The organism is Neorhodopirellula pilleata (assembly GCF_007859915.1).
Classification (GTDB): domain Bacteria; phylum Planctomycetota; class Planctomycetia; order Pirellulales; family Pirellulaceae; genus Rhodopirellula; species Rhodopirellula pilleata.
On sequence record NZ_SJPM01000003.1, the window covers coordinates 230,687 to 319,276 of the forward strand.

The 88,590-nt window shown below is 56.3% G+C and carries 75 protein-coding genes and 1 pseudogene (1 of these 76 running past the window's edge); 51 read left to right on the forward strand and 25 right to left on the reverse strand.

Annotation, left to right across the window (positions count from 1 at the left end; all coding sequences use genetic code 11):
- On the forward strand, positions 1-154 hold the 3' end of the coding sequence (locus Pla100_RS09845) for a sensor domain-containing diguanylate cyclase/phosphohydrolase (protein WP_146577529.1). It extends 2,462 nt beyond the left edge of the window; only the last 154 of its 2,616 coding nucleotides appear in the window; its start codon lies off the left edge, out of view; its stop codon occupies positions 152-154.
- Positions 155-235: 81 nt separating this feature from the next.
- On the opposite strand, the gene Pla100_RS09850 is transcribed toward Pla100_RS09845, so the two are convergent.
- Positions 236-838, reverse strand: coding sequence for an HNH endonuclease (locus Pla100_RS09850; RefSeq protein ID WP_146577530.1), 603 nt, complete (start codon positions 836-838; stop codon positions 236-238).
- 268 nt (positions 839-1,106) lie between these two features.
- Here Pla100_RS09850 and Pla100_RS09855 point away from each other — a divergent pair, with 268 nt between their 5' ends.
- The 4 genes from Pla100_RS09855 to Pla100_RS09870 all read left to right on the forward strand — a co-directional run bounded on the left by Pla100_RS09855 (position 1,107) and on the right by Pla100_RS09870 (position 12,771).
- Positions 1,107-1,727 (forward strand): DUF456 domain-containing protein, encoded by a 621-nt coding sequence (locus Pla100_RS09855; RefSeq protein WP_146577531.1) that lies wholly within the window; start codon positions 1,107-1,109, stop codon positions 1,725-1,727.
- Between the two features lie 175 nt (positions 1,728-1,902).
- Positions 1,903-5,481: a chromosome segregation protein SMC gene (smc, locus tag Pla100_RS09860; protein WP_146577532.1), complete on the forward strand. Its 3,579-nt coding sequence runs from the start codon at positions 1,903-1,905 to the stop codon at positions 5,479-5,481.
- An 8-nt stretch (positions 5,482-5,489) separates the two neighbouring features.
- Positions 5,490-11,522 (forward strand): PAS domain-containing protein, encoded by a 6,033-nt coding sequence (locus tag Pla100_RS09865; RefSeq protein WP_146577533.1) that lies wholly within the window; start codon positions 5,490-5,492, stop codon positions 11,520-11,522.
- 268 nt (positions 11,523-11,790) lie between these two features.
- Complete coding sequence (locus Pla100_RS09870) at positions 11,791-12,771, forward strand: polyprenyl synthetase family protein (RefSeq protein ID WP_146577723.1); 981 nt, start codon at positions 11,791-11,793, stop codon at positions 12,769-12,771.
- A gap of 286 nt (positions 12,772-13,057) precedes the next feature.
- Here the strand turns inward: Pla100_RS09870 and Pla100_RS09875 are convergent, their stop codons facing one another.
- Entirely contained in the window at positions 13,058-13,663 is a 606-nt protein-coding gene (locus Pla100_RS09875; RefSeq protein ID WP_146577534.1) for a peptidylprolyl isomerase, read from the reverse strand.
- A 234-nt stretch (positions 13,664-13,897) separates the two neighbouring features.
- On the opposite strand from Pla100_RS09875, the gene Pla100_RS09880 reads away from it, so the two are divergent.
- From Pla100_RS09880 to Pla100_RS09910, 7 genes are all read left to right on the forward strand, one after another.
- On the forward strand, positions 13,898-14,890 hold the full coding sequence (locus Pla100_RS09880; protein ID WP_146577535.1) for an AAA family ATPase: 993 nt from the start codon (positions 13,898-13,900) through the stop codon (positions 14,888-14,890).
- Positions 14,887-15,819, forward strand: coding sequence for a DUF58 domain-containing protein (locus Pla100_RS09885; protein WP_231602912.1), 933 nt, complete (start codon positions 14,887-14,889; stop codon positions 15,817-15,819). Before Pla100_RS09880 ends, Pla100_RS09885 begins: the two co-directional genes overlap by 4 nt.
- Positions 15,816-16,808: a hypothetical protein gene (locus tag Pla100_RS09890; RefSeq protein WP_146577536.1), complete on the forward strand. Its 993-nt coding sequence runs from the start codon at positions 15,816-15,818 to the stop codon at positions 16,806-16,808. The genes Pla100_RS09885 and Pla100_RS09890 overlap by 4 nt, the downstream gene beginning before the upstream one ends.
- Before the next feature lies 1 nt (position 16,809).
- Positions 16,810-17,919 carry a VWA domain-containing protein gene (locus Pla100_RS09895; RefSeq protein ID WP_146577537.1) on the forward strand — a complete coding sequence of 370 codons (1,110 nt, stop codon included), beginning with the start codon at positions 16,810-16,812 and terminating at the stop codon, positions 17,917-17,919.
- Positions 17,916-19,835 (forward strand): VWA domain-containing protein, encoded by a 1,920-nt coding sequence (locus Pla100_RS09900; RefSeq protein WP_146577538.1) that lies wholly within the window; start codon positions 17,916-17,918, stop codon positions 19,833-19,835. Before Pla100_RS09895 ends, Pla100_RS09900 begins: the two co-directional genes overlap by 4 nt.
- Before the next feature lie 5 nt (positions 19,836-19,840).
- A complete protein-coding gene (locus Pla100_RS09905) occupies positions 19,841-20,827 on the forward strand; it encodes an NAD-dependent epimerase/dehydratase family protein (protein WP_146577539.1) in 987 nt (328 codons plus the stop codon).
- 203 nt (positions 20,828-21,030) lie between these two features.
- A complete protein-coding gene (locus Pla100_RS09910; RefSeq protein WP_146577540.1) occupies positions 21,031-24,048 on the forward strand; it encodes a CHAT domain-containing tetratricopeptide repeat protein in 3,018 nt (1,005 codons plus the stop codon).
- A 44-nt stretch (positions 24,049-24,092) separates the two neighbouring features.
- Here Pla100_RS09910 and Pla100_RS09915 read toward each other — a convergent pair whose 3' ends face one another.
- From Pla100_RS09915 to Pla100_RS09925, 3 genes are all read right to left on the reverse strand, one after another.
- A complete protein-coding gene (locus tag Pla100_RS09915; RefSeq protein ID WP_231602913.1) occupies positions 24,093-25,163 on the reverse strand; it encodes a BPSS1187 family protein in 1,071 nt (356 codons plus the stop codon).
- A gap of 91 nt (positions 25,164-25,254) precedes the next feature.
- On the reverse strand, positions 25,255-26,766 hold the full coding sequence (locus Pla100_RS09920) for an AAA family ATPase (protein WP_197167816.1): 1,512 nt from the start codon (positions 26,764-26,766) through the stop codon (positions 25,255-25,257).
- Positions 26,767-26,791: 25 nt separating this feature from the next.
- Positions 26,792-27,976, reverse strand: a complete 1,185-nt coding sequence (locus tag Pla100_RS09925; RefSeq protein WP_146577542.1) for a hypothetical protein — start codon at positions 27,974-27,976, stop codon at positions 26,792-26,794.
- A gap of 323 nt (positions 27,977-28,299) precedes the next feature.
- On the opposite strand from Pla100_RS09925, the gene Pla100_RS09930 reads away from it, so the two are divergent.
- The 25 genes from Pla100_RS09930 (at position 28,300) to Pla100_RS10050 (ending at position 44,479) form a co-directional block, all read left to right on the forward strand.
- Complete coding sequence (locus tag Pla100_RS09930; RefSeq protein WP_146577543.1) at positions 28,300-29,055, forward strand: (Fe-S)-binding protein; 756 nt, start codon at positions 28,300-28,302, stop codon at positions 29,053-29,055.
- A gap of 79 nt (positions 29,056-29,134) precedes the next feature.
- The gene (locus Pla100_RS09935; protein ID WP_146577544.1) at positions 29,135-30,574 is read left to right on the forward strand and encodes a lactate utilization protein B; all 1,440 of its coding nucleotides are present in this window, start codon (positions 29,135-29,137) and stop codon (positions 30,572-30,574) included.
- A complete protein-coding gene (locus tag Pla100_RS09940; RefSeq protein ID WP_146577545.1) occupies positions 30,571-31,200 on the forward strand; it encodes a LutC/YkgG family protein in 630 nt (209 codons plus the stop codon). The genes Pla100_RS09935 and Pla100_RS09940 overlap by 4 nt, the downstream gene beginning before the upstream one ends.
- Positions 31,201-31,343: 143 nt before the next feature.
- Positions 31,344-31,670 (forward strand): 30S ribosomal protein S10, encoded by a 327-nt coding sequence (gene rpsJ, locus Pla100_RS09945; RefSeq protein ID WP_083905006.1) that lies wholly within the window; start codon positions 31,344-31,346, stop codon positions 31,668-31,670.
- A gap of 363 nt (positions 31,671-32,033) precedes the next feature.
- The gene (rplC, locus tag Pla100_RS09950) at positions 32,034-32,684 is read left to right on the forward strand and encodes a 50S ribosomal protein L3 (RefSeq protein ID WP_231602914.1); all 651 of its coding nucleotides are present in this window, start codon (positions 32,034-32,036) and stop codon (positions 32,682-32,684) included.
- Positions 32,685-32,694: 10 nt separating this feature from the next.
- The gene (rplD, locus tag Pla100_RS09955; protein ID WP_146577547.1) at positions 32,695-33,363 is read left to right on the forward strand and encodes a 50S ribosomal protein L4; all 669 of its coding nucleotides are present in this window, start codon (positions 32,695-32,697) and stop codon (positions 33,361-33,363) included.
- 14 nt (positions 33,364-33,377) lie between these two features.
- Positions 33,378-33,701 carry a 50S ribosomal protein L23 gene (gene rplW, locus Pla100_RS09960; protein ID WP_146577548.1) on the forward strand — a complete coding sequence of 108 codons (324 nt, stop codon included), beginning with the start codon at positions 33,378-33,380 and terminating at the stop codon, positions 33,699-33,701.
- Positions 33,702-33,800: 99 nt separating this feature from the next.
- Positions 33,801-34,661, forward strand: a complete 861-nt coding sequence (rplB, locus tag Pla100_RS09965) for a 50S ribosomal protein L2 (RefSeq protein ID WP_146577549.1) — start codon at positions 33,801-33,803, stop codon at positions 34,659-34,661.
- Positions 34,662-34,707: 46 nt separating this feature from the next.
- On the forward strand, positions 34,708-34,977 hold the full coding sequence (rpsS, locus tag Pla100_RS09970; RefSeq protein WP_146577550.1) for a 30S ribosomal protein S19: 270 nt from the start codon (positions 34,708-34,710) through the stop codon (positions 34,975-34,977).
- Between the two features lie 17 nt (positions 34,978-34,994).
- Positions 34,995-35,354, forward strand: coding sequence for a 50S ribosomal protein L22 (gene rplV / locus Pla100_RS09975; protein ID WP_146577551.1), 360 nt, complete (start codon positions 34,995-34,997; stop codon positions 35,352-35,354).
- A 76-nt stretch (positions 35,355-35,430) separates the two neighbouring features.
- Positions 35,431-36,141: a 30S ribosomal protein S3 gene (gene rpsC, locus Pla100_RS09980; RefSeq protein ID WP_146577552.1), complete on the forward strand. Its 711-nt coding sequence runs from the start codon at positions 35,431-35,433 to the stop codon at positions 36,139-36,141.
- On the forward strand, positions 36,080-36,496 hold the full coding sequence (gene rplP / locus Pla100_RS09985; protein ID WP_146577553.1) for a 50S ribosomal protein L16: 417 nt from the start codon (positions 36,080-36,082) through the stop codon (positions 36,494-36,496). Before rpsC ends, rplP begins: the two co-directional genes overlap by 62 nt.
- Positions 36,497-36,622: 126 nt before the next feature.
- The gene (gene rpmC, locus Pla100_RS09990) at positions 36,623-36,829 is read left to right on the forward strand and encodes a 50S ribosomal protein L29 (RefSeq protein ID WP_146577554.1); all 207 of its coding nucleotides are present in this window, start codon (positions 36,623-36,625) and stop codon (positions 36,827-36,829) included.
- A gap of 98 nt (positions 36,830-36,927) precedes the next feature.
- Positions 36,928-37,281 carry a 30S ribosomal protein S17 gene (rpsQ, locus tag Pla100_RS09995; protein ID WP_146577555.1) on the forward strand — a complete coding sequence of 118 codons (354 nt, stop codon included), beginning with the start codon at positions 36,928-36,930 and terminating at the stop codon, positions 37,279-37,281.
- Between the two features lie 54 nt (positions 37,282-37,335).
- Complete coding sequence (rplN, locus tag Pla100_RS10000; RefSeq protein WP_146577556.1) at positions 37,336-37,704, forward strand: 50S ribosomal protein L14; 369 nt, start codon at positions 37,336-37,338, stop codon at positions 37,702-37,704.
- A gap of 138 nt (positions 37,705-37,842) precedes the next feature.
- Positions 37,843-38,190, forward strand: a complete 348-nt coding sequence (rplX, locus tag Pla100_RS10005) for a 50S ribosomal protein L24 (protein ID WP_146577557.1) — start codon at positions 37,843-37,845, stop codon at positions 38,188-38,190.
- A 92-nt stretch (positions 38,191-38,282) separates the two neighbouring features.
- Positions 38,283-38,867 (forward strand): 50S ribosomal protein L5, encoded by a 585-nt coding sequence (gene rplE / locus Pla100_RS10010; protein WP_146577558.1) that lies wholly within the window; start codon positions 38,283-38,285, stop codon positions 38,865-38,867.
- Positions 38,868-39,015: 148 nt separating this feature from the next.
- Entirely contained in the window at positions 39,016-39,201 is a 186-nt protein-coding gene (locus Pla100_RS10015; protein ID WP_146577559.1) for a type Z 30S ribosomal protein S14, read from the forward strand.
- A gap of 31 nt (positions 39,202-39,232) precedes the next feature.
- Entirely contained in the window at positions 39,233-39,628 is a 396-nt protein-coding gene (rpsH, locus tag Pla100_RS10020; protein ID WP_146577560.1) for a 30S ribosomal protein S8, read from the forward strand.
- 84 nt (positions 39,629-39,712) lie between these two features.
- Positions 39,713-40,258: a 50S ribosomal protein L6 gene (rplF, locus tag Pla100_RS10025; RefSeq protein WP_146577561.1), complete on the forward strand. Its 546-nt coding sequence runs from the start codon at positions 39,713-39,715 to the stop codon at positions 40,256-40,258.
- A gap of 113 nt (positions 40,259-40,371) precedes the next feature.
- Positions 40,372-40,740: a 50S ribosomal protein L18 gene (rplR, locus tag Pla100_RS10030; RefSeq protein ID WP_146577562.1), complete on the forward strand. Its 369-nt coding sequence runs from the start codon at positions 40,372-40,374 to the stop codon at positions 40,738-40,740.
- Between the two features lie 55 nt (positions 40,741-40,795).
- Positions 40,796-41,326: a 30S ribosomal protein S5 gene (gene rpsE, locus Pla100_RS10035; protein ID WP_146577563.1), complete on the forward strand. Its 531-nt coding sequence runs from the start codon at positions 40,796-40,798 to the stop codon at positions 41,324-41,326.
- Positions 41,327-41,432: 106 nt separating this feature from the next.
- Positions 41,433-41,927, forward strand: coding sequence for a 50S ribosomal protein L15 (rplO, locus tag Pla100_RS10040; protein WP_146577564.1), 495 nt, complete (start codon positions 41,433-41,435; stop codon positions 41,925-41,927).
- A 230-nt stretch (positions 41,928-42,157) separates the two neighbouring features.
- A complete protein-coding gene (gene secY, locus Pla100_RS10045; RefSeq protein ID WP_146577565.1) occupies positions 42,158-43,552 on the forward strand; it encodes a preprotein translocase subunit SecY in 1,395 nt (464 codons plus the stop codon).
- A gap of 312 nt (positions 43,553-43,864) precedes the next feature.
- Positions 43,865-44,479, forward strand: coding sequence for an adenylate kinase (locus tag Pla100_RS10050; RefSeq protein WP_146577566.1), 615 nt, complete (start codon positions 43,865-43,867; stop codon positions 44,477-44,479).
- Between the two features lie 59 nt (positions 44,480-44,538).
- Here Pla100_RS10050 and Pla100_RS10055 read toward each other — a convergent pair whose 3' ends face one another.
- Complete coding sequence (locus tag Pla100_RS10055; RefSeq protein ID WP_146577567.1) at positions 44,539-45,456, reverse strand: NAD-dependent epimerase/dehydratase family protein; 918 nt, start codon at positions 45,454-45,456, stop codon at positions 44,539-44,541.
- 250 nt (positions 45,457-45,706) lie between these two features.
- Here Pla100_RS10055 and typA point away from each other — a divergent pair, with 250 nt between their 5' ends.
- A complete protein-coding gene (typA, locus tag Pla100_RS10060) occupies positions 45,707-47,575 on the forward strand; it encodes a translational GTPase TypA (RefSeq protein ID WP_146577568.1) in 1,869 nt (622 codons plus the stop codon).
- 29 nt (positions 47,576-47,604) lie between these two features.
- On the opposite strand, the gene Pla100_RS10065 is transcribed toward typA, so the two are convergent.
- From Pla100_RS10065 to rny, 3 genes are all read right to left on the reverse strand, one after another.
- A complete protein-coding gene (locus tag Pla100_RS10065; protein WP_146577569.1) occupies positions 47,605-49,137 on the reverse strand; it encodes an FAD-dependent oxidoreductase in 1,533 nt (510 codons plus the stop codon).
- Positions 49,138-49,313: 176 nt separating this feature from the next.
- Complete coding sequence (locus Pla100_RS10070) at positions 49,314-50,423, reverse strand: hypothetical protein (RefSeq protein WP_146577570.1); 1,110 nt, start codon at positions 50,421-50,423, stop codon at positions 49,314-49,316.
- Positions 50,424-50,592: 169 nt separating this feature from the next.
- Entirely contained in the window at positions 50,593-52,161 is a 1,569-nt protein-coding gene (gene rny / locus Pla100_RS10075) for a ribonuclease Y (protein WP_146577571.1), read from the reverse strand.
- Between the two features lie 303 nt (positions 52,162-52,464).
- Between rny and tilS the strand changes: the two genes are divergently transcribed.
- Positions 52,465-53,613 (forward strand): tRNA lysidine(34) synthetase TilS, encoded by a 1,149-nt coding sequence (tilS, locus tag Pla100_RS10080; RefSeq protein WP_146577572.1) that lies wholly within the window; start codon positions 52,465-52,467, stop codon positions 53,611-53,613.
- 97 nt (positions 53,614-53,710) lie between these two features.
- On the opposite strand, the gene Pla100_RS10085 is transcribed toward tilS, so the two are convergent.
- The 5 genes from Pla100_RS10085 to Pla100_RS10105 form a co-directional block, all read right to left on the reverse strand.
- Positions 53,711-54,208: a hypothetical protein gene (locus Pla100_RS10085; protein WP_146577573.1), complete on the reverse strand. Its 498-nt coding sequence runs from the start codon at positions 54,206-54,208 to the stop codon at positions 53,711-53,713.
- On the reverse strand, positions 54,205-55,377 hold the full coding sequence (locus Pla100_RS10090; protein ID WP_197167817.1) for a hypothetical protein: 1,173 nt from the start codon (positions 55,375-55,377) through the stop codon (positions 54,205-54,207). Before Pla100_RS10090 ends, Pla100_RS10085 begins: the two co-directional genes overlap by 4 nt.
- A gap of 71 nt (positions 55,378-55,448) precedes the next feature.
- On the reverse strand, positions 55,449-55,730 hold the full coding sequence (locus Pla100_RS10095; protein WP_146577574.1) for a DNA-directed RNA polymerase subunit alpha C-terminal domain-containing protein: 282 nt from the start codon (positions 55,728-55,730) through the stop codon (positions 55,449-55,451).
- A 114-nt stretch (positions 55,731-55,844) separates the two neighbouring features.
- Positions 55,845-56,663 (reverse strand): lipoate--protein ligase family protein, encoded by an 819-nt coding sequence (locus Pla100_RS10100; RefSeq protein ID WP_146577575.1) that lies wholly within the window; start codon positions 56,661-56,663, stop codon positions 55,845-55,847.
- Positions 56,644-60,108, reverse strand: coding sequence for an ABC transporter permease (locus tag Pla100_RS10105; RefSeq protein WP_146577576.1), 3,465 nt, complete (start codon positions 60,106-60,108; stop codon positions 56,644-56,646). Before Pla100_RS10105 ends, Pla100_RS10100 begins: the two co-directional genes overlap by 20 nt.
- Before the next feature lie 356 nt (positions 60,109-60,464).
- Between Pla100_RS10105 and Pla100_RS10110 the strand changes: the two genes are divergently transcribed.
- The gene (locus Pla100_RS10110) at positions 60,465-62,297 is read left to right on the forward strand and encodes a TolC family protein (protein ID WP_146577577.1); all 1,833 of its coding nucleotides are present in this window, start codon (positions 60,465-60,467) and stop codon (positions 62,295-62,297) included.
- 419 nt (positions 62,298-62,716) lie between these two features.
- Here Pla100_RS10110 and Pla100_RS31525 read toward each other — a convergent pair whose 3' ends face one another.
- The 3 genes and pseudogenes from Pla100_RS31525 to Pla100_RS10120 all read right to left on the reverse strand — a co-directional run bounded on the left by Pla100_RS31525 (position 62,717) and on the right by Pla100_RS10120 (position 63,652).
- Positions 62,717-62,917 carry a hypothetical protein gene (locus Pla100_RS31525; protein WP_231602916.1) on the reverse strand — a complete coding sequence of 67 codons (201 nt, stop codon included), beginning with the start codon at positions 62,915-62,917 and terminating at the stop codon, positions 62,717-62,719.
- Positions 62,918-62,933: 16 nt separating this feature from the next.
- Positions 62,934-63,176 (reverse strand): annotated as a pseudogene (locus Pla100_RS32400) (alpha/beta hydrolase fold domain-containing protein); the annotation flags it as partial.
- A 278-nt stretch (positions 63,177-63,454) separates the two neighbouring features.
- A complete protein-coding gene (locus tag Pla100_RS10120; RefSeq protein ID WP_146577578.1) occupies positions 63,455-63,652 on the reverse strand; it encodes a cold-shock protein in 198 nt (65 codons plus the stop codon).
- 230 nt (positions 63,653-63,882) lie between these two features.
- On the opposite strand from Pla100_RS10120, the gene Pla100_RS10125 reads away from it, so the two are divergent.
- The 3 genes from Pla100_RS10125 (at position 63,883) to Pla100_RS10135 (ending at position 65,488) form a co-directional block, all read left to right on the forward strand.
- Positions 63,883-64,071 carry a hypothetical protein gene (locus tag Pla100_RS10125; RefSeq protein ID WP_146577579.1) on the forward strand — a complete coding sequence of 63 codons (189 nt, stop codon included), beginning with the start codon at positions 63,883-63,885 and terminating at the stop codon, positions 64,069-64,071.
- A gap of 147 nt (positions 64,072-64,218) precedes the next feature.
- On the forward strand, positions 64,219-65,046 hold the full coding sequence (locus Pla100_RS10130) for a serine/threonine protein kinase (RefSeq protein WP_146577580.1): 828 nt from the start codon (positions 64,219-64,221) through the stop codon (positions 65,044-65,046).
- Between the two features lie 139 nt (positions 65,047-65,185).
- Positions 65,186-65,488, forward strand: a complete 303-nt coding sequence (locus Pla100_RS10135) for an acylphosphatase (RefSeq protein ID WP_146577581.1) — start codon at positions 65,186-65,188, stop codon at positions 65,486-65,488.
- A 107-nt stretch (positions 65,489-65,595) separates the two neighbouring features.
- On the opposite strand, the gene Pla100_RS10140 is transcribed toward Pla100_RS10135, so the two are convergent.
- The 4 genes from Pla100_RS10140 to Pla100_RS10155 form a co-directional block, all read right to left on the reverse strand.
- Complete coding sequence (locus Pla100_RS10140; RefSeq protein WP_146577582.1) at positions 65,596-65,997, reverse strand: DUF3467 domain-containing protein; 402 nt, start codon at positions 65,995-65,997, stop codon at positions 65,596-65,598.
- 200 nt (positions 65,998-66,197) lie between these two features.
- Positions 66,198-68,435 (reverse strand): HlyD family efflux transporter periplasmic adaptor subunit, encoded by a 2,238-nt coding sequence (locus Pla100_RS10145; protein WP_315853460.1) that lies wholly within the window; start codon positions 68,433-68,435, stop codon positions 66,198-66,200.
- A 197-nt stretch (positions 68,436-68,632) separates the two neighbouring features.
- Positions 68,633-69,547 (reverse strand): efflux RND transporter periplasmic adaptor subunit, encoded by a 915-nt coding sequence (locus Pla100_RS10150; RefSeq protein WP_197167819.1) that lies wholly within the window; start codon positions 69,545-69,547, stop codon positions 68,633-68,635.
- Between the two features lie 108 nt (positions 69,548-69,655).
- A complete protein-coding gene (locus Pla100_RS10155) occupies positions 69,656-71,707 on the reverse strand; it encodes an efflux RND transporter periplasmic adaptor subunit (RefSeq protein WP_146577583.1) in 2,052 nt (683 codons plus the stop codon).
- A gap of 350 nt (positions 71,708-72,057) precedes the next feature.
- On the opposite strand from Pla100_RS10155, the gene Pla100_RS10160 reads away from it, so the two are divergent.
- Positions 72,058-72,486 (forward strand): hypothetical protein, encoded by a 429-nt coding sequence (locus Pla100_RS10160; RefSeq protein WP_231602917.1) that lies wholly within the window; start codon positions 72,058-72,060, stop codon positions 72,484-72,486.
- 761 nt (positions 72,487-73,247) lie between these two features.
- On the opposite strand, the gene Pla100_RS10165 is transcribed toward Pla100_RS10160, so the two are convergent.
- Together Pla100_RS10165 and Pla100_RS10170 are read right to left on the reverse strand one after the other, a co-directional pair.
- The gene (locus Pla100_RS10165; RefSeq protein ID WP_146577584.1) at positions 73,248-74,054 is read right to left on the reverse strand and encodes a hypothetical protein; all 807 of its coding nucleotides are present in this window, start codon (positions 74,052-74,054) and stop codon (positions 73,248-73,250) included.
- Positions 74,055-74,146: 92 nt separating this feature from the next.
- Positions 74,147-75,376 (reverse strand): lipid-A-disaccharide synthase, encoded by a 1,230-nt coding sequence (locus Pla100_RS10170; RefSeq protein ID WP_146577585.1) that lies wholly within the window; start codon positions 75,374-75,376, stop codon positions 74,147-74,149.
- A gap of 14 nt (positions 75,377-75,390) precedes the next feature.
- Here Pla100_RS10170 and Pla100_RS10175 point away from each other — a divergent pair, with 14 nt between their 5' ends.
- The 3 genes from Pla100_RS10175 (at position 75,391) to Pla100_RS10185 (ending at position 78,117) form a co-directional block, all read left to right on the forward strand.
- The gene (locus Pla100_RS10175; RefSeq protein WP_146577586.1) at positions 75,391-75,582 is read left to right on the forward strand and encodes a hypothetical protein; all 192 of its coding nucleotides are present in this window, start codon (positions 75,391-75,393) and stop codon (positions 75,580-75,582) included.
- Positions 75,560-76,378, forward strand: a complete 819-nt coding sequence (locus Pla100_RS10180; RefSeq protein ID WP_146577587.1) for a sugar phosphate isomerase/epimerase family protein — start codon at positions 75,560-75,562, stop codon at positions 76,376-76,378. The genes Pla100_RS10175 and Pla100_RS10180 overlap by 23 nt, the downstream gene beginning before the upstream one ends.
- 197 nt (positions 76,379-76,575) lie before the next feature.
- The gene (locus Pla100_RS10185; RefSeq protein ID WP_146577588.1) at positions 76,576-78,117 is read left to right on the forward strand and encodes a hypothetical protein; all 1,542 of its coding nucleotides are present in this window, start codon (positions 76,576-76,578) and stop codon (positions 78,115-78,117) included.
- 77 nt (positions 78,118-78,194) lie between these two features.
- Here Pla100_RS10185 and Pla100_RS10190 read toward each other — a convergent pair whose 3' ends face one another.
- Positions 78,195-78,695, reverse strand: coding sequence for a CinA family protein (locus Pla100_RS10190; protein WP_146577589.1), 501 nt, complete (start codon positions 78,693-78,695; stop codon positions 78,195-78,197).
- A gap of 17 nt (positions 78,696-78,712) precedes the next feature.
- Positions 78,713-79,804, reverse strand: coding sequence for an acyltransferase family protein (locus Pla100_RS10195; RefSeq protein ID WP_390620594.1), 1,092 nt, complete (start codon positions 79,802-79,804; stop codon positions 78,713-78,715).
- Positions 79,805-80,257: 453 nt separating this feature from the next.
- Between Pla100_RS10195 and Pla100_RS10200 the strand changes: the two genes are divergently transcribed.
- The 4 genes from Pla100_RS10200 to Pla100_RS10215 all read left to right on the forward strand — a co-directional run bounded on the left by Pla100_RS10200 (position 80,258) and on the right by Pla100_RS10215 (position 88,405).
- Entirely contained in the window at positions 80,258-82,576 is a 2,319-nt protein-coding gene (locus tag Pla100_RS10200) for a site-2 protease family protein (protein WP_146577591.1), read from the forward strand.
- 518 nt (positions 82,577-83,094) lie between these two features.
- Entirely contained in the window at positions 83,095-84,786 is a 1,692-nt protein-coding gene (locus Pla100_RS10205) for a DnaA/Hda family protein (RefSeq protein ID WP_146577592.1), read from the forward strand.
- Between the two features lie 112 nt (positions 84,787-84,898).
- Positions 84,899-86,353, forward strand: coding sequence for a replicative DNA helicase (gene dnaB, locus Pla100_RS10210; RefSeq protein WP_146577593.1), 1,455 nt, complete (start codon positions 84,899-84,901; stop codon positions 86,351-86,353).
- Positions 86,354-86,767: 414 nt separating this feature from the next.
- Entirely contained in the window at positions 86,768-88,405 is a 1,638-nt protein-coding gene (locus Pla100_RS10215) for an ABC transporter permease (RefSeq protein ID WP_197167841.1), read from the forward strand.
- Positions 88,406-88,590 lie beyond the last annotated feature (185 nt).

Genomic DNA, 88,590 nt, shown 5'->3' on the forward strand with positions numbered 1-88,590 from the left:
GGTCGAATGCACCAGCCGCATCACGACGGCTGCGGATGCTTCCGACGAAGAAATCCAATGGGTCGAATTGCTAAAAGAAACACAAACGCTGTTGGATCTGTGCCGATCAACTCAGAACGCTCACCTGGCCGAAAACCCACAATCGTTTGCTTAAACGGTGTGGGCGTTCGGTTTGACTTTACAGAGCGGTGAAAGTTTTCACGCCCGATATACATGCAATGCTGGTCACACTCGTTCAGGATGTCTGCAAGAACGTCTTCCAGGATTGATAGCGTGGGTCGTCGACTGATTGAGTCATCAGTGGATTGAAACGCGGACGGGCCGGTTGAGACAACAATTGCATTCTCGCTTGTTGAGGCGTTCGTCCACCCTTGCGGCTATTGCATCGCAAGCAACTGCAGACGATGTTTTCCCATGTCGTGGCCCCACCGTGTGACCGTGGAACCACGTGGTCGAGACTCAATTTGTGGGTCGGTTCGGCTTTGCCGCAATACTGGCAACGGTAGTCGTCCCGCGCGAACAGGTTGCGTCGATTGAACCGAACCGTTTGCACGGGCATCCGATCAAACCGAGTCAGACGAACGATTCGAGGCACTTTGACTTCGAAATCGACCGCCTTGAGAAAGTCTTCGTCGGGTTGCTTGTCCAACGCCGCCAGTTGGCTGATCTCACACCAGCTATCAAAATCATGACTAACGAAAGCACCATCATCGCTATCGATGACTTCGGCGCACTCCCGGTACAACAACGTCAACGCTCGACGTACGTTGACCACTCGTACCGCCATGTAAAATCGATTCAACACCAACACGTTCGTGTCGAGAACCCGTGCGCTCATGGATCTTATTTTCCTTCGTACTGGATAACCACTGCGCGATCACACGGAGTGCCATGTAGAGGCGAACTCGCGGTGAACGATCAGTCTAGCGAGGTTTTGGCTTCCCAATTGCATGGCAATCGGCTCACCTATCGTACCCGACCGCGAAGCGTCCGGCCAACAACTTTCGTTACGGGATAGACGACGCCAACGATCGACGGGTTCGCTATCGTAGCCGGTATCCCGGCCGGTCTGATTTGCCTTCATCCTTTTTTCATCCTGAGCTTGCATGTCTTCCCTGTCCCGCTGGTTCGAATCCGTTTGGCAGTGGCTCCTGTGGGCCGGCGCGAGCGTCGGTGAGATCGCAACGGCGGGTGGGGGAGTCTTGCTGGCGATCGCTTTGGTCGTCGTTTGCGGTGCTGCTTGGTTGTTGAATCTGATTTCGCTGCCGGGCAATTGGTTAGCCGTCCTCGCGTTGGCCGTCTACGCGTGGCTTGGTCCCGAAACGGGACGGGTCGGCGTCGGGCTGCTCCCGGTGATTGCCGCTTTCGGATTAGGTCTCGTGGGCGAGTTGTTCGAATTCGCCGCCGGGGCCGTCGGGGCCAGTCGAGCCGGAGCGAGCCGCCGAGCCACGCTCTATTCGATCATCGGCTCGATCGTCGGTGCCATCACCGGAGGGATCGTGGGTTTGCCCGTCCCGGTCATCGGTCCCGTTTTGGCGGCCTTGTTATTCGGGGGGCTCGGGGCAACCGCCGGAGCGATGTTCGCCGAATGGAACGACGGGCGGTCGTGGCGTGAGAATTGGCGAATCGGCCGGGCCGCATTCTGGGGGCGGACGACGGGGACAGTAGGGAAAATGGTTGCCGGATTGGCGATTGTCCTGATTTGCCTATTTAGCGTAATCCTCTGAATGGCCCCATTTCCTCAGCCCGGAATCGCTTTTTGGCGGTTGTTTGGGTTGAAACAACTATGATTTTGAGGGCGTTTTGTCTAATCTTGAGGCGTGACCATTTGACTCGGACTGCCGGGTTGCTGGTTTTCGTCCTGTCGTTTTGTTCCTCGTATCGTCCGGCCTAATTTTCCTTATGCTCAAAGCCCTCGAGCTGGCCGGATTCAAAAGCTTTGCGGATCGCACCCGCTTTGATTTCCCCGATGGGATTACCGTCGTCGTCGGGCCCAACGGGTCTGGCAAATCCAATATCGTCGACGCGATGAAGTGGGTCTTGGGCAGTCAGAGCGCCAAGAGTTTGCGCGGCAAGGACATGTCCGACGTAATCTTCAAAGGTTCCCAAACCCGGGGCCCGGCCGGTGCGGCCGAAGCAACGATCATTTTTGACAATTCGGGCGGCCAATTGCCGATCGATGCCCAAGAAGTCCACGTCACCCGCCGCGTCTACCGCAGTGGCGAAGGCGAGTATCTGATCAACCAACAGGCCGTCCGGCTCAAGGACGTGAAGGCCTTGATCCGTGGCACGGGGATCGGCATCGACGCCTACAGCCTGATCGAACAGGGCAAAGTCGACCGGATGTTGCAGGCCAATGCCAAGGACCGCCGAGCGATCTTTGAAGAGGCCGCGGGCATCAGTCGTTTCAAAGCCAAAAAAGACGAAGCCGAACGGCGACTCGCCCGCGTCCAACAAAACCTGACCCGCTTGGGCGACATCGTCGACGAAGTCGCCACCCGCTTGAAAACGCTCAAGAGCCAAGCCGGCAAAGCCGAACGATATCGCCAGGCGAGCGACCGACTCAAGGAACTGCGAACGGTCGTGGCGTGGACCGATTGGATGACGCTCGACGACGAGTTGAAATCCGCCGAGCAAAATCTTGCCACCGCGATCGCCCATCATGAGGCCTCCGAAACCGCCCGCGATTCGCTCGAGGAACAACGTCAAGCCGCCGAGATGCGGCTGCAAACGATCGCCGAAGAAGCCCGCGAGGTGGAGCGGACACGTGGGGAACTGTCCGGCGAAGTCGCCCGGTTGCAAGGCCGTCGCGAGTCCGATCAAACGACACTGGGTGAACAGCGCCGAACTTTGGCCGGACACTATCGCCGATTGCGAGTCACCCGAACGGCGTCCGGCAGTGCGACGGCGGATCTGCAAAAAGCCATCGACGAGCTGGAGTCGATCCAAGCCCAGGCGATCGACGTCGCCGCCACCAAGGCGACCATCACGACGCAGCGGGACCAATTGCAAACGCAAGTCAACGCGATCCAAACTCGCCGCGAAGAACTGCAACGCGAACACCTCGCAAGCGTCCGCCGGGTCGCCGAGCACGAAGCCAACCGGCAACGGGTTAACCAACAAATCGTCGGGGCTCAGCGGGCGATCGCTGAGACGCTCCGCAACCGCGAGGCCGCCGAGAAAAATCTCGCTCAAGCGAAGCTCGACCACGACGAAGCCACCATCGCCGTCGCTAAACAAGTCGAGCAGATTAATGAGGCGGCCAAACTCGTCGAAATCGCCGACGCGAAACTGGCCGAAACCCGCCGCGTTTTCGAACGACGGCGTGAGGAAATCGGCTCGCTGAAAATTCGTTTGCAGGGCATCACCGAACGAGCCAAGGTGCTCGCCGAATTGCAAAAACGTCAAGAAGGCGTTAGCGGCGGTGTTCGCGAGATCTTGAACCTGTCCGACGGTGAACTTCGCAAACAACTCGTCGGATTGGTAGCCGAATGTTTCAACGTCGACCGCCAAGTCGCTCCCCTGATCGACGCGGCTTTGGGTCCGAGGACCCAGTACGTCATCGTTCGCGGTGAGGCGATCGGACAAGCGATCGCCGACGGCAAGATCAAGATCGCCAGCCGCGTGGGTATCATCCGCTTGGACGAACTGCCCAGCCGCCGCCCCGGGGATCGGATTCGCTTGGATGGTCTCGCGGGAGTGATCGGGCGGGCCGACCGGATGGTCGATTGTGACGAATCACTGCAACCGTTGGTCAAACATTTGCTCGGAAACACCTGGCTGGTCGATTCGCTCGGTACCGCCCTGGGCTTGCGAAAGCTATCCGGCGCGGGTCTGCGTTTCGTGACCGCGTCGGGCGATCTGCTCGACAACGACGGTTCGAGCGTCGTCGGACCGCCCGGCGGCGAAACCGGACTAGTCAGCCGTCGCAGCGAACTGCAAGCCGCTCAAGCGGAGATGAGCCACTACGCTTCGCAGATCGCCTCAGGCGAGGACGAACTCCAGCGATTGAGCACTGAGATTGACGAGAACGCCGCCGAGCGAGGCCGCTGCGAACAAACCCAACGCGACCTGATCACCCGCCACGCAGCCGCCGAAGCCAAACAACATCACGTTGCCGAACGATTGGCGAGTCGTCAAGCGGCGATGGACGAATTGCAAACGGCCAACGCCGAGCATCAAGAAACCCTCGACGCCGCTCGCGTCCAAGACCAAACCTTGGCCGAAGCCATCGTTAAGGGAAAGGCATCGATCGAACAACTCGAACAACAACGACATGCCGTCGACGACCAACTCGCTGCCGCGACGTCGAAGTTGCAATCCGTTCAAGCCGAAGCAATGCGGGTGTCGGTCGAGTCGGCTCGCTTGGAACAGCAGGTCGAATCGCTGACGACGGCGGCCGAAGTCGCTCGCCGTGATCAAACCCAGCGTGAAGCGGCCAAGCAGGAAATTCGCGACGCGATGACGCACACCCGCGAGCGGATGTCGGAACTCGAAACCCGCATCGTGCAGGCGGATGACCGGCTCGCCGTCTTGCTGATCGAGATGGAATCGTTCGACGCGACGCTCCGTGGTTTGGCGACTCGCGTCGACGCCGAACGATCGGCGAGCCGCTCCGTTCAAACGCAAACTCAAGCCGCGATCAAAGCCGTCGCCGCCGCCGCCGAAGCCGTTGCCGCCATCACAACCGCCCGAGACGCGGCCGACTTGAAAAAGACAACCTTGGCGCAGCGGATCGCCGAGGACTACGGCATCGATCTGCAAAACGACGAGCCGCCCGAGGAACTCGCCGAAATCGACGACCGCAGCGCCGTCGATGAAGAGATCGCCAAGCTTCGTGCCCAGGTCCAAAACGTCGGATCGGTCAACATGGAAGCTTTGGAAGAACTCAACGAACTGCAAGTCCGCTACGACGAATTGCACGGACAATATCAGGACTTGACCGCCGCCAAGGATTCCCTGCAACGCGTCATCGCCCGTATCAACGCCGATTCGCGTCGGTTGTTCTTGGATACCCTCGAAGCGATCCGTCAAAACTTTCAAAAGCTGTATCGCAAGTCCTTCGGTGGCGGTCATGCCGACTTGGTACTCGAGGATTCCGACGACCCGCTCGAAGCCGGAGTCGAGATCGTCGCCACTCCGCCGGGCAAACCGAGCTTCAGCAATTCGTTGCTCTCGGGCGGTGAGAAAGCACTCACGGCGGTGGCATTGTTGATGTCGATCTTCCAGTATCGTCCCAGCCCGTTCTGCGTACTCGATGAAGTCGATGCGCCCTTTGATGAAGCGAACATCGGCCGGTTCGTCACCGTGCTGAGCGAGTTCTTGGACCAATCCAAATTTGTCGTCGTCACCCATAGCAAGAAAACGATGACCGCCGCGACCACGCTTTACGGTGTCACGATGCAAGAATCGGGCGTGAGTAAACAGGTCTCGATCCGATTCGAAGACGTTAGTGAAGACGGCCAAATCAACGCGGCCTAAGCAGATTGATGAAATCAAACAGCACGACAAACGACACTCCCTTCATTGTAGCGGTCGGTGCTTCAGCGGGCGGACTGGATGCCTTCACGTCGTTTCTGGACTCGCTGGAACCTAACCTTGGGGTGGCGATCGTATTCGTCCAGCATCTTGAGGCGAACTCCAAATCGCTGCTGGCATCTTTGCTGCGATCTCACACCACGATGGACGTGGTCGAGTTCGATCAGCCGATTCGTATCCGGCCTGATACGATCTATCTTTGCCCTCCGCAAGGGTTGCTTGAAGCTCGAGATGGTTTCCTCGTACTCGTTGATGATGACGTTGATGGTACCGTCAACGAACGCCGCAAGATCGCTCCGATTGACCACTTTTTTCACTCGATCGCGAGTCAGGAAGGGGAACGCGGCATCGGCATCATCCTTTCGGGTGCCGGCAGCGACGGAACGCTAGGCCTGAAATCGATCAGCGATCATGGCGGCATGACTTTCGCTCAGGACGCCGAATCGGCCAAGTTCGATTCGATGCCACGTAATGCGGCCACAACAGGCGTCGCCGATCACGTGATGCCGCCCGCAGCGATAGCCGAGGAACTCGTCAACTACGTCAAATACATGGACCATACGTCAGTCAAATTTCGAGGCAAGTCATTGACCGAAAGCATCGAACAGGCGATCCCCGAAATCGCCGAGCGTTTGCTGCGGGAAACCAACCATAACTTCCAACACTACAAACCCACCACGTTGGGACGTCGCATCCAACGTCGGATGCAAGTGCTCAAGATCGCTCGGGTGTCTGATTATGTCGATCGAATCGATGAGGATCCGGACGAAGCTAGTAACCTTTTTCGAGAGTTGTTGATCGGCGTGACGGCGTTCTTTCGCGACCCCGACGCGTTCGCGAGACTGGCCAATGAAGTCATTCCCAAGATTTTTGAAAATAGAACAGGCGACGATGTCGTACGGATTTGGGTCCCCGGTTGCGCTACCGGAGAAGAAGCCTATTCGATTGCGATCTTGTGCCAAGAGTTCTTGGGCGAACGTGAGCAATCCTTTCAAGTTTTCGCCAGCGACATCGACGAACGTGCGTTGGGCACCGCACGTCAGGGCGTCTACCCGATCGGAATCGTCGACAACGTTTCCGAAGAACGACTCAAACGGTTCTTCATCAAGAAGGGCAAGCGATATCACGTTGTGAAAGAAATTCGAGAGCGGGTTCTGTTTTCGCCGCATAACTTGATCAGCGATCCGCCGTTTTCACGCCAGGATCTGATTTCGTGTCGCAACCTGCTGATCTACCTCGGACCTCACCTGCAAAAGAAACTGATTCCGCTGTTTCATTATGCCCTACGTCCCAATGGATATTTATTCTTGGGTCCCAGCGAAAGCATGTCGTCTCACGGTGAACTGTTCCGCAACATCGACACCAAGCATCGCATCAGCCAACGCAAAGGAACATCGATCGGCCGATCCTCCCAGGTATCTTTTCGCAGCGACGTTGGTGGATTCACTCGTTCACCGGGGACATCCCCTCTGGACGACGATAAAACGGATATCGTTCAGATCATGCAGCGGATCATCTTGGACGAGTTCGCGCCCAAGTCGATCGTCATCGATGAAGACGGCCAGGTGATCTGCACGTCCGGTGAAACGAACAAGTACCTTTCGACCGGCGAAGGCGCTTTCCGGAATAATGTTGTCAAGATGGCTCGCCGCGAGCTGCGGATCGGCCTGCGGGCCGCCTTCGCGGAAGCCAAATCGAAACGCCGCCGTGTCACCCATGAAAACCTCTCTGTCCAAACCGACGATGGCAAACAACGTGTTCGGTTGACGGTGCAGCCCATGATGCGATTGGGTGAGGAAAGCGGGTTGTTTTTGGTCGTCTTCCACGACGTCGGATTGCCTATCCCGATCGGGGATGATCGTCTGCATGACGACAATGAAGCGGAAGCATCCAAAGCCTTGGTGACGTCGACGACCAAGTACGAAACCATGATCGAACATCTCGAACGAGAACTCGCCACCACGCGAGATGATCTAGAACGGTTGATGCAAGAAATGGAAACGGCCAACGAGGAGTTGAAGTCGTCCAACGAAGAACTGCTGTCGATGAACGAGGAGTTGCAATCGGCCAACGAAGAACTCGAAACGTCCAAAGAGGAAATCCGAGCGACCGGTGAAGCGGTTGCCCAGGCACACGCCGACCTGGAAAACTTACTTCGCAGCACGGAGATCGCCACCGTGTTTTTGGACGACGACCTCAACATCCGCAGCTTCACGCCCGCGATCGCGGATATCTATTCGTTGATCCCGACCGACATCGGACGACCGCTGCAGCGGTTTGTGCCCGAAGTCGATGACATGCCGCCGTTGCCGTCCCCACAATCGATTCGCGACGGCGATGCGATCGAACACACCGTTCTCGCACGATCGGGTAAGTCGTACATCCGCCGCGTGTTGCCCTATCAATCGCACACTGGTAAATCCGAAGGCATCGTAGTCACGTTCACCGACGTGTCGCAAATTCGTGAAAGCCAAGAGCTGTTCGAACTGCTCGTCGACGCCTCCGCTCAAATCGTTTGGATCACAAACGCCGAAGGCGTCGTGGATAGTGATTCGCCGAGTTGGAGGGCATTCACCGGACAAACCTACGAACAATGGAAAGGGCACGGCTGGCTCGATGCGATTCATCCCGATGACCGCGAGCCGACGATGACCGCTTGGTCGAACGTCCTGGAAACCGGACAACGGATGTTGCTGGACTATCGATTGCGTCACCATAGTGGCGAGTATCGATGGACGCGAGTCCGAGCGGTCGCCCAACGCAATGTCGACGGGTCGATCAAACGTTGGGTCGGGATGAACACCGACATCGACGACCAAAAACGCGCCGAGAAAGCATTGATCGAATCCAAAGATCAACTGCGAATCGGAGTCGCAGTCGCGAGCCTGGGTTTGGGCCGCGTCGACTATCAAACCGACACGATCGAGTTGACCGCCCAAGCCGCCCAAATCTACGGTCTCGGCGACACCGAAATGAACATCAACCGCCGACAATTGCATTCGATTTTTCATCCGGATGATCGTGATTACATCCACCATCAAATCGAGGCCTGTTTGGATCCCGATGGTGACGGCTTGTGCGATCTGGACCACCGAATCGTTCTGCCCGATGGGAAAGTCCGGTGGATCAGTGCGAGGAAACAGGTTTACTTCGATCGTTCGGCGCAGCCCGCCATGCCGACTCACGCGACATTGGTCACCAAAGACATCACTTACCGCAAAACGTCGGAGTTGGAACTGGCAGATCGGGAAGCACATCTACGCCGTGTGCTCGACAACACCATCGCGTTCATCGGTGTTTTAGAAACCGATGGCACCCTGCGTGAAGCCAACGCGCCGGCCCTCGATGCCGCCGATTTGAAACGTGACGAAGTCGTCGGGGAAAAATTCTGGGATTTGTACTGGTGGAGTTTCTCGCCCCGAGTGCAATCGCAGCTTCAAGCATGCGTCCGCCGTGCCGCCGAAGGCGAATCGGTGAGACAAGATTTACCTTACCGGTCCGCCGGCGGTAACATACGCATTCTGGACTTCATGCTCAACCCGGTCCGAGACTCCACGGGTAATGTCACCCACCTGATCCCCTCGGCCATCGACATTCATGATCGTCGACAAATGCAAACCGAACTGGCTGATGCGAAAGCGAGACTCGAACTCTCGCTCGAAGTATCCGGCGTGGCGACGTGGAATTGGAACATGGAAACGGACGACCTGATTTCCAACCCGGCACTCAACCGGATGTTCGGTTTCGATCCCAACGAAAACCTCCTCCTGGAAGATTTCCTCTCGCAAATGGATGAGCCGGTGCGAAAGCGAGTCATCGCCGCCATCGAAGACGCGGCAGAAAACGGCGGCACCTACGACGAAGAGTACCCCATCCGGCTAAAAAATGGTGAAATCCGTCACGTCCGCGCTGTCGGCAAGGTGCATAAGCCACGCGAAATTTCTAATCGCGACGAGATTCATCAAGCGAGCGACCTTCAACCACCACAGTTCTACGGGGTGGTTTTGGATGTTACCGATCGCAAGGAGCGAGAAATGGAGACCGCCCGACGCGAAGCCAATTTACGTCGCGTTATCAACAATCAACTCGGTCTAGTCGGTGTCATCGACCGACAAGGGATTCTATTGGAGGTCGATGATCGGTCACTTGCGATCGCAAAAACACGACGTGAAGACGTCATCGGTTTTCACTTTGCCGACGCTCCATGGTGGAACTACGACCCGGCCGTCGCTCAGCGGATGCGTGAGTCGATGCAACGAGCAGTCGCCGGCGAAGTGGTTCGATACGACGTGTCATTGTTTTCCCATACCGATGAAGGCGTCATGATCGACTTCATGATCGCACCCGTGTTCGATGAACAGGGCAACGTCGAATACCTCATCCCGTCGGGTGTGGACATTCGCGAGCGGGTCAAGATGGAACAAGAGCAACGCTCGGTGACCCGACGACTGGAGATGGCACTTCGGGCCGGCGGCATGGCGGCTTGGGAATGGACACCGACTAAGAGCATCTGGATGCCCGAACTGTATGACCTTTTGGGGATCGACCGAACCGAAGAAGCTTCGACCGATCGGTTCTTCTCGTTGGTTCATCCCGACGACATCGACAAGCTCAAACGAGCTTGGAATGCGGCGATCGAACAGTCCGATCTTTACGACGCCGAGTTTCGGATCTTTCGTCCCGACGGCGAAGTACGTTGGATCAATGGTCTGGGCGAAGTCGTTCGTGACCAAGAGGGGCGGGTGGTGCGCATGTATGGTGTCAATTGGGATTCCACCCATGAGCACTTACACGCCGAAGCGTTGCGTCAAAGCGAGCGCCAAGCACAATTGGCCAACGCATCCAAGAGCGAATTTCTTGCCAACATGTCCCATGAAATCCGCACCCCGATGACCGCCATCCTAGGCTATGCGGACTTGTTGCGAGAATACGTGAAAGATGAGGATGCGACCAAGTATCTCAACACCATTCGTCGCAACGGTGATTATCTGCTCGACATCATCAACGACATCTTGGACTTGTCCAAAATCGAAGCCGGTAAGTTTGAGATCGATCGGGAGCGATTCGAACCTCGCCGGGTCATCGAAGACGTTCACAGCATCATGGGAGTGCGAGCCACTGAAAGCAATTTGGAATTAACCATTCAGTACGACGGTAAACTACCGCGAATGATCGAAGCGGACGCCAAACGCTTGAAACAGATCTTGATTAATTTGGTCGGCAACGCGATCAAATTCACTCGCAAGGGCCGCGTCAATATCCGAGTTCATTACCACGACGGCATGTTGCATTTTGACGTCATTGATACCGGCATCGGAATGTCCGAAGAACAACAGCAACGTTTGTTTCAGCCGTTCTCGCAGGGCGATGCGAGTGTCACGCGGACCTTCGGCGGTACCGGTTTGGGACTGGCGATTAGCCGCCGACTCGCCGAGATGCTCGGCGGAAGGATCTTGGTCAGCAGCACCGAAAACGTCGGCAGCACGTTCACCGTCAGCATCGCGACCGGAAACATCGACGAGGAAACTTTGATTGAGTATATAGCCGAGCCCTTGCCCGCGCTATCTGAAGCACCCCCGGCGGGCTCTCCAGTCGATCGATTGAATTGCCACGTTTTGATCGTCGACGATCGCAGAGACATTCGCTTTCTGAGCAAACGAATCTTGAACCAGGCCGGCGCAAGCGTCGACGAATGCGAAGACGGACAATTGGCCGTCGAATACATCGCCGATTGTCTGGGTCAACCCAACTGCCCAGACCTTGTGATTTTGGACATGCAAATGCCGAACTTGGACGGCTACCAAACCGCAAGAAAACTGCGAGACCTTGGTTACACCGCACCAATCATCGCGTTGACCGCCGACGCGATGCAGGGCGACATGAGCAAATGCTTGGAGTCAGGTTGTAACGATTACTTGAGCAAACCGATCGACAAACGCGTGATGCTCCAAAAAGTCTTTGAAATGCTGGGACAATTCCCCTGAATTCCGCCAACCAAACATCCGTGGATCGTCCGGGACGAGTTAAGTGGGCTTTTCCAATGCGGTTGAAACTGGGATAAGCCAATTCCCGACGCCCAACCGCCTTCGCTTCTTTCCGCTATCGATTCTCCCGCTGCGGCTCATGATGATGGATCAACCTCTCGCTTCTTCCGACTGCCTGACGGAACCCCCTTCGATCGTTTCCGAGCTGCAGGGTGATCATCAAGATCCGCCGATCAACGGAACGAACTCCCCGCCGGTCGCAGCTGCAATGGGCGTCGTCTACCAACCGATCGCGGACGAACTTCGATCGGTTGATGCTCGCTTGCACCTCGAGTTGCAGTCACGATACGAAGCCTTACGCCCCGTGTTGCAGCACGGAACCCAGCTCGGCGGCAAGCGATTGCGTCCGGCTTTGCTCCTGCTCTCCGGCATCGCATGCGATCCCGCTCGCCGGTCTACCAATCTGACCGATGACCACATCGTGATGGCGAGCGTCGTTGAAATGGTCCACACCGCGACCCTGATTCATGACGACGTGCTCGACAAAGCCAGTACGCGACGACATGTCCCCACTATTAACGCGAGATGGAACGACGACACGAGTATCTTGTTGGGCGATTATCTGTTCGCTCAAAGCTTTTATCTCGCCGCAACACTGCCCTCGACTTTGGCGTGTCGGTGGGTCGGACAAGCCGCTCAAGCCGTCTGCGAAGGTGAGTTGCGCCAAGTCCTCGGACGGGATTGGTTGGACATCGATGAAGAAACCTATCTCGACATGATCCGCGGCAAAACCGCCGAGTTAACCCGCGTCTCGTGTCAGCTCGGGGCTCAACTCAGTGGTGCCGACCAAGTGACCGTTGAGGCGTTCGGCAAGTACGGCAACGATCTGGGGATCGCATTCCAAATCGCCGACGATTTTTTGGATCTCTGGGGCGACGATGCCGAGATCGGCAAAACGCTCGGCACCGATCTCCAACAGGGCAAGATCACACTCCCTTTGATCCGTTTGCTGCGGCATGATGACCCGAAGATCGCTCACAAAGCGATCGAGGCATTGCGAGCCAAGCCCGCCGAGCGTTTGGAACGAATTCGTCCACTGCTGCGAGACAGCGACGCAGCCGAATACACCCGCGAGGTCGCTAACCGGTACCGATGCGACGCGATCGCTGCGATCGACCACCTGACCCCGTCGGCCGCCCTTCGCTCGCTGATGATGATCGCGGATTTCTCAGTTGATCGACGTTTCTAGGCGGGCCGTTGATTTAGTTTGCATCGTAACCCGAAGCGTGAGCGAGGGATACATACAAAGGACTTAATGGTGATGAATCCCTTGCTAACGCTTCGGATTACGATTAAGTCAACACGCCGTTAGCGGCAGGCCTAGTGGTCATTACCGCTCAATCGACTTTTTAGAATCTTGATTGAGCGGTATGGGTCTAACAGCCGTCGGCCCGTTTTAAGCCAGCATTCGTGATTGAACCGTCACCTTCCGAGCGTCGCCACCGAAAAATGAAACCCGGATCAGTTTCGGTGGGCTACTTCAGCTCGCCGGCTTCGGTGATCTTGATCGCCGCTCGCGGCCGGCCACTTCCGCTGCCGTTGGCTTCAACTTTCTTGACCACATCCATGCCCTCGAGCACGCGACCGAAAACGACGTGACGGCCGTTCAGGTGGGGCGTCGCGACGGTCGTGATGAAGAACTGCGAGCCGTTGGTGTTCGGTCCCGCGTTGGCCATGCTTAGCAATCCAGCACCCGTGTGGTCATACTTGAAATTTTCGTCGGCAAACTTCATCCCGTAAATGCTTTCACCACCGGTGCCATCACCACGCGTAAAATCGCCGCCTTGAAGCATGAATTGAGGAATCACGCGGTGAAAGTAGCTGCCTTCGTAATCCAGCGGCATTCCCGATTTGCCTTCGCCTTTTTCGCCCGTGCTGAGTGCCCGGAAATTTTCGACGGTCTTGGGCACGTCTTTGCCGAACAAGCCCATCACGATGCGGCCAGCGGGCTCGCCACCGATCGCGACATCGAAATAGACCTTATTGGTGACTTCAGCGGCCATCGGATCGGCAGCCGAAGCCGATCGAGTTGCCAAACATGCCAATGCGGCGACGGTGAACAGGAAAGTGCGGTAAGCCATCTGTGAATTCAACTCCGAAAGGGGGCAAAGCGGGGATCGTCCCGAAAACGAGGTGGTATTGAAGCAGAATTGCGTCCACAACTCCAACCCAACTGGACCGATTACGTCGACCAGGTAGCTTTGGTTTTCGTTTCCGACAGGCGTCGCCATGCATGAATCGAACCGATAGGGTGTTGGATTCGAATAGTTGCTCTAATATTTCGTCAAGATTGAATTTTCACCCGCCGGATTGCCATGCCCTCCTCGTTTGAATCGCCCACCGACGTCGACTTGAGTCACCAGAGCGAGCCGTTTCGCCGAATCGCGACAGAGATCAGCAACGTTTTGGTCGGACAGTCAAAACTTGTACACCGGATGCTGATCGGTCTGTTAACCGGTGGTCATTTGTTGATCGAAGGGGTTCCCGGATTGGCCAAGACGACCGCCGTCGCGAGCCTGGCCAAGTCCATCCGGACCGATTTCCAGCGTTTGCAATTTACCCCTGATCTATTGCCGGCCGACTTGATCGGCACCCAGGTTTACCGTCCCCAAGACCAAAGTTTTGTGGTTCAGAAAGGCCCAATCTTTTCCAACTTGATTTTGGCCGACGAAATCAACCGGGCTCCCGCGAAGGTGCAAAGCGCGTTGCTCGAAGCGATGCAGGAACGTCAGGTCACCATCGGGGGTGAAACCTTCCCACTCGAGGAACCGTTTCTCGTCATGGCGACCCAGAACCCGGTCGAACAGGAAGGCACTTACGCCCTGCCCGAAGCCCAAACCGACCGTTTCTTGCTCAAAGTCATTGTGGACTACCCGGACCGGGACGAAGAACTGCAAATCCTCCGCCGGATGAGCAAGACGGCTCCCAAGTTGAACGTCACCCCGGTCACCACGCCGCAAGAGATCATGTTGGCGCGTTCTCAGGTCGATTCCATTCATATCGATCCCAAGATCGAAGGCTACATCGTCGACCTCGTCATGGCGACTCGTCGGCCGGCGGCGTATGGGTTGGCGTTGGACGGATTGATTCAATTCGGTGCGTCGCCGCGTGCGTCGATCAGTTTGGCTCTCGCGGCAAAAGCCAACGCATTCCTGAATGGACGCGGCTACGTGCTTCCCGAAGACGTTCAAGAACTTGCTCTCGATGTGATGCGACACCGCGTCGCGATCACGTACGAGGCCGAAGCGGAAGAACGAACCAGCGAATCGATCGTTGCGGACATCCTTCGAGGCGTTTCGGTTCCATGATGTGGGGCCGACGCGGCGATCCGAACACGTCGGAGGCGACCACTCCCAACGACATTCTTAAACGGGTTCGGCGCATTCAATTGCAAACGTCGCACCGCGTCGATGAGTTGCTGGTCGGCGGTTGGCACTCGGCATTCAAGGGACGCGGGATCGAATTCGAAGAAGTCCGCCCCTATCAAATCGGCGATGACGTTCGGGCGATCGATTGGAACGTGACCGCCCGAGCCGATTCGCCGTTCGTCAAACTGTTCCGCGAAGAGCGTGAGCTTGCGGTGATGTTATTGGTCGACGCCAGTCGCAGCATCGACTTCGGAACCCAACATCAAACCAAACGAGAACTCGCGATCGACGCATCGGCAACGATCGCCATGTCCGCGATCAAGAACAATGACAAGGTCGGCATGACCTTGTTCACCGACCGGATCGAAAAACACATTCCGCCACGTCAGGGAGCACGGCACGTTTTGCGATTTATCCGTGAGTTGCTCTACCAACAGCCCGAAGGCACTCGCACGGATCCGCTCGCATTGCTCGAACACCTCGGTCGCACGGTTCATCGACGCAGCGTCGTGTTTTGGCTCGGCGATTTCGTGATGAACGACCCCGAGCGGAAGATCGAAAAAGCGATGCGGGTCTTCGGTCGTCGGCACGATGTGATTCCGGTGGTGCTTACCGACGAACGGGAGTCGGTGATGCCCAGTGTCGGTCTGGTGCGACTGCGTGATAGCGAGTCGGGTCGTCAGATCAGCATCGATACTTCAAGCGTGAGGGTTCGTCGCCGGTACGCGGAATTGGCGGCGATACGAAATCAACAACGTGACGCCTTGTTCGCCCGGCTCAAGTGGAGACCGTTGGTCCTGAAAACCGGCGAAGACATCGCCGAACCGCTACGGCGATACTTTCATTTTCGGGAACTGCATTCACGATGAAACAAGTCGTTTCGATCTTATCGTGTCTAGCCCTTCTGATCGTGGGAGCATCCACGGCCACTGCGAAGACACCCGAAATCCGCGCCGTTGCCTCCAAGACGGACGTGCTAATCGCGGAGACCTTCACGTTCCGCGTCGAAGCGATCGTGGAACCGGGATGCAGGATTGAATTCAGCGAACCGGCTGCTGAAGGCGAAAGCATCGCGAAAGCTTTGGGCGTTTTCGACATCATTGCGGCTGCCGATCTCGAGGATGTCCCCCTATCAACGGCGGACGAAGACCAACGACTTTGGTCGCGAACGTATACGCTGGAAACGATCCGCTTGGGCGAACAAACGATTCCCTCGATCGGCGTGAGTGTGACCTGCGACGGGCAATCGACCGCGTTGCAAACCGACCCGGTTGCGATCAACGTGGCGGGTGTGATCGAGAAAGCCGATGAACCGCTGCGAGAGATCGCCGGAATCATTTCAAGAGAGCCCGAATCAAGCTCGCCGCCGAGGTCCGATCGAATCATCGGGTTGGCGGGTGCGTTGTTCGCCGCGACGATCCTGGCCGCATTGACTGTATGGTATCGACGCCGCGGTAGTGAGCCGCTGAGGTGGTGTGCCGATGAGTTGTCCAAGCTCAGGGTTGCAGTCGAGTCGTTCACGTCGGATGCCGAAACCGACACGACGCGATGGGTCGAATTCACACAACGTCTCCGTGAGATCCTGCGAGTCGCCTTGACGGTGTACCTCTATCAGTCACGGCCTTCGCCGTCGACGTCTCGCCTGATTTCGGAGTGCCAACAGGTTGCACCGGAGCTCGATTTCCAAGCGTGCGAATCCGTACTCGGCCGAGCCGATGCGATCAAGTTCAGTGCGTCCGGAACGACGCCTTCGCTAAACGAAGTGGCAACCACGCGATCGAATCAGGCGATCGGCGAAGCGGAGCGATTGATCGGGTTCGTTCGGCAGTCACGTCGCGACCGAAAGCGAGGCCGCTAACATGCCTTTGTTTCATTCGCCGCATTTCTTGTGGTTGTTGATCTTGATCCCGTTGGTCGCTTGGCGTCGTTTCACTCGTCACGACGAGACGGCTGTTTCGTTCAGTTCGTTGGATTGGGCATCTGCGATGCCACGTACCTTGCGCCAGCGATTGATGTGGATACCGGACGCATTGCTGTTGATCGCATTGACGTTGTTGATCATCGCGCTCGCGCGGCCGCGAGAGGGACGTGATCGAACGGTTACACAAAGCGAGGGGATCGCCATCGAATTGGTCGTCGACCGTAGCGGCAGTATGCGAGCGATGGATTTCCGCATTGACGGCGAAAGGGTGGACCGTTTAACCGCCATCAAGAACGTCGTCGGAAAGTTCGTCTTGGGAAGTAAAGCGTTCGGCGAGGATCGCAGCGAGGACGAAGCCAAACTCGCCGGGCGATTCAATGATTTGGTCGGATTGGCCACCTTCGCCGGCTACGCCGACGCCGTCACCCCGCCGACGCTCGATCATGGGTTCTTGATCGCCAGCCTCAACGACACCCGCATCGTCGACCGGCGCAATGAAGACGGCACCGCGATCGGGGACGCGATCGCGCTGGCGACCGAAAAACTCAACGCACTCGACGCGCGACAAGACGAAAAGATCAAAAGCAAGATCATCATTTTGTTGACCGATGGAGAGAGCAATGCCGGGTCGCTCGAACCGGTCCAGGCGGCTGAGTTGGCGGCCGCAATCGGGATCAAGGTGTACACGATCGGGGTCGGTACCCGGGGCGAGGCCCCCGTGCCGGTGATCGATCCGTTCAGCGGGCGAACCGTGTTCCAATCGATGTCCGTCAACATTGATGAAGCGACCTTGCAACGGATTGCGGAGATCACCGATGCGGAGTCGTTCCGCGCGACCGACACGGACTCACTCGAAGCGATCTACGCGGCGATCGATGAATTGGAAAAGACCAAAGTCGAAACCCAGCAATTTGTCGACTATCGTGAACTCGCCGTGCAACCTTGGCTCACGGGGTGGATTCGATTACCGCCGATGTTGACGTTGGTGTTAGTGACGCTGGTTGCGAGAATCCTGCTCGGTTCACTTTGGTTGAGGGAGTTGGCATGAATCTCGACGAGGGAATCCAAATCGGAAATGCGGACGCCGTCGTTTGGCTCGTTGTCGCGGTCGTCGTGGTGTCGGCTTGGGCGATCGCCAACGGATTCCGCCGTCGGGCTCGCGTTCGATTCGCGACCGGTGACCGTGTCAATGACGTATTCCAGCTTCACGGTCGCACGAAAATCGCGAGCAGGGTTCGAGCAACGCTATCCGTCCTGGCGATCGTGTTATTGACACTCGGCTTGATGGACTGGCGTTGGGGCAAAACGCGGCGGGAAGTCCCTCAAAAGGGAATCGAAATCATGTTCCTGTTGGACGTTTCCCGAAGTATGTTGGCGCAAGACGCCACGCCGAGTCGCCTCGAACGTGCCAAACAAATGATCCGCGACATGGTCGGCGCGATGGCGGGCGACCGCGTCGGCTTGGTCGCCTTTGCCGGTGAAACCCGCCGCATCATTCCATTAACCAATCACTACGAAGATTTCATCACGACGCTCGCCGATGTTGGCCCCGATTCGTTGCGGCGTGGTGGATCCCGGTTGGGCGACGCGATCGAAGCGGGCGGCGATGGTTTTTTAAGTAAGACGAATTCGTACCGTGTGATGATCGTTTTGACCGACGGTGAAGACCAAGAAAGCGAACCGGTCAAAATGGCACAACAACTTTACCAGCAAGAAGGCATTCGCGTTTTCACGATCGGATTGGGCGATATGTCTGCCGGTGCCAAAATCCCCGATGAAGAGACTCAGCATTACGTTCGTTACCAAGGCGAGCCGGTCGTGACCAAACTCAACGGCGAGATCCTCGAACAAGTCGCTCGTGTCAGCGACGGTGCCTACGTTCCGGCGGGAATCAAACAGGTGGACATGAAAGCCGTCTACGATCGTTACATCGCCGGTATCGAAAAGACAGACTTCGATACCGTCAAGATTGACGCTTACGAAGCAAGGTTTCAGTGGTTCGCGTTTCCGGCGTTGATGTTGTTGCTGACCGAGACGCTCATGACGGGCCGCCGAAGCGGTCGCCGCTCAGGCCGAGTGGCCGCCGCGATAATGTTGGTCCTGACGTGGTCGACCGTTGGAAACGATGTCGCCGCTCAAGCGATGCCAACGGACGCTGTCGCGGACGAATATTCAATTTACAACCAGGGCGTCGCCGCCTACCAAAACGATGACTTGGAAACCGCGATCGGTTTGTTCGACCAAACCGCTGGTGCGGTCGATCTGCGGATCGCTGCGGCCGCGCGGTACAACGCCGGCACGGCGAGAGTCGCTCAAGCCGCTGCGGCGATTCAGGAAGGACAAACCGAAGGCGTCCGGGAAGATCTCACCGCCGCCGTCGCGTCGCTGCGTTCGGCCCTGCGGCTGCGTCCGAGATGGGAGGACGCGCGAGCCAATCTGGAAAGGGCGGTCAGGTTGCTCGACCAACTTTCGTCGCAGCAGCAACAGCAACAGCAAGATCAGCAGCAAGAACCAAAATCAGATCAGTCCGATCCGTCAGATCAGTCGAATCCGACCGATCCATCAGACCCGTCCGGCGAAGAGCAACAAGACCCGAAAAACCAACCCGCCGCCGAGCCAACGCCTGACGCGAGCGAGAACAACGGCGAACAAGATAACCAGGGTGCTGACGAAAGTGACAACGAGGGTTCCAGCGAAGGCGAGCCGCAAGCCCCGTCCGAGCCGCAAGCCCCGGCCGATCCGCAGGGCGAACTCGAATCCGATAAGTCAGCCGACCAAAGCCAGCCCAATGCGAACCAGCCTGGTGAGGCGACCGAATCGATTCAACCGGCCGAGCCGGCGGAAATGACCGAAGAAGAAGCCCAAAAGATGCTCCAAGCGGTTCGCGACCGCGATATGATCCGGCGATTTCGCCAACAGCAACTCAATCGAATGCGTCAAGTTCCCGTGGACAAGGATTGGTAAACGTTATGAAAGTTTTTGTAACCGGGGGTACCGGGTTGCTCGGCAACAATATTCTTCGGCAACTCACGCAGACCGGATGCGAATCGATCTCGCTGGTCCGTGGGCAGCCTGACGAAAGGGTGTTCGCGGGCATCGACACCGAGTTTGTATCGGGTGATTTGAGCGACGAATCTGTGATCGACGATGCCATCGCGCGGGCCGATGCGGTGATCCATTCGGCGGGCATGATTCATCTCGGTTGGACCCGTCGTGACGAGTCCATGAAAGTCAATCGCGACGGCGCGCGCGTGATCGCCGAAGCTTGTTGTCGCCACGACCGCAAGCTCGTGCATGTAGGAACCGTCAACACGCTCGCGGTCGCCCGTCGCGATGCCCCGTCGGATGAAGAAACGCCACTCGACCACGCCGGGGGACAGGTCCCATGCTCTTACGTCGACAGCAAGCGGGCCGGCGTCGAAGAGGTTTGGCGTTTAGTCGACGAAGGGTTACGCGCCGCGATCGTTCATCCGGCCTTCATGCTCGGCCCTTGGGACTGGAAACCGAGCAGCGGACGGATGATTTTGGAAGTGGGAAAGAAATGGCGTCCCTTGTGTCCGCGCGGGGTCAACAGCGTGTGTGATGTCCGCGACGTGGCGTCGGCCACGATCGCGGCGATCGACGAAGGCGAAGATGACGGCCGTGAATATATCTTGGCCGGTCACAACTGTTCGTACAAACAACTCTGGACCGAGATCGCGACACGTGCCGGCGTGCGTGGCCCTTTGATGCGAGCAGGCCCGGCGCAATTATGGATCGCCGGTCGGGCCGGCGATGTTTGGGCCAAACTCACCGGACGCGAAACGGAAATCAACAGCGCCGCGATTCGCATGGCCAACCAAATCCACGCCTACGACAGCACCCGAGCGAGAACCGAACTCGGTTACCAAACCCGGCCGCTGGATCAAACGCTCGACGATGCGGTTGCTTGGCTACGTGAACATCATCGTTGGTGATTGAAGTGCCACTGATGATTGAACTACAAGGAGGCGGAACCACCATTTCGTCGATCCATTACCGGCGTCTGGTCTGGCGTTTCTGGATTCAGTCAGCTCGCCCTTAGGAATTTGCATCTATGCAGCGACGTAACGCATAACTACTTTACTCGAATTCCGCCCCCTGGCCTCTGTTTTGAACAGGTACGAGAAGTGAGTCGCATATGAAACCATCTCAGCTGGGCGTGCTAAAGTTTCTTTTGCTTCTGACCTGTTCGGTCTTGGCACCTACTTCAACATTGGGACAGAACCCAACACGGCTGGCGCAATACATCACCGCAGCCGAAACCGCCATTAACCAAGGGCGACCGCGTGATGCACTGGATGCCTACACCCAGAGCCTACCGCTGGCCAGCCAGTTGTTCGGACCCGGATCGATTCAAGTCGCCGCGATTCAGTTTAGTCGCGGCTCGCTTCATCGCGATCTAGCCGAATACGATCGTGCCGAACCGATGCTATTGCAGGCCGCATCGTTGTATGCCCGCAACCGCGACGTCGAGGGCGAAGCAGAGGCGAATATCTTGCTCGGGCAGATTTACACCAACACCGGCCGGTTCGATCAAGCCAACGCCAGCTTCCTCGCCGCCCAGCAAATTTTTGAAAGAAACTACGGTCCCAGCAGTTTTCAAGTCGCCGTCATTCTCAATAACCGAGCGACTGTCCTGAAAGAGCAAGGCATCTACAGCGAGATCGAGCCGCTCTATCGCCGCTCGCTCAAGATTCTTTCTGGTCGCTCGGAACATCGGACTCACTACGCGGCAACGCTGATGAACTACGGCGCGTACTGGATGACGCAGAACGAATATGCGAGAGCCGAACAGGCGTTCCTCGAAGCCTTGACGATCCAGCGTCAGCTCGGCGACGCTCTGGAAGTCGCCAAGGTGACCGCTAATCTTGGTTCGTTGTATTTAAACCTTGGGCTTTATGAAAAGGCATTGACTCAATTGCGAGCTGCCATCGCGATCTTCCAAGCCAAACAAGAATCCGATCATCCTGATCAAGCTCGCGTCCATTCAAACCTGGGAATCATCGCAACCATTCAAAAGCGATATCCCGAGGCGCAGCAACATTTGCAAGAAGCACTGCGAATTCGCCAGAAGCGGCTGGGCATCAATCATCCCGATGTCGGCCACACGCAGCGTGCGTTGGCGAAGCTCTGGATCGAGCAAAAACGATTCACCGAAGCCGAGTTGCTGCTGACCGAAGCCAAGCGAGTCCGTCAGGAAGGTTTGGGAGACGAGCATCCTTTTGTAGCAGACGCGGTCGCCGATTTGGCGTATCTCGCGCACTCCCAGGGCGATCGCGAGAAGGCTCGCCTGCTTTACGACGATGCTCAGACGAGGATCGAGCGATCCCTTAGTCGAAATCATCCCGCCTATGCGTTTTCGCTGCGCCAGTTGGCGGGACTCGATGCGCTGGACAAAGAGTGGGGTCGCGCTGCGGAACGCATCGATGAATCCCGCCGGATCTCGCTGGCCTACGTTGCGAAGGTGCTTCCGGCGCTGTCTGAAACGGAACAGTTGACGTATCTTAAAGAAAACGATCAACCCGAACAGAGACTAGGTTTGTCGCTGGCGCTGAAGCAGCCATCGGACCAACGGATTGTCGAAGCGTCCGCCGGTTGGGTGCTTAACGGCAAAGGTCTCACGCGGCAGGCACTGGCGCAGCGTGCGCTGTTAGCGCGTGATACCGCCAACCCCGCCACACAGGAGATTGCTCGTCAGTTACAAACCGTTCGAAAGCGTTTATCGGAGCTGTTCTTCGGGACGAAGCCGATCTCGGAGCAGCAAGAGCTTGCGGATCAATTAGCATGGGACGAGCAAAAATACGCCCGGCAGTTAGCGCAGTTCAACGGCCGCGCCACCGACGGCGGAGGCTGGACCGAGCTGACCGACGTACGGTCGGCACTACAAGAAGGAGAACTACTGATCGAGATCGTACATTTCGAGGCGATGGAGTTTTCAGGCGCCGCAGACGAAGCGCGACGAGAAGGCGTAGCTCATTACCTAGCCTGGTTGATCCCGCCCGCCGGAGACCTGCCGGTCTCGCTGGTCAATCTCGGTCCCGCCGAGCCGATCGACCGGCTTATCGAGTCGGCGCGAACCGCGTTACAGCAGGCACCCGTGGAGATCGTTTCGTTGGGTGAAGAGGAAGCCGAGGTCAATCTGCGAACGAATTTGGTGTCGCTCCAACAGTCCATTCTCGCTCCACTGGAACCGCTGATTACAGCCACCCAAGCGACCAAGCTGTTGTTAAGTCCCGACGCGGGGTTGTGGTTGGTCCCGTGGGCCGCACTGCCGGTCGGAGAGAACGAGTATCTAGTCGAACGTTACGATATTAGCTATCTCGTCAGCGGACGCGATCTGATCGCATCCGATGACGAAAGCACTCTGGGTCAGCCGATCGTGATGGCAAACCCGAACTATGACCTCTCGCCGGCCGAAGCCGACCAAGCGGCACGGAAGATTTTCGGCAACGACACCAGCGAGCGTTCCGCCCCCGCTCTGACCGCCGGTCCCTCGATGTTGGGACGTGTGGGGCGACTGCCCGGTACCGAAGTCGAAGCGGCCGCCGTGATGCCAAAGATCGGCGAATTGGCTGGGCAACCGCCGCAACTTTACAGCGATCGTTGGGCATTAGAACTGGTGTTCAAGCAAGTCCACCGCCCGGAAATTCTGATGCTCAGCACGCATGGGTTTTTCCTGCCAAGCCAAGCAACGGAGTCGAGCGGCATCGATGCGGCCGGTGGCCAAGTGAATCCGCTAATACGGTGCGGCTTGTTGCTGACGGGCTGCAATGAACGCGCCGCTGATAGCCGGATCGATGACGGCGTGCTGACGGGTTTGGAAATCGTCAGCACGGACCTCCGCGGAACTAGGCTGGTCGTTCTCAGCGCCTGCGAAACAGGCTTGGGCGAGGTCCACTCCGGAGAAGGCGTCGCGGGATTGAAGCAGGCGTTTCAGTTAGCGGGCGCTCAATCCGTCGTCGCGACACTCTGGCAAATTCCTGACAAAGAAAGCGTTCAAGTCGTCACGGAGTTTTTCGACTCGATGACCGCTGGTCAACCGACAGGCATGGCCCTGCGGTCCGCACAACGTAGTGTCATCGATGCTCGCCGCAACGCCTATAACGCTGCTCATCCGTTTTTCTGGGCGGCCTGGACTGTGACCGGCCGTCAATAGATCTCTGAGGCCTTAGATCTCCGAGGCCTTCACGCGATCGCCGGTTACTGAGCCTGGACGTGATCGCATCCTGGGTCACGCTCGACCGGCTCACCGACGGCGTCGACGGGGTGCGTGAACAGGTATCGCCACACCGGTTCGTGGACAAACCGGCCTTGTTTGTCCTTATATGCTGAGCTTCCTGGTTGAACGCTGCTGTGGGCTCGATTGGCATTGCCTTGAACATCGAAGTCAGTGATCAAACGGCGAGTGTTTTGATAGGGCGGTTTCGAATTCTCAACGTTCACGATCGGTCCGAACTCGTTGAGTCCGAGCATCTCCCACGAACGACAGTAGTGGTCCGCTTCCCATCCCGAATCTTCGACGTGCGAGAACGCAAAGTATCGGTTGGCCGGCGTTGCCGAAGGCAGCGACTGCCACGTTTGATGTTGATCTCGTGGTCCGCATAGGGCGACGACGCGGGCGACCTTTTGATGTTTGGCGAACCTCGCCGCAGTGGTCGATCCGTGAGAACTTCCCGCCAAGATGACCTTTTCCCAGTTCAAATCGGAACGATCGGAATTGAGGAACTGCCCCCAATTGCCGGGTGCGTTGTGATGGTCGAGGTACTTGACATACAGGTAGGCACGAACCGCGATCGAGTCCGGTTTGGCGATCGCCACCTCGTCGCTGAAATCCAGCCCGGTTGCGGCTTCGATGCGGACGTCACCTCGGCAGGTCGGCCCGACGGGATTGGATTGACACAGTTTGCCGAACCAGCCGTTGGCGTAGTGGACTCGCATCGCGTGCAACCCATAACTGGTCACTCGCTCGAACAGTTCCGGCTTGTGGGCCATCAACCAAATCACCAATTGGCCGCGAGACTTCACCGTCGGATCGAACCACGCCTGCTGCTCGTCGGCGGGTTTTCCATTGGGTTGATCGATCAGGAAATTGATCTCCGGATAGGCCTTGACCTGGGGATCGATCTTGCTCGCCCGAACGGTGGCCTCGAATCGTTTGGAGGCGTTTGGTTTATTTTTTTGGGTTGATTGAGCCCATGAGTGGTGGGGGGCCGAGGCAGCAAGAATCAAAAACGTCAGCGCGATCAAAGCGCTGGTGCGGACGTAGGTCATGGTGATGCGATTGGGGAGGGGAGTGAGGATGGTCGACGATGCGCCGAGGCAACATCATAACTCAAAACCAGTCCAAAGGCTTCCCTTGCCGCTAGCCTTGGCAGTAGTTCTCGATCACGCCGACTCCTTGCACGCCACTGCGACGCAGTGACCTGGCAAGCGTTTCGACTTCGTGAGCTTTGGTGCGATGAACGTCACGGACGATCAATGCGGTATCGCACAAACCGACTTCGGCGAACGCGGACACGCCGCAATCGACGACCACCAAATCGAAACAAGTTTTCAACTTACGCAGCAACAGTCGCAGATCGGTGTAGTCCATCGTGGGTTCGTTGTCACGACCGAGCATCGGAATCAACGTCAGCGAATCGGCATCGGAATGCACGGCGGCTTCTTCCAACGGCAATTGATGGCGAACACAATCGAGCCAACTGTGATCGAGATCCAAGTGCAGATCCGTTGCCAAACGAACCCCTTCGGGATCGGCGTCGACGATCGCCACCTTCAGCCCCGAAAAGGCCACACTGAGGGCCATTCCCATGGCGACTGTCGAACGTCCCTCGCCGGATTTTGCACTCGTCACGGCGATCGTTCGCAAACCGTCTTGGCGGGCTGCGGCTAAGCGAGACGCCAATTGTTCGGCGATCGAACCGCCCAAAAAGAGTTCATCGACGACGGACGGTACTACGAACTCGTCGACCTGCCATGTGGCTTGGAATGATTCCAATTCGCATGACGATCCGGTTTGCTCGCCGGATCCTTCCGGTTCATCTTGGGCTGATCGAGACGTTTCCAAATCCGTTGACGTTGATTCATCAAACGATGTATCCGCGGTAGCCGCTTCTAGTTGGGGGGCCTGTTCAATTGAGGCCGATCCGTGAGAGGGTATTTCAATCGGGGCGGTTTCAGTCACTTTCTCTTCAGCCGGAGCGACGTCAACCGGGGTTTCGTGTCGCAGCTCGTGAGGCGCTGAAATCATGACGTCGATCGGCGACGAGAACAACATCGCCCAGCTATCGGGCGTGGTCGCGTCGAGCATCGAAACCGAATGCTCGGGCGCAGGCACTGGTACATTTGCCTTGGCGGCTAGATCAGAGTTCGACGGCGGTTGCTTGCGTTCCGCTTCGCTGGGGTTCACTTTGCTGAGCCCCGCTTCGCTTAAACCCGCGTCGCTGTGGCTTGCTGCATTTCGCAAGCGAGACGTCGGAGGTTTGATCTCCGAGGCTGGCTCTTCGAAGCGATACTGTGTGCGTTCTTCGTCGTTAGCTTCGAACCACATCGCACTGGATTGTTGGATCGATTCATCCAGTTCCAGGTCGCTGGTTCGGGACGGAGCGAGTCGTGGTTGAATCGTTTCGTGATTGGTCGTCCTCGTTTCGCGTTCGACGCTAACTCTGGCCGAGGTCAGCGAGGAGGTGCGATCGCGTCTGCGGCCGGCTGCAAGGTCGAGCCGAAGCAACGCCTCGTCGAGCCGACGGCTTGCCAGGACGCTCGACTGATTCACGTTTTCTTGCCCGACCCGCTGTCGCAATGATTCCGCTTCGGTACGAAGCGATTCATAAGTTTGCATCGTAAAATCACCAGCGTTGGTAAGGTCGGGCATGATCGTTCTTCGAGTAGATTGGTTCTTAGTACCGCGAGGATGGCATTGAAGGCGTCGGCGGCATCGCCACGCGGGCTTCCGGTGTCGATCCAGATGGAATGGCATTGGACGGAATGGAGGTCGCTTTCATTGCGCCGCTGGAGTCGACGGACGGTTCGCCGGGAAGGGCGAATTCGAAATTGGGTTCAGCCGGCGCGGCGCTTGTTCGAATCACCTTGTCGGGTGACGAATCCATTCGTTCGGATGATTCGGTGACGTTCATGCCGGGTAAGAATTTCTTCCAATCCGTGATCGCGTGGGGCGTCCGTGATTCGACCAATCGGGCGGATGATTCTTTCTCGGTCGGTTCGGAATCACCCACCATGTCAATTGCCGGGGCTGCCTCGGAAGGAAACGCGATCGTCATATCGAAATCGTCCAGTGGTTCGAACGAAGGCGATTCTTGGCGTCCCACATTGACGGACGGTGACATCGACGGCATCGACGCCAACTGCGGTTTCGGCGTTGGCGGCTCGAACGAGATCGGTTCGGAAATATCCAGGTGAGCGCGGCTCGGATTGTGGCTCGCAATCGGTTGTCGCAGCTGCGCTGCCGACGATCGGGTTGCTTGCAGAGATTCAGGGTCGCGAAAGGCTTCGTTCGGATCCGGCAGCGTGTTCAAATCAGTTTTGGGAAGCTCGTCGGATGTGCTACTAAGGTCGACCAACATGGGAGTCTCTTGATCGGATGGTGCTTCTTCTCCACGCGGCGAGAAGATTGCGACCCCTGCGACCAAGGCCAATAAAACCAGCAGCGTTTTCCGCGACGCGAATATCGTTAACCAACTTACTTCGTCGGACTGAAGTCGCTCGATGGACTCGATCGGCTCACTGCGGCGGGCAGGTTCGACGAATGTTTTTTCGGTCGGTGGCAATTCCGAATCGGACGATGGTTCCGATGCGATGGCGGCTGCGGAAACAGCCGCTTCGACATGAGATCGCATGGCCGATCGCGGTGACGGCGGCGGATTGCTAGCGCCGTCCCGGATATCCTGTGGATCGAAAGGTGACGCCGCGTCGGCTTGGATTGTTCCCATTGACGCCGTTGCCAGGGCCGCTTCGTTCGAAGCGTCCGATGGCGGCGGATCGAGATCCGGGAGCCGCAGCAAGGTGGGCGGAATGCCCTCGCGGTCGGTGGATCGTGCGGTTGTGTGATCTGACGCGAGCGTCATCGGTGCGTCCCTGCGAAAAAAACGGAAGCGGTGTCGATTCCTCCCTGCGAAAGCATCGTCGAATCGACGCCTCTGTCTTGAGGATTATTCGGGATAGTGAAACTTTGACGCCGGTCGCAAGACGAAATCTTGCGAGTATTGGCGAGTTGACGACAGAAAAGTCGGACACAGCCACCCTCCCTACGGAAAAAAGTCGTCGGACGTCGCCAATGCTAGACGCCCACTGCCGCGCGTGCTGCCAAGTGCGTACATCGATTGGACCGATCGGCTATACTGCCAAACTCGTCTGCTATTTGCCTCGCTTTCGCCAACTCAACCACTTGATGAACGTCGCCCTCTTCGTCCCCTGTTACATCGATCAGTTTTTCCCCGACGTGGCGATCGCGACGCTCGAACTACTCGAGCGACAGGGCGTTCAGGTTCATTTTCCCAAAAATCAAACCTGTTGCGGCCAACCGATGGCAAACACGGGTTGCGAGGCCGACACCGCGCCGGTGGCCCGGCAATTCGTCGAGATCTTTTCGGGGTATGACGCCGTCGTATGCCCGTCGGGTAGCTGCACGTCGATGATCCGCAACCACTACAACCAATTCTTTGCATCCGACGACGAGAATTTCATCAAGTTGCGTGATTCCACTTACGAATTGTGCGAGTTCCTGGTCGACAAGCTCAACGTTCGCAAAATCGACGGCCAATTCAACCACCGGGTCAGCATCCACTCGAGCTGCCATGGTCTGCGTGAACTGCGTTTGGCCGGTTGCAGCGAACAAATGGTTCCTCGAGAAAACAAGCTACGCATCCTGCTCGAGTCACTCGGGGGCGTGGAGATTTTGCCGCTCACCCGGACGGATGAATGCTGTGGTTTTGGCGGCACATTTGCGGTTACCGAGAGGGAAACCAGCGTCGCGATGGGCGTCGATCGGATCCAAGATCACGTGGGTGCAGGCAGCGAAGTGATGATTGCCGGCGACATGAGCTGTTTGATGCACATGCAAGGACTCATCCGTCGCCGTAAATTTCCGTTGCAAGTCATGCATATCGCGGAAGTCCTCGCCGGCAGGCCGCTCAAGGCGTTGTGATCGCCGGTTTGAGCGACTGTGTGTGCGTTCATTTTGTACTCATCGCCGGTAAACGGCACCATTTTTTGGCGTAAATCTCATGTCGATTGCCCTCCCCATCGTCGATCATCCCAAAGCGGCTCGCGATTTTGTTCAAAACGTCGAGCGGTCGCATTGGCACGACGATTCATTGTGGTTCGTCCGCAGCAAACGCGACAAAATGGCCCAATCGATTCCCGAATGGGAGTACCTCCGCGAACAGGCATCGGCGATCAAGACCCACACGATCGCCAATTTGCCTGATTATTTGCAGCAATTCGAAGCCAACGCGACCCGTTTGGGCGCGGTGGTGCATTGGGCCCGGGACGCCGACGAACACAACGAGATCGTCTTAAGTATCCTGCGTCAAAACGACATGCTGCGGATCATCAAGAGCAAGTCGATGCTCACCGAAGAATGCCATCTGAACGACTTCTTGATCGAAAATGGGATCGAGGTCATCGACACCGATTTGGGTGAACGGATCGTTCAGTTGCGTGGTGAAACGCCGAGTCACATTGTTTTGCCTGCGATTCACATCAAGAAAGAAGAGGTCGGCGAGACCTTTCATCAGCATCTGGGGACTCGCAAAGGGGAATCCGACCCTCAGGTTCTCACCGAAGCCGCCCGCGGTCACTTGCGAGGTAAGTTTTTGCAGGGAGAGGTCGGCATCACGGGAGTCAACTTCGCGATCGCCGAAACCGGTGGATTGGTGGTTTGTACCAATGAGGGCAATGCGGATCTCGGCGTTTCGTTGCCGAAGATCCACATCGCTTGCATGGGCATCGAGAAATTGTTGCCGCGATTTCAAGATTTAGCGGTATTTACCCGGTTGCTCGCCCGCAGCGCGACGGGCCAGCCGATCACCAGTTACACGTCGCATTTCCATGGCCCCAAGGACGACGGCAGCCAATTGCATATCGTTTTGGTCGACAACGGCCGGACGAAAATCCGCGATAGCAAGACGTTTCGTGATTCGTTGCACTGCATCCGCTGTGGGGCTTGCATGAACACTTGCCCGGTGTACCGTCGTGGCGGTGGGCACAGCTACCAAGCAACCGTTCCCGGGCCGATCGGCAGTGTTTTGGGGCCTGCCAAGGACGCGAAAAAGCACAAAAGCCTGCCGTTCGCCTGTAGCCTGTGCGGTTCTTGCACCGACGTGTGCCCCGTCAAGATTCCGCTTCACCATCAATTGCTAGCATGGCGAAAGGAGTTGGTCGGCCGGCGACTCGTTGCCTGGAATAAGCGGGTCAGTATGAAGGCCGCATCGCTGCTATTTCGAAGTCCTCGGATATTCGCCACGGCGGGGTATTTCGGCCGCGTGGCACTGAAGTATTTGCCCAAACCGGTCACCCACAACCCGCTCAATGGATGGTCGATCGATCGCGATTTGCCCTCGCCGCCGAAGCAAAGTTTTCGAGCTTGGTACTCCGAGAACCGCACGCCTCCGCCGGCGCCGTCGCGTCATGAATCGTCGCATCACCAGGAGACTCAGTCATGATCGCCCGTGCTCAAACGCAAGCGAGCCCCGATTCGCCCGGCAAACAAGCTATCTTGGATCGCCTGCGGGGGACTTTCATCGAAGGCCCCGCCTTGCCCGAGATCGACCCGGCTCGCTTGATTCATTTCGATGACCCGGTCGAAAAGTTTCAGGAAGTGCTGAGATTTGTTGGTGGAGAGCCACACCTCGTTGATTCGCCACAGCAGATCAGAGAGATCCTCAACGGGATCGAAGTTTTCAAGAACGCTCATCGAATCGCTTCCACTTTCCCTGAAGCGGTCTCGCCGACGGTGGATTTAACGCAAGTCGACGATCCACACTCGCTCTCAACATTGGACTGGACGATCGTCAAGGGCGAATTCGGCGTTGCCGAAAATGGGTCGATCTGGATCGATGGGGAAACGATGCCGCACCGAGTCATGATTTTCATCGCGCAGTATCTCGCCATTGTGGTGTCAAGGCGTCAAATCCTGCAGCACATGCATGACGCCTACACTCGGATCGGACGGCCCAAAGCGGGTTTCGGGATTTTTGTGTCCGGCCCCAGTAAAACCGCCGACATTGAACAATCCCTGGTGCTTGGGGCTCACGGTTGCCGCAAGTTGCAAGTGTTTCTGTTGCCTTAACGAAAGAATCCGCCAGATTTTTTTCATCAAATGTTCAAAAGCCGTTGACGCTTCGTGGACACCCCCGTACATTCTCGCCTCTTCGACGCAAATTGGTTGCTTCGAAGAAACCCTTTCGCCGTCTTTTGTAGTGGAACGTCAGCGTGTCAACTGGTGCCAGTGAAGTTATCCGCATTCGTATGGAAGCATACGACCATGCCGTCCTGGATCAGAGTGCCCGCGACATCGTCGACACGGTCAAGGCAACTGCCAGTATCGTTCACGGTCCGATTCCCTTGCCGACTCGGATCGAGCGTTATACCGTTCTGTCGAGTCCGTTCGTGAATAAGAAAGCACGGCAGCAGTTTGAAATCCGGACGCACAAGCGTTTGGTTGACATCGTCCAGGCTTCGGCCAAGACCATTGAAGCGTTGAATAAACTCAGTCTGCCGGCTGGGGTTGACATTAAGATCAAGGCCTCCGCCCGCTGATTGTGTCCCCTGATCGCGAGTCTGGTGTGTCAAAGGTTGTTTGCCTTTTGTTTCGCATCGCTCGTGGGCTTGCTTTGGCGAGCCATTGAAATGTCGGTTTTCTCGGTTGGGGTTCGTTACCTCGTCCGGGGTTTTTGAGTCGTCCGTGTTTTTGCACGGCCTCGTTTTTGTTTCACTTGAGAAGTCACGGTTTTCCGTATGGTCGGAAGCTGCGGCGATAACGGTCGGCTCCTTGCTTCGGCGGGGTTGCTGGGTCGAATCGTCGGGCGGTCCCGGAACTCCTAACGAATCACGAATGGCCCGCTTCGAGAGCGGCGGGCGGGAATTGTAATGTCACCATCCATTTTAGGCCGAAAAGTAGGAATGACTCAGGTCTTCCTCGAAGACGGAACTGCGGTTCCGGTTACGGTCGTGCAAGCCGGTCCCTGCCGTGTCCTTCAGGTTCGCAGTAAAGAGCGGGACGGCTATGAGGCTGTTCAGTTAGGTTTCGAGGATAAGCCGCGTCGTTTGGCGTCGCGAAGTGAGCGTGGCCAGGTCGCGGTCATCGAGAGTAAGCGGTCCAAGGTTCGCTCCGCCGCAGGCGTTGAAGCGTTGCCTAAGCCCGATTGTGAGCCTCAGCGTTTCATCCGTGAATTCCGTGGGGCTTCCGAAGTGTCGGTCGGTGATACTTTGACGGTCGAACAGTTCGCCGAGGTCAAGAAGGTCGATGTGACCGGGACCAGTAAAGGTCGTGGTTTTTCGGGTGTGATGAAGAGGCACAACTTCGCCGGTCAGCGAGCATCGCACGGTGTCAAGAAGTGTCACCGTCACGGCGGTGGTACGGGTATGAGTGCCTACCCGAGTCGCGTCTTCAAGGGTAAGCGGATGGCGGGTCAATATGGAAACGCCCGTGTCACGACCCGGAATCTCGAAGTCGTAAGTATCGACACCGAAAACAATTTGTTGCTTGTTCGTGGTGCCATTCCTGGCCCGAACGGTGGGTTCGTTTCCATTCGTCAAACGAACAAGGTCTAAGGTAAAGCTAATGGCAACTCTTCCAATTCATGATGCGTCGGGAAAAGAGGTCGGCTCGTACGAGATCGACACCACGCAGATTGCTGACCGGGTCAGCAAGCAATTGCTTCACGACGTAGTCGTGATGTATCAGGCCAACAAACGCCAGGGCTCGCATAATTCGAGAACTCGCGGTCAAGTCAGTGGTCATAAGAAAAAGATGTATCGCCAGAAAGGCACCGGGAATGCTCGGGCCGGTGGTAAGCGGACGAACGTTCGTCGTGGTGGTGGTGTGGCTCGGACGATCAAGCCACGCGACTACAGCTACCGTCACCCAAAGAAGGCGGTTAAGTTGGCGACTCGCATGGCAATCCGCTCGCGGATCGATGATGGCGAAGTCATTGTCATTAATCAGTTCGGCTTGGACTCGCCTAAGACGAGCCAGATGGCAGCGGTCTTGAAGAATCTCGGGCTCGAGGGTGTCACGACCTTGGTGGCGACTGGATCGGATGATTCAGTGGTCTACAAGAGCGGTCGCAATATCACCGGCGTGACCGTCGAGCCTGTTCGGCAACTCAACGCGTTGACGCTGTTAAAGCCAAAGAAGGTGGTTTTCACCACTGAAGCGTTGGACCGAATCAAAGACGGTACCTTTGCTGTGAACGCCGCCAGCACAACAACGGAGGAGGTCGTCGCTTAGGACGATTTAAGAACATGTCTGCTATTCAACCGCCAAAGCCCGTCGAACGCGCGATCCAACTCGAGCCGCATCAGGTTTTGTTGAAGCCGCTCGTTACTGAGAAGGGCGTGCACCGTGCCTCGCGAAACAATCAGTACGCGTTTCAGATCCACCGGGACGCGACCAAGATCGATGTCAAGAAAGCCGTCGAGTCTTTGTTTGATGTTAAGGTGACGAAGGTCCGTACTCAAACCCGAAAGGGTAAGGCGCGACGGTTTCGTTATAAAATCGGTCGCACGAATGACTGGAAGAAAGCGATTGTTTCGCTGCAGGAAGATCATCGAATCGACTTCTTCTGAGAAAGTTTTGGCTTGTAGCATTTTCGCTATCGGCCGTTTTACCAAGACATCCTGTTTTTGTTCCCAAAAGCCAATCGCTAACCGCTAAAAGCTACTCCCATGGGCATCCGAATCTACAAACCGACCAGCGCCGGTCGACGAAACTCGTCGGTCAGTGACTTCAAGGATTTGACGAAAGGCTACAAGCCAGAGCGTTCCTTGCTGCGTCCACAGCGTAAGACTGGTGGTCGTAACAATCAGGGCAAGATCACCGCTCGTCACCGCGGTGGTGGTCACAAGCAGATGTACCGCGTGATCGATTTCCGTCGTGTTAAAGATGGGATGGTCGGCGTGGTGGATTCCGTTCAGTATGATCCGAATCGTTCTGCTCGTATCGCTCTGTTGAAATACGCCGATGGCGAGAAGGCATACGTTGTTGCTCCGGCTGGGATCAAGGCCGGCGATCGTCTGGAGAATGGCCCGAATGCCGCTCCTGTGGTTGGAAATTGCCTACCGTTGAAGAACATTCCGTTGGGTACCGCGATCTGTTGCATCGAGATGCGTGCCGGTCGTGGTGCTGTGATGTGTCGCAGTGCGGGAACGCAGGCAACACTTCAAGCCCGTGAGGCAGATTGGGCGCAGTTGTTGTTGCCAAGTGGCGAAGTTCGTCGGGTTCCAAGTACCTGTCGTGCCACGATCGGTATGGTCGGTAACAGCGATCATATGAAGATTCGCATTGGAAAGGCCGGTCGTGCTCGTTGGTTAGGACGTCGGCCGCATGTCCGTGGTACGGCGATGAACCCGATCGATCACCCGCACGGTGGTGGTGAAGGACGAACCAAGGGTGGACGCCACCCGGTTAGCCCGCAAGGCAAGAGTGCCAAGGGTGGAGCAACTCGTCAGAAACGTAAACCAAGCAACTCGTCGATCGTTCGGCGACGCAAGAGCCGTCGATACGGTCAATTGAAACTTCACAAGTAGGTCGGCCCGTTACCGCACGCGTTCAGAAATCGTCTGAGAATTCATTATGAGTCGTAGCAGCAAAAAGGGTCCCTATGTCGACCCGAAACTATTTTTCAAGGTTCAAAAGGCGGCCGAAACCGGCTCCAGCGAACCGATCAAGACTTGGTCGCGATCATGCACGATCGTTCCCGAGTTCGTCAACGTGACCTTTATGGTTCACAACGGCCGTCAGCACCTGAAGGTTCTGGTTACCGAAGACATGGTCGGGCATAAGCTCGGCGAGTTCTCGCCTACACGGACCTTCCGTGGACACGGCGGCAAAGGCAAGCGTTAAGCAGGAGATTCCAACCCATGTCGCAATTCACCGCATATCACAAGAACGCCCGAATCAGCGCACAAAAAGTGCGATTGGTTGCCAATTTGGTTCGGGGCATGTACGCCGACGAAGCGCTCGATACACTCAAGTATCAGCCGCAACGAGGTGCTCGCATGCTTGAGAAGGTTATCAAAAGTGCCGTAGGAAATGCTCAGGATCCTGAGCAAAATAACGGTCGGGGCTTTAAGATCGAAGAGTTGGTTCTTACCGACGTTCGAGTCGATGGTGGCCCGATGTTTAAACGAATTCGCCCGCGTGCTCGCGGGATGGCGTTCATGATTAAGAAACGATCCAGTCATATCAGTGTGGGTCTGACTCACATCGATGAAATCTGAGTTTGGCCCTCGCTGAACTCACACACCTTCCAATTTTCGCTCAGTCCTCAGCCCTTCAAACTCAAAAACTCATTCCATGGGTCAAAAAGTCCATCCGATCGCGTTCCGAACTGGTATCACCCGTGGGTGGTCCAGCCGCTGGTACGCGTCGAAGCAAGATTACGCCGCGTTGCTGGTCGAAGACAAGAAGATCCGGGACTTCATTACGAAGAACCCCAAGAAAGCAAGTTACAAAAGCGCTGGCATCGATCGGATTGAGATCGAGCGAACGCGTGACGAAGTTCGAGTGATGATGTACGTCGCTCGGCCCGGTTTGATCATCGGTAAGAAGGGTCAAGAAATTGAAATCCTTCAAGCCGAATTGCAGAACCTGGTCGGTCGCCGCATCAACTTGAAGGTCGAGGAAGTCGGACGCCCCGAGTTGCAAGCGCAGCTCGTCGCCGAAGACATCGCCCAACAATTGGCCAAGCGTTCCAGTTTCCGCCGAACGATGAAACGATCGCTCGAGCAGACGATGGATGCAGGTGCCAAGGGCATCAAGATTCAAATGGCGGGTCGGCTCGGTGGAGCGGAAATGGCCCGGCGTGAAAAGCAAAGTGCGGGCTCGATTCCATTGAGCACGCTCCAAGCAAAGATTGATTACGGCTTCACCGAAGCGATGACGCCACAGGGGCACATCGGGATTCAGGTGTGGATTAACCAAGGTACTTACGGAGACGACAACGATGGCGCTGATGCCCAAACGGGTCAAGCATCGAAAAAGCCAAAGAGGTCGTATAAAAGGTAACGCTACTCGCGGCAATACGGTCGTCTTTGGAGACTTCGGCATTCAGTCATTGGATGCCGGATGGATCAAAGCAACGACGATCGAAGCCGGCCGAATCGCTGCCCAGCAATACGTTCGTGGCGAAGGAAAGCTTTATATCCGAATTTTCCCAGACAAGTCAGTTACCAGCACCCCGCTGGAAACTCGAATGGGTAAAGGTAAGGGTGAGCCGGACTTCTGGGCTGCGATTGTTAAGCCGGGAACCGTTTTATACGAACTTGGTGGTGTGACCGAACAACAAGCAAAAGTTTGTTTCGCTCGATTAGCTAGCAAAATGCCTGTAAAGGTCCGTTTTGTAGCGCGACGCCCCGCGTAGCGGAGTCTGATTTTCAGTTTTGAATTAGGTTTGGTTATCCATCGCGACAGCGTGGTGCCAGGCGTTTCATTCAACCCCTCGCGACGCGTTGGGTTGTCCTTTCACTTCCTTTCGTTTGTTTGACCGATGACTTCACTGACCGAACTGCACGAGATGAGCGATGAACAGCTCGAAGCGACCTGTAAAGAGGCCGCCGAGACTTTGTTTCGTTTGCGTTTTCAGTCGCAATCCGAGCGGCTCAATACGCCCAGCGAGATGCGAAAGAATCGCCGACTGATCGCGCAAATTAAAACCATCCAAACTCAACGTGAGCGTTCCGCTTCGGCGACTTAGTTCGCCGAAGCCCGGATCGATAAGGCCGCGCGACGGCCGTCACGTTGACTGAACCCCCACATTTTCACCACACACACTTTCCTTTTTTCCGAAACGTCATGCCTAAACGCGTCGTAGCCGGAGTCGTCACCAGCGACAAGATGAACAAGACGCGCCGCGTCGAGATCAATCGCGTGGTCAAGCACCCCAAGTACAAGAAATACGTCCGTCGCCGTACGGTTTGCCATGTTCATGACGAGGCAAACGAATCGGGGATGGGTGATCGTGTCGAGATCATCGAGTCTGAACCTCTTAGCAAGCTAAAGCGATGGCGTTTGGTTCGCGTCCTCGAGAAGAGTACCGCGGTCGACGTGGTGGCTCTACGAGCGGCGCGTAAAGAAGCGCTCAACGCGGCAGAATCCGAAACCCTCGAAGCTGCTCACGCTGGTGAAACCAGCTCGGACGGCGAATAGTCGTCGCTCGGTCGAGCGTTCCAGAAATTTAACAATTGTCGTTGAAGTAAACCAATGATCCAACAAGAAACTCGTCTCGATGTGGCGGACAACACCGGTGCTCGTCAAGTGATGTGCATCAAGGTGCTTGGCGGTAGTCGTCGTCGCTTCGCCACTGTCGGCGACGTGATCGTCTGCAGTGTCAAGAGCGTCATTCCCGGAAGCGAAGTGAAGAAGAAGGCGGTTGTGCGTGCTGTCATCGTCCGCACCAAGCAACCTACCCGTCGCCCCGACGGAAGTTACATCCGGTTCGATTCCAACGCGGTCGTGTTGGTCGACAAAGACAAGAACCCACGCGGTACGCGGATTTTCGGGGCTGTAGCCCGTGAACTGCGTGACCAGAAATTTACCAAGATCGTCAGCCTCGCCAACGAAGTGGTGTGAGTGGCGGTTGGCTTTTTCGATTGGCATTTGGCCGGTCGAACGAAAGCCTACTTGCCGTGTTGACTTTTTTTTACGAAACATTCCAGACTGATTGGCTTTGGGCCAATCGCCAACAGCCAAACGTCAATAGTTACTACCATGAAATTCCGAGTTGATGACGAAGTCATCGTGATCGCGGGTGCCGATAAGGGACACCGTGGCAAAATCATCAAGGTTGACCGTGAAGCCAATAAGGTCATCGTCGAAGGTGCCGGCAAAGTTTGGAAGCACGTTCGTCAGAGCCAAAAGAATCCGCAAGGCGGACGTTTGAATAAAGAGATGCCGATCAGTGCGAGCAACGTGATGTTGGTCGACCCGAGCAGCGGCAAGCCGACTCGCATCGGAACCCGTTTGCTCGATAACGGTAGCAAAGAACGTTACGCCAAGAAAAGTGGCGTGACCATCAGTCAAATCTCGCCGGCTAAGCCCAGTCGAGCAAAAAAGTAGTCACTTCCCAACATCGGTGATTCCTTGGTCTCCGCAAAATCCGGACACCACTAACCTCCCACAACCATCCGATCGACGGCACGTCGCCCACCATGTCCAACGAAATCCCTCGCCTACAAGCCCGATACCAGGATCAAATCCGTGCGGCGCTGAAGGAACAGTTCAGTTACTCTAATCCGCATCAGATTCCCGAGTTGAAGAAGATCTCGCTCAACATGGGTGTTGGTGCGGCGGTCGGTGACAAAAAGATTCTCGATCTCGCGTTCGATGCGATGACCCAGATCACCGGCCAAAAGCCGGTCACGACGATCGCACGACAGTCGGTTGCCGGGTTCCGTTTGCGTGAGGGAATGCCGATCGGTTGCATGGTGACCCTGCGTCGCCAACGGATGTACGAGTTTTTAGATCGTTTGATCTCGGTCGTGCTTCCTCGGGTGCGTGACTTTCGTGGGATCAATCGCTACGCCTTCGATGGCAATGGCAATTACACATTGGGTTTGACCGAACAATTGGTTTTCCCCGAGTTGAATCCTGATAAGTTTACCCGTCCCCAAGGCATGAACATCAGCTTCGTGACGACGGCGACGACCAATGACGAGGCCCGTGCCTTGCTCCTAGAATTCGGAATGCCTTTCAAGGCACCTAAAGAAAAGAAAGAAGCAGCAGCGGCCGTTTAAAGCCACGCTGATTTTCAATCGTCCAGCCGAGCGTAGTTCGTTCGGCTTTACCGACGAACCACGTTTGACTTAAAACTGCCGTTCGTTTTCATCACCGTTTCGTTTCCCAGATGGGCACAAGCCCGCTCCGTCCACCGCAGGTCCTTTCGTGGCAAGCAAGTCCAAAATCGCCAAGGCGAGTCGAACGCCAAAGTTTTCCACACGGAAAGAAAATCGATGCAACTATTGTGGTCGACCGCGCTCGGTCTATCGCAAGTTCGGTTTGTGCCGAATTTGTTTCCGTCTCAATGCGAATGCCGGGTTGATTCCGGGTGTCCGTAAGGCCAGTTGGTGATTTTGAAAACGATATTAGGGAACCCTCGACCATGATGACTGACCCAATCGCCGACATGCTCACTCGTATCCGCAATGCGGTTAGCGTGGAACGGCCTTATGTAGATATCCCCGCCAGCCGCGTGAAGCGTGGATTGGCCGACGTCCTGAAGCGTGAAGGCTTCATTTGGGACTGGAAGGAAGAAGATACCGAACCTGTGAAGACCCTTCGCTTGGAACTCAAGTACGGGCCCAACGGTGAACGTGTGATTCAAACGATCAAACGAATCAGCAAGCCGGGACGTCGACTTTATTCCCGTAGCAAAGAACTCAAGCCCGTCTTAGGCGGTCTCGGTATTCGCATCATCAGCACTTCGAAAGGCGTGGTCAGCGATCGAGAAGCTCGGCGTGATAAGATCGGCGGCGAAGTGCTCTGCGAAGTGTCCTAGTCGCCGGTATCAATTGCAATCGTAGCCCGACGCGTCAGCGAGGGATTTCACCTAACCCGTTCAATTTTTTAGTAAAAACAAGCCATGAGCCGCATCGGTAAAAAGCCCGTCGCGATTCCCGCCGGCGTGACGATCACCATCCAGGATCGCGCGATCGATGTGGAAGGCCCCAAAGGCAAATTGTCATTCACCCACCGCCCCGAGGTTATTGTCGAGGTCGCTGAAGATGGCAAGGAAGTTGCCGTCTCCCGTCAAGACGATGCGAGAACCGCTCGAGAACTACACGGATTGACCCGGGCGGTCGTTGCCAACATGATTGTCGGTGTAACTCAGGGGTATGAAAAGAAACTCGAGATCGTCGGCGTCGGTTACCTTGCGGCAATCAATGGCGACACGTTGCAATTGCGCGTCGGGTATGCCAACGAACTGCACCGCAAGATCCCATCGGAATTGACGGTCACCTGCCCCGACCAAACACACGTTGTGATTCAGGGTTGTGACAAACAAAAAGTCGGACAGTTTGCCGCCGACATTCGATCGCTCCGCAAGCCAGAACCCTACAAGGGCAAGGGCGTTCGATACCAGGGCGAATACGTCAAGATCAAGCCAGGCAAGTCGGCGACCAAGTAGTCGACGATTCATCGATCGGTGTTCAGCCGATCGTCAATCACACAAGTTTACCACACCACCATTTCGGGAGCGGCTTGTTCAAGCAGCCTGCATCCCTCCCAGCGGTTATCGTTATGGACAAGAACAAGAAACTTCAAAGCAAACGCCTGCGTCGTCGTCGCAGCGTGCGCAACAAATTGCGTGGGGATGCCAGCCAGCCACGGCTGTGTATTCACCGCTCGCTCAAGCACTTCGCTTGCCAAGTCGTCGATGACGACCAGGGCAGGACGCTCGTCGCCGCAAGCACTCGCGATAAAGAAATTCGTGACCAATTGCAGCACGGCGGGAACTGTGACGCGGCCGCTCTGGTTGGTAAGATGGTCGCTCAAAAGGCGGTTGAAGCGGGAATCACTTTGGCGAAGCTGGATCGTGGTCACAACAAGTATCACGGTCGCGTCAAGGCGTTCGCCGATGCGGCACGCGAAGCCGGTCTTCAGTTCTAGTCTCCTCCCAAACCTACACAATCACTGCAATCCCTCACGCAGATAAGTTGAATTCATGAGTACCGGTCGCAACAAACGAAACAAGAACGAAGAGCCAGGCTTGCCCAGCGACCTGCTCGATCGCGTCGTGAAGATCAAACGATGTGCCGCCGTGGTCAAGGGCGGACGTCGTTTTAGTTTCGCCGCAATGGTCGTCGTTGGTAATGGCAACGGCCAGGTCGGTTGGGGCTACGGCAAAGCCAACGAAGTCCCTCCGAGCGTTCAGAAAGCTCAAAAGCAGGCTTCACGCAGCATGGTCCATGTGCCATTGGTTCATGGCACCATCCCTCACCAAGTTTGGGGACATTTCGGCGCGGCCAAGGTTTTGTTGATTCCGGCTGGTGCCGGTACCGGTATCATCGCCGGGCAAGCCGTCCGTGCGGTTTGCGAAGCCTGTGGCATCCACGACATTTTGACCAAGTCCTACGGAACAAACAATCCCGTAACGTTAGTCAAGGCGACTCTCGACGCGATGAGCAAGTTGCGAACCCGTGAGGAAATCGCCGCCCTTCGCGGTCTCAACGTCGAAGACCTTATCGAAGTTTAACCAAACAACGCGGAGCTCATTTTGAGTTTCGCTACCCGCCGCCCTCTTTCGAGTTTCGCTGCGGTTTTAATCTGATCTGTCATCTGAATATTGAAAATATCACGTCATGCAACTCAACGACGTCCATCGCGGGATTACCAAACACCGCCCACGCAAACGTATCGGTCGCGGTCCAGGTAGTGGCACCGGCAAAACCGCCGGTCGTGGTCACAAGGGACATAAAAGCCGCAGCGGTTACAGCCGCAAGCCCAATTTCCAGGGCGGTGCGATGCCGATGTTCCGCCGCATTCCCAAACGCGGTTTCAACAACAAGTTTTCCACCGACGTGTTTGCGGTCAACGTTAGCCGCTTGAGCGAGGCTTTCGAGGACGGTGATACGGTGACCTTGGAAGCACTTTCGTCGCGTAACTTGGCGAAAGGCCGGTTCGACGAAGTTAAAATCTTGGGCGATGGCGAGATTACTAAGAAGTTAACTGTACAAGCTCATCGCTTCAGCAAGTCTGCCGAAGAGAAGATTACTGCGGCCGGTGGGACGGTCGAGAAACTGCAAGCCAAACGCACGCCGGATGAACGTGTCGCTGCCTTGAAGGCCGCTGAGTAGTTCAAACCGGGTGCCGGAGTCGCAAGACGCCAGAGTTGTCCTAAACTCTTGCGAGCCCAGATGACAAATAGCGAGCTCAGCTCTCACGAATGAAGAACAGGTCCCCACGCCTGTTCTTTTTTTTCGCATTCACAACTTAACCAATTCCCTCTCGTGGTAAGTCGCTCGGATCGTTAAACTCCGGCGGTCAATTTCTTACCACTTTGTACTGATCGAAGACGGACGGATCGATGTTAGAAAAGCTCCGAGTCATTTTCTCGATTCCCGAGTTGCGCAAGAAGGTGATGCTGACCATCGGCTTGCTTGCGGTCTATCGGATCGGGTTTCACATCCCGTTGCCGATGATTGCAACCAATCTCGAAGACGCCGCCGGCAGCGGTGCGGCCGATTTCTTCGAACGGGTCAGCGTCTTTGCCGCGTCGGATTTGCGACAAGCGACGATCTTCGGGCTGGGAATCATGCCGTATATCTCCGCGTCGATCATCTTCCAGCTCTTGGGTAGCGTTTACAAACCGCTTGAACAACTCAAAAAGGAAGGCGAAGCCGGGCGAAAGAAACTCAACGAGTACACCCGCTATCTGACCGTCGTGATTTGCTTGGTACAAAGTTACATGTACCTGAAGTTCATGCTGATGTCCGGCGGTGGTGGCCAAAGCAATATCAACCCGAACTTCATGAACGCAGACCAAGAGCTGTACTTCGGTTGGCAGATCGTTGCCGTTTTGGTGATGACCACGGGCACGGTGTTCCTGATGTGGCTCGGCGAGCAGATCGATGAATATGGAATCGGCAACGGAATTAGTTTGCTGATCATGGCTGGTATCCTCGCGCAAATGCCCAAGGCGTTATACGAACTCGTCCTTGGAATGAAGCCCGAGTTGACCGGATTGGCGAAAGGTCAGGTTGGCATCGAGACCCTGATCATCTTGGTCGTGTTGTTTGTGGTGGTCGTCTTCGGCGTGGTGTTCATTACATTAGGCCAACGGAAGATTCCGACTCAGTCGGCTAAGTTCACTCGCGGTCGACGTGTCTACGGTGGCACTCGTCAACACTTGCCGCTTCGAATTAACCAAGCCGGCGTGATGCCGATCATTTTTGCTAGCAGCTTGCTAATGATCCCGGGTGTGTTCTTCGGTTTCTTGGCGGGTTACTTCCCCTCTGACGGAACGTTGTTTCGCGGTTTGAATTTGGTCAGCTTGACGATGAGTGATCAATCGTCGTACTTCTTTAATCTGCTCTACGTCGCGTTGATTTTCTTCTTCTGTTATTTCTGGACGGCGATCACGTTCAATCCGAAGGAGATGAGCGACAATTTGAAAGAGAGTGGCACGTTCATCCCCGGCCACCGCCCTGGTCGCCGAACGACGGATTATCTCGAAAAGGTGATGGTACGAATCACCTATGTCGGAGCCGCGTTCTTGGGGTTGATCGCGATCGTTCCGACGATCGTCTATGGTTCGCTTGGTGTGCCGTACTCGATCGCTGGTTTTTACGGAGGCACCGGATTGCTGATCGCGGTAAGTGTCGCATTCGACTTGGTCCAGAAGATCGACAGCCACTTGGTGATGCGAAACTACCGTGGCTTGCTCGAAGGTGCCGGTGGCGGCACGGCTCCGGTCGTCTAGCGATCGGTTCCGATTCGAATTTAGGATTAGCCGCAGAACGCTAGCGTGCTGTTGATTGAGTGAGCCGCCGACGCTAGCGCGTTATTGATTTAATCGTAACCCGACGCGTGAGCGAGGGATTGAACGCCATTAAATCATTTGTAGGTATCCCTCGCTCACGCTTCGGGTTACGATGCAAACTAAATCAACAGCCCGCTAGCGCCATCGGCTGACAAAAACCGACGAACGCACTTGATCAACGCGCCGCACTGGTTTGATAGGAAATGCTCGCACTGATGAGTGACGGAGAGCCAGCTTGATTGACAACGTCCCATGAAAATCGTTTTCATCGGTCCTCCAGGTGCCGGGAAGGGAACCCAGTGTCAGTTCCTCGCAGCTCAATTCGGGATACCGCATGTCGGCACTGGCGAGATGTTGCGACAGTTGCAGGGAGCTCCGGCTCCGATGGTTCACTCCCAGATCAATCGTGGCCACTTCGCACCCGATGATTTCGTATTGGAAATGATCGGAGCTCGGTTAGCGGAGCCTGATTGCGAGCCTGGTTATTTGCTCGATGGTTTTCCTCGGACCCTCGTTCAAGCCGAGGCGTTCGATCGCATGCTCGAAGCTCAATCGCATCGCCTTGACCACGTGATTCATTTGCAGGTTGAACCGGATGAACTCGTCCGTCGATTGGCTCAGCGGCAAGTTACCGGCGAGAGAAGCGACGATTCGGCTGAGTTCATTCGCGAACGATTCGTCATCTACGCCGATCGCACGCGACCTTTGTTGGACTACTACGACCGGCAAGCATTGGTCCGTCCGGTTGATGGTATGGGAGGCCCCAAAGAAGTGTTCGAGAATCTGTTGAGGGCCATCCGCACTGGGGAAGCTCACCTTGGATCTTCACTATCGACGTCGCTACCCCCTTCACTACCCGATGCGTGATAGGGTGTTGATTGAGTGTATGCCACAGCAAAGGACTGATCGAATCAATCCTCGCTCGACTATCGTCTTGCGGAAGCAATCATGTTGGCGACGAGGTTTTTCAATTCGGTCTCGTTGCTGAATCGCATTCCCAATGCTTCGATTTTATCCGTCCGCATCGATGTCTTGTTTTCTTTCGGTTTCCCGATCAATTCGACCTGCGAGCCGGTGAGTTCTTTGGCGATCATTGCGACTTGATGGCTGGTGACGAATCCACTGCAAAGATTGTAAGTATTGCCGGCAATAGGTTGCTCGGTTTCCATCATCATTTCAATGGCCGAAACAACGTCGTCGACATAAACCACCTTGCCGCCTCCGGAAACGTCGACCTGATCACCTTGCTTTCCTTCGGCGATCGATCGGACCATATCGAACCATTTGGAGTCGGTGATCGGATCATCGATCCCCACGATGGAAACAGGTCGCAGTGTCACCGCGTTGAGTTTGCCGGAAAAACCATACGCGTGGACGAGTGTTTCGACCGATGCTTTGCAGGCACCATACATGGTCGCCGGCCAAAGTGGGTGTCGTTCATCGAGCGGCAGCTCATCGGCGACCTTTTGGTGAACGGCTCCCGAGGACAGGAACACGAAGCGTGAATTGGCGTTGGCTTTTGAAACAAATCGCCGCCGGGCCGCTTCGATCAATCGTAATGTCCCCAAGACGTTAGTTTGATAGTAGGCCACCGAGTCTTCGGGTTCGTCCATGAAGTTGTCGCCTCCACGAGTCAGAGCAGTGTGGACGATATGGTCACAATCGTCGATCAAATTCACCGCCGCGTTCGTATCATCTAGCTCGCCCGCAATCCAATCGACGCCCTCGCGATCGGGCGGATTGGCACCTCGATACCAGGCGCGAACGTTCCAACCTCTGGCCAAAAAACGATCGACGCAGCGGCGTCCGACAAATCCGGTCGCTCCGGTGAGGGCGATACGCATCGGGCAAAATCTCCGAAAGGGGGTGAATCGTGATTAAACGGCCTTTAACGAGCCCGAAGGCAACTTTCGCGCCTTTTCGCCTAGTGATTTTCGGGATTGCCAACTAGAACTAGGTCTTGTTTGAAAAGGGGTCTGACCTTTTTCGGGCATGCCGTCAAACCTTGAAAAACCGAATGTCCTTCAAAAGGGTCAGACCCCTTTACCGACAAGGCCCAGGCGCGTCTCGCGTTTCTATGGCCGAAAGCTTCCCATGTCTTCCACCGCTACTTTGAATTCATCAGAAACCGCCGCACTGGCCACCCGTGAGGACATTCGCAATGTCGTCATCATTGCTCACGTCGACCACGGCAAAACGACGTTGGTCGATTGCTTGTTGCGTCAAAGCGGTCAGTTCCGGGCCACCGAACTGAAAGGCGAACGGATCCTCGATTCCAACGATTTGGAACGCGAGCGTGGGATCACGATTCTATCGAAGAACATCGCGATTCCCTACCGCGGTGTGAAGATTAATTTGATCGATACGCCTGGTCACGCGGACTTCGGCGGCGAAGTCGAGCGGGTCGTCAAGATGGCCGATGGCTGCTTGGTGCTCGTGGACGCCGCCGAGGGACCGATGCCTCAGACTCGGTTCGTGCTCGAAAAAGCATTGCAGGCGGGTGTCAAGCCGATCGTCGTTGTCAATAAAGTTGACCGTCCTGACGGGCGACCCCACGAAGCGCTCGACGAAGCCCTTGAGTTGCTTGCTGATCTCGGCGGGGAAGAACAACTCGATAGCGTCGGGTTCGTCTACACCAGCGCCAAGGAAGGTTTTGCGACCGTCGATCCGGACGTCCGCACGGAAAACATGTTGCCGCTGCTGGATTTGCTCGTCGATCATTTGCCCGGCCCGACGATCAAGTCCGATTCGCCATTTCAAATGCTCGTCACGACGTTGGACTGGAGCGAGTATGTTGGTCGGATCGCCGTCGGACGCATCAATGCAGGGACGATCAACGTCGGGCAATCATTCGATTTGCACGGCGTCGATGCCAATGGCGAACCAGTCGTTCGCAAAGTCAAACCGTCAGGGTTATTCTTGTTTGATAATCTCGGTCGGGTTTCCGCTGAGACGGCTCATGCGGGCGACATCGTCGCGCTCGAAGGGCTTGAGAATGTGGAAATCGGCGACACCTTATGTGCGACCGGAAGCAACGACGCGTTGCCCCGTTTGCGTGTCGATGAACCGACCCTCGAAATGACCTTCAGCGTCAATTCATCGCCGATGGCCGGTCGCGAAGGTAAGTACGTCACGACGCGTCAGATCAAAGCTCGACTGGAGAAAGAACTCGAACGCAACGTGGCTCTACGCGTTCGCATGATCGAGGGCACCGAGGCCTACGGTGTCGCCGGACGTGGTGTGTTGCACCTGGCGATCTTGATCGAAACGATGCGTCGCGAAGGTTTTGAACTCAGCGTCGGAAAACCACAAGTCGTTTACAAGATGATCGATGGTAAGAAGCATGAGCCGTTTGAAACTCTCCGTGTCGAGGTCCCCACCGAAGCCATGGGGCCGGTCATGGAGTTGGTCGGATTGCGTCGCGGTCAGCTCGAAGAAATGAAACAACGCGGCGAGTATAGCCTACTTCGTTTCATCATCCCCTCACGCGGCCTCATCGGACTGCGTACCCGTCTGCTCAACGCGACTCGTGGCACGGCGATCATTCACCACCGTTTCGAGAGCTACCGGATCGTCGAAGGCGAAGTGCCACGCCGAGCCAACGGTGTCTTGATCTCGATGACCGGTGGCAAGACGATGCCGTTCGCGTTGTTCGCATTGCAAGACCGCAGTGAACTGTTCGTGCCCCCGGGCGTGGAAGTTTATGAAGGCATGATCGTGGGCGAAAACGCGCGGGACAACGACATGCCCGTCAACCCGTCGCGTGAAAAGAAGCTGACGAATATGCGTGCGAGCGGCAGTGACGAAAATGTCATTCTCAAACCACCACGCGATATGTCGCTCGAAGCCGCTTTGGAATACATCGAAGACGACGAACTTGTCGAAATCACGCCTCAATCGATTCGTTTGAGGAAGATTCTGATGAAGGAGTCCGATCGCCGCCGCCAAGGCCGCAATTCTTAAGCACGGCTTCGAATCACTACGCCCTGTTTTCAGTCGGACGAATCGATCGCGTTCATGTCCGATTCGGGCGGACCATAGAGTCGCTTGCCCGAGGCGGTAAAGCGACCTCCGTGGACAGGGCAGTCCCATGTGTGTTCGACTTCGTTGAAATGTAGCACGCCGCCCATGTGCGGACAGATGGGGCTGAGGCGGTGTTCGCAACCATCTTCGTCACGACAGAACGCAACATGCGCTCCGTCGAGCTTGCCGACGGTGCCTTGCCCTTCGCCTACCTGTTCCGTATCGATTCTGTCTGCTGGCAACACCCGTTCGGCGTAATTCGCCGTCGTGGTTGCTTGCTCGCGCAGCCAATCGGCTGGGCTGGATAACCCAGTGCGACCTGGGTCGAGCTGTTTTTTCAACGCAAACGGTTTGCCCTCGATCCCGTCGGCGATGAGCATGGCTGCGGCCGTGCCCCACGTCAGACCGACGCCACTGAGTCCGGTCGCGAGCCACGCATTCTTTTTGCCTGGTCCACGACCGATCATCGGCAATCCGTCAATCGGCTCGAACAACTCGGCGCTCCAGGTGGCGGCGATACCGTCGACTTGAAACCGCTGGTGCAACCAATCCTCGAGTCGCCGTAGATTGTTTCCTTCGTCGGTGGTTCCAGTGCGGTGATCGCATCCGCCGGCGATGATTAGCTTGGCGTCGTGGCTGTTGGCGCGACGGACGTAGAAGTACGGATTCGAATTGTCCCAAAACAGCGCATCGTCCAAGTCCTCGCGGACGTGTGCCGCGATCGCATAGGATTGGTAAGGTGGTGTCGCAGCATAGAGAATCAATGCGCCGGTATGGTTACAATGCACCGCACCCACCACACGGTCGAATGAGACTTCACCGTTGCCAGCTTTCAAAACGTGCGTTTCCTTTTCCGTGATGCCGCTGACCAGTGTCCCTTCGAAGATGGTCACGTTTTTTTGGACCGCTAGTTCAGTTAACCGATGTAAGTAATTCCCGATGTGGATGCGGGCCATCGAATTTAGTCGATAACCACATCTAGCACGGGAGATCGGAATAGAATCCACCCAATCGGCGTCCAAGCCAAGGCCGACGGCGGATTCCCACTGCTGTTTGAGATCGTCTATATCGTCGTCCACCTCGCTGTATTGATAGGCAGCAATGCGTTTGAAATCGCTCACCTGATCGGCAAAACGCTCGATCCGGTCAATCGCCGCCGTTCGTAATCGAACGTAGGTTCTTGCGTCTTCCAGACCAAGCTTGTCGACCAATTGCCTCGGCCCCATTTCGGGATGCGCGTCCAAGTGTCCGGTGCTCGCAGCGGTCGTTCCTGCACCGATCGCTTCCGCCTCGCAAAGCGTCACCGAATAACCGCGTTCGGCCATTTCGATCGCGGTCGTCAAACCGGTAATGCCGCCGCCGACGACCAGCACATCAGTGCGGTGCTTGCCGCCTAAAGGGGGGAACTGTTGTCGAACGGGTAAGTCGCGATGCCAAAGAGAATGCGTCAGCGAATGAACATCGGCTCGGTTGGACGAACCGTTCGTGGAGGTGGATTTCATGATGGTGGCCCTGGCAGACGAGATTTCGAACGCATCGCATTGTCTCGTCGGACTGCAATGATCGATCCAGACGAGCGGAAGGGTTATGCTCGGCAAACTCGGTGCCAAAGAACCGGCACGACGAATGCACCGGTTTTGCGACTCCGGCGACTCGACCTCTTCGCGGCTTCAGCGTACTACGCCATCGGCACTAATTGAAATTTTCCGTTATTGAAATTGATGTCGTAACCCTTCCACATCAACACGGTCATAGGCAACATGAAGCAAGCCGCGACGATGCCAAAAAGTCCCAGCAGTCCGGTCACGATCGGGTTGTCGGTCGGGTCGTTTGAGATCACTTCCCCGTTTTGCAGCACGCTAATGTGAGGATCGTCAGGAACTGTGGTGATCGATACAGCATCTCCTTGGTTCACGCGATCATAAAACGCCTCGTCGACCTCGACATTGTGTTCGGCACGCTGGCCGTCTACCGAGGTGACCGCGTAACGAATTCGCAGCGTTCGTCCGTTTGGAGCAACGAACTTTTCCGTCACGATTCCTTGCCCGGCAACGCCTTCATTGGTCAATCGCAGTGCAGCTTGATGTTCCTGGTAGGCGGTCAGTGGCAAGAAGATTCCAGCGGCGGCCAGCAGCAATCCACCGAGCCCGGTAAGGATCGCCATGCGTCTGCCTTTTTTACGGGACGCCTGCGATGCGACGGGACGTTTTGTGTTGGCCCCTTGGGGAGCTTCGATCTGGGAGAGGCGATTCGTGAAATGTTTCAAGCAGTTTTGCAACGACTCATTCTTGGCAATCTTGCCGGTGATCCGGCTGATTGGTTCGCCATCGGCACCGGACAACACGATCACTTTCTCGTGAGGGGCCGCCGGTGATGAACTGTCGCTGATTTGAATACCGGTGATGGCGGACCATGGAATCGTTTCGACTTGCTCACGCTGGATCTCAATTCCTTGTGGCCACAAACGAATCATCCGCGCCGCGCCACGCGCCCCCAACCCTGCCATGATCGAAAAGACTCCGAAAATCGTGGGGGCTGTCGTCGTTAAGTGAAACGTCAGTTGATTGTCGACGTCGATCACCCACAAGTTAATCGCGAACATCAGCAATGCGGCGATGATCGCCAAGAGACCGACCAGGATCGGGACGACGACCGACCAAGTCTGCGAGAAACCACCATCAAATTCGATCGGCCACTTGGTTTCAGTTTCCGCCTGAGGTGCCGCCATCGGAGCCGGACCGTCCGATCGCGTGTCATGAGCGGTTACGGAGTAGGGGTTTTCGTTCATCGCCTCTCACGCGCTGAAGATTGAATCGTGCGCAAACTATCGTCAAAGATAGCGAACGGCTCGGCATGTGTGTTGATGAACAAACAAAAAAGCCGACTGCTTGGCGGCAGTCGGCCTCTGGGGAATCGTCCAAACACAGTGAGCTTAGATCTCTTCGTCGATGACTTCCTTATTTCGCCGTGCTGGTGAAACGTGATTCTCGCACCACGGTGACCTTAATTTCGCCGGGGTAGGTCAATTCCTTCTCGAACGTTTGGGCGATGTCGCGGCAGATCGTGGCGGCGCGTTCGTCGCTGATTTGGCCGCTGCCGACGATGACGCGTAATTCGCGACCGGCCGAAATCGCATAGGCCTGCTGAACGCCATCGAAACGCATCGCGATGGATTCCAATTCTTCCATGCGTTTGACGTAGCGTTCCAATGACTCACGCCGTGCACCCGGGCGGCTGGCGCTACAAGCGTCGGCGGTCGCGACCAGCATTGTGTACGGATGCTCGGTGACGATTTCGTCGTGGTGTCCCTTGGCGGCGTGAATCACTTGTTCACTTTCCTTGCTGCGGCGCAACAGATCTGCACCGATCTTGGGGTGACCGCCCTCAAGTTCGTGATCGGCGGCTTTGCCAATGTCGTGCAACAAACCGCACCGCCGCGCTAGATCGCCGTCCATGCCGATCATCTCGGCCATCATGCCCGACAAGAACGCCACCTCGACGCTGTGCCGGAGCACGTTCTGGCTATAGGAGGTTCGAAAGTGGAGTCGACCGAGCATTTCGATCACACGGTCGTGTAAACCGGGAACGTTGACTTCGTTGGCCGCTTCGGTGCCCTTCTTGATGATGAATTGTTGGATTTCCGCACTGGTTTGCTCCACCAACTCTTCGATTTTTGACGGGTGAATGCGTCCATCGGCGATGAGTTTTTCGAGTGCCATTCGTGCGACTTCGCGACGAACCGGATCGAACCCGCTAACGACGACAACACCCGGCGTGTCGTCGATGATCAGGTCGACACCGGTGGCCTTTTCGAAAGCGCGGATATTGCGGCCTTCGCGGCCGATGATGCGGCCTTTCATGTCGTCGGTCGGCACGCCGACGGTGCTCGTGGTGGTATCGGCGGTGTGAACGGAGGCGTATCGCTGCATCGCGGTCAGCAACATCTCGCGTGCTTGATCGTCGACGCGTTTGGTCAGTTCACGGCGCTGCTTCAAGACGGATGTACCGATCTCATGTTCGAGTTCGGTTCGAACCGATTCGATGAGTTTTGCCGACGCATCTTCTCGCGTCATCCCGCTGACGTGCTCGAGTGCCCGCTGGTTCTCTTGGACGAGCCGATCCAGTTCGGCCCGCTGTTCGGTCAGCGTCCGCATTTGGGCGGCGATTCGGTTTTGGCTGCTTTCAAGTCCTCGTTGGGCTTTGCGGAGGGCTTCTTGGGAGACGGAGAGTTGGTCTTCGCGAGCATCGAGCTTGCGATCGCGGATTTGTTCCTTTTCCCGCATCGCGGCAACTTCGCGTTCGGCTTCCGCTTTGATCGCGAGCGATTTCTCGCGAGCTTCTAGTACAATTTGGGCCCCTTTGTTTTCTGCTTCACGGCGTGCGGTCTCAAGGATCGAATCGGCTTCGGCGGCCAAGCGGGCCGCCCGTCGGGCCGACTGTCGCTGGATCCATGCCATCACGGCGGCGATGCCAAGGAAGAAAAAGAACAGGCAATAGAGAATCGTCTGAGCGAGTTCTGGGTTCATGTCGGTAACGAATCCGCTTTCGTTCACCCCCTGACGGCATCGGGCGGTCACCTATGATGAGCGTGGTCATGCAATTCAAAACGAACAGCCACATGGTTCGAAGTCCGATCAGACAGGCAGGGGCAACATCGTCGAGACCATCCGAAAAATCGTCGCGACAATGAGAAACGTTGGTTGGTTGAAGAGTTAAGTGAAGACGAGACCGTCCCAATTTAGGATGATGATCTCGCGAAATTTCAGTGTACCCGACCTCGCTAGCCGGGGGAACGGACCGCTACCAAGGGAAGTAACCAATGCGAACCAATGAAACTAGATAACCCGGACGATTGCGTAGACTCGGATGCTTGGCTGGGCTTATGGACCGCGTTTCGAACTATCTGGACGGAGGAAGCCGACCGGATTGGAGTCGTCGTCGGTTGCAGCGGCGGGGCGGATAGCGTCGCTCTGGTCCGCTTGATCGAGGCGGCAAGACGGCAAACCGCCAGCCCGGCGTCGCTGGTGATCGCCCACCTGAACCACGGGCTACGTGGTGAGGATTCCGATCGTGATGAAGCCCACGTCCGATCGCTCGCCGAAGAACTCGGGCGAGAGGTCGTCGTTCAGCGCCAAAAGCAATCTCGCCAAGCCCCCGTTCAATACGACGACGATCCCGACGATCGGGGCGGCTCAGGCCAGCGACTCGATTCCGACGAAGCATCGCTGCGGCAAGCCCGCCGGCGATTCTTGGTCCAGACGGCCAAGCAACATGGATGCCGCTACATCGCGTTGGCGCACACCGCTGACGATCAAGCTGAAACGGTCTTGCACCACGTCTTGCGGGGAACCGGGTCGGCGGGTGTATCCGGCATGGCAATATCGACCCCGATCGAGATCGACTTCATCGTCCGGCGTCCTTTGCTGAACGTCCGGCGGACGCTCGTTCGGCAAGCCTTGACAGAGATCAGGCAAACCTGGCGTGAAGATTTGTCCAATCAAGAATCCCGCTATACTCGCAATTGGATTCGCAATGAAATCTTACCCGCGATCCGGCAACGTCTTCCCGGCGTGGATGCCTCGCTGATTCGTTTGGCCGAGAATCAATCGCAAACCGACGAGTTACTGACTCGTTTCGGCCGGCAATGGTTCGACGCGTTTGTGTCGTGCGTATTGGGATCGGATTCGTCGCGGTGGCTTCGCATCCAAACAAGCTTCGACAGGGACGCAAGCCGCTTATGGAAACACGATCACGAATTGGCCCGTGATCGGGCAGTGATTACCCGAGGCCTGCAATGGATGTTTCAACAATATCAACTTCCGATGCGCGACATGACGCAAACGCATTGGCATCGGCTGTGCGATCTTGTTCTGAAACCACACGATGAGCCGGAGATGCGTTCGGTCGGTCACCTTCCTGGTCGAATGGAAATGAAATCGGAACTGCACGCTGTGTGGATCGGACCCATTCGGCTTTAGAAGGCTACGCCGCAAACGTAAAAGCTCGAACGCTCGTTGATTCAGTGAGCCGCAGACGCTACGGTCGCAGAGACCCGGCATCCCACCGACCGGTCCCCTAAACCGACGACAATCGCCGCGCCCGCCAACGGTCCAGCACTGCCGGAAGTCGCTTACGAAACGAAATCGGGGCCGCCGCGTCGACTCGCTGGGCGCAAGGCTCCAGCGTCTCGCTCACCGGCAATGGCTCAAGCTTGCGGGCCACCAGATGAAACGGATGTTCGGCAACCGCTTCACTTCCGTCCTCACCAAATACACGAACCCGAACGCCCCATAGAATTTTGACGAGCGTGCCACGATAGCTCAGCGGCGAGGCGGGCAAGCGACACTGGATCGGTTGGCTTTCGCCGGTCACCATTTGCCGCAACTCCGACATGTCGTAGCGTTGGAAAAAATGAACGCCGATGTCCTCGTCGCCTTTGCCTTCGGTGTGCCACAAGACGGAGACTTCGACACCCTGCAATTGATCCAACGAAACGCGACTAACCCGCCAACTCGCTTTCAAGAATCCGCCCGCCGAGTAGACCGCGTCGTCACGACATAACGAAACATTCACCGCGGGCTGTTTGGCGGAACCATGAGCGGCGGATGGACGATGAGCGGGAAACTTCGGCAGAACGATGGCCAAGGACGCGATTCTCCAGAAACAACAAGCTTCCAACGGACCGAATTGTTCGTCGCACAAAAAGAATGCATGACGTTTGTGGGAAGCTCGAATTCCAATTGTTGCTCCCAGGGGGTCTGCGGGTCAACACGAACCGTGCTTTCAGACAGCAATTCTTGAGAAAGAGCGACGTGACAATCCGAACGAACGTCCGTCCCCTGGCGAAAGAAAGACTCTTCCTCACACACCAACTCGATCTTCAACCGACGCAATCGCATCCGACCCATCTGCGAAATGAATAGCTCGTACGTCCCGCCCGGCTGGAGCGGGTGCTGACTGATCTCGAGCACGGTGGGGCCCACGCCCGCGATCTGACGAACTTGCCTCAGGAACGACCGCAGCGACCAAACCGCAACCCCCGAAAACGGCACCAACAACAACGCCAAGATCGGTCTGGGGCGATCATACCACCATCCCGAAACGGCAACGGCGAGCAATACGACGCAAACCGAGTTCCAAATCAACGCGAGTGCCGCAACGCCGATGATTGCCAGCCGCCCCGTCGACACCGACGCCAAGCGAAATTGCAACCGTTCGCCGGGACTTTCGTCGAGCGTTTGCGCCCGCGGGACGGATGGCAATTGAGTCAACTCGTCGGCTATGGTCGACTCACCGGCGGGTTCTAAACGCTCGTCCGGGACTTCGGATTCCGCGCCCGCAGATTGGTTGGTCGGTTTCTTCAGATTCGAAAATCGCCGCGAGCTCGCCGAAATGCGTTCTTGGCTGAATCCGAGATGCAAAAGGCGATAACCGAGCCCGAACATGCCCGATCCGATCGTCGCCACCGAGATGCTGGCCACGATCCATCGCCCCCAATGGCCCCCGCCCCGGGCCAATTCCGAATCCAACACGACGCGGGCTTCGTCGGGCAAATCGATCCCGATCCGGGGGATCATGAAGTGCGTGACGATCACCAACGTGAGCACAAACACGCCGACGAAAATCAGCCCCAAATAAAACGCTAGCTCACCTAAAACGCCGCGAAACGGTCCGGTCTGCAGCCGCCGTCCGAGCTTTTTGCTCCACGGTCGCCACCGCCAAAATGATCGTGACCGTTTCAAGCTAGTCGTCGCACGATTGGGTGGCACGTTGGGCGGCTCAGCTCGGTGCGTCTCATCGAAGTCGAACGGGTTCAGTGAGCGTTGGCCGCGACCACTTGACGCCCAGGACGGAAAAAGCCCAATTGTTCGAGAGCGTCGTAAACCTCATCGAGTGTCTTTTCGCCGAAATTGCTGATCTTCAGCAATCGACGCGGGGTCGCGTTGAGCAAATCGCGGACGGTCAGGATGCCGGTTTCTTCGAGGCAGTTAGTCGTCCGGACGGACAAACCCATCTCGGCGATGCTCAAGTCTAATCGCTCGCGACGCAGGCGGGCGGTTTCTTCGGCTTGGCTAAGGGGAATTCGCGTTTTCATCACTAGAATCCTTTCTGATCAAATTGGTTGCGAAGTGGTCACTTACGTGAAGTTTCCAAGAATACCGTTTATTCCGGCGGCCACAATGGGCAAAATCCCCCGCCGGCGAAACCTTCATCTTCGCTCGTGCCAAGCCGGATCGCCGTACCGCTGGTTCATCAGATCCGCCGCGATCGCTTCGATATTTGCTAGCAAATCCGAATCCTCTCCGTCGCGGGCATCGAAGGGCCGGGCGTCGAAGGGCCGGACTTCAAACGCCCGGCAGAGCGATTCGGTCAGTTTGGCTTCGTCCAAGTTCACATTGGTGACAAACTCGCCGTGCCCCCGGCCGCGGCGGTACTCGGGTTGTCGCGGCGCGTGGTCCAAACATGCGGCGATCAACGATAAGTCCGCCGACATCAAAATCGTCCCGTGGTAGAGCAGGTGATGCCGGGCGACCCGCAGTGAGTTGCCGGAAAACTTCTTCTCACCCAAGGTCAGATCACAGATCCCCAATCTCGTCGCCTCGGGGATTTGGTCCTGGACCGCCGACAATACCCGTTGCATGACGAAGTCATGAGCGACGTCGATCTTACGCAGACCGCCTTCACCCGGCGTCGCAATTACGACGCTGTACATCAGACACCCCGGCCCGCCGACGACGGACGCACCGCCGGTGCATCGGCGCAACACCTCGATGCCCCGGAATTGGCAAAACTCGCGATCGACCTCTTCGTCGATCTTGGAGCTTCGCCCAAGCACAACGGTTGGTTGCGCGAACTTCCATACACGAAACAGCTCCGTGGATTGATGCGGCGATGATTCCGAATCACGTCTTGGATCGGCTTGGCCGTCGGAGCGACGTTCGACCACACCGTCGGCCCATTGCAACATCGCTTCATCGATCGCGAGTTGCATCGACGCCGAAGCGGGGTCAAATTTCAATCGCAGCATGTTCGGCTCGTAAACTATCCAATAGCGGGAACGTCAACACTCGCCACACCGCGATCATGCCCGCTGCCATGCCGAACACAAGAATCCCCAACAGGATCATCAACGGTTCGCCGATCGGAACTTCGCTGCCGCTCGACCAAGCGTACGGGAAAACCGCCAGCACCGCCGTGATCACGCCGCAACCCATTCCCATCAACAACAAGAACAGATTCTCGCCCAAAACCAGCTTGGCCAATCGCCCGCGAGTGAAACCCACCGCCCGCATAACGGCGAGTTCATTGCGACGTTCCAAGACGCTGCGCAACTGCGCGACGGCCAAACCGATCGTGCCCAATAGCAATCCCAATGCGCCGAGGCTTTGGAACGTCCGCAAGTACGTGTTCTGAACCGCAAGCAATCCGGCCAAGACAAGCTCGGCCGACTTGACATCGATTCCCACATCGACGAGTCGCGATTCCAACGCGTCAGAAATCTTTTCCGATGAAACCGAGCCGTCTCCGGCCATCAAGAAAAATCGATAACCGCTTTCGGATGAAAAAACGCGTTCAAAGTTGTTTTCCCCGATTAACAGTTTTCCTTGCAGAACCGACCCCGCGAGCAAGCCCACCACGCGGACGCTCAACATCCGACCGGCTCCATAATCGAACGTCTTGATTTGTCCGATTCCGCCGGTCATTTGCAAACTCCACATCGCCGTATTCTGATCGATCACGACAGGAACGGGATCGTCGACGGTTCCCGTAGCGGGCGTTTCCAACAAACTCCACGGCGACGTATCACCGTCGGTATCCGACGCTGCCCAGCCGAACGCGTCGAGCTTCGATTCCGCCCCTTCAGGAACTCCCAACACCGTCGGCCGTGTTGCTTGGTACAGATTGTTGCAGCTCGCGTCGTCACCGGACTTCATTCGAAACGCCACGATCGTCGCATCGGCGATCAGGTCCGCGTCACGACCGAGCAATTCATTCTGGACCACGGGATCGGATAGGTCGCGGGCGATCGGCGTGCCGGATTCGGCGATCAAGTCAAACCCGCCGGTACCCTCGCTCGTCGGCGACATGCGAAATGCGGTGATCGATAAGATCAGGAACGCCGCCGTGGCAACCAACCCGATCGTCAACGTGCTTCGCAGAGGGCTGCGGCGGGCGTTGGCGGTCGATAGTGACAACAACGTTTGCCGCATCGGACGTTTGCGTTGTAATCGCGAATGCACGCCGATCAAGACGGCCATCAACAACAACATGCCCGCCCCGACAAACCCGCCGGCGGCCTGCTGCCCGGCACCCTGGGCTCCCGCCGCCGCGGCGATCAACGCGGCGACGACCAGCCCGCCGACCCACCAGCCCGTCCGAGCGGATGCGGATTGGCGGCGTTTCGATTTCGGCGAATCGTCGTTCATCATCCGACGTCCGCCCAACAGCGCCGCCGGATTCAACCGTAGTAGAAACCGGAGCGTGAACCAGGCCGTACCCATGCAAACCAGCCAACCGATGATTCCGCCCAGAATGACCGAGAACGCCGACGCGTGAAATTGTAAAAACGGCACCGTGACCGCACCGACCCACCATGACTTCAACGCCCACAATACCGCATACGCGTACGCGAACCCGCCGGCCACACCGACGACCACGCCCAACACCGTTGTGATCGCGGTTTCGCCGATGACGAGCGACATCACGCGCCGCGGCGCGAACCCCACTGCCAACAACGTTCCGAATTCATTGATCCGCTGCAACATGCCCAACCGCAATAGCAATGCGATCAACATCACCGCCGCAAGAATCACAAAGAACGACAATGCCAAGAACAATCCGTCAAACGGCGTCGTCCCTTTCGACGCGGCGAGTTGTTGCGACCGGATCCAACGAGGCGCCCAACCCATCTGCTCTCTTACCGGTGCAACGGCTTGTAAAATCTTTTGCTGCAAATCGGCTTCGTCATACTTGGGGTCAAAACGCAATCCGGTGGTTTGGCCGAAACGACTGCCGAACAATTCTCGGCCGGTCTCAAGCGGAACAAAAGCCTTGGGAGTCAGTCGATACTCGTTCCAATAGACATCGTCTTCGCGATCGATCTTGCGTTCGAGTTGGAACGGTAGGTCCCAATCACTGATCGAATCCTGGTCGGTCACGCCGGGGACTTCGGGCGTTAACGCGGGATCGTTGTAAGGTGTGACGGGTTCGTCAAAGACCGCCTCGCGGTTGCGGCGGTAAGGCTTGCTCGGCCGCGTGATCGGCACGACGCCAGCCACGACGGCGTCGAATGATCGTTCGATCTCTCGTCCGTTCTCGACTTCGGGTTCGTAATAAAAAATTCGCAACCGAGTCCCCGTTTCGGCACGCAACCGATCGGCCGCCCATGAGTTTAGAACGATCGGTATGCTTCCGGTTTCGAGCGACGAATCATCCGAGAGATCGTAATTCAGCGGCAACGTGTCTCCCGAATCGATCGCGGTGATCGTGCTGTAGGGGACACTGAACGCGTCCTCGACCGAATCGACTCGTTCGACCGCATTGGCGAGGTAAGTCATCACCGACGTCACATCGGATTTTGGAAACGCTTGCACGATGCGCTGCACCGCCGCTTCGGGTAACAACAACGCGTCACTGGTCAAGGAAAGGTAATCGATTGCTTCGCCACTCTTGACTCGCTTCAGCGTCCACCCGAGGGATTCCATTGACAGGTCGATCGCATCGGCGGCAACCTCGCGATCGAACAACATCGCGTTGGCCTGGCCTTCTCGATCGAGTACTTCGGCGACGAGCGAACGCGAAACAAAAACGGTCTTGGGTGACGCTTGGCTGGCCATCAACGAGAACCTTCCCAAGCCTTGATCGGGCACGATAGCCGCAACCTTCATCCGTGGCAGCCCTTCGCTTTGGATATCACGTTTGCCCAAGGGACTGTCGGCGGGCACTGCCGCTTCGACCGGCAATCGCAGTGTGACCTCATCACCAACGGAGACGTCCAACTCTGTCGCCGCTGATTGATTCAAAATGACGCTTTCGTCGTCCAGGTTGACGTCCGGATCAATCCCCGAAACATCAAAGTCCCAGAACGTCTCGTCGATGCCGATGATCTGAACGCCGCCGATCCGTCGCGTGCGGTCGATCAATTCGCCTTCGATCGGGATCTTGCGTTCGACGCTGCCGCCGGGAAACAAAATGATGCTCGCGGTCATCGTCGGATCATCGGGTGCGTCCAACCGAACACTCTCGATCGGAAAAAACGAACCGGGGGCCAAGACGGACTCGATCTTGCCGAGTCGTTCGAGTGTAAGCGCCCGCAGGCTACCCCGCATCGAATCGCCGACGAGCAACGCTCCGGTAATCACCGCCGTGGCCGTCGCCACTCCCAAAGCGATCGCGAGGCTGACGCCTGAGCGATAACGCAGCGTTGCGAGAATGACGGAAAAAAGCCGAAATGATTTGGCTGAATTGCGGATGACCGAAATCCTTCGAGGAAGAAACGGGAGGAAAGATGAACCCGTTCACTCTATCGCTACCGATAGGATTTCGTCAACAAATCAAAGTTTGGAATGGTGGCAACGTTTATGACGAACATCGCATTTCTGTTCAAGAACGTTCATAACGGTTGCAAGTTCACCGGACGAGGGATTGGCGAAAACGACCACTGAATCCCGAAAGAGCTTGTTGTGGCGACTTTCATTCGCCCGTCCTGAACCGTCGACTAAAAGTCGACGTCACATTTCCCGATCCGTCTGTGCCAACCGTCACGTTGTCTTGCCGAACAATCGAAGCGAATCCTCGCTCACGCCACCAACGACGTCGGTGGTGTTCGATGTTCTTATGCTCCTTGGGCTTGCTCGCGATGGTTATTTCGACGGCCTGTCGTTCGGCGAGCCGTCATGAGCCGGGCGAAGTCATACTGCAGGCTCCGATTGTCTCCACTGCGGTCTTGAACGAATCGTCGTTACCGGACGTCAGTCTGCCTGACACGGCGAACGCCGATACTCAGCGTCTGCTCAAGATGGTGTCGATTAGCGAGTCGGCACCAATGCCCATTCCGAATGAGGATCTGGCAAGCTCGACGCGGCCTTTGGTTCGTCACGCCGGGGTCGCGCCGGATCAGTTTCGCGATCTGACCGAAGACGAGTTATTAGTCTTGGCGCTCAATCACAGCGAAGTGATTCGGTCGCTCGGAGTGCGCGTTTTGAGTTCGCCGCAATCGGTCACGACTCGTTGGGATCCGGCCATTCGGGCGTCCGATCCGTTTTTCGGACCGGCGGCGGCGCTGGCGGAATTCGATAGCCAAGTCTCCGCAAGTCTGCTCTCACAGAACAACGATCGAGTGTTCAACAACGCGACCTTGGGTGGCGATGTTCAAGAACTCATCCAGGACTTTGCTGAACTCAACGCCACTTGGCAAAAACGCAACACATACGGAACCCAGTTCGATGTTCGCTCGATACAAACTTACGATTCGAACAACCGAACGGGAAACCGATTCCCGAGTTTTTGGGAAACGCAACTGGAACTTGGAGTTCGACAGCCCTTGCTCCGAGGAGCCGGCCGAGAGTTCAATCTGATCGCCGGTCCGAACGCGCGACCAGGTTTGAATTTTTCCAACGGCATCTGGATCGCTCGGATCAATACAAAGATCTCCCAAGCCGATTTTCAGATCGCACTGCGTGACTATCTGATGGAACTCTACACGGCGTACTGGGGCCTGCGGCAACAGTATGTCGTCTATGAAAACGTTGCCGAAGCGCGCGACGTCGCGTACGAGATTTGGAAGACCGTCGAATCGAAGAAACTCTCAGGACTCGTTGGTGGCGAGGCTTACAAGGAATCTCAAAGTCGAGCCACGTATTATCGATTTCAACGAGAAGTCGAATCGGCGCTCGGTGGAGGCAACGGTGCCTCGGGGCTGTATGTTTCCGAACGCAATCTCCGGCGGCTGATCGGTCTGCCACCGGCCGATCGTGAACTACTGCGGCCGGTCGATCCGCCCGCGTCGGCTCGATTCGAGTTTGACTTAAGCGCTTCGGTTGCCACCGCGATCACGCACCGCACCGAATTGTGCCGTCAGCGTTTGGAGCTTCAGCAAAAGAACCTGCGTTTGATCGCGGCAAAGAATTTTCTGTTGCCACAATTGGACTTAATCGGGCGGCATCGTATCCGCGGCTTCGGCGACGACCTCGGAGGCGGCGGTGATCGCTTCGACAGCGCCGCCGATGACTTCTATTCTGGCGACCACCAGGAATGGCAGTTCGGTGTCGAAACGAGTGTTTCGCCACCACTTCGTCAAGCGAGAGCAGCCGTCCGCAACGCGTCGCTCGAGATCCAACGGGAACGCGCGATTTTGCTCGAACAAGAGCGCGCCGTCGCGTACGAGGTCGAAGACGCCGTCGCAGAAATCCAGTCCGCCTACCTAACGATGCAAAGCTCCCAACACCAAGTCACCGCTTCGCGACAACGGCTCGAATCGTCTCAAGCGTTGTACGACGCCGGGAAACTGCAGCTCGAGTTCCTGATCGACGCGACCGAGCAACTCGTGCGAGCCGAAACACAACTGGCGATCGACCAAAGCCGTTACAGCCTTTCGTTGGTGCGTCTGAGTCGCACGAAGGGAACCCTGTTGAACGATTTGGGGCTCCATCCGTGTGAGTGATTGGCTATTGGCTCTAAAAACTTAAACCTAAACCTAAACCTAAACCTAAACTGGGCGAGCATCACTCGCTTAGCATCGCAGGATCAGTAGGTGATGCATTCTACCTAAGCGGCGTCGTGGGAACCATACAAGCCCGACGCGCAAGCGAGTGGTTCCGCTGAGATGTGGATCAATGGAACGATTTCCCTCGCTTGCGCGTCGGGCTTGTAGCCAATGCGTTCAGACCATTCTTAACGCGGCAACAACGGGTGGAGACGCAAGAGAAGTGCGTTTGCGTTTGCGTTTAAGTTTAAGTTTAAGTTTAAGTTTAAGTTTAAGTTTAAGTTTAAGTTTAAGTTTTCAAAGCCAATAGCCAATAGCTAATAGCCAATAGCCAACCGTTCCCCAATGCCGGGTCTTCGCTATCGCTGCGACCCAGCCTACTGGGACCAAAAGCCGAGGCTTTTTAGGAATGCGTCTTGGTCGTTGACGTAGCGATCGACCCAGGTGGGTTGATTCCACACTCCGTGGTGGTCGCCTTCGTCGACCTTCAGCTCGTTCTTCACGCCGAGCGAGGTGAGTCGTTCGCGTGTCGCTTGGTTTCGTTCGGGGCTGTCCAGTGATCCGCACTGGAATAGCATCGGCGGCGATCTGGTTCGGGTCCACACCGTAAAGCCGGGCGTGTTGCCGCAGGAAGGCGATCGCGGCGTGAACGTCTTGCACGCCGGCTGGGAAGGCGGCTTCGTAACCGAGTCGATATTCGACGGACATCGTCACGTAACCACGACGAGCCAAACGACGAGCCATCCGGCGCGTCGATGATTTATCGCCGTGCAACCAACCGCCGCCGTGAACGTAGATGACCGCAGGCAAGGTTTCGTCGGTGCTCGGACGATGAATGTCAGCGAGCTCGGTTCGTCAGCACTCGCGAGAGCGGCACCGAAGAAAGCAATCAACACGGCCGTCAACAGGGTCGCCAAATGGCCCTCACGTCGGCGAGTTAGGGGATACGTGATCATCGGGTCTTGGGGAATTGGTTTGCGATGGAGAGAAAATCTGGGAGTCAGAGGACTCTTGCGAACCGACCAGTTCACCCAAAAAGAAAACCGTCGATCGGCTTTTCAGCCGACCGACGGTTCATTGCATCCATCAGTATAAAATGTCTAGCAGAGAGACAATTACGCCGGTGAGACGTTCTCGGCACAGGGACCCTTGGGACCACGACCTTCGGTGTAAGTCACTCGTTGGCCTTCGCGGAGGTCGTCAAATGCGACGCCCACGAGGTTTGACGAGTGAAAGAAAAGGTCCTTGTCGCTACCTGTGTCGATGAATCCGAATCCCTTGTCGGTGACTCGTTTGATCGTGCCTTCTGCCATCTTCTTCAGTCCAAAATAGTTGTTTTGCCACGCAACGTAAAAACAACTTCGTTTTCACCAGCGTGACTGTGAGGGGGCAGCATAGCGTCGGGGCGGGGTTCTCGCGATGGCGAAACTGGCGGATTCGTCAAAAGAAACGAATTCTTCGCGTCGGGTTTCCCTGAAGATAACGGGTTTGCTATCTTTCCTATGCTCGTTTGTCGCCCGATCCCCCGCTATTGCCTTCAATCATGGAACAACTCAAAGGTCTTTGGCGAGATACGTGGTGGCTGTGGTGCGGTTTTGTCGGTGTCGTCTTGCTGATGTCGGTGCTTCAATCGTTTTTCTTTTTACTGACGTTGCCCGCCCTGCCGGTCAGTTTTTGCTATTTCGCGTTCATCCGATACGACGACGAAGGCAATGAAAAGCCCGACATTTGAGACCCAGGGCCAACCTGCGATTCTGGCAATTCGTGCGGTTTGTTCCGGTTGCAATGGTTAGTGCAAGGCGATTCGTTTGCGACCGGTGGGCTGGTCGATGTCACAGAGCGTCGCCTGTTCATTGATTTTTGCACGAAGGAAGCCTTTATGTTCAATCGTCCACTGGATCAGACCGGTTCTATCTTGGGCATTTGGCGACTCGGGGAAAAACTGGCCACCGGACGCGGCACGGTTCTCTACGCCGCCCAACCGGCCGATTGTCAAGGCAATCCACGTTACGACTACGCGCTCAAGACGGTCGACGCTTCCCAGGAAAACTCTTCGGCCACCCGCGATGCCACTCGCCAAATCGTTCAGTCGATTCATGCCGCCGGCGTCCATCATCCGAACTTGGTGGCGATTCTTGACGCGTCGCATTCGGAGCATTCGCCCTACTTGGTGATGCCGCGATTGGACGCCCAACCGTTGAACGTTCGGATCGCCCAAATGGAACATTTTGCCGTCCCGGTTGCCTTGTGGTGGATTCGGCAAATCGCGCAAGCTCTCGAGAAACTGCATTGCGCAGGTTGGGTGCACGGGGATCTGAAACCGGAAAACGTTCTCGTCGATGGCAAAGGTCACGTCACGGTCATCGATCTGGGTTTCGCCGCGCGGATTCACACGCCGTTGCACCGCGTCTTTCGTGGAACCCCCGATTATGCGTCACCGGAGTTAATGAGTGGGGCAAGTGCGGCATTACCCGCGATGGACATGTTTGCGCTCGGCCGCGTTCTGTGGGAATGTCTCTCGCAAACCGCACCGATTCACTCGGCGGGGATCGAACCCGTCGCCGAGCTGATTGAGCGGATGATTTCACCCGAACCTTCACATCGCCCCTCGTCGGCCAAGATCGTTCAGCAATTGCTCAGCCTTGAAATCGAAACGCTCGGCGGTCACATCGGTCCGTCCGCCGCTACGATCCGACGAGCAGCGTAGGTAATTGGCAACGCTGCGTCGTTCGTCCATCGCAATTCGGTTCATTTGCTCGAAACATGGAAGAAGTTGGTAACATCATTAGGCAATACCAAAGACATTATCGCGTCACGGAGCCGTTTCGGCTTTCCGATTCATCCCCATGTCGAATCCAATACAAAAGCATCCACTGATCATCCGTAAGGTCTATCGCTATCGAGGCGAAGTCCAAGGCGTTGGTTTTCGAGCCAACGCGATCCATCAAGCGAGAGGACTGACGATCACCGGTTTCATCCGCAATGAACCCAACGGCGATGTCACCATGGACGTTCAAGGAAGCCCGCACGATGTGCAAGAACTCGCCGAACGCGTGGGGCAGACCATGAGCGCCAAGATCAATGAGACCTTGGTCGAACAGCGGGAATCGATTTCCGACCGTGATCGTTTTCGCATCACGACGAGTTGAAACAATAACGGACATTAAAAAAACCACGCCATCCTTCAACGGACGGCGTGGTTAGTCGATGCGTTCAAAACGTCAAACCGGCGGTCGCCGATCCGAATTTTGAAAGCTTAGCGTTGCTGTTGCAGTCCTGGACGAACTCGCTTGTTGATGTCGGTCTCGAGAACGCCGAAGACCGATTCGTGACGGGCGACCGACATTTGAAGAGCGGCCAACAAACGCTTTGCGGTGAAGAAGTTCACGATGATGCGTTGCTTGACTTGGATCGGATCCTTCGGCACACCGATCGGTTGTGGGTTCAATCCGAAGTCGATGATCAACTCTTCAGGCGATCCGGTCACGCGACAGAAGTTGGCGTAAGTAGCCAATGTGTCGTGGTCGTCGACTTGCACTTGAACGGGTTGTTGCGGAGGCGTTTGAGCCTTCGCAGCCGGTGAGGTCGGATCCGCAGTGGCAGTGGCGGTAGCCGATTCGGTTTCGGTAACTTCGTTTTCGTTCTGTTCGTCTGCCATCAAAAATCTCCAAAGGTTAGGAAAGGGAAACTGGTTGAGAGTTCGCGTTTTGCATCATGGTAAGGATCCCCCCCGAACTCGCAACGCGTCGACGGTTCGGAACGGACTAGAAATCGTTTTTTCAATCGGATCGATGTTGGTGTTTCAAAAATCCAGTTGGGGTTCAAGGGGAATACGAAAGATAGGCGGACTTTTAAACACTAAAAGTCAAAGTTGAATGTTTTGATAATCACCCGCCACAGGCGTTGCCCGAGCGACATCGGATCGACATGGACCTTGGCCGCACCGCGATAGCCGGGGCGTAAATGCAATTCGCTTGCGTCCAACGGAACGCGGGCTTGATACGACACGCTACGAGGTCGAACCTGTCCGGTTTCCGGATCGATCTCCGTTTGCAGATCGCCTCCGGTCTGGCTCGACATCGACGCGCTGGCTGCGTCCATCGGCTTCTTGGAGATCTCTTGGATTTTGCCGGTGAACGTCTCCAAACGCTTGGAATCGAGCTTCAAGTCAACGTCCATGTCCTCGCGAACCAACTGCCGGTCGCCTTGGTCGATGATCAACACCGCCTCGAACGCGTCGGGCGCTCCGATTTCGCAAATCATGTCGTCGGCGGTCAACAATGCCCCGCGATTGTGTTCCTGTAATGGCGTGCCGGTCCAACCCGGCAAACGTCCGTCGCCTGGATCATTGCTTGGCCGCTCCGGCGGTGGCAAGACGAAGCCGTCCTGTTTCGCCTTGACGATTAATCGATCGATTTCTTCTTGAGTCTTTTCTTTTAGGTTGCGGATCGATTGCAGCATCTCTTCCTGGGTTTGGATCTGAGCCACGATCGCACGGTCTTCTTGGCTGCGTCGTTTCAGGTTCATCAATTGGACATCGGCGAACTTTTCCTCTCCCTGCAGATCCGCTAAACGAATTTGGAGTTCCGGATTTTCCAAGACTGCGATCGAATCGCCCGCGCTGACGCGCTTTCCTACCGGGACCGTTTCGACGATGCGTCCTACCGTACCGGCGTAAACAGTGCCGGCGCGGCTCGGCCGAATTTCAAATGCGGCGTCGATATGATGTGGCAGCGGGATGTAACACACCGCCGCGATGACCACGCTCGCGATGGCAAGCGACGTCAAGAGGGGGCCTTTTTTCACTTTGGCAAGTCTCCCGGGAGTGCGGATGAATTTAAATGTTTGAATGACCGGCTGGGCGACCAAACCGGAGAACCCGATCACCGCCAAGATCCGACCGAGTGCCTGCAATCCATAAGGTTCGAGCACCTGCATCACGAACCACACGATCGAGAACACAACCACCCAGCGATAGATCACACTGGCGATCGTGAACATGCCGAACATGAATTGATTGCGTTGCGGCAAGAACGGATCGTCTTGAAGTTCCAAGCCCAAACAAGTCTTTTGGAACCAACGCTTGAGAACTTCCGTCGCCTTTTGACGCAGATTGGGAATCTCAAGGTAATCCATCAAAATGTAGTAACCGTCAAATCGCAACAGCGGGTTACCGTTGACGAGCACGGTGCTGATCACGTTGAGGAACATCATGTTCAAGCATAGGTCATTGATCGTCGTGCCTTGTTCGCTGAAGAACCAAACGAACGCGGCGATCGACGCCAAGATCATCTCGACGTAAATACCTCCGGCACCGATCCAAATGCGTTTCCATTTATTAGGTAGCATCCACGAGTCGGACACGTTGCAGTACAAACACGGAGTGAACACAAGCAGCATGAAGCCGATCTCGTGACACTCACCGCCGAACTTCTTGCAACTGAGTCCATGACCGAATTCGTGAATGACTTTCACGATCGCCATCGTCGCCGCTAAAATGATCCAGCGATCGGCCGCAAAGAATTGATGGAACGTGGGAAGTTTGGCGTAGACAGTTTGATACTGCGTCGCCAACAGCAACGACGCGGCGATCAGCAATCCGATGAAAAAGATCAAAGCCGGGACAGTGAAGATCCAGCCGAAGATTGGCAACAAACGATTGAGGATTTTTTCCGGGTCGATGCCGCGAAAACGAACAGCGAACACGTTGGACATCTTGCCCATCAATTCTTTGTTCTTCTTCGTCCGGCCGCGTTCACGCAGCGACTTGCCTTGGCCCGGCGAATTGCTGATCACGAGACCGCTGCGGTGCAACATCCCGATGAACTGCTGCAAGTCGCCGAATGTGATTTTTTGAGGCGCGAACCGTTGTTCAAAACCGTCTTTGACCTGCTGCAAGCTTACATGCCCGTCGAGCAAATTCAGAATGAAATACTCTTCGTCGTGAAAACGAAAATATTGCAATCCCACAGGTTCCTTCACCACCCAGTACCCTTGTCCTTGGTAGTGGTGCCGGCTGGCCGTTAAGTCAGGACGCCGGCGCACCGTGAGGGCACGCGACGAACTGCTTACCAGTGATTCAGCAAGAGTGGGCATGGGGAGTGAAGAGTGAAGAGTGAAGAGTGAAGAGTGAAGAGTGAAGAGTGAAGAGTGAAGAGTGAAGAGTGAAGAGTGAAGAGTGAAGAGTGAAGAGTGAAGAGTGAAGAGTGAAGAGTGAAGGTAGGCTGGGTCGGAGCCGCTTCGGCGGAGACCCGGCAGTCAGATGCTAACAGCTAACAGCTAATCGCTAAGCACTACTCAAAAACGATTTCGGCTTGCATGCCCGGTTTGACGATCCAGGCACCCGAATCGTCTTTTTGGTTTTGGATATCGGCCCACACTCGGACCTGACCTCGGAGGTTCAATTCACTGCTAACAAACCCGACGGTCGCATCAGTTTCGTATGCTTGGGTGTCGCTCGAATCGGCGAACACTCGCACGCGGATCGGCATTCCCGCGCGGACCCGGCCCTTGAACTCGAGGGCGTTGACGACACCTTCGATACGAACGCGATCGAGTTGAACCAGCGTCGCGATCGGCGAGCCCGGCTGGACCCATTCGCCTTGTTGAGCGATTCGGTTTTCAACATACCCATCGAACGGAGCTAGCACGCGGCGACGTTTTTGTTCGTAATCGGCGATCTCGCGTTCACTTCGTTTGGCGATGTACTGTGCTTCGGCGATCTTCTTTTGCATTTGCGCCAAATCGATACGCAGTTTCGCGCGGATCGCCTCAAGATCCTTCTTCTTCATCTCGTAATATGGAATCGCACTTTTCTCATAGAGTTCGCGGAACGATTCCGCTTCCGCCTGAGCGAGTTCCTCGCTATTCAATGCATCTTGAAGGTTGACATCATTGTCGGCGTTGAGCATCGCTTCTTTTTCTTCGGCCTTTTTTAACTCGAGGGCGAGCTTGGCGGCCGTGTCATCGACGATCGCAAGCACGTCGCCGGCCGAGATGTTCATGCCCTCTTCGAGGTTCAGCTCGATCAGTTTGCCTTCGACTTCCGAAGGAATGTTGACGTTGCGGATGTACTTCACCGAGCAATTCTCGGCAACCACCCGCTGCACCGGATCTTGGATCCCGCCGGACTGCGACCAGGTCGTCGACGACCACGCCGAACAACTCAACAGGGCGAAAGCAAGAGCAAGAGATTGTTTCTGAGTCATGGAAATCGGTTCTCTAAGAGCGATCCACCGCGGGAAGAGGAGGCGGTGCGAAAAGACGAGGGGGATTGGATACGGGGGGGATTCGGGGCGAAAGAACAGGAAGAAAATCTAGAAAATGAACTTGGCGAACCATTCATAAACTTCGTGCAGCAGGACGAACCCGCTGGCCCGGCGCCCGACTTTGACGTCGGCGGTCAGTTTCGTACCGGGACTCGGCGATAGTTTTTGCAGTTCAGCTTGATCCGGGTAAACCCGCATCTTGATCACCGAGCCATGCTCTTCGCTCGGTTCAGCACGCAGCGAAATGTTCTCGACAGGCAATTTGCCGGGAAGCGGTTGGTCAGGATCCGACGCAAGGATGAAGGTAACCTCGAGTTCATTCGTCGACGTTTCTTTGATGAACTCGTCGAGGTGTCCTTCACGCTTTTCCGGCATCTCGATTTCAACGTACATCGGTTTGCTCAGATCGGCGATCTCCATCAGTACTTGACCGGTCGATATCGGACGATTGAGAAGCATTTTCTCGACTTCCCAAGAGACGACCCGACCGTCCATCGGCGAGCGAACGATCAAGTCAGCCGCTCGTTTCTGTTTCAGTTGAAGTTTGGCGTTTTGTGCTTCGAGCTTGGTTTCGAGCTCGAATTCTTCGCCCTCGAGGGCACGCAAGTCGTTGGGTTTGAGTTCTTTGTATTTCCGCATTTGCCCGCGAACGCGGTTCAGTTCGGCGCTGGTCGTCAAAATCTGTCCCTGCAGTTCGGCGATCTCGACTTCGATGTCAGGGTTGATCATTTTGACCAACGGTTGCCCTGCGGTCACGATCGAGTTGTGATCGACGAGGACTTCACGAACTTCGCCGTCGATGCCGGCAAAGATTTCGCGACGCGCTTCGGGCTTGAGCGTCCCGTCGGCTTCCAGATCGAAATCCATCGGTATGAGAACACCCGCGAGAATGATCCCGGCAATCAGTCCCAATACTCCGAGCGTCTTGGGCAACGTTCGAGCACGCAAGACCCATGTCGCCCGGCCGAGCGTTCGCCAGACGGGCATCAAGAATAGGTTGGAGTGGGCCTGCGAGTTGGCGATCGCGCGGGTGCCGTGTTCGTAAACCAGATCGCAACGGGTTCGAAAAACATCGGGCGGCAAGTCGGTTTCGATTTGTTCGACGATCAAGGCACCGATGACTTCGCCCCGGTGGGCGTTGTCGCGGTCGACTTCGCCGGCGGCACCTTGCTCCTTGTCACGGCCTAGACGTCGCTCAGGCGCACGCAGTGGTAACACCGCGAGGCTGCGTCCATAAGAAAGGTCGACGTAGTCTTCGAGGGCTTCTTCGATTTGCGGCGGGAGATCCTCGGTCGATCCGTCGTGCCATAGCGGTTCGCCGGCCGCCACGACCCGGGTCGCCAGAACGTTCAATGCCGATACGATGTTCGATCGGTTCTCAATCGTGTCTTGGCCACTGATCGCTTCGACGGTGCATTTGCCGCCCTTCTTGATCGCCACGCTGACGCGGTCGCAACCGATCAACCGGCGGCCTTCGTTGGCGATCACGTAGGCGGTCTCTTTCAGATCGAGCGATTCGTGGGCAGCGCGGGCGAACGAGTCGGCTTGCTGCCACAGCGTTTGCCGGTCGCCGAGCTTGATCAGCTTTTGGCTGCGAAGCCACTCGGCGGCGAGTTCGCACATCTGGGTCAAGAACCGCAGATAGCCTCGCTGCGTGTCCGGGGCCGTATCGGGTCGCTGGAAGATTTCAATCAATCCGTCTTTTTGGCCGTCGTGTTGCAACGCACCGAGCACCAGCAGATATCGGGTCGGGTTGCCTTCGGCGTCGCCGTCGGTCGTGCCGCTGTAGGGCGGGATCAAGACGGACTGACCCGCATTGGCGGCCCGCTGGATCAAACGCTTGTGGCGTGTCGCGTCGTCGCTGTCCTCGGCCAAGATCGAAGGCTCGGCGTTGATTTGGTATTGCAGACGAAGCTGTTTGTCTTCGTCGAGCAACCAAATCGCTCCACCGGCCGCAGCCAAAGCGGTGATGATTCGGGAAAGCAACTCGGGATAAAACTCCGAGGCGGTCGAGCCGCTCTTGGTCAACGCGGCGATCTCGTTGACCAATCCGCGGATCTGTGCCTTGGTTTCTTCGACGGTTTGTTGGTTGACCGACATGGGCTGCAAACGAATGGGGATTAAGTGCGAAAGAGGCGACAGTACGAACGTTAGTTAAAAATCCTTTTCCCCCGCTATTGGAAGTTGACCAAAACGACGCTTTGGCCGGCCCACTCGTCCGGTCGCAACGTCTGACGCGAAACGAACGAATGGACGGAAAAAATTGGCGAATTCGGCCTCCAGTCGATGCGATTGCCGTTTCGGAATTCTTTGACTGGACTATTTATACAAATCGTATAACCTTGTGTCCAGGGTTTCTTGGACGGATTTACGGGACTTTCGGTTTGATCCGCCGAGGACTTCTCGGAACGATTTCTTTGCCTCCACGCTCATCGCCTGCGAATCCGCTCTTGAACTTGCCCATTTCTCAACTTTCCGAGCATTTAGACGCCTCTGCGACCGACGCGGAGCGGGCTTTGGTCACCGACGCGGATCAAGCGCTCGCCGGCCTGCAGCAAGAACTCAACCGGATCCAGCGTTCGATGCGGCTGACGCTCCAAGAGAAACTTCAGGGCTTCGTGGGGCGGACACTTGGGTCGCTCGAGCTGAATATGCGTCTAGCAAAGTTGATCCAAGGGATGTTGGACCAGCATGGTTTCCGAGTTCGATGCCACCAATGCGGTCACCCGGCGATCCTGCGGGTCAGTCCACGTAAGGGAATGAACGGAGGGGCGTTCGTGTTTGACCACACGATCGACGGCCGCCGAACGTTCCACGGAGGCTCGGCCCAAGTCCCGGCGATCACCCTGGTCGCCAAACCGCAGAGGAACGCTAAGTAACGCATCAGCGACGTGTCAGTGGCTAGGCGAATTCGCCGAACCGTCCGTACTGAATCGACGCCATCCTGTGATCCGTGGTCATCAATGACAACCAAGTCTTTATCCAGTGACCGGCCTCACGGCGTCGAACGCACTTCCAGAGAAATCGGTGTCATAGGTTCTGGGGAGAGAGGATTCTGGCGTGTTGCCAGCGGACCGCCGCACGACGGGGCGATTCATCGCACCACCCTGAAGATGGTCACGCCTTTGCAGAATGTTGTTCATGAAAAATTGCTTGACCCACCATCGGGGAGGCCAGATACTGGCCTTCCGACCGACCCGGCGATAAGTCCGGCCACCCAGAGATAGGTCCCCATGCAATCGGGGATGATTACCTCGTTGTGGCACGAAGTGCACCTCGTGCTTGTGCCCAGTGATACGGTGCTGAGCACGAGCACGAGCGGGAACGAAAGCCACAATGGAGCCGGGGTTATCCCATCGTACCGTTGAATCCGGGGAATGCCGGCCGAGGAAAAGGGCTGACGCCAACACGCCAATCGAGCCGACCATCGACCACACTCAGTGGTGGATCATCGGTGCAAGATTGTCTCGATCGCATCACCAGGAGAGCGCAAGGGGCGTGTCGATTTAATCGTAACCCGAAGCGTGAGCGAGGGATTCATCACCATTAAGTCCTTTGTATGTATCGCTCGCTCACGCTTCGGGTTTCGATGAGGACTAAATCAACAGCCCACAAGCGACGCGGCGGCAAAGGGTGTCGGTTAAAGAATCGACGGTGCCACGATCAATTCGCGATGAAATTGGAACAGCGAGACGTGCCATTGTCCGGTGTTATTTGTTTCGTCGGGGTGCCACTCCAGCAGGATTTGAATTTTTTGATCGATCTTACCACTGGGGTCGATCCAATAGGTGTCCGCTTTCTCGACGCCGTACTTGACGAACACGTCAACCGGCTGAGCCAATTTCCATTCGATGTCGGGACCGGCTTCCATGACGTTGTCGATGATTCCGCCGCTGGCTTCTTCCATTTGTTGGCTGGCGACCTCGTCCTCTGAATAGGCTTTTTCAAGGTCCATCGTACCGAGTTGTCGGTTTTGAACGGGTTTTTGGAGTTCGAGAGCGAGTTCTTTTTCGCCATTGCCGCACAATTCAAGGAATTCGCGTGCGAAGTATTCCGCCTGCTTGCCCAGCGTTTGCTGTTTCATCGCGGGGATCATCACGCCCGCCGTACCAAATCCAGATGCCAGCAACAAACCGATCACAGCCGCCGAGGTTCCGGCCGGGCGGACGTTTCCCCATTTTCGCATCGCGATCACGCCGAAAACGATCGCCAGGGCCGGAATCACAAGCATTTGCCAAGCGATCGGAGCCCAAAAGCTCAGCATTCCCAAAATCAAACACACGATCCCGCTGGCACGCAGCGGCGGTACGTCTTCCTCGCTGACGAGTTGATAGCCCGCTTCGGCACCCATGCGGGGAATCGCGGGCGAATCCAATAAACTCGTTGAGCCACTTGATTTCGCGGGTTCGGCGGATTTGATGGAGTCGGTGGTCGAAGATTCAGGCATGGCGGGCGGATAATCGAGCGGGCAGATGATCGGGTAATTGCAATCGGGCGGACGATCGTCGCGCGACGTTCAAAACAACAAACAGGAATCCGCTACGCAGCACGGGCCAGAATGGTTTGCTGATTGCACCCGAGTTGCTCGATCAAAAAATTCGCGGCCCTCTCGGACGCGCCGGGTTGGCCGTACTTTTCACGTAAGCGATCCAAATCGCCGCAGACACGACTGTAGTAAAATCGGTCATCGAGCATGGCACTGATTGTCTCGTGAAGAAAATCGATCGCGGGCTCGGGCTCGCCTACGGACACAAATTCTGGAAAAACCTTCCGCTGACCCATTAAATTCGGCAACGTAACGCTGTCGACTCGCAACACCCGTTTACCAACCGCATGCAGCAACCTTCCGACACGATAGATCACGGCGGCGGGGGTGCCCCGGGCCATCAGCTCCAGGCTGACCGAGCCGCTGACCATCATCGCGCAGTGAGCCGTTTCGATGACCTCCGAAGTGCGATCGACGAAGAAATCGATCGGCAAGTGCCGATCCGTAGGTGTCAGTTGCTGGCGGCACCACAGGCAATGGCGATCGCGATAGGCGGCAACCGCGAATCGTGTGACCGGCGACGACTGGCTCAACCGACGGATCGTTTCGAGCATGATGGGAAAGTTCCGATGCACTTCATGATCACGTGAGCCCGGCAGCACCGCGACCAGCTTTGAATCGGACTGGTCGAGATCGCTGTCGTTGTCGATGGAAAACGCATCCAACTGACGCATCGTGATTTCGTCGAGTTGCTTTTGAGCGACCGCATCGAAGAACGGATGGCCGACGAAGGTCGTTGGAATGCCGTGTTGGTTGAAGTACGACGTTTCGATCGGCAATACCGTCATCACATGGTCGACGTTTCGACGCATTTTCTTGACCCGCCAACCGCCCCAAGCCCACAGTTGCGGCGGGCAATAGTAATAAACGGGAATGCCGTATTTCTTTGCCCGCTTGGCGATATGCCAATTGAAGCCGGGAAAATCGACCAGTACGACGCCGTCGATCTCGCCCGAACGAAACACGGCTTCGGCTTGGTCGGCGAAGCGAAAAAACTCTCTCAGTTTGGGCAAAACTTCCAAGATGCCCACCACGGCGTGTCCGGTCAGATCGAGGTCCAGCCGACAGCCGGCTCGTCGCATTTCTGGGCCGCCGAATCCGCGCACGTTGATCCGCTCAACCGTTCGATTGGAGACCGATCGGTTGTGGAGTTGTTCGATCAGCCTCGCGGCATGCTGATCACCGCTCGGTTCACCGACTGAAAAAAAGAGCGTCTTGGTCACCGCAATCGCCTTCCATGAGTAATCGCTTCGTTGCCGCCTGTGGCGGGTTGTGGTGCGGACCAAATCAACAGGTCGCCAGCGAGACGCTACTGAAAAGTGCCGGTCCGTCGCAAGGCATCGTCGATGCGTTAGACTGCACCGACGCACTTCCGTCCCATTACTCGATGCCTCTTTTAAGTCACTATGAAGTACGCGATCTGCAATGAAACGTTTCAGGACATGCCCTTGACCGAGGCACTCCAGCTCGCCGCCGACGCAGGATACACCGGCTGGGAAGTCGCTCCGTTCATGCTCGCCGGCCACGTCGATGCCTTTTCGGTCGAGGATCGCCGGTCGTATCGCCGGTGTGTGGAAGACGCTGGGTTACAAATTATCGGCTTGCACTGGTTGTTGGCCAAAACCGAGGGCCTTCATTTGACGACCGCCGATGCGGCCACCCGAGACCGAACGACACAGTATCTCATTAAGTTGACGCATCTTTGCGCGGATTTAGGCGGCGATTTAATGGTCCTGGGATCGCCCGCTCAACGAAACCGAACCGAGGGTCAGACGATCGACGAGGCGATGCAGCGTGCCGCGAGCGTTCTCAGCGGCGTGGTGCCGGCACTGCGTGAACGCGGCGTTCGGATCGCCCTGGAACCGCTCGGTCCCGCCGAGGGCGATTTTCTCAATACCGCCGACCAAGCCTGTCAATTGCAAGCCATGATCGGCGACGACTCGATCGGGCTGCATTTGGACGTCAAAGCGATGAGCAGTGAGTCCGAAGCGATCGATCAGGTCATCCGCAATCATGCCGAGGCGATGATCCATTTTCACGCTAACGACCCCAACCTGCTTGGACCGGGAATGGGCGAGGTAAAATTCGAACCGATCATGGCCGCATTGCGTGCGATCGACTACGACGGATGGGTCAGCGTGGAGGTATTTGACTACTCCCCTGGGGCGGAGGTTTTGGCCAATCAAAGCATCGAAAATCTTCGAGCTGCGGTCGCGATGGGCTGAATTTCCGACTTCGTAGGAGTACAATGCCGGCTGATCGATGATCGATCATGGTTTCTGCTCCCCTATGTTAAAGCGGTTCGTTCATGTTGGTTACGCAGTGCCCACGCTGTCAGGAATCCGTCCGAGTTCCTGATTCCATTTGTGCCGATCGGGGTGCCTCCACAACGCAAGTTAAATGCCCCTGGTGTTTGGCCACCATGTCCACGTCGGAAATCAAAGCGGCGATCCCGCCTGCACTGGTGATTCTTGGCGACGAAGCTGAATTGGAAACCGCCGGCGTTGCGGCCGATTCGTGGTCGGCGGGTGAAGCAATGGGCAGTGAAGCAATCGGCGGCGAAGCTGCCTTGGGGCTCGGTTCCTCGCTCGGGGCGGCGGCCGTTCGTGGCTCGGATTCGATGGGGATGATCTCGGACTTCGAAGATCACGATGAAACGTTTGATCAATCGCAACTCGACACCGTCGCGGAGATCGAACCGATCAACTTAGCTTCCGACGAATTTTCGGCCGATGATTCCGATGAAGAGTCGATGGAACTCGAAGAGATGGAGTTGATCTCGGGCGAGTCATCCGAAATTGACGAGGAGTCCGACCTAGACGAGTATGAGATCCCAAATCAGTCGGACGATACCGAGCCCTCGCCTTCGGTCGCACCGGTCATGATGGACATCGAGGCGACGCGTCGACGACGCAGTGGTGGACCAGCGTGGAAGTCGATCGTCGGTGTGGCCTTGGGCGGTTTGCTGTCTCTGCCGATCGTTGGCGGTCTCTTGCACGTTTTGGGAAAGCCGGTGCCGGTGATCGGTCCGATCCTCAACGAGTACATCCCGATGGGGAACCAATCGGTTGCCAAGCGAGCTTCGGCACCGATGGCGATTGATCCGCCGGTCCTACTCGATAACGAACCTGTGCAAGGCCGTTCGCTCGCCGATGAATTGTCTCCCTCCGAGCTAAATCCAGGAGGCATGGCACCGGCGGATGCCGCTTTGGCTGAAATCACAGGTGATTCGCAACCTACCGAGCCAAGCTTGCCTGATTTGGCAACCGAAACGGAGCCGATGGAGACCGACGCGGGGTTTCCGTTTCCCGAAACGGTCCCAGGTAGCGATCCTTCGCTTCCCGTCGTGGAGGAACTGAACGCGGATTCGCCAGATACCTCGTCGGGTGCCTCACCGGCGACCGATCTGTTCGGCGCTGCGACGATGCGGGCCGAAGAAAGCAAGCCGGCCACATCTGAACCAATCGCAGTTGAGCCAATCGCAGTTGAACCGGCCGCACCCGCTTTCGACGTCGCCGGGGAGGTCAGTCGATTGAAACAATCACTCACTGCGATTTCGTCCATGCCTGCGGGAGACGCAGGTCGTGCCAAGGCGGTCAACCAACTCTATGCGGATCTCTCCGAATTGGCGGGCCAAGCCGATGGCGACTCGATTGAGAAAGCTCGGCCGTTGATGGCCGAACTGAATTCGGACATGTCGCTCGTTAAAGCGTTCGCGCTGGCCGCTCCAACTTGGCTGGACCGAACCGAATCCCAGCGTGAGACGAATGGTGCGGTGGTCGTCGGCAAACTATCCGGCGAACCTGGCAACGCATCGATTTTGCTAAGTAATAAACAAGCGGTGTCGGTGAGCCTGCCGAACGGCATGACGGAGGTTCCCGGCGGAATCCAAGTCGGTCTGGGCAAGATCGAGGGCTCCGGCGATACCAAGTCAATTGCGATCGAACTGCTGCAAGGTCTTTAAGCTGCGATCACTTCGCCGTGGCGTCGACGTTTTTTGACGTGCTGAATGTCGTCGGCCGTAAGCTCACATCGCGCCCATTACAGAATGTTTTCGCTGATCCACTGAATCAAATTCATCGACGCTTCGATCTGCCGAGCAATCCGTTGTGATTCGTTCAGGTGAACGCGTCGATGAAGAACTCGGGGCTCATGGGTCGCAATACGGCGAGCCAAGCAAAAGAATACTTCGCCGTCGTGATCCGCCGGAGCGTCTGGTCCAAAATGACCGGTGACCGCAGCCGTCCAATCGGCCTCGGGGCAAGCTTCGAGCAAACAGGTCGCCATGGCTTCGGTCGTTGCACGGCTTTCGGCCGAATGGATGTCAATGATCTGCTTGGGCACACCGAGCCACGCTTGTTTGCTGGCGATCCGGTAAGTCACCATCGAACCACAGAACACATTGGACGCCCCTGGCACGCCGCCGATGATCGCGGCCGCCATCCCGCTGGTACAACTTTCCGCCAAGGCGAGTCGCTCGCCTCGCGACTTCAATCGCTCGACTAAGGTCGATGCCACTAAGTCAGTGCTGTTTGGCCACATTCAATGTTTACCTGGATTCAACTAATAGCTCGACGCATTGTCCCGTTTCGATAGTCGTGATACAAGCCGCGAATTCGCAATGTGAGCGGTTGTTCGATTCGATGTGTGATCAAGATCGCCAAGCAGAACGAAAACACAATCACGATCGCCAAACAAAGATTTGCCGGCACGCCGGCCCGATTGAATGCGTACATCAAAACGCAACCAAGATTGTTGTGGCCGAGGTACAGTGCGTAGGAAATCGTGCTGATGTACACAAATGGTTTCAAGCGTAAGATCGGTATCCGGCCCCAGGCGGCCATTGTCACCATGGCAATGATCAAGATTGTGGCGACCGGATTGTGTTTGCCATGATCGATGCAATGAAATACCAGAACAGAAATCGCAATGCCGATCACGTTGTTCCGAAAACGCCCCACGCCGGTTTTGATCATGTAAAGCAGGAATCCGATCGCGAACATCGGAATGTAGTCGAGCACGAGTAACTGTCGCACCGCCGTCGCGCAGGCAAACCCAAACGTGTCTGCGTAAGTCGCTTTCAACGCATCAAGCGTCGGGCATAGGATCAACGACGCGGCCAACAGCCCGCCCCAACCGACCCAATAATGTTTCAGACCTCCCCAACAATAAAGCACTGTCAAAACGGCATAGAACAACATTTCGACTTGCAACGTCCACATCACCGGATCGATGCACTCGAAACCAAACACTCGCGGCATCAGAGTTAAGTTAGCGAGTAATTGGCTCGTCGAAATCGGATGGTCATTCAGGGGCGCGCACAGGTTGAGCAGAACGTTCGCCCCGATGACCAATAAGAACAACGGCACGATCCGGATCAATCGAGCGGCGACAAAGTCAGTCGGATCGCCACGCCGCATCAACGACATGCTGTTGACGAATCCGGATAGCATCAAGAACATCATCACTCCGTAAGCACCGAACGGCCACTGCCAACCCAACGGCGTGGTGAATCCGTACTTCACGTGATATACGTGCGTGAAATGGAATAACACTAAATTGATCGCAGCCATCGCTCGCAAGGCGTCGAGTTCGAGGATGCGTTGATGCGGTCGTGTCGACAGGTTTGAAAGGGCAGAAGTCGTAATGATGTTTCTCTGTTCTCATCGGGGCGTGCGGTCGCCTTGGGACGTGATTCAAACGAACGCACTCCAATCTATCTTGTCTTTGAGAGCGATCTTCAAGAATTGAGCTCGGGTTGACCCGAAGAAATGGGGCGACTCAGATGAATTCGACAGGTCAGGTCGATTGAAATAGTGGTAACGATTCTGACGATTCGACCTGGCCGGAAAAGGATGGGTTTGCCCGAAAGGAATCGGTTTGATTGGGAAAGCGATCCCGTCGCATCTAAAACTAGTGCTGTAACCTAATCAGTGTTGAGGGTGCACGTGGTAGCTGAAATGACGCATTGAGCAAGTGGCGGTGACTTTCGGTCGCCGTTTTAGGACTTGGCGACTAAAAGTCGCCACCACTTATTTTTTATGCGATGCTTAGCGGTCCACAAGCACTCCAAACACACTCGTTTTTTCTAAATCTTGTCTTTCATGTTCCGTGCGAACGATACCCACCGCAGTTCGACCGAGCGGCCCCTTGCGGTGCGGCATCAGGTGGGTTTGAAAGCGGTGCGAATTTCGCATCGTCATGCCGGGTGGGTCAACGTGGAGGATCCCGTTGCGGGGAAATATCACCGACTGCGCGAAGATGAATACTTTCTTCTGTGCCAACTCGACGGCCGACGTTCGCTCGAGAATCTCCGCACCGAGTATCAAACCCGCTATCCGAATCGCCGCGTCTCGGCGGCCCAGATCAACGCCTTGCTGCTGCGATTCCATGAATGCGGATTGACGATCTCGTACTCGCTCGGACAAGGCGATCCGCTGCTCTTACGCGCCGATCGACAGCGCCGTCAAAAGTGGCTGGGTTTGGCGTCGCAGTGGTTGTTCATTCGATTTCCTGGAGTCGATCCGGCACCCGTGATGCGTTGGCTATCGCCGCTCGTACGGCCGTTGCTTTCGCCGCTTGGTTTGGCCATTGCGTCTGCCTTCATCGTATCGGCGGGAATCGCCATCCTTGTTCACTCCGCCTCGTTTGTACGTGAACTCCCTTCGGCGTCCCAATGGCTGACTTATGAAAACGCGATCGGGCTGGCCGTTGTGGTTGCGTTGACCAAGGTCGCCCATGAACTCGGACATGCCGCAGTTTCGGAGCGAATGGGGGCTCGTTGTCGCAGCATCGGCGCGATGTTGTTGGTCGGAACTCCGGCCTTATATTGCGATACCTCTGCGTCGTGGATGTTGCCCAGTCGATGGAAAAGGGCGGCGGTAGGATTGGCGGGAATCGCAACGGAGGTTTTGATCGCCTCGGCTGCAATCTGGATTTGGTTGATTACCGGACCGGGCTGGTGGCACACGACGGCCGCACACGTGATCGTGGTTTGTGGAATCAGCACGGTTGTGTTCAACGCCAATCCGTTGTTGCGTTATGACGGCTATTATGTATTGTCCGATCTGACCGACACGCCGAACTTGGGACAACGCGCCAATCGACGGCTCTCGTCCACTTTGGCCCGCATCTGTTTGGGCGTCGGGCACGCGAACGGCTCCGGAGAACCGGCCGATCGATCGGTTTGGATGTTGGTCTACGCGATCGCGGCGTTGATGTATCGGTGGATGCTGATGTTCGCGATCGTCGGTTTCATTTGGATATCACTGCGGCCCTACGGTCTCGAAGTCATCGGGCAATTCGCGGCGATTTTCGCATCGGCCAGTATGATTATTGCCGCCGCAATGCCGTTGATTCGTTTTCTTCGCCACCCCGCACAACGACGGAAGATCCGCGTGACTCGACTCGCATGCACTTCACTCGTCGTCGCCGCTTTGATAGTCGCTTCGTTGGTGCCTTATGCTTCCGACGTGGTCGTGACGGCTCGTTTAATCCCGCAAACCGAAACTCGCGTTTTTGCCCCTTCGGCCGGCCAGTTGGTGAAGTGGTATGTACGACCGGGCCAACACGTGGCCGCCGGCGACCTCATTGCGGAACTTCGCAATCCTTCGCTGCAATCCAAATGGATTGATGCCGACGGACGTTTGAAACAACACACGATCCGAATGGAAACGCTCCGGCAATCCCAAACGCTCGTCCCCGAAGCAGCCGAGCACCTTGCCGCAGCGGACGAAACGCTCACGCAACTTCGTGATGAGTTGGCCGCGATCGAACGTCAAAAAGAAGGGCTTTCGATCAAGTCACCGGCCGATGGCGTGGTCGTCGCCGCACCCGGCAACCCGACCAACGCGGCGGACTCGGTTCCCAGTTTCGATGACAGCGTCTTGGATCCAGACGCGGATCGTTTGCCGTCTTTATCGCGAGACGACATTCGCATGACATCTTGGATGGGACACCCCACCGACCCCGAAAATGTCGATTGCTTCTTCGAGACGGGCACCGAATTGCTTTCCGTCGCCGCCCCACACGATTGGGCGGCCGAAGCCCCGGTCGACGCAGCGACGGCGGCTCGCATTACGGTCGGAGCCGAGGCGGAAATCATTTGGGACGCGGAACCGCAGCGTGTCGTCTTCGGCCGAGTCGCCGCATTGTCGGACGAGCGATTCGCTCCGACGCTCGATTCGATCCGCCGCGATCATCCGGCAAGCATGAAAAAAACATGGACGCCCGAAACCAGATTCATGGTCAAGGTGGACGTGGACTGGAACCCGGTAAAATCGCCCACCTCTTCAGAATCATCCGATTCGGCGGGCGGACTATGGCGAGTGGGTTCGAGCGGTCGGCTGAAAATCAGCTTGCCGCCACGCAGTCTCGCCAAACGGCTCGCCGACGCGATCGCCAGTGTCGTTCGGTTTCGATGACGGGGCGGCCGAATCGGCGTCGGCTCCGACACCAAAATTCTCTTTACAAGCTCACTCAATCTTGAGCCAAAATTCAATCTGGCGACAAGCTTGAACGCTAAGTATTCTGGCCGTAACGGTTTAGACGCACTGTCCGGTTATGAAGATTCGATGTGGTTCCGGTTATCGACAGATTTTCCACCAGTTGTCAAAGTCGGATTGCCGATGGTTTTTGGCATCGAGCTGGAGACGACTTGCGCCGAACTTCAACGATTTGCGAGACACCCCGGCTTCGGGGGGCGCTCGTCGGATTTCACTCGGGTAAACTTGAGCAAAACTGTTTGACTTGTTTGCTAGCAAACCTAGAATCTGCCTCCACGTCGCGAGGGAGCTAAGAGGCCGGCGGCAGTTACTTTTCGAATCCGCTTTTCACGACCGATCGCCGGGATTCCGGCCGAAATGTGAGAACGATTTCGTTCCATTGGCGACCCGTTGTCGCCGCCCTCATCATTTTTCCAAAAGGAGTTGTCGCTACCGGTATGTCGTCGACGCAAGGCAGCATCGAGACGCAGGAAGCCATCGGTAGATTTACCGACGCCTTGCGACAACGCATCGGAACGGATCGTTTCCGGCTGTGGTTCACCCATGGCGTTCGATTCGCTCTCGAGGTCGGCGACGACTCCGACGCGGTCTTGTTGGAAGTCAGCGGGCCGTTCGCGGCCGACCGGATTGCGAAGAACTTCACGTCCGACCTGCGGGCCTCGGCCATCGCCGCGTTGGGCGATCACGCGAGATTCCGTTTGGAGGTAGCCCAAGCGACGACGCAGCCCGACTTGCTCGACGGGCAGTCCGATTTGATGGATTCGTACGGAGATTCATACGACGACTCGGACGGGACTGAAACGGCTTCGGACATGTCCGCGAAGTCGACTCGATCCAAACGTGCCCAAGCGGCCAAACTAACCCAAGGGGCCAAACGTACCCAAGCGACACAGGGCCGTGCGACCAAACGAAACGCAAATCAACTATCGAGTTTGCTGTCGCAATCGACGCTTGCGCACGATTCGATCGATGGCGTCCATGTAAACGGTTCAGGCTCTCGATCCGGCAAACCGAAATTGACAGGGTCGAAAGTCGATTCACGCCGTGAATCGGATGTGGCCACGATGCCACCGTTACCCGAATCGTACCCGACCGGCGGTCGAACACTCGACAGTTTCCTGACCGGACCTTGCAATGAATTCGCGTTCTCGGCCGCAACGATGGCCATCTCAACGCCCGAAGTGGCCACGCCTCTGTTTCTTCACGGACCGACCGGCACGGGGAAATCGCATTTGCTCTACGCGATCGCCGAGGAGTTTCGACGCCGACGTCGCATGCGTCGCGTTGTATTATTGACTGCCGAGCAATTCACCAACGACTTCATTAGTTCGGTCAATACGACCGGCCTGCCCGCCTTTCGCCGTCGATATCGCGAAGTCGACGCGTTGTTAATCGACGACGTGCATTTTCTCGCCGCCAAGACAGCGACGTTACGCGAAGCGTTATACACGGTCGAGTCATTGACCGCCGCCGGCAAGCCGCTCGTGTTCACGGCCAACTTACCGCCCGCCGACATCCGGGGCCTGACCGGCGAGGTCGCCGGGCGGATGGCGTCGGGGCTGGTGTGTCCGCTGACAATGCTTGATCCGGCTACACGATTTCAGTTGTTGCAACGATTAGTGAAAACCCGTTGCGTGCTTGATTGCGACGAAGAGTTATTGCGAGAGGTCAGCGAGGCAGTCGGCGGCGACGCGCGGGCTGTCACTGGGGTCGCAAACATGATCGGCATGTTGCAGCGTATGTATCGTCGTGAACCGACGATCGACGAGGTTCGTCGCTTCGGCGGTGACTTGCTCCGCAACACCCGCAGTGCCCCTTCGTTGCGTTCGATCGAAAAGGCGGTTTGCGAGGCTTTTGGCATCGAAGCAGAAGGGTTGCGTGGCAAGGCCCAAACAAAACGTGTCAGCGAACCGCGGACGCTGGCGATGTACTTGGCCCGGCAACACACCGGTTCGGCATTCACGGAAATCGCACAACATTTCGGCCGGCGTAGCCATTCCGGCGCGATCGCGGCTCAGCAAAAAGTCGAAACTTGGCTGTCGTCTGGCAAACCCATCGGCGGTGGCGATGCGGCCATGACTGCCAAGGAAGCGATCGCCCGCGTGGAAGCTCGCTTGCGGGTCGGTTGACCCCCTGGACACTTTCGCCGTTGCGGCGGCGGGCAAATGTCCGACAATGAAAGAAATCGTTGCGGACACTGGTTCTTTTGATTCCCACCCTTCCCCCCACACGGTCACACGGATGATTGCAGACGACCACCAGTTCGGCGGCTCCGGATTTCGCGGCAAAAAGAAGAAAGAAGCCTCCGCCAGCGAGATCCTGCAACGACAACCGCCCTTCGAACTTGAAGCGGAAATGGGCGTGATCGGCAGTATCCTGTTGATGCCCGATATCTGCGACGAAATCGCGTCGCTCAAAGCCGACGACTTCTATGACGATGCCAATCGGATCATCTACACCCACCTGCGTGAGATGTACGACACGGGTGAAAAGATCGACGTGACGTTGTTGGTCTCTCGAATGCGAACCGCCAACGAATTTGAAAAGGCCGGCGGGGCGGCGTACTTGGCCCGATTGGCCGGCAGTGTCGCCAACGCGGCCCACGCGGTTTATTACGCCGAAATTGTGACTGAAAAAGCAGTCTACCGACGGCTCATCGAATCGAGCACCGAGATCCTCCGAGAAGCGTACGAACAAAGCAGCACGGCGAAGGAACTGTGCGCCCAAGCCGAACAAAAAGTTTTTGCGATCATGGACGGCCGCAGCAGCAGTGCCGTGTCGAGCATCAGCGACGTGTTGCACCAAGCGATGGATCGCATGGAAGCGAGAATGCGCGACGACTATGTCGAAGGCGGTGCCGAAACCGGTTTGATCGATTTTGACCAGATGACCGGCGGACTGCACAGCGGCGAGTTGATCATTCTCGCCGCACGTCCGTCGATGGGTAAGACCGCGTTGGCGATGAACATCGCCGAGAACGTCGCGGTCAAACAACGCAGCCCAGTTTTATTCGTCAGCTTGGAAATGTCGGCGATCGAATTGGCCGATCGTTTGTTGTGTTCGATCGCTCGCGTCAACGGTCACAAACTACGCAACGGTTCGATTCGAAGTGAAGACCGCGACCGATTGGTTCAAAAGGCCAATGAGATCAGTCAAGTACCGCTGTTCGTCGATGATTCACCCAGCCGTACCGTCAGCGAGATCGCGGCGGCGGCCCGTCGCATCAAACGCCGCGAAGACGATCTCGGGTTGATCGTGATCGATTACTTGCAACTGATCGAACCGGACAACTCACGTGATCCGCGTCAGGAGCAAGTCGCGAAGATCGCCCGGCGACTCAAGGGCGTCGCACGGGAGCTCGAAGTTCCTCTGTTATGTCTTTCCCAGCTCAACCGGCAAGCCGAAGAGGGCAAGGACCACCGTCCCAAACTCAGCCACCTGCGTGAATCTGGGGCGATCGAGCAGGATGCCGACGTGGTGATGTTCGTACACCGTGAAGAGTACTACCACCGCGGCGAGGACAAAGCCCAGTACGCCGGCCAAGCCGAAATCATCATCGCGAAACAACGAAACGGCCCGGTCGGCGACGTCGAGCTGACATGGGAAGCTGACTTCACACGATTCAGCAACCGGGCCGCCGAGCATCACAGCGAATTCGACGATTACCGCGAGTTCACTTCGCCGGGCGGGTTTTAGTTCGAGGTGGTTTTGGGTCGCCTCCCCCAACTTCGGAGACTGCCGATTCAATTAGCCGTTTTGGCGTTAGCGGGCTGTTGATTTAATCGTAACCCGAAGCGTCAGCGAGGGATTGAACGCTATTAAATCCTCTGTATGTATCCCTCGCTCACGCTTCGGGTTGCGATGCAAACTAAATCAACAGCCCGCTAGTCACGGTTTCGGATCACAACCCGACGCGTGAGCGAGGGACCGATTGTTGCGCTCCATCATCCGACGACCAACGTGATAAGATTGATCGAGACCACGCCGCCCTACGTCCATCGATTTCTTGAGTCACCTCCCTTGAAGACCTCCCATCCACAACCGCAATCCATCAAGACGCCCGGATGGTCCGACGGATTTCGCGAATGGTTTCGTAGCATTCCGCCCGGTTTGGGGTTGAAACAAAACCCCGTTTTGCAACGTGAGCTGCTCGTCAACTTGCGAACCAGCCGGGCGTTCGTGTTGTTGGCCGTCTACCAGATTTTGTTGGCGACGGTGACCTTGATTGCCTGGCCGAGCGATGAACGATTGGACCTGACTCAAAACCCGCCGTCGGCACGGCGGTTGGTCGATCTTTTCTTTTTGGGCCAATACGTGATCGCTTCGTTGATCGCCCCCAGTTTCGCCGCCGGCACGATCTCGGGTGAAAAAGAACGCCAAACTTACGAGATGTTACTCGCCAGTCCGCTGCGTCCCGGAGCGATCGTGATCGGCAAGTTGGTCGCAGCGCTAACGCACTTGGGTTTGTTGATCGTTGCATCGCTTCCGATCATCGTCTTGTTCCTGCCTCTCGGCGGGGTCAGTGTTTACGAAGTCGCCGCAGCCTACTTGGGACTGTTCGTGTCGGTGATTTTGTTCGGCGCGATCGGGGTGTTTTGCAGCAGTTACTTTTCGCGTACGAGTAATTCGCTGGTCGTTAGTTATCTGGTGATCTTGCCGTTGGTGATCGGCGGCGTGTTGTTGTGGCAGGCGTTGGCCTTTGACGGCCTATTGCGTTTAAAGGTAATCATTTTCGTCGTGCCAGCGTTTGCCATCGCTGCGGTGATCTTAATGACGGCGGCCACGTCGTCTCGAATGCTCTATCCACCCGACGTCGGAAGCGAAGGCAAGGAGGTCATCGATTTGGAACAGGAGGCCGCCGAGGCGGTCGGATTGATTATCCAACCCGACCAGTTTCCCGACCGACTGTTCGCACCGCCACGTCGTGACACGTTGATGGAAGACGGCGCGAATCCGGTTTACGACAAAGAAATTCACGGAGAGATATTCAGTCAGGGCACGTTGATGCTGCGACTGGTGATTCAGATCAGTATCTTGTTGGCGATCCCGTTGATGGGAGTATTGTTGTTTTGGCTAACACCGCACTCGCCATGGTTTGCCGTTTATGTAATCGTGTTCAATCTGTTGGTCGGTCCAGTGTTCTTGGCCGGTGCAATGACGAGCGAACGCGAACGCCAAACGCTTGACTTGTTGCTGACGACAACACTCTCGCCGTGGAAGATTTTTTGGGGCAAGTTTGTCGTTGGTTTTCGTGTCGCCTTCGTGCTAACTAGTTTCTTGGTGTGGCCGATGTTGTTAGGTTTGTTGCTCAATCCAGACTTCTACTCGAATTGGGCTCTGGTGGCTGGCCTGTTCGCGATCCCCATCATGGTCAGCGTCGTCAACGCGGTGATCGCGATCACCGCGTCGTTGTATCAACGTCGAACCGTGATGGCATTGATGACGACTTACGTGGTGTTGCTGGCTTTGTATGTCGTCCCGCCCGGACTGAGTATCTTGTGTCGAACGTTAGAGCTTCCCCAAGCGACGATTGGTTATGTCGACGCACTCGGAGTGACCAGTCCTTTCCGGGCTTTGTTTTCACTGCCGATGGATACGAACTTATTGCGAGTCGACGCATCCGAACCCGCCTTCGACGGTCAACCGTGGGTCGTCGTAGGCTACTTCGCGTTCAGCCTCGTTATCCTCGCGATTTGTTCAGCCATGATCTCCACCAAACTCAAACGGCTCGGCGGCCATTTGGAGTAACTCAGCGTCGACTCTCGCGGGCTGTTGATTTAGTCCTCATCGAAACCCGAAGCGTGAGTTTTGAAGACTGCCATATGGTTTTCAAGTGGGAAGGCAATTTTGTTACGGGTACATATTTTCACCGGTCTGCTCGGAAGCAGTTTTCGATTCGCAATCATCGGAACTGACGCTGGATTGAAAAATCG

Bases quoted from the DNA above. Each gene is read 5' to 3' on its own strand.
- rplD (WP_146577547.1), top strand. From the start codon at position 32,695: ATGGCAACTCTTCCAATTCATGATGCGTCGGGAAAAGAGGTCGGCTCG.
- rpmC (WP_146577554.1), top strand. From the start codon at position 36,623: ATGACTTCACTGACCGAACTGCACGAGATGAGCGATGAACAGCTCGAA.
- Pla100_RS09915 (WP_231602913.1), bottom strand. From the start codon at position 25,163: ATGACCTACGTCCGCACCAGCGCTTTGATCGCGCTGACGTTTTTGATT.
- Pla100_RS09880 (WP_146577535.1), top strand. From the start codon at position 13,898: ATGCCCTCCTCGTTTGAATCGCCCACCGACGTCGACTTGAGTCACCAG.
- Pla100_RS10100 (WP_146577575.1), bottom strand. From the start codon at position 56,663: ATGCTGCGATTGAAATTTGACCCCGCTTCGGCGTCGATGCAACTCGCG.
- typA (WP_146577568.1), top strand. From the start codon at position 45,707: ATGTCTTCCACCGCTACTTTGAATTCATCAGAAACCGCCGCACTGGCC.
- rplO (WP_146577564.1), top strand. From the start codon at position 41,433: ATGCAACTCAACGACGTCCATCGCGGGATTACCAAACACCGCCCACGC.
- Pla100_RS09875 (WP_146577534.1), bottom strand. From the start codon at position 13,663: ATGGCTTACCGCACTTTCCTGTTCACCGTCGCCGCATTGGCATGTTTG.
- Pla100_RS09885 (WP_231602912.1), top strand. From the start codon at position 14,887: ATGATGTGGGGCCGACGCGGCGATCCGAACACGTCGGAGGCGACCACT.
- Pla100_RS10190 (WP_146577589.1), bottom strand. From the start codon at position 78,695: ATGTGGCCAAACAGCACTGACTTAGTGGCATCGACCTTAGTCGAGCGA.
- Pla100_RS09910 (WP_146577540.1), top strand. From the start codon at position 21,031: ATGAAACCATCTCAGCTGGGCGTGCTAAAGTTTCTTTTGCTTCTGACC.
- Pla100_RS10125 (WP_146577579.1), top strand. From the start codon at position 63,883: ATGGAACAACTCAAAGGTCTTTGGCGAGATACGTGGTGGCTGTGGTGC.
- Pla100_RS10175 (WP_146577586.1), top strand. From the start codon at position 75,391: ATGAGTAATCGCTTCGTTGCCGCCTGTGGCGGGTTGTGGTGCGGACCA.
- rplP (WP_146577553.1), top strand. From the start codon at position 36,080: ATGGCGCTGATGCCCAAACGGGTCAAGCATCGAAAAAGCCAAAGAGGT.
- rplF (WP_146577561.1), top strand. From the start codon at position 39,713: ATGAGCCGCATCGGTAAAAAGCCCGTCGCGATTCCCGCCGGCGTGACG.
- secY (WP_146577565.1), top strand. From the start codon at position 42,158: ATGTTAGAAAAGCTCCGAGTCATTTTCTCGATTCCCGAGTTGCGCAAG.
- Pla100_RS09905 (WP_146577539.1), top strand. From the start codon at position 19,841: ATGAAAGTTTTTGTAACCGGGGGTACCGGGTTGCTCGGCAACAATATT.
- smc (WP_146577532.1), top strand. From the start codon at position 1,903: ATGCTCAAAGCCCTCGAGCTGGCCGGATTCAAAAGCTTTGCGGATCGC.
- rny (WP_146577571.1), bottom strand. From the start codon at position 52,161: ATGAACCCAGAACTCGCTCAGACGATTCTCTATTGCCTGTTCTTTTTC.
- Pla100_RS10185 (WP_146577588.1), top strand. From the start codon at position 76,576: ATGTCCACGTCGGAAATCAAAGCGGCGATCCCGCCTGCACTGGTGATT.
- Pla100_RS09855 (WP_146577531.1), top strand. From the start codon at position 1,107: ATGTCTTCCCTGTCCCGCTGGTTCGAATCCGTTTGGCAGTGGCTCCTG.
- Pla100_RS09900 (WP_146577538.1), top strand. From the start codon at position 17,916: ATGAATCTCGACGAGGGAATCCAAATCGGAAATGCGGACGCCGTCGTT.
- Pla100_RS09850 (WP_146577530.1), bottom strand. From the start codon at position 838: ATGAGCGCACGGGTTCTCGACACGAACGTGTTGGTGTTGAATCGATTT.
- Pla100_RS09865 (WP_146577533.1), top strand. From the start codon at position 5,490: ATGAAATCAAACAGCACGACAAACGACACTCCCTTCATTGTAGCGGTC.
- Pla100_RS09940 (WP_146577545.1), top strand. From the start codon at position 30,571: ATGATCGCCCGTGCTCAAACGCAAGCGAGCCCCGATTCGCCCGGCAAA.
- Pla100_RS10135 (WP_146577581.1), top strand. From the start codon at position 65,186: ATGTCGAATCCAATACAAAAGCATCCACTGATCATCCGTAAGGTCTAT.
- rplV (WP_146577551.1), top strand. From the start codon at position 34,995: ATGTCGCAATTCACCGCATATCACAAGAACGCCCGAATCAGCGCACAA.
- Pla100_RS10150 (WP_197167819.1), bottom strand. From the start codon at position 69,547: ATGACTCAGAAACAATCTCTTGCTCTTGCTTTCGCCCTGTTGAGTTGT.
- Pla100_RS09930 (WP_146577543.1), top strand. From the start codon at position 28,300: ATGAACGTCGCCCTCTTCGTCCCCTGTTACATCGATCAGTTTTTCCCC.
- Pla100_RS10095 (WP_146577574.1), bottom strand. From the start codon at position 55,730: ATGAAAACGCGAATTCCCCTTAGCCAAGCCGAAGAAACCGCCCGCCTG.
- Pla100_RS10165 (WP_146577584.1), bottom strand. From the start codon at position 74,054: ATGCCTGAATCTTCGACCACCGACTCCATCAAATCCGCCGAACCCGCG.
- Pla100_RS10055 (WP_146577567.1), bottom strand. From the start codon at position 45,456: ATGCGTATCGCCCTCACCGGAGCGACCGGATTTGTCGGACGCCGCTGC.
- rplN (WP_146577556.1), top strand. From the start codon at position 37,336: ATGATCCAACAAGAAACTCGTCTCGATGTGGCGGACAACACCGGTGCT.
- rpsS (WP_146577550.1), top strand. From the start codon at position 34,708: ATGAGTCGTAGCAGCAAAAAGGGTCCCTATGTCGACCCGAAACTATTT.
- Pla100_RS10180 (WP_146577587.1), top strand. From the start codon at position 75,560: ATGAAGTACGCGATCTGCAATGAAACGTTTCAGGACATGCCCTTGACC.
- Pla100_RS10145 (WP_315853460.1), bottom strand. From the start codon at position 68,435: ATGCCCACTCTTGCTGAATCACTGGTAAGCAGTTCGTCGCGTGCCCTC.
- Pla100_RS10070 (WP_146577570.1), bottom strand. From the start codon at position 50,423: ATGAACGAAAACCCCTACTCCGTAACCGCTCATGACACGCGATCGGAC.
- Pla100_RS09870 (WP_146577723.1), top strand. From the start codon at position 11,791: ATGGGCGTCGTCTACCAACCGATCGCGGACGAACTTCGATCGGTTGAT.
- Pla100_RS10065 (WP_146577569.1), bottom strand. From the start codon at position 49,137: ATGAAATCCACCTCCACGAACGGTTCGTCCAACCGAGCCGATGTTCAT.
- Pla100_RS10050 (WP_146577566.1), top strand. From the start codon at position 43,865: ATGAAAATCGTTTTCATCGGTCCTCCAGGTGCCGGGAAGGGAACCCAG.
- Pla100_RS10155 (WP_146577583.1), bottom strand. From the start codon at position 71,707: ATGTCGGTCAACCAACAAACCGTCGAAGAAACCAAGGCACAGATCCGC.
- rplC (WP_231602914.1), top strand. From the start codon at position 32,034: ATGACTCAGGTCTTCCTCGAAGACGGAACTGCGGTTCCGGTTACGGTC.
- rpsQ (WP_146577555.1), top strand. From the start codon at position 36,928: ATGCCTAAACGCGTCGTAGCCGGAGTCGTCACCAGCGACAAGATGAAC.
- Pla100_RS10140 (WP_146577582.1), bottom strand. From the start codon at position 65,997: ATGGCAGACGAACAGAACGAAAACGAAGTTACCGAAACCGAATCGGCT.
- rplW (WP_146577548.1), top strand. From the start codon at position 33,378: ATGTCTGCTATTCAACCGCCAAAGCCCGTCGAACGCGCGATCCAACTC.
- Pla100_RS10110 (WP_146577577.1), top strand. From the start codon at position 60,465: ATGTTCTTATGCTCCTTGGGCTTGCTCGCGATGGTTATTTCGACGGCC.
- rplR (WP_146577562.1), top strand. From the start codon at position 40,372: ATGGACAAGAACAAGAAACTTCAAAGCAAACGCCTGCGTCGTCGTCGC.
- dnaB (WP_146577593.1), top strand. From the start codon at position 84,899: ATGATTGCAGACGACCACCAGTTCGGCGGCTCCGGATTTCGCGGCAAA.
- rpsE (WP_146577563.1), top strand. From the start codon at position 40,796: ATGAGTACCGGTCGCAACAAACGAAACAAGAACGAAGAGCCAGGCTTG.
- Pla100_RS09935 (WP_146577544.1), top strand. From the start codon at position 29,135: ATGTCGATTGCCCTCCCCATCGTCGATCATCCCAAAGCGGCTCGCGAT.
- Pla100_RS09920 (WP_197167816.1), bottom strand. From the start codon at position 26,766: ATGCCCGACCTTACCAACGCTGGTGATTTTACGATGCAAACTTATGAA.
- Pla100_RS10200 (WP_146577591.1), top strand. From the start codon at position 80,258: ATGTTCCGTGCGAACGATACCCACCGCAGTTCGACCGAGCGGCCCCTT.
- rpsH (WP_146577560.1), top strand. From the start codon at position 39,233: ATGATGACTGACCCAATCGCCGACATGCTCACTCGTATCCGCAATGCG.
- Pla100_RS10120 (WP_146577578.1), bottom strand. From the start codon at position 63,652: ATGGCAGAAGGCACGATCAAACGAGTCACCGACAAGGGATTCGGATTC.
- Pla100_RS09890 (WP_146577536.1), top strand. From the start codon at position 15,816: ATGAAACAAGTCGTTTCGATCTTATCGTGTCTAGCCCTTCTGATCGTG.
- Pla100_RS10130 (WP_146577580.1), top strand. From the start codon at position 64,219: ATGTTCAATCGTCCACTGGATCAGACCGGTTCTATCTTGGGCATTTGG.
- rplE (WP_146577558.1), top strand. From the start codon at position 38,283: ATGTCCAACGAAATCCCTCGCCTACAAGCCCGATACCAGGATCAAATC.
- Pla100_RS09925 (WP_146577542.1), bottom strand. From the start codon at position 27,976: ATGACGCTCGCGTCAGATCACACAACCGCACGATCCACCGACCGCGAG.
- rpsC (WP_146577552.1), top strand. From the start codon at position 35,431: ATGGGTCAAAAAGTCCATCCGATCGCGTTCCGAACTGGTATCACCCGT.
- rplX (WP_146577557.1), top strand. From the start codon at position 37,843: ATGAAATTCCGAGTTGATGACGAAGTCATCGTGATCGCGGGTGCCGAT.
- tilS (WP_146577572.1), top strand. From the start codon at position 52,465: ATGAAACTAGATAACCCGGACGATTGCGTAGACTCGGATGCTTGGCTG.
- Pla100_RS31525 (WP_231602916.1), bottom strand. From the start codon at position 62,917: ATGCTATTCCAGTGCGGATCACTGGACAGCCCCGAACGAAACCAAGCG.
- Pla100_RS09895 (WP_146577537.1), top strand. From the start codon at position 16,810: ATGCCTTTGTTTCATTCGCCGCATTTCTTGTGGTTGTTGATCTTGATC.
- rplB (WP_146577549.1), top strand. From the start codon at position 33,801: ATGGGCATCCGAATCTACAAACCGACCAGCGCCGGTCGACGAAACTCG.
- Pla100_RS10205 (WP_146577592.1), top strand. From the start codon at position 83,095: ATGTCGTCGACGCAAGGCAGCATCGAGACGCAGGAAGCCATCGGTAGA.